95 protein-coding genes are annotated in these 115,343 nt (G+C 64.6%); 35 read left to right on the plus strand and 60 right to left on the minus strand.

Annotated elements, in window-relative coordinates; genetic code table 11:
• Positions 1 to 83: 83 nt before the first annotated feature.
• From E4K64_RS16745 to E4K64_RS16775, 7 genes are all read right to left on the minus strand, one after another.
• On the minus strand, positions 84 to 1,058 hold the full coding sequence (locus tag E4K64_RS16745) for an ABC transporter ATP-binding protein (RefSeq protein WP_135164502.1): 975 nt from the start codon (positions 1,056 to 1,058) through the stop codon (positions 84 to 86).
• Positions 1,055 to 2,470: an amidase gene (locus E4K64_RS16750; RefSeq protein ID WP_135164503.1), complete on the minus strand. Its 1,416-nt coding sequence runs from the start codon at positions 2,468 to 2,470 to the stop codon at positions 1,055 to 1,057. The genes E4K64_RS16745 and E4K64_RS16750 overlap by 4 nt, the downstream gene beginning before the upstream one ends.
• Positions 2,467 to 2,664 carry a hypothetical protein gene (locus E4K64_RS16755; protein WP_135164504.1) on the minus strand — a complete coding sequence of 66 codons (198 nt, stop codon included), beginning with the start codon at positions 2,662 to 2,664 and terminating at the stop codon, positions 2,467 to 2,469. The genes E4K64_RS16750 and E4K64_RS16755 overlap by 4 nt, the downstream gene beginning before the upstream one ends.
• On the minus strand, positions 2,661 to 3,722 hold the full coding sequence (locus E4K64_RS16760; protein WP_164718853.1) for an ABC transporter ATP-binding protein: 1,062 nt from the start codon (positions 3,720 to 3,722) through the stop codon (positions 2,661 to 2,663). The genes E4K64_RS16755 and E4K64_RS16760 overlap by 4 nt, the downstream gene beginning before the upstream one ends.
• Before the next feature lie 124 nt (positions 3,723 to 3,846).
• Complete coding sequence (locus tag E4K64_RS16765) at positions 3,847 to 4,749, minus strand: ABC transporter permease (protein ID WP_126259606.1); 903 nt, start codon at positions 4,747 to 4,749, stop codon at positions 3,847 to 3,849.
• A gap of 2 nt (positions 4,750 to 4,751) precedes the next feature.
• On the minus strand, positions 4,752 to 5,705 hold the full coding sequence (locus E4K64_RS16770; protein WP_135164505.1) for an ABC transporter permease: 954 nt from the start codon (positions 5,703 to 5,705) through the stop codon (positions 4,752 to 4,754).
• A 189-nt stretch (positions 5,706 to 5,894) separates the two neighbouring features.
• Positions 5,895 to 7,553, minus strand: coding sequence for an ABC transporter substrate-binding protein (locus E4K64_RS16775; protein WP_135164506.1), 1,659 nt, complete (start codon positions 7,551 to 7,553; stop codon positions 5,895 to 5,897).
• A 198-nt stretch (positions 7,554 to 7,751) separates the two neighbouring features.
• Between E4K64_RS16775 and E4K64_RS16780 the strand changes: the two genes are divergently transcribed.
• Positions 7,752 to 9,347 (plus strand): ABC transporter substrate-binding protein, encoded by a 1,596-nt coding sequence (locus tag E4K64_RS16780; protein WP_135164507.1) that lies wholly within the window; start codon positions 7,752 to 7,754, stop codon positions 9,345 to 9,347.
• A 321-nt stretch (positions 9,348 to 9,668) separates the two neighbouring features.
• Here the strand turns inward: E4K64_RS16780 and E4K64_RS16785 are convergent, their stop codons facing one another.
• Together E4K64_RS16785 and E4K64_RS16790 are read right to left on the minus strand one after the other, a co-directional pair.
• Positions 9,669 to 11,900 (minus strand): CHASE2 domain-containing protein, encoded by a 2,232-nt coding sequence (locus E4K64_RS16785; RefSeq protein WP_135164508.1) that lies wholly within the window; start codon positions 11,898 to 11,900, stop codon positions 9,669 to 9,671.
• 143 nt (positions 11,901 to 12,043) lie between these two features.
• Positions 12,044 to 20,653, minus strand: a complete 8,610-nt coding sequence (locus E4K64_RS16790) for a VCBS domain-containing protein (RefSeq protein WP_167772061.1) — start codon at positions 20,651 to 20,653, stop codon at positions 12,044 to 12,046.
• Between the two features lie 622 nt (positions 20,654 to 21,275).
• On the opposite strand from E4K64_RS16790, the gene E4K64_RS16795 reads away from it, so the two are divergent.
• Entirely contained in the window at positions 21,276 to 22,007 is a 732-nt protein-coding gene (locus tag E4K64_RS16795) for a transglutaminase-like cysteine peptidase (protein WP_135164509.1), read from the plus strand.
• A 111-nt stretch (positions 22,008 to 22,118) separates the two neighbouring features.
• Positions 22,119 to 23,243 carry a lysozyme inhibitor LprI family protein gene (locus tag E4K64_RS16800; RefSeq protein ID WP_135164510.1) on the plus strand — a complete coding sequence of 375 codons (1,125 nt, stop codon included), beginning with the start codon at positions 22,119 to 22,121 and terminating at the stop codon, positions 23,241 to 23,243.
• A gap of 164 nt (positions 23,244 to 23,407) precedes the next feature.
• On the opposite strand, the gene E4K64_RS16805 is transcribed toward E4K64_RS16800, so the two are convergent.
• From E4K64_RS16805 to E4K64_RS16830, 6 genes are all read right to left on the minus strand, one after another.
• On the minus strand, positions 23,408 to 24,607 hold the full coding sequence (locus E4K64_RS16805) for an ABC transporter substrate-binding protein (protein WP_135164511.1): 1,200 nt from the start codon (positions 24,605 to 24,607) through the stop codon (positions 23,408 to 23,410).
• Positions 24,608 to 24,688: 81 nt separating this feature from the next.
• Positions 24,689 to 26,527 carry an AMP-dependent synthetase/ligase gene (locus E4K64_RS16810; RefSeq protein ID WP_135164512.1) on the minus strand — a complete coding sequence of 613 codons (1,839 nt, stop codon included), beginning with the start codon at positions 26,525 to 26,527 and terminating at the stop codon, positions 24,689 to 24,691.
• A 95-nt stretch (positions 26,528 to 26,622) separates the two neighbouring features.
• Positions 26,623 to 27,411, minus strand: a complete 789-nt coding sequence (locus tag E4K64_RS16815) for an ABC transporter ATP-binding protein (protein ID WP_135164513.1) — start codon at positions 27,409 to 27,411, stop codon at positions 26,623 to 26,625.
• A 3-nt stretch (positions 27,412 to 27,414) separates the two neighbouring features.
• Positions 27,415 to 28,173: an ABC transporter ATP-binding protein gene (locus tag E4K64_RS16820; protein WP_126259595.1), complete on the minus strand. Its 759-nt coding sequence runs from the start codon at positions 28,171 to 28,173 to the stop codon at positions 27,415 to 27,417.
• Positions 28,170 to 29,321 carry a branched-chain amino acid ABC transporter permease gene (locus tag E4K64_RS16825; RefSeq protein WP_135164514.1) on the minus strand — a complete coding sequence of 384 codons (1,152 nt, stop codon included), beginning with the start codon at positions 29,319 to 29,321 and terminating at the stop codon, positions 28,170 to 28,172. The genes E4K64_RS16820 and E4K64_RS16825 overlap by 4 nt, the downstream gene beginning before the upstream one ends.
• 5 nt (positions 29,322 to 29,326) lie before the next feature.
• Complete coding sequence (locus E4K64_RS16830) at positions 29,327 to 30,202, minus strand: branched-chain amino acid ABC transporter permease (RefSeq protein ID WP_135164515.1); 876 nt, start codon at positions 30,200 to 30,202, stop codon at positions 29,327 to 29,329.
• 275 nt (positions 30,203 to 30,477) lie between these two features.
• Here E4K64_RS16830 and E4K64_RS16835 point away from each other — a divergent pair, with 275 nt between their 5' ends.
• A complete protein-coding gene (locus E4K64_RS16835) occupies positions 30,478 to 31,227 on the plus strand; it encodes an ABC transporter ATP-binding protein (RefSeq protein WP_167772096.1) in 750 nt (249 codons plus the stop codon).
• Positions 31,224 to 32,750 (plus strand): permease, encoded by a 1,527-nt coding sequence (locus tag E4K64_RS16840; RefSeq protein WP_135164517.1) that lies wholly within the window; start codon positions 31,224 to 31,226, stop codon positions 32,748 to 32,750. The genes E4K64_RS16835 and E4K64_RS16840 overlap by 4 nt, the downstream gene beginning before the upstream one ends.
• Before the next feature lie 20 nt (positions 32,751 to 32,770).
• On the opposite strand, the gene E4K64_RS16845 is transcribed toward E4K64_RS16840, so the two are convergent.
• Positions 32,771 to 33,937, minus strand: coding sequence for an acyltransferase family protein (locus E4K64_RS16845; protein WP_135164518.1), 1,167 nt, complete (start codon positions 33,935 to 33,937; stop codon positions 32,771 to 32,773).
• A gap of 140 nt (positions 33,938 to 34,077) precedes the next feature.
• Here E4K64_RS16845 and E4K64_RS16850 point away from each other — a divergent pair, with 140 nt between their 5' ends.
• Entirely contained in the window at positions 34,078 to 34,890 is an 813-nt protein-coding gene (locus tag E4K64_RS16850; RefSeq protein WP_135164757.1) for an MBL fold metallo-hydrolase, read from the plus strand.
• Between the two features lie 65 nt (positions 34,891 to 34,955).
• Entirely contained in the window at positions 34,956 to 35,477 is a 522-nt protein-coding gene (locus E4K64_RS16855) for a hypothetical protein (RefSeq protein WP_167772062.1), read from the plus strand.
• A 250-nt stretch (positions 35,478 to 35,727) separates the two neighbouring features.
• On the opposite strand, the gene E4K64_RS16860 is transcribed toward E4K64_RS16855, so the two are convergent.
• The 7 genes from E4K64_RS16860 to E4K64_RS16895 all read right to left on the minus strand — a co-directional run bounded on the left by E4K64_RS16860 (position 35,728) and on the right by E4K64_RS16895 (position 42,618).
• Entirely contained in the window at positions 35,728 to 36,177 is a 450-nt protein-coding gene (locus E4K64_RS16860) for a cupin domain-containing protein (RefSeq protein ID WP_126259587.1), read from the minus strand.
• Between the two features lie 303 nt (positions 36,178 to 36,480).
• Positions 36,481 to 37,737: an aminopeptidase gene (locus tag E4K64_RS16865; protein ID WP_135164520.1), complete on the minus strand. Its 1,257-nt coding sequence runs from the start codon at positions 37,735 to 37,737 to the stop codon at positions 36,481 to 36,483.
• A 113-nt stretch (positions 37,738 to 37,850) separates the two neighbouring features.
• Entirely contained in the window at positions 37,851 to 39,212 is a 1,362-nt protein-coding gene (gene pcaB / locus E4K64_RS16870) for a 3-carboxy-cis,cis-muconate cycloisomerase (protein ID WP_135164521.1), read from the minus strand.
• 368 nt (positions 39,213 to 39,580) lie between these two features.
• Positions 39,581 to 40,321, minus strand: coding sequence for a hypothetical protein (locus E4K64_RS16880; protein WP_135164522.1), 741 nt, complete (start codon positions 40,319 to 40,321; stop codon positions 39,581 to 39,583).
• An 86-nt stretch (positions 40,322 to 40,407) separates the two neighbouring features.
• Complete coding sequence (locus E4K64_RS16885) at positions 40,408 to 41,127, minus strand: hypothetical protein (RefSeq protein ID WP_167767764.1); 720 nt, start codon at positions 41,125 to 41,127, stop codon at positions 40,408 to 40,410.
• Between the two features lie 127 nt (positions 41,128 to 41,254).
• Positions 41,255 to 41,503, minus strand: a complete 249-nt coding sequence (locus E4K64_RS16890) for a hypothetical protein (protein WP_126259583.1) — start codon at positions 41,501 to 41,503, stop codon at positions 41,255 to 41,257.
• A 140-nt stretch (positions 41,504 to 41,643) separates the two neighbouring features.
• Positions 41,644 to 42,618 carry an NAD(P)H-dependent flavin oxidoreductase gene (locus E4K64_RS16895; RefSeq protein WP_135164523.1) on the minus strand — a complete coding sequence of 325 codons (975 nt, stop codon included), beginning with the start codon at positions 42,616 to 42,618 and terminating at the stop codon, positions 41,644 to 41,646.
• Between the two features lie 123 nt (positions 42,619 to 42,741).
• Here E4K64_RS16895 and E4K64_RS16900 point away from each other — a divergent pair, with 123 nt between their 5' ends.
• Positions 42,742 to 44,304: an AMP-binding protein gene (locus tag E4K64_RS16900; RefSeq protein WP_135164524.1), complete on the plus strand. Its 1,563-nt coding sequence runs from the start codon at positions 42,742 to 42,744 to the stop codon at positions 44,302 to 44,304.
• A gap of 342 nt (positions 44,305 to 44,646) precedes the next feature.
• On the opposite strand, the gene E4K64_RS16905 is transcribed toward E4K64_RS16900, so the two are convergent.
• The 7 genes from E4K64_RS16905 to E4K64_RS16935 all read right to left on the minus strand — a co-directional run bounded on the left by E4K64_RS16905 (position 44,647) and on the right by E4K64_RS16935 (position 50,354).
• Positions 44,647 to 45,420: a thioesterase family protein gene (locus E4K64_RS16905; protein ID WP_135164525.1), complete on the minus strand. Its 774-nt coding sequence runs from the start codon at positions 45,418 to 45,420 to the stop codon at positions 44,647 to 44,649.
• Between the two features lie 146 nt (positions 45,421 to 45,566).
• Positions 45,567 to 46,535 carry an NAD(P)H-dependent flavin oxidoreductase gene (locus E4K64_RS16910; RefSeq protein ID WP_135164526.1) on the minus strand — a complete coding sequence of 323 codons (969 nt, stop codon included), beginning with the start codon at positions 46,533 to 46,535 and terminating at the stop codon, positions 45,567 to 45,569.
• 267 nt (positions 46,536 to 46,802) lie between these two features.
• Positions 46,803 to 48,203 (minus strand): aspartate ammonia-lyase, encoded by a 1,401-nt coding sequence (locus tag E4K64_RS16915; RefSeq protein WP_135164527.1) that lies wholly within the window; start codon positions 48,201 to 48,203, stop codon positions 46,803 to 46,805.
• Positions 48,204 to 48,233: 30 nt separating this feature from the next.
• The gene (locus E4K64_RS16920; protein ID WP_135164528.1) at positions 48,234 to 48,773 is read right to left on the minus strand and encodes a hypothetical protein; all 540 of its coding nucleotides are present in this window, start codon (positions 48,771 to 48,773) and stop codon (positions 48,234 to 48,236) included.
• Between the two features lie 47 nt (positions 48,774 to 48,820).
• Positions 48,821 to 49,423 (minus strand): YqaA family protein, encoded by a 603-nt coding sequence (locus E4K64_RS16925; RefSeq protein ID WP_209311968.1) that lies wholly within the window; start codon positions 49,421 to 49,423, stop codon positions 48,821 to 48,823.
• 45 nt (positions 49,424 to 49,468) lie between these two features.
• Positions 49,469 to 49,873 (minus strand): phosphoribosyl-ATP diphosphatase, encoded by a 405-nt coding sequence (hisE, locus tag E4K64_RS16930; RefSeq protein WP_135164529.1) that lies wholly within the window; start codon positions 49,871 to 49,873, stop codon positions 49,469 to 49,471.
• Positions 49,874 to 49,991: 118 nt separating this feature from the next.
• The gene (locus E4K64_RS16935) at positions 49,992 to 50,354 is read right to left on the minus strand and encodes a hypothetical protein (protein ID WP_135164530.1); all 363 of its coding nucleotides are present in this window, start codon (positions 50,352 to 50,354) and stop codon (positions 49,992 to 49,994) included.
• 228 nt (positions 50,355 to 50,582) lie between these two features.
• On the opposite strand from E4K64_RS16935, the gene E4K64_RS16940 reads away from it, so the two are divergent.
• The 6 genes from E4K64_RS16940 to E4K64_RS16965 all read left to right on the plus strand — a co-directional run bounded on the left by E4K64_RS16940 (position 50,583) and on the right by E4K64_RS16965 (position 58,287).
• A complete protein-coding gene (locus E4K64_RS16940) occupies positions 50,583 to 51,635 on the plus strand; it encodes an ABC transporter substrate-binding protein (RefSeq protein WP_135164531.1) in 1,053 nt (350 codons plus the stop codon).
• Between the two features lie 86 nt (positions 51,636 to 51,721).
• Positions 51,722 to 53,518 carry a glucan ABC transporter ATP-binding protein/ permease gene (locus E4K64_RS16945; protein ID WP_135164532.1) on the plus strand — a complete coding sequence of 599 codons (1,797 nt, stop codon included), beginning with the start codon at positions 51,722 to 51,724 and terminating at the stop codon, positions 53,516 to 53,518.
• A 189-nt stretch (positions 53,519 to 53,707) separates the two neighbouring features.
• Positions 53,708 to 55,234 carry a D-alanyl-D-alanine carboxypeptidase family protein gene (locus E4K64_RS16950; RefSeq protein ID WP_135164533.1) on the plus strand — a complete coding sequence of 509 codons (1,527 nt, stop codon included), beginning with the start codon at positions 53,708 to 53,710 and terminating at the stop codon, positions 55,232 to 55,234.
• 188 nt (positions 55,235 to 55,422) lie between these two features.
• The gene (locus tag E4K64_RS16955) at positions 55,423 to 57,108 is read left to right on the plus strand and encodes a long-chain fatty acid--CoA ligase (protein WP_135164534.1); all 1,686 of its coding nucleotides are present in this window, start codon (positions 55,423 to 55,425) and stop codon (positions 57,106 to 57,108) included.
• Between the two features lie 12 nt (positions 57,109 to 57,120).
• Complete coding sequence (locus E4K64_RS16960) at positions 57,121 to 57,693, plus strand: DUF924 family protein (protein WP_135164535.1); 573 nt, start codon at positions 57,121 to 57,123, stop codon at positions 57,691 to 57,693.
• Between the two features lie 108 nt (positions 57,694 to 57,801).
• Positions 57,802 to 58,287 carry a peroxiredoxin gene (locus tag E4K64_RS16965; RefSeq protein WP_135164536.1) on the plus strand — a complete coding sequence of 162 codons (486 nt, stop codon included), beginning with the start codon at positions 57,802 to 57,804 and terminating at the stop codon, positions 58,285 to 58,287.
• 148 nt (positions 58,288 to 58,435) lie between these two features.
• Here the strand turns inward: E4K64_RS16965 and rnhA are convergent, their stop codons facing one another.
• From rnhA to ispH, 3 genes are read right to left on the minus strand one after another with little or no spacing between them, the layout of a single operon-like run.
• Positions 58,436 to 58,900: a ribonuclease HI gene (gene rnhA, locus E4K64_RS16975; protein WP_135164537.1), complete on the minus strand. Its 465-nt coding sequence runs from the start codon at positions 58,898 to 58,900 to the stop codon at positions 58,436 to 58,438.
• Positions 58,897 to 59,880, minus strand: coding sequence for a homoserine kinase (locus tag E4K64_RS16980; RefSeq protein WP_135164538.1), 984 nt, complete (start codon positions 59,878 to 59,880; stop codon positions 58,897 to 58,899). Before E4K64_RS16980 ends, rnhA begins: the two co-directional genes overlap by 4 nt.
• A 6-nt stretch (positions 59,881 to 59,886) precedes the next feature.
• A complete protein-coding gene (gene ispH / locus E4K64_RS16985) occupies positions 59,887 to 60,855 on the minus strand; it encodes a 4-hydroxy-3-methylbut-2-enyl diphosphate reductase (RefSeq protein WP_126260369.1) in 969 nt (322 codons plus the stop codon).
• 265 nt (positions 60,856 to 61,120) lie between these two features.
• Here ispH and E4K64_RS16990 point away from each other — a divergent pair, with 265 nt between their 5' ends.
• Entirely contained in the window at positions 61,121 to 61,816 is a 696-nt protein-coding gene (locus E4K64_RS16990; protein ID WP_167772063.1) for a DUF1013 domain-containing protein, read from the plus strand.
• A gap of 302 nt (positions 61,817 to 62,118) precedes the next feature.
• Here E4K64_RS16990 and E4K64_RS16995 read toward each other — a convergent pair whose 3' ends face one another.
• The 5 genes from E4K64_RS16995 to E4K64_RS17015 all read right to left on the minus strand — a co-directional run bounded on the left by E4K64_RS16995 (position 62,119) and on the right by E4K64_RS17015 (position 68,321).
• Positions 62,119 to 62,865, minus strand: coding sequence for an OmpW/AlkL family protein (locus E4K64_RS16995; protein WP_167772064.1), 747 nt, complete (start codon positions 62,863 to 62,865; stop codon positions 62,119 to 62,121).
• Between the two features lie 191 nt (positions 62,866 to 63,056).
• Positions 63,057 to 63,326 carry a hypothetical protein gene (locus E4K64_RS17000; protein ID WP_135164541.1) on the minus strand — a complete coding sequence of 90 codons (270 nt, stop codon included), beginning with the start codon at positions 63,324 to 63,326 and terminating at the stop codon, positions 63,057 to 63,059.
• Between the two features lie 235 nt (positions 63,327 to 63,561).
• The gene (locus E4K64_RS17005) at positions 63,562 to 65,472 is read right to left on the minus strand and encodes a propionyl-CoA synthetase (RefSeq protein ID WP_135164542.1); all 1,911 of its coding nucleotides are present in this window, start codon (positions 65,470 to 65,472) and stop codon (positions 63,562 to 63,564) included.
• Between the two features lie 563 nt (positions 65,473 to 66,035).
• Entirely contained in the window at positions 66,036 to 67,427 is a 1,392-nt protein-coding gene (locus tag E4K64_RS17010) for a tetratricopeptide repeat protein (RefSeq protein WP_135164543.1), read from the minus strand.
• Between the two features lie 129 nt (positions 67,428 to 67,556).
• Positions 67,557 to 68,321 carry a tetratricopeptide repeat protein gene (locus tag E4K64_RS17015; protein WP_135164544.1) on the minus strand — a complete coding sequence of 255 codons (765 nt, stop codon included), beginning with the start codon at positions 68,319 to 68,321 and terminating at the stop codon, positions 67,557 to 67,559.
• Positions 68,322 to 68,426: 105 nt separating this feature from the next.
• Between E4K64_RS17015 and E4K64_RS17020 the strand changes: the two genes are divergently transcribed.
• The gene (locus tag E4K64_RS17020) at positions 68,427 to 70,004 is read left to right on the plus strand and encodes a cation:proton antiporter (protein ID WP_135164545.1); all 1,578 of its coding nucleotides are present in this window, start codon (positions 68,427 to 68,429) and stop codon (positions 70,002 to 70,004) included.
• A gap of 55 nt (positions 70,005 to 70,059) precedes the next feature.
• Positions 70,060 to 70,830, plus strand: a complete 771-nt coding sequence (locus E4K64_RS17025) for a hypothetical protein (RefSeq protein ID WP_135164546.1) — start codon at positions 70,060 to 70,062, stop codon at positions 70,828 to 70,830.
• Positions 70,831 to 71,012: 182 nt separating this feature from the next.
• Here E4K64_RS17025 and E4K64_RS17030 read toward each other — a convergent pair whose 3' ends face one another.
• The 5 genes from E4K64_RS17030 to E4K64_RS17050 all read right to left on the minus strand — a co-directional run bounded on the left by E4K64_RS17030 (position 71,013) and on the right by E4K64_RS17050 (position 76,243).
• The gene (locus E4K64_RS17030) at positions 71,013 to 71,819 is read right to left on the minus strand and encodes an SDR family NAD(P)-dependent oxidoreductase (protein WP_135164547.1); all 807 of its coding nucleotides are present in this window, start codon (positions 71,817 to 71,819) and stop codon (positions 71,013 to 71,015) included.
• An 11-nt stretch (positions 71,820 to 71,830) separates the two neighbouring features.
• Positions 71,831 to 72,250 (minus strand): DUF1850 domain-containing protein, encoded by a 420-nt coding sequence (locus E4K64_RS17035; protein ID WP_135164548.1) that lies wholly within the window; start codon positions 72,248 to 72,250, stop codon positions 71,831 to 71,833.
• Positions 72,211 to 74,325 carry a TRAP transporter permease gene (locus E4K64_RS17040; protein WP_167772066.1) on the minus strand — a complete coding sequence of 705 codons (2,115 nt, stop codon included), beginning with the start codon at positions 74,323 to 74,325 and terminating at the stop codon, positions 72,211 to 72,213. Before E4K64_RS17040 ends, E4K64_RS17035 begins: the two co-directional genes overlap by 40 nt.
• A gap of 161 nt (positions 74,326 to 74,486) precedes the next feature.
• Positions 74,487 to 75,434 carry a TAXI family TRAP transporter solute-binding subunit gene (locus E4K64_RS17045; RefSeq protein WP_135164549.1) on the minus strand — a complete coding sequence of 316 codons (948 nt, stop codon included), beginning with the start codon at positions 75,432 to 75,434 and terminating at the stop codon, positions 74,487 to 74,489.
• Between the two features lie 329 nt (positions 75,435 to 75,763).
• Positions 75,764 to 76,243, minus strand: a complete 480-nt coding sequence (locus E4K64_RS17050; protein ID WP_167772067.1) for a hypothetical protein — start codon at positions 76,241 to 76,243, stop codon at positions 75,764 to 75,766.
• A 193-nt stretch (positions 76,244 to 76,436) separates the two neighbouring features.
• On the opposite strand from E4K64_RS17050, the gene E4K64_RS17055 reads away from it, so the two are divergent.
• Positions 76,437 to 76,754: a hypothetical protein gene (locus E4K64_RS17055; RefSeq protein WP_135164551.1), complete on the plus strand. Its 318-nt coding sequence runs from the start codon at positions 76,437 to 76,439 to the stop codon at positions 76,752 to 76,754.
• A gap of 171 nt (positions 76,755 to 76,925) precedes the next feature.
• Here E4K64_RS17055 and E4K64_RS17060 read toward each other — a convergent pair whose 3' ends face one another.
• Both E4K64_RS17060 and E4K64_RS17065 read right to left on the minus strand, forming a co-directional pair.
• Positions 76,926 to 78,143, minus strand: coding sequence for a hypothetical protein (locus E4K64_RS17060; RefSeq protein ID WP_135164552.1), 1,218 nt, complete (start codon positions 78,141 to 78,143; stop codon positions 76,926 to 76,928).
• A 53-nt stretch (positions 78,144 to 78,196) separates the two neighbouring features.
• A complete protein-coding gene (locus E4K64_RS17065; protein WP_135164553.1) occupies positions 78,197 to 78,823 on the minus strand; it encodes an NUDIX hydrolase in 627 nt (208 codons plus the stop codon).
• A gap of 70 nt (positions 78,824 to 78,893) precedes the next feature.
• Here E4K64_RS17065 and E4K64_RS17070 point away from each other — a divergent pair, with 70 nt between their 5' ends.
• From E4K64_RS17070 to E4K64_RS17085, 4 genes are all read left to right on the plus strand, one after another.
• Complete coding sequence (locus tag E4K64_RS17070; protein WP_167772068.1) at positions 78,894 to 79,319, plus strand: PaaI family thioesterase; 426 nt, start codon at positions 78,894 to 78,896, stop codon at positions 79,317 to 79,319.
• A 364-nt stretch (positions 79,320 to 79,683) separates the two neighbouring features.
• Positions 79,684 to 80,694 (plus strand): aldo/keto reductase, encoded by a 1,011-nt coding sequence (locus tag E4K64_RS17075; protein WP_135164555.1) that lies wholly within the window; start codon positions 79,684 to 79,686, stop codon positions 80,692 to 80,694.
• Positions 80,695 to 80,710: 16 nt separating this feature from the next.
• On the plus strand, positions 80,711 to 82,024 hold the full coding sequence (locus E4K64_RS17080; protein WP_135164556.1) for a tetratricopeptide repeat protein: 1,314 nt from the start codon (positions 80,711 to 80,713) through the stop codon (positions 82,022 to 82,024).
• Between the two features lie 204 nt (positions 82,025 to 82,228).
• A complete protein-coding gene (locus E4K64_RS17085; protein WP_167772069.1) occupies positions 82,229 to 82,807 on the plus strand; it encodes a hypothetical protein in 579 nt (192 codons plus the stop codon).
• A gap of 159 nt (positions 82,808 to 82,966) precedes the next feature.
• On the opposite strand, the gene E4K64_RS17095 is transcribed toward E4K64_RS17085, so the two are convergent.
• Together E4K64_RS17095 and E4K64_RS17100 are read right to left on the minus strand one after the other, a co-directional pair.
• Positions 82,967 to 84,571 carry an oleate hydratase gene (locus tag E4K64_RS17095; protein WP_283812329.1) on the minus strand — a complete coding sequence of 535 codons (1,605 nt, stop codon included), beginning with the start codon at positions 84,569 to 84,571 and terminating at the stop codon, positions 82,967 to 82,969.
• Between the two features lie 51 nt (positions 84,572 to 84,622).
• Positions 84,623 to 86,470, minus strand: coding sequence for an AMP-dependent synthetase/ligase (locus E4K64_RS17100; protein ID WP_167772070.1), 1,848 nt, complete (start codon positions 86,468 to 86,470; stop codon positions 84,623 to 84,625).
• A 110-nt stretch (positions 86,471 to 86,580) separates the two neighbouring features.
• Here E4K64_RS17100 and E4K64_RS17105 point away from each other — a divergent pair, with 110 nt between their 5' ends.
• Entirely contained in the window at positions 86,581 to 86,928 is a 348-nt protein-coding gene (locus tag E4K64_RS17105; RefSeq protein WP_135164561.1) for a DUF3088 domain-containing protein, read from the plus strand.
• Positions 86,929 to 87,196: 268 nt separating this feature from the next.
• The gene (locus tag E4K64_RS17110) at positions 87,197 to 87,502 is read left to right on the plus strand and encodes a hypothetical protein (protein WP_167772071.1); all 306 of its coding nucleotides are present in this window, start codon (positions 87,197 to 87,199) and stop codon (positions 87,500 to 87,502) included.
• 59 nt (positions 87,503 to 87,561) lie between these two features.
• On the opposite strand, the gene E4K64_RS17115 is transcribed toward E4K64_RS17110, so the two are convergent.
• From E4K64_RS17115 to E4K64_RS17145, 7 genes are all read right to left on the minus strand, one after another.
• Positions 87,562 to 88,833 (minus strand): flavin monoamine oxidase family protein, encoded by a 1,272-nt coding sequence (locus E4K64_RS17115; RefSeq protein ID WP_135164562.1) that lies wholly within the window; start codon positions 88,831 to 88,833, stop codon positions 87,562 to 87,564.
• Between the two features lie 8 nt (positions 88,834 to 88,841).
• A complete protein-coding gene (locus E4K64_RS17120; protein ID WP_135164563.1) occupies positions 88,842 to 89,549 on the minus strand; it encodes a RibD family protein in 708 nt (235 codons plus the stop codon).
• A 20-nt stretch (positions 89,550 to 89,569) separates the two neighbouring features.
• Positions 89,570 to 90,244, minus strand: a complete 675-nt coding sequence (locus E4K64_RS17125; RefSeq protein WP_135164564.1) for an FABP family protein — start codon at positions 90,242 to 90,244, stop codon at positions 89,570 to 89,572.
• A 202-nt stretch (positions 90,245 to 90,446) separates the two neighbouring features.
• Entirely contained in the window at positions 90,447 to 90,644 is a 198-nt protein-coding gene (locus E4K64_RS17130) for a hypothetical protein (protein ID WP_430642505.1), read from the minus strand.
• Positions 90,645 to 90,950: 306 nt separating this feature from the next.
• Entirely contained in the window at positions 90,951 to 93,521 is a 2,571-nt protein-coding gene (locus E4K64_RS17135) for a bifunctional diguanylate cyclase/phosphodiesterase (RefSeq protein WP_135164566.1), read from the minus strand.
• Positions 93,522 to 93,864: 343 nt separating this feature from the next.
• Positions 93,865 to 94,644, minus strand: coding sequence for a DUF2182 domain-containing protein (locus tag E4K64_RS17140; RefSeq protein WP_167772072.1), 780 nt, complete (start codon positions 94,642 to 94,644; stop codon positions 93,865 to 93,867).
• Positions 94,645 to 94,707: 63 nt separating this feature from the next.
• Positions 94,708 to 95,340: a DUF1326 domain-containing protein gene (locus E4K64_RS17145; RefSeq protein ID WP_135164568.1), complete on the minus strand. Its 633-nt coding sequence runs from the start codon at positions 95,338 to 95,340 to the stop codon at positions 94,708 to 94,710.
• A 498-nt stretch (positions 95,341 to 95,838) separates the two neighbouring features.
• On the opposite strand from E4K64_RS17145, the gene E4K64_RS17150 reads away from it, so the two are divergent.
• The 3 genes from E4K64_RS17150 to E4K64_RS41135 are packed head-to-tail and all read left to right on the plus strand — an operon-like array spanning position 95,839 to position 101,025.
• Entirely contained in the window at positions 95,839 to 100,665 is a 4,827-nt protein-coding gene (locus E4K64_RS17150; protein WP_135164569.1) for an NAD-glutamate dehydrogenase, read from the plus strand.
• Positions 100,666 to 100,686: 21 nt separating this feature from the next.
• On the plus strand, positions 100,687 to 100,839 hold the full coding sequence (locus E4K64_RS41130) for a hypothetical protein (protein WP_235884690.1): 153 nt from the start codon (positions 100,687 to 100,689) through the stop codon (positions 100,837 to 100,839).
• Between the two features lie 15 nt (positions 100,840 to 100,854).
• Positions 100,855 to 101,025 (plus strand): hypothetical protein, encoded by a 171-nt coding sequence (locus tag E4K64_RS41135; protein WP_235884691.1) that lies wholly within the window; start codon positions 100,855 to 100,857, stop codon positions 101,023 to 101,025.
• 432 nt (positions 101,026 to 101,457) lie between these two features.
• On the opposite strand, the gene E4K64_RS17160 is transcribed toward E4K64_RS41135, so the two are convergent.
• Positions 101,458 to 101,697 carry a tautomerase family protein gene (locus E4K64_RS17160; protein WP_135164762.1) on the minus strand — a complete coding sequence of 80 codons (240 nt, stop codon included), beginning with the start codon at positions 101,695 to 101,697 and terminating at the stop codon, positions 101,458 to 101,460.
• Positions 101,698 to 102,003: 306 nt separating this feature from the next.
• On the opposite strand from E4K64_RS17160, the gene E4K64_RS17165 reads away from it, so the two are divergent.
• A complete protein-coding gene (locus E4K64_RS17165) occupies positions 102,004 to 104,124 on the plus strand; it encodes an MASE1 domain-containing protein (protein ID WP_167772073.1) in 2,121 nt (706 codons plus the stop codon).
• On the opposite strand, the gene E4K64_RS17170 is transcribed toward E4K64_RS17165, so the two are convergent.
• Positions 104,119 to 104,781, minus strand: coding sequence for a response regulator (locus tag E4K64_RS17170; RefSeq protein WP_135164570.1), 663 nt, complete (start codon positions 104,779 to 104,781; stop codon positions 104,119 to 104,121). The genes E4K64_RS17165 and E4K64_RS17170 overlap by 6 nt on opposite strands.
• 480 nt (positions 104,782 to 105,261) lie before the next feature.
• On the opposite strand from E4K64_RS17170, the gene E4K64_RS17175 reads away from it, so the two are divergent.
• The 3 genes from E4K64_RS17175 (at position 105,262) to E4K64_RS17185 (ending at position 108,525) form a co-directional block, all read left to right on the plus strand.
• Positions 105,262 to 106,635 (plus strand): OpgC domain-containing protein, encoded by a 1,374-nt coding sequence (locus E4K64_RS17175; protein ID WP_167772074.1) that lies wholly within the window; start codon positions 105,262 to 105,264, stop codon positions 106,633 to 106,635.
• 967 nt (positions 106,636 to 107,602) lie between these two features.
• Positions 107,603 to 107,740, plus strand: coding sequence for a hypothetical protein (locus E4K64_RS41140; protein ID WP_235884692.1), 138 nt, complete (start codon positions 107,603 to 107,605; stop codon positions 107,738 to 107,740).
• 278 nt (positions 107,741 to 108,018) lie between these two features.
• Positions 108,019 to 108,525 carry a hypothetical protein gene (locus E4K64_RS17185; RefSeq protein WP_135164572.1) on the plus strand — a complete coding sequence of 169 codons (507 nt, stop codon included), beginning with the start codon at positions 108,019 to 108,021 and terminating at the stop codon, positions 108,523 to 108,525.
• Between the two features lie 71 nt (positions 108,526 to 108,596).
• Here E4K64_RS17185 and E4K64_RS17190 read toward each other — a convergent pair whose 3' ends face one another.
• On the minus strand, positions 108,597 to 109,607 hold the full coding sequence (locus E4K64_RS17190; protein ID WP_235884693.1) for a hypothetical protein: 1,011 nt from the start codon (positions 109,605 to 109,607) through the stop codon (positions 108,597 to 108,599).
• A 247-nt stretch (positions 109,608 to 109,854) separates the two neighbouring features.
• On the opposite strand from E4K64_RS17190, the gene E4K64_RS17195 reads away from it, so the two are divergent.
• Positions 109,855 to 110,145: a hypothetical protein gene (locus E4K64_RS17195; protein WP_135164573.1), complete on the plus strand. Its 291-nt coding sequence runs from the start codon at positions 109,855 to 109,857 to the stop codon at positions 110,143 to 110,145.
• A 102-nt stretch (positions 110,146 to 110,247) separates the two neighbouring features.
• Here the strand turns inward: E4K64_RS17195 and E4K64_RS17200 are convergent, their stop codons facing one another.
• From E4K64_RS17200 to E4K64_RS17215, 3 genes are all read right to left on the minus strand, one after another.
• Complete coding sequence (locus E4K64_RS17200) at positions 110,248 to 110,655, minus strand: phasin family protein (RefSeq protein ID WP_235884694.1); 408 nt, start codon at positions 110,653 to 110,655, stop codon at positions 110,248 to 110,250.
• A 214-nt stretch (positions 110,656 to 110,869) separates the two neighbouring features.
• On the minus strand, positions 110,870 to 111,463 hold the full coding sequence (locus E4K64_RS17210) for a hypothetical protein (RefSeq protein WP_235884695.1): 594 nt from the start codon (positions 111,461 to 111,463) through the stop codon (positions 110,870 to 110,872).
• A gap of 96 nt (positions 111,464 to 111,559) precedes the next feature.
• Positions 111,560 to 112,462, minus strand: a complete 903-nt coding sequence (locus tag E4K64_RS17215) for a DUF1259 domain-containing protein (RefSeq protein WP_135164574.1) — start codon at positions 112,460 to 112,462, stop codon at positions 111,560 to 111,562.
• A 404-nt stretch (positions 112,463 to 112,866) separates the two neighbouring features.
• Here E4K64_RS17215 and E4K64_RS17225 point away from each other — a divergent pair, with 404 nt between their 5' ends.
• From E4K64_RS17225 to E4K64_RS17235, 3 genes are read left to right on the plus strand one after another with little or no spacing between them, the layout of a single operon-like run.
• Positions 112,867 to 113,901, plus strand: a complete 1,035-nt coding sequence (locus E4K64_RS17225; RefSeq protein ID WP_135164575.1) for a Cj0069 family protein — start codon at positions 112,867 to 112,869, stop codon at positions 113,899 to 113,901.
• 3 nt (positions 113,902 to 113,904) lie between these two features.
• Positions 113,905 to 114,501, plus strand: coding sequence for an ABC transporter ATP-binding protein (locus E4K64_RS17230; RefSeq protein ID WP_135164576.1), 597 nt, complete (start codon positions 113,905 to 113,907; stop codon positions 114,499 to 114,501).
• Positions 114,498 to 115,304 carry an ABC transporter permease gene (locus tag E4K64_RS17235; protein ID WP_135164577.1) on the plus strand — a complete coding sequence of 269 codons (807 nt, stop codon included), beginning with the start codon at positions 114,498 to 114,500 and terminating at the stop codon, positions 115,302 to 115,304. The genes E4K64_RS17230 and E4K64_RS17235 overlap by 4 nt, the downstream gene beginning before the upstream one ends.
• Positions 115,305 to 115,343: the final 39 nt, after the last annotated feature.

The following is a 115,343-nucleotide window of genomic DNA, read 5'->3' on the forward strand; positions in this document are numbered from 1 at the left end:
GGCTACCCCTCTCCCCCACCCTCCCCCGCAAGGGGGGAGAGAGCGCAGTTGTGCGCTGGGATGTACTTCAGCTGAACAACAAGCTACGTCGCGACCACCGGCTCTGCCAGCACACATCGTGCCGCCCGCCCCGGACCGACCTCCACATTCGCAGGCAGCTGCTCCAGGCAGCGCGGCTCGGCGAGCTTGCAGCGGGGGGCGAAGGAGCAATTGTGCGGCTTTTCGGCCAGCGAGGGCGGCGTGCCGGGGATGGTTTCGAGGCGCTGGCCGCGCCTGGCGCCGTGGATGGTGGAGGCAAGCAGGCCCTTGGCGTAGGGATGCATGGGGGTGCGGACGATGTCGCGCAAGGTCCCCTGCTCGACGATCTGGCCGGCATACATCACCGCGACGCGGTCGCAGATCTCGATGGCGACGCCGATGTCGTGGGTGACGAAGATCACGGACATGCCGAACTCGCGCTGCAGCTCGCGCAGCAAGAGCAGGATCTGGATCTGCACGGTGGCATCGAGCGCCGTGGTCGGCTCGTCCGCCAGCAAGATCTTGGGCCGGCAGGCCAGCGCCAGCGCGATCATCGCGCGCTGGCGCATGCCGCCCGACATCTCGTGCGGATAGGCATCCAGCCGTCGCTTCGCCGAGGGGATGCGCACGACCTCGAGCATCTCGAGTGCACGAGCCCTGCCCTCCGCATAGGTTTTGCCTTCGTGGCGCACCACGCTTTCGGCGATCTGCGTGCCGATGGTGTAGACCGGATCGAGCGCGAGCGCAGGCTCCTGGAAGATCATCGAGACGGTCTGGCCGCGGAACGACGACAATTGCTCGTCATTCATGGCGAGCACGTCCTGCCCCATGACGTTGACCTTGCCCGAAATCTGCGTGCGCTTCTTCGGCAACAGCCGCATCAGCGCGCGCAGCGTCACGCTCTTGCCCGAGCCGGACTCGCCGAGCAGGCCGAGCACCTCGCCATCACCCAGCGACAGGCTGAGGTCGTTCACGGCATAGACGGTGCGCTCACCGGTGAAGCGGATATTGAGGCCTGAGATCTCGACGAGCTTGGTCATGACGGCAGTTTCGGCAATCGATCGTGATAGTCGGTGGCGCGCTGAAATGCGGCGCCGATGGTGAGCAGGGTCGCTTCATCGAAGGAGCGGCCGATCAGCTGCATGCCGACAGGCAGGCCGCTTCTGGTGAAGCCGGAGGGCACGGTGAGCGAGGGCAGACCGAGGAAGTTCACCGGACGCGTGAACAGCGTCAGCCGTTGCAGCAGCGCCGGCGCGTTCGGGCCGCCGCCGACATCGCTCTCCTCGATCGTTGGTGCCGGCACCGGCGAAGCCGGCGCGATCACCGCATTGACGCCGGCTGTGGCGGCGTCGTGCGCGGCCAGCGCCGGCCCGCGCCAGCGCATGGCCTCCAGATAGGTGATGGCGGGAACGGCGAGGCCGTTCTGAAGCCGCATCAGCACCTGCGGGCCATAATCCTGCGGGCGCTCGATCATCCAGCGCTTGTGGAAGGCGGCAGCTTCCGCGGCAAGCACGAGCTGGCTCGCCGAGGACAATTGCCGCTGATCCGGCAGCTCGACCTTGACGATGTCGGCCCCCTCGCGCTTGAGCACCGCGATGGTCTCGTCCAGCACGCGCGCGACCTCGGCGTCGAGATCGTCGACATAGAACGAGGTGGGCACGCCGATCTTGAGGCCTTTCAACGAGCCCTTGGTGGCGGCGACGTAGTCCGACAGCGGCTCCTGGCTGCAGGTCGAGTCGGCCGGGTCCGCGCCGGCCAACAGCGCGAGCAGCAGCGCGCAGTCCTCGGCGGTGCGAGCCAGCGGGCCGACCGTGTCGAGCGATTGCGACAGCGGCATCGCGCCGGCGCGGCTTACGCGGCCGACCGTGGTCTTCAGCCCCGTCACGCCGCAGAAATGCGCGGGCATGCGGATCGAGCCGCCGGTGTCGGAACCGAGCGCCGCATAGGTCAGCCGCGCCGCGACCGCCGAGCCGGAGCCCGAGGACGAGCCGCCGGTGATATGCGCGACGTTCCAGGGATTGCGGACCGGGCCGTAATGGGCGTTGTGGCCGGTCGGACCATAGGCGAATTCGGCCAGATGCAGGGTGCCGAGGCGGACCTGGCCGGCGTCCTTGAGCCGTTGCAAGGCGGTGGAGGTCACGGTCGGCACGAAGTCGCGGCGGATCAGCGAGCCGCAGGTCGCGACATGGCCGGCATCGTAATACATGTCCTTGTGCGCGAGCGGCACGCCGTGCAGCGGACCGCGAACCTTGCCCGCGGCGAGCTCGGCATCGGCGGCATCGGCCGCCTTCAGCGCGGATTCTGCCTCAATCGACATGAAGGCGTTGAGATGCGGCTGCCATTGCGCGATGCGGTTGAGCAGCGCGCGCGTCGCCTCATGCGAGGACAGCTGCTTCATCGCGATCGCACGCGCGACCTCGGTGAGCGTCATCAAGGCAGGCTCAAGGCTCATTTCGACACCTTCTGCGTCTGCACGATCGGGTAGAGCGCGGGCTCGAGATCGAACGGCAGCGTACCGGCGATGGTCGCAAAGCCTTCGAAGGCAGGTCCGATGGAGTTGGAGATGCGGGTCGCGATCTCGTCATCCACCGGCACGCCGGCGATTTGCGCGATGGGCTTGATCTCTTTCGGTGTCGGTCTCGTCATGCGGTCTTCTCCCTGGGCGCGCGGCTATGGCCAGAACCCGGTATAGCCATGTAACACGCGGCCTCGTGGCCCATTCTATCGAGCGCGGTGAGCTTTGGTGTCGCATTTGCGCAGAGCGGCTCCGCAAACGGGCAGCGGGTGTGGAAGCGGCACCCCGAGGGCGGATCGATCGGATTGGGCGGATCGCCGGTGATCGGCGGCGTCTCGGTGCGCCGATCAGGATCAGAGGATGGCATCGCAGCAAGCAGTGCGCGGGTGTAGGGATGCGCAGGGCTATCCCAGACCTGATCGACCGGGCCGAGCTCGACCACCTCGCCAAGATACATCACCAGGACGCGGTCCGAGATGTAACGGACGACGTTGAGGTCGTGGCTGATGAAGAGATAGGTCAGGCCGAACTCACGCTTGAGGTCGACAAGCAGATTGAGCACCTGCGCCTCGACGGATTTGTCGAGCGCGGAGACGGCTTCGTCCAGGATCACCAGCCGCGGCGACAGCGCCAGGGCACGTGCGATGTTGACCCGCTGGCGCTGGCCGCCGGAGATCTCGTGCGGATAGCGGTTGGCGAAGTTCTCAGGGCGCAGTCCGACCTTGCCGAGCAGCTCGCGCGCGAGGGTGCGCGCCGCGCCATCGGCCATGCCGTGCACCTTGGGGCCGAAGGCGATGGATTCCTCGATGGTCAGGCGCGGATTGAGCGAGGCGTAGGAATCCTGGAACACCATCTGCATGCCGCGGCGCAGCTCGCGCAGGCTCAGCGACTGTCCCACGGTCATGCCGTCATAGATAATGTCGCCGGTATCGCGCGGCATCAGATGCATCAAGAGCCGCGCGGTGGTCGACTTGCCGCAGCCGGATTCGCCGACAATGCCGACGGTCTCGCCCTTGGCGACGGCAAAGGTGACGTTGTCGACGGCACGTACGGTGCGCTTGGCGGCGAACAGCCCGCCCCGCACGGGAAAATGCTTGGTCAGCCCGTTAACCTGCAGCAGCGGCTGCGCGAGGCCGCCGACGTCCTCGACCGGCTCCAGCATGGCGGCGGAGGTGTTAGTTTCGCTCATGGCCCATGCCTCCCACCTTTGCGCATCGAGACAGGGCGACCGCATATGGCTGCTACTAAAGCCTCCATGCCGTCATGGCCGGGCTTGTCCCGGCCATCCACGCCTTGCTTCTGCATCACCATCGTCAGTTCCTGATGTCCATGGCGCTGCGCAGGCCGTCCGAGAGCAGATTGAAGCAGATCGAGACCGCGAAGATCATGGCGCCGGGCAGGGCTGCGACCCAGGGATTGACGTAGATCGCGGTACGCAAGGTGTTGAGCATCAGGCCCCATTCCGGCTCCGGCGGCTTGGTGCCGAGGCCGAGGAAGGACAGACCGGCGGCCAGGATCATCGAGACCGAGATGAGACTGGTGGCATAGACGAAGATCGCGCCCAGCACGTTGCCGAGGATGTGCACGCGCATGATGGTGAAGGGCCCGGCGCCGGAGGCACGCGCCGCCTCGACAAAATCCATGTTGCGCACGCCGGTGGTGACGCTTTCGGCAACACGCGTGATCTGCGGCACGAACACGACGGTGAGCGACACGATGGAATTGAGGATGCCGGCGCCGAGTGCGCCGGAGATCGCGATCGCCAGCAGCACCGACGGAAAGGCATAGAACACGTCGATCGTGCGCATGATGGCGGTGTTGAGCTTGCCGCCGACATAGCCGGCAATGAGGCCGAGCGAGGTGCCGATGCCGAAGGCGAGGATCACGGGCAGGATGCCGATCACCAGCGACAGCCGCCCGCCATAGATGAGGCGCGCTAGCATGTCGCGGCCGAGCTCGTCGGTGCCGAGCGGATAACCAGGCGTGCCGATGTGACGGAGGCGCCGGATCATCGAGCCCTTGTAGGGATCTTCAAGGCCAAGCCAGGGCGCGAGGATCGCCGAGAGGAAGATCAGCAGCAGCACCAGCGCGCAGGCCATGCTGACCTTGTCGCGCCGGATGCGGCGGCCGACGGTCGCCCAATAGCCCCGCGCCTTGGTCGCGGGCGCGGCCTGCAACGCGGCATCGGCGGTGGCGGACAACGGAAGCTCGCTCATCGCTAGCCCCGCTTGATGCGCGGGTCGATCGCGGCTTGGGCGATATCGACCAGGAGATTGAGGAAGACGAAGAACAGCGCCAGGATCAGGATCGTGCCCTGCAGCAGCGGCAGGTCGCGCTGGAAGATCGCCGAGTTGAGCAGGAAGCCCGAACCCGGCCAGGAGAACACGGTCTCGATCAGGATCGAGCCGCCGAGCATGTAGCCGAGCTGAAGCCCCATGACCGCCAGCGCGGTCGGCGCGGCGTTCTTGATGACGTGGCGGAACACGCCGCGCTCGTGCAGCCCCTTGGCGCGCAAGGCCTCGACGAAATCCTGGCTGAGGATGTCGCCGGTGAGCGCGCGCACGGTGCGGGTGACGATGCCCATTGGAATCACCGACGTCGTGATCGCCGGCAGCACCAGATATTTCAGATGCGCCCAGTCCCAGGCCCAGGAATTGGAGCCGCTGGGCCCGGCGCCGACGGCGGGCAACCAGTTCAGCTGCACCGAGAAGACGATGACGAGCAGCATGCCGAGCCAGTAATGCGGCACCGACACGCCGGCGATGGCGAAGGAGGTCGCGACCTTGTCGATCCAGGTCTCGCGGAAATAGCCGGCGATCAGGCCGAGCAGGATGCCCATGGTGAAGCCGATGATGGCGGCGGCGATCGCCAGCGTGACGGTGTTGCCGACCGCGCGCATGACCTCGGCCAGCACGGGACGCCCCGTCGCGATGGAATTGCCGAGGTCGCCATGCAGGGCACGGAGCAACCAAAGCCCGAACTGCACCGGCAACGGGCGGTCAAAGCCATAGGCGGTGCGCAGTTGCGCGGCGAGCTCCTGCGAGGCGTCGGCCGGCAGCACGGCAACGAGCGGATCGCCCGGCGTGATATGCACGAGCAGGAAACACACCAGCGCGACGCTGATGACGATCGGGACGACATAGACGATGCGTCTGGCGATATAGGCGAGCACTGATTTACCTAACGTGATGTCGGGCGACTGATGCGCTGGGGATAGTAAGGGACGCACTATGCGAGGGTTCCCTCCCCCCTTGCGGAGGAGGGTTAGGGAGAGGGGTGGCCACACAGGGACCGCCCGTGTGGACCCCCTTCCCCAACCCCTCCCCGCAAGGGGGAGGGGAGCCCTACCAGTGTGCCCGCCTCACTCCTTCATCGACACCAGCGAGAAGTCGATGAACCAGCTCTTCGGCTGCACGACGCCCGTCACCTTCGGGCTCATGGCGCGGGGGCCGACGTCGTGGGCAACGTAGAGGAAGGCGGCATCGTCGACGGAGGCCGCGTGCAGCTCGGCGAGCGCGGCGTCGCGCGCGGCGGGATCGAAGGTCTGGCGTGCCTTCTTCACCAGCTCGTCGAACTTGGGATTGTTGATGAAGCCCCAATTGTTCGAGACCGGCGGCGCCATGCCCGATTGCAGGAAGCGCACCAGCGCGAAGAACGGGTCCATCGCGGCATAGGTGACGTTGGTGGCGTTCGAGCCGTTGGCGCTGGGATCCTTGGCACCGCGGCGCCAGTTGGTGAACAGCGTATTCCACTCGATGACGTCAAGCTTCACGTCGAAATAGCATTCGGCGAGCGCCTGCTGCAGATATTCGTTCATGGCCAGCGGCTGCATCTGACCGGAGCCGGAGGCCGAGGTCTGCGTCTTCACCGTCAGCTTCTTGTTCGGGCCAAAGCCCGCTTCCTGCATCAGCTTCTGGGCGGCCGCCTTGTCGTATTTGATCTCGAAGCTCGGCTTGCCGCGCCAGGGATGGCCGGGCTCGAAGGTGCCGGTTGCCGGCACCATCAGTCCGGCGAGCAGGCCGTCCTTGAGGCCTTCGCGATCGACGCAGAGGTTCGCCGCCTTCCGCACGCGGATGTCGTTCCAGGGCGAGCCCTCGACGCGCGAGAACTGCCACGGCCAGACATGCGGCTGCTCGTTGGCGTAGAGCTTGAAGCCGCGCTGCTTGAGCTCGGGCAGCGCGTCCGGGGCCGGCGCCTCGACCCAATCGACCTGCCCGGAGAGCAGCGCCGCGGTGCGCGCGTTCGCCTCCGGCATCGGCAGCAGCACCATCTTGTCGACCTTGGGCACGCGATCCTTGTTCCAATAGCTCGCGTTCTTCACCAGCTCGAGCCGCTCGCGCGGCGTGAAGCTCGCCATTTTCCACGGACCGGTGCCCGCGGCGTCCTTGGCAAACGCCGTCCATGCCGCCTGCGACTTGGCCTTGGCATCGGCGCCCTCCGCCTTGTCGTAGAAGTGCTGCCACTTCGCCGGGCTCGCCATGAACAGATTGGTGAGGTTGATCGGCAGGAAGCTGTCGGGCTCCTTGGTGGTGAGCTCGACCGTCATGTCGTCGATCTTCTTCGCCGACGCCAGCGTCGGCATGCGCGAGGCCGTGACGCCGACCTGGCTGGCGTCGAATTGCGGCGCATCCTGCTTCAGCACCTTCTCGACGTTCCACACCACCGCGTCCGCGTTGAACGGCGAGCCGTCGTGGAAGGTCACGCCGGGGCGCAGCTTGAAGGTCCACTTGGTCTTGTCGGCATCGTCGACCTTCCACTCGGTCGCAAGGCCGGGGATCACCACGCTTGCTTTGTCGGCAGAAGACAGGTCCCAGCCGGTGAGCGCGTCGTACATGGTGAGGCCGGTGAAGCGATTGCCTTCAAAACCCTGATCGGGCTGGCCCAGCGTGCGCGGAATATCGGCAGCAGTCATGCCGATGCGCAGCACGGTCTCCGCGCCGGCCACGCGCGGCCAGGCGGCCGCCGTCGTTAGAGCGAGCATCGCGATCAATGCCGCGCGTGTGTTCTTCTTAGTAAGCATCGCCTCAATCCTTTTCCGGCTTCGATGACTATTTTTGATGCAATCGTATGCAATGGCTATGCCAAAGAGAAACTTATTCTGCAATTTGGCCCTGCGACGACAAGTCCTTGTAGGTACTACGCCGGTGTGCGCGTCGCGCTGCCTATTCTGGCATCAAGATTGCAAGTTTGGTCCCGAAATCCCTGGGAGCTCTGGACCATGCGTATTCGTCTGTCGATTTGTCTCGCCGTGCTTGCACTGGCGTCGTCCGCAATCTCGGCGCGCGCCGAAACCGTGCTGCGCTACGGCATCTCGATGGCGGACATCCCGCTGACCACGGGGCAGCCCGATCGCGGCGCCGGCGCCTACCAGTTCACGGCCTACACGATCTACGATCCGCTGGTGGCGTGGGAGATGGACGTCGCCGATCGTCCGGGCAAGCTGGTGCCGGGGCTCGCGACCGAGTGGAAGGTGGATGACGCCGACAAGACCAAATGGCGCTTCACGCTTCGCAAGGGCGTCAAGTTTCACGACGGCAGCGAGTTCAATGCCGATGCGGTGATCTGGAATCTGGACAAGGTGCTCAACGACAAGGCGCCGCAATTCGACAAGCGGCAGAGCGCGCAGGTGAAGACCCGCCTGCCCTCGGTCGCGAGCTACGCCAGGATCGACGACTTCACCGTGGAGATCACCACCAAGACGGTCGATTCCTTCTTCCCCTATCAGATGCTGTGGTTTCTGGTGTCGAGCCCCGCGCAGTACGACAAGCTCGGCAAGGATTGGGACAAGTTCGCCAGCCAGCCCTCCGGCACCGGCCCGTTCAAATTGACGAAACTGGTGCCGCGCGAGCTCGCAGAACTCAGCAAAAATCCGGACTACTGGAACAAGAAGCGCATCCCGAAGGCCGACAAGATCGTGCTGGTGCCGATGCCGGAGGCGCTGACGCGCACCAATGCGCTGCTCGCGGGCCAGGTCGATCTGATCGAGACGCCGGCGCCGGATGCGGTGCCGCAGCTCAAGGCCGCCGGCATGAAGCTCGTCGACAACGTCACGCCGCATGTCTGGAATTATCATCTGTCCGTGCTGCCAGGCTCGCCCTGGACCGATATCCGCCTGCGCAAGGCGCTGAACCTTGCAATCGATCGCGACGCGGTGGTCGGCTTGATGAACGGCCTCGCAAAACCCGCCAAGGGCCAGGTCGATCCGTCCAGCCCGTGGTTCGGCAAGCCGGGCTTTGAGCTGAAATACGATCCGGCCGCCGCCAGGAAGCTGGTCGAGGAAGCCGGCTACTCCAAGGCAAAGCCGCTGAAGGCCACCTTCATCATCGCGCAAGGCGGCACCGGGCAGATGCTGTCGCTGCCGATGAACGAATTCCTGCAGCAGAGCTTCAAGGAGATCGGCATCGAGATCGATTTCAAGGTGGTCGAGCTGGAGACGCTCTACACGCATTGGCGCAAGGGCGCGGCCGACGAGATGAACGCCGGCATCACCGCCAACAACATCGCCTACGTCACCTCCGACCCGCTCTACGCCATCGTCCGCTTCTTCCATTCGGGCCAGATCGCGCCGGTGGGCGTCAACTGGGGCGGCTACAAGAATCCGAAGGTCGACGCGCTGATCGACGAGGCCAAGCAGACGTTCGATTCCGCAAAACAGGACGAGCTGCTGGCGCAGGCGCACGCGCTGATCGTCGACGACGCCACGCTGGTCTGGGTCGTCCACGACACCAACCCGCACGCGCTGTCGCCGAAGGTGAAGCAGTTCGTGCAGGCCCAGCACTGGTTTCAGGATCTGACGACGATCGGGACGGAGTGAGGGCGGCAAAACGAAGCTGCTGTAGGGTGGGCAAAGCGCAGCGTGCCCACCATTTCAACATGCAGAGAAAGATCGTGGGCACGGCGCTTTGCGCCTTTGCCCACCCTACGGCAGCAGTCGCTTCAGGTACACGCCGCGTCAAACGCAGCTGTCGTCCCGGGCAAGCGTCAGCGCAGACCCGGGACCCATAACCACAGGGAGCGGTTTGGCGAAGACTCGCGGTTTCCGATCTCGCACCACAACTCCTCCCTGGGGTTATGGGTCCCGGATCTGCGCGCGCTTTGGGCGCGCTTGTCCGGGACGACGGCGAGTGTGTGACCCCTACTTCGTCAGCAGCGCATATGCCCCGGTCCAGTTCTCCGGCGGCGGATTGAACTGGAAATCCTTGATGCGCGCCTCGTAGAGCCTGAACAGCTTTTCCAGCGTGTCGGCATCCTCGCTCTTGCGGCCGCGCTCGATGGCATCCAGGGCGCCCTGCCAGTCGCGGCCGCGATAGCAGCTGAGCATCTCGATGGTGATGTTGCGCAGGCGCTGGAAAGCGGCCGAATGCATCACGTCCTCGCGGCCGGCGATCGCGTAGATCACCTCCGGCTCGGTCTTGCCCTTGACCATGATGAAGTCGAGCTCGAGGATCGCGAACTTCTCCTTGGCGGCGAGCGCGGTGCGGGAGCCGACGATGATGGGAAAGCCGTATTCCTTTGACTGGCCCTCCAGGCGCGAGGCGAGGTTCACGCTGTCGCCGAGCACCGAATAGTTCTTCTTCAGGTCGGAGCCCATGTTGCCGACCACGCCGATGCCGGTGTTGAGGCCGATGCCGACATTGAGCGGGATGTAGACGTGGCCGCCGTCGGTGGCTTCCTGCTCGCGCTCCTTGTTCACCACGTCGATCTGCTCCAGCATCCGGATCGCGGCTTCGCAGGCGTTGACCTCGTGCTCGGCATCGTCGAGCGGCGCGTTCCAGAACGCCATGATGGCGTCGCCCATGTATTTGTCGATGTAGCCCTTCCGCTCGATGATGACGTCGGTCAGGGGCGTCAGGAAGCGGTTCATCAGCGCGATCAGGCCTTGCGGGTCGTGCTTGTAGCTCTCCGAGATCGTTGTGAAGCCGCGCACGTCCGAGAACATGATCGTCATCACGCGCTCCTCGCCGCCGAGCACGAGCTTTTCCGGCGACTGCGCCAGCTGCTCGACCAGGACGGGCGACATGTATTGCGCGAACTGCCCGCGGATCTGCACGCGCTGGCGCTGCTCGCGCACGAAGCTGGCGAAGATCAGCGTCAGATAAACCGCCGTGGTCGAGAGCAGCGGATAGGTGAAGTCGATGAGGTAGCGGTACTGCACGTAGAAGAACCAGGACGTGCCGACCAGGATCGCCGCGAACGTCGCACCGGCGAGCACGAGGCGCACGGGACCGAGATTGGGCGTGAAGATGATGACGAGCAGGCCGATGATCAGCGCGGCGAGCAATTCAACCCCGAGCGCATAGTTCGGCTGCGAGATCACCGCGCCGCTCAACACGCTCTCCAGCACCTGGGCATGGATCTCGACCCCCGGCATGGTCGCAGAGACCGGCGTGGTCTTGATGTCGTTGAGCCCGGCCGCAGAGGTTCCGACCAGCACCAGCTTGCCGGCGAACCTGCTCGGCGACACGCTGTTGTCGAGCACGTCGGCGGCGGAGACGTAGATCGAGGGGTCCCGGCGCGCGTAGTGCACCCAGAACTGGCCGTTCTTGTCGGTGGGGATCTCGACACCCTTGATGCGGATCGACCTGATACCGGTCTTGTCGGTCCGGACCAACAGCGTCGGCGTGCCCGTGACGACGCGGAGGATCTCGAGGCTGAGCGAGGGCATGATGTTGCCCTGTGCGCGCATGATCATCGGCACGCGGCGGATGAATCCGTCACGTTCCTTCCTGATCGAAAACAGGCCGCGGCCGGCTGCAACCTTCTCGATCACCGGCACGTTGCGCAGCAAGCCTGGAAATTCGAACAGGAAGCGTTCGGCCCCCTCCTCCCCGACCGTCGCCACCCCCGTGAGCGGAAGCGATTTGTCCAGCTCCGACAAGACCTCTGGAAGTCCGGTCTCGCCCAGCACCACACGCGAGCGCTCGATCGCCTCGGCGAGAATCTGGTCGTTGGTCGGCAGCTCACGCAGCTTGGCGCGCGTGGCGTCGTCGAGATAGCGCATCTGGCCCGCAACCAGATCCGGGTTGAGCCGGTCGGGCTCCGAGAACACCACGTCGAAGCCGATCGCGACCGCGCCGCTGTTGGTGAGATTCTGGATCAGGTCGGCGATTCGCGTGCGCGGCCACGGCCACTGGCCCAGCTTGGCGAGGCTCTTGTCGTCGATGTCGACGATGACGACCGGCCGCGCCGCCTTGTGGCGCGGATCGATCAGCTGGAACATGTCGAAGGTGCGCAGCCGCAACTCCTGGATCGGCGGCGGATCCCACAGCCGCGCGCCGGCGAACAGCACCAGCAGCGCAAGGCACATCAGCCGCGCGAAGCCCAGCTTCCGCGCAAACCACCGCCGCAGGATCTTGAGACGTCTCATTTCGATCGGACTTCCCGCAACCGCCTGGGGCCCAATCTTGGATCGCCAGGACGCAAATGGCCATCGCTTCGGCAGCAAAGGATAGGGATTTTTTGCCGCGGTCGAGGCGCAAAGAAGAGCCGCGCCCCGGCAGGGGCGTCGCTCTAGCTCACATGAAGGATGAAATCGCTGGCGTGGAGATTGCCGACAACGACATTCTTCAGGAGAACCTTGTCATTGGCATCGAGCGTGAGCAGGGTATCGGCGCCCTGCTGCTCCGCGAGCGCGGAGACTTGCGTCCACGACGTGATGTTGGTGAACTGCCGCAGGTCGATTTTGTCGAGCCCGGTCTCGAAATCGCTCACAGCGTGCTGGATCGGATCCTGCGACGACGTCGGCGCGAACACGAACTGGTCTTTCGCGCCGCCACCGGTCAAGGTGTCGCTCGACTCGGTCGCGAAAATGACGTCCTTGCCGCTGGTGCCTTCCAGAGTGATGCCCTGGCCGTCGGCGCCCTCGACGAAGATGAAGTTGACGGTGTCGTAATGGCCGGCCGAGTCGGCAACGGTCAGCGTGATCCGGTCGGTCGCGGGCGGCGCCGCGTCGGGATCGGCGCCGATCGGATCGTAGGCGATACCCGCGCCCTCCGCGAGCCCGGCGTTGATCTGCTCGAGCGTGCCGGCCGTCGGATAAACGCTGGCGAGGCTAACGTCCGGATTTGCGGTCGACAGCGTGACCGTGAACGTATCGGTCGCAGCACCGGGGTCGGTGTCGGTGACCACGAGATCGGTGATGATATCGTTGCTGTTCTCGATGATGTGCTCGACCTGGAAGCGCGTGGTGTCGATGACCGGGCCGCCGCCGGCTTTAACGACCACATCCTCGGTTATCGTATAGGTGTCCGTCAGCGGCCCGCCAAGGCCGTTAGCGGAGTCGATGACGGTGACGCCGACGTGCAGGTTGAACTCGCCGTGGTACCCGACCGGGGCAGTCATCGTCAGTCCCGAGGTCGCCAGCGATGCGATTTCTGCCGCCCCGATCAGCCACTGGCCGGCATCAGCGCCGGTTCCAGCATGACCGACCGAGAAGGTCGCGCCAGCCGGATGGCCCGAGAGCTTGATCAGGAGCGCTTCGGACCCGTCGCTATCGACCGCCGCCGCAGTGATCGCCGGCAGCTTGATCGGACTGTTGGAGCCAAATCCGGGCACCGCGAACACGCGCGCTTCGACGTCGTTGCCACCGTCGCCCGGGGAGAACCAGGTCGAAACGATCTTGCCGTCCGAAGTCACGGCCGTCGGGTTGGAGCGATCGGCCAGGAACAGCTGGTCGCCGGTGGTGGTCTCGTTGATGACGAACGACGAGCCGACCGAGTGCAACGATGCATCAAAGCGCTGCCCCAGAAGTCCGAGGCTCCCGGGAGCGTCATGGCCCTGATAGGTAACGAGGAAGCCACCGTCCGGCAGGGCTTGCAAGGTAGCGGTGGTCGCATCCGAGATGCTCACCTCGTTGCCGATTGGCGCACCGGTCGAACTGAAATGCCTCAGCACGAGCGTGTTCGCGTCGGTGTACGATACGACGATCGATCCGTCCTTCAGGACGGCGAGTTCACCGCCATATTGATCGCCCGCGGTGTTGGTGTTGACCTGCACCTCTCCGCCGAGCTTGTTACCTTGCGCATCGAACCGCTGGAAGTAGACGCCCCAGCTGCCCGATACCTCGTCCTGACCATAGGAATGCCAAGACGCCACGAAGCCGCCATCGGCGGTCCCGGCGACGGAATCACCCTGCTGCTGGCTGGCTGTCGTCGTGTTGATCAAGAAAGGTCCGGACGTCGGGACCCCGCTGGAATCGTAGACGATCCCGTAAGTGCCTGACGCGCTGGCGTCGGACGTGACGTAGGTGATGACGAAGCCGCCGTTCGACAGCGCGGCAAGCGTCGCGTTCTCGCCATATCCGGCGAGGGAGACCTCGCCGCCTGCCGGCGAACCCGAAGAATCAAAGCGCTGCAGGTGGATGGTCGCTCCGTTGTCGCTGCCGGTGGTCCAGCTCACAACGAACCCTCCGCCCTCCAGCCCGACGACATACGGGCTCGACTGATTGCCCGCGGTCGCCGTGTTGACACGGAACTCGCCCCCGATCTTTGCACCGGAGCTGGCATAGTGCTGAGCGTAGATGCCGGCGCCGTCGCCGTCCTGCCCCTGCGACACCCAAGCGATAACGTAGCCGCCGTCCGAGAGCGCGCCGATCGCGCTGTAAGTCTGGTCGTTCGCGGTCGTGGTGTTGACCAGGAACTCACCCGCATCCGCGATCGGCGTATGGTCGATGTTGAACGCCGGCGCATCGGCCACGGGGGTCACTTCCGTGCTCAGCGTCGCCGCCGCTGAGACGCTGGAGCCGATCGAGGGCGACGTGATATCGATCAGGACGGGCGTCGTGACATTGCCGCCATAGGTATCATCCAGGGCATGCACGTCGAGGCTACCCGGCGCGCCGCTGAAATCCGCGGCCGGCACGAAGCGGACCAGCGTGTCGGTGGCAAGCACGAGCGCGCTGCTGTCGCTGACACCCGCGATATCTGTCCACTGATTGCTACCGGCAACCTGGTACTGCCAGACGCCTTCCGCGGCGGTTGCATGGGAGGCCGTGACGGCGACGGCCTTGAAGCTCGCGCCCGCATCGGCATCGTGGAATCCGGCGGCAAAGAGCGCCCCGACGCTGGACCCGGCGGGAGCAGTGGCATCTTCGCTGATCGCGCCGAGCGTCGCGCCATTCAGCGTCGGCGCGTCGTTCTTGCCGGTGATCGTCACCGTGACATCGGCCGTGGTATTCTGGCCTCGATGGTCGTCGAGGGTGATGGTCGAGACCACCGTCGCGGTCTGCCCCTCGCCAAGGAAATCCAGCGCGCTGTCGGCGATCGAATAGCTCCAGTCGACCGCGCCGTTGTTCTTGCCGGTCCCGAGGATCGCCAAGGCCTGCTCGAGTGCGGCGGCCTGACCAGACGTCAAGGTCAGTTCCGTGCTGTGATCGGCAGCCAGCCATGTCGTGGCCTGGTGCGTGATCGTCGCCGTCGGACGGTCGGTCAGGTCGATATCGGTAAAGTCGACAGACCCCGTTGCCGTCGGCACCGGGTCCTGGTCGGACGAACCGGTGGTATCCACGCGCTCGGAAAAGTTCGCGGTCAGCGCCGCCGAGGACATATCGAAGGCCGGCGCATCGTCGCTCGCGTTGATCGTGATCAGCGTGTGACCGGTACCGTCGTCGCTGCCGGCGAAATGCGCATTGCTGTAATCGGCGCCGGTCAGGTTCAGGCTGATCTGGTTGCCGTCGCAGTCGGAGACCGTCAACACGCCGCCGGTCGAGGGGTCGGAATTGGCGACATACACCGCGCTGGTGCCGGGCCCGTACTTGATGGTTGACAGGTCGATCGTATCGTTCGCGGACAGCCCTGCGATCGAACCGCCAAAGGTCGCGGTATCGATCTGAAGGCCGGCGCCGTCATCCTCGAGCGTGATCGTCTGCGCCACCGTGCCTTCGAGCTTCAGGAGCGCGCCGGCGTCGACGGTGACCGATCCCGTGCCGGAGAGCGAGCCGAACAGGGTCAACTCACCGTCATGGACCTCGATGTTGCCGGTGTTGGCAATGGTGCCCGAGATCGACGCCGTGCCCCAGCTGTCGATCGTGGCGTAATTGATGAGGCCCGGCCCGATCACGGAAATCGAGGCGCCGTTGAGCAGATCGATATCGCCGTGGTTGATGATCGACGACGCGTTGCCGAAGACGCTGGTCCCGGCGACCGTCCAGGTGCCGCCCGCGTTGTTGTTGAACGTGGCGCGCGCGACCGAGATGTTGCCGTTGATGTCGCCGGTGTTGTTGATCTCGACGGCGCCGCCGGTCTCGACGATGGCGTAGGTCGCCGACGTGACACTGGAAGCGCTGGCCGGACCGATCGTGCCGGAATTGTCGATCGTCGCCGTGCCGGTCGCGTTCTCCTGGATGAAGATCGCGGCGTGGCCGGTCGGAGCTGCGATCGATCCGGTATTGGTGATGTGTGTCGAGCCGGTCGCACCGGCCGCGTTCTGCGTGACGCTGATGCCGGCCAGACTCGTGCTGGTGATGCTGCCATCGTTGACGATGGTGATATCGCCGGCGCCGTTCGCGACTGCGGCGAGGCCGACCGAACCAATGGCGGAGCCCTGGTTGGTGACGCTGACGTCGCCGCCGCCATTGTCGAACGCGCCGATGGCAATGCCCGCGGCCGTGATGGACGACAGCGCGCCAGTCGTGACCGTGACGTCCCCGGCGCCCCAGGTGAACGCCTCGATGCCGTAACCTGCGCCGGCTGTGATCGTCGCATCGCTGGCGACGATGACGTCGCCGTTGACTGCGCTCGAGAAAGTGCCGGTGCCGCCCGGCTTGTAGCCGGCGATGATCCCGCCCGGCGTCGTGCCGTCGCTGTTCAGTGTCGAGCCGGAATGGATCGTGCCGTGCCCCTCGACCGAAATCGTGCTGCCCAGGCCGGCCGCGATCGCGACGGCGTAATTGACCGCGACGATGCCCGAGCTGCCCGAGGTAATATTGTCGCCATCCGCCAGGGTGACTGTGATGTCACCGGCATCGAGGCTGTAGGCCCTTATGCCGTAGCTCGTCGCGCCCGAGATCGTGACATCCTCGCCGAGCGTGACCGTCACGTCACCCGTGCCGCCGCTCAAGGCCGCGGCGTTGATGCCGATGCTCTGGGCGCCCGAGACCGATATCGCTGTCCCGGCGAAGCTGTTCACCGTGACGTCGCCATTTCCGTAATTGAAGGCGTTGATGCCGTGGCCGACCGCGGTGATGTCGGCGTGATTGTTGACGATCACGGTGGCATTGACGTTCGTGTTCGCACTGGTGCCGGTCGTGGCACCGGTGTAGCCAGCCTCGATGCCGGCCGGCGCATTGCCGGCCAGGTTCAGGCTGCTGCCGGAATTGATCGTGCCGTAGGCGTTGACCGTGATCGTGCTCAGGTCGGCCGCGTCGAGCGAGATCGCGCGATTGACGGCGACAACGCCGGAACTGCCCGAGGTGATGAGGCTGTCCGCCTCCGTCGTGACGGTCTGGTTGCCGCTGCCATAGCTGCGCGAGCGGATGCCATAGATCGCGCTGCCCGTGATCGCGGCGCCGGCATCGATGGTGATGTCGCCGTCGCCCCGCGTGAGCGCGTCGATACCGTATGCGCCACCCACGGCGCCGCCGAGCTGGGTGATCGAGATGTCACCATCATTGGCGGCGTTGATATTCTCGACGAGGACGCCGACCGAATTCGCACCGGTGCCGGTCGCCTTGCCGGTGACATTGCTGACCGTGATATTGCCGGAGCCGGTCGCACTATCGCTCAGCCAGATGCCGTGGCCGGCGCTGCCGGTGATGTCGCCGGTCGCGGTCAGCGTGATGTCGCCGACGCCGTTCTGGGTCACGTCGATGCCGTTGATCGCACCCGTGAGCGTGCCGGTTGGCGTCAGCACGACGCCGGCATGCGCCGCCTCCGATACCGTAAAGTCGAGCGCGTCGCCCTCCGACGTTGTGATGTCGGCGTTGCCGGTGATCGTGAATATGCCGTCGGCCGAGATCTCGCCCGAGATGGTGCCGGTGAAGCTCTGGCCGGCGACCTCGTCGAGCTGCAGCGTGCCGGTGCCGCCGGCGAACGTGACATTCTGCGCGTCGGCGCCGCCGAGCTCGAGCTTCGCGCCATTGTCGATGATCAGCGTACCGGCGCCGATGATGCCGCCGGCGAGGTTGAGCGTGCCGGCCTGGACTTCGATGGTGCCGCCGGTGTTGGTGACACCAGCCGTGATCGTGTTGGAGCCCGAGACGCTGTAGAGATTGCCGGCATTGCTCAGGCTGCCGCCGTTGATCGAGACGCCGGTCAGATAGAGCTTTGAGGCGTTATCGACCGAAATCGTCCCGCCGGTATTGGCGATGATGGCGGCCGTCAGCTTCAGCGTGCCGCCGGTCACCGCCTCGATCAGGCCTTGATTGGTGATGGCGTGGATCGTAGCCGGGTCGATCGTCAGCGTGCCGCTGGTGACGGACAGCATGCCGGTGCTGGCGATCGTGATCTCGGCATCATCGATGGCGCTGATGCCGGTCGATTCCAGCGTGCCGAGAATGGCGACGGTGCCGCCGTCGATCGTCGCAGCGTCGACGACCAGCGTCGCGCCGGCATCGGTCTGGATGGTGCCGCCGCTATTGGCGACATCGCTCTTCAGCACCAGCGTTCCCCCGGACAGGTCGATCAGGCCGGAATTGACGATGGCGGTCAGCGTATCGATCGTGCCGCCTGCTTCCAGGGTGAGCGTGCCCGCATTCGTGATCGTGCTGGTGTTGGTCACGATCACGCCGGATGTCCGGGTGATCGTTTCGACCTCGATCGCCCCGCCGACGGTGACGTGGCTTCCAAGCCAGTTGGTGAACTTCGCGTCGGCATTCAGGGTGAGCTTGCCGCCGATGGTCAGCGTGCTCTTGTTGATCACCTCCGGCACCTTGTGGCCCGGCGTGGTGTCGTAGTCGTCGAGCGTCAACGACTTGGCGAAGGCCGCCACGTCGATCGTCACCGGATAGGACGGGGTCAGGCCGTGGAGCTGATCGGTGATGACGATGACGTCGTCGCCGCTGGTCGGAACCGTGCCGGTGGCCCAATTGCCCGCGTCCTTCCAGAACCCGCCGGAGGGAACGCCGGGCTTGTCGGTCGCGATCCACACCACGGCAGGCGCATCGGTGCCCGTGATCGTAACAGTGATGGCTTGCTGCGAGGCCGCGCCTTGCGAGTCCGTGAGCGTCACGGTGTAGACCAGCGTCAGCACCGCGCCTTGGGGGATGAAATCGGCCAAATAGACCGGCAGATCTGCCAGCGACCAGTTGATGGTGCCGGTGCCGTCCCCGGTGCTGTCGGCGCCGGCCGCGATCGCGACGGACATCGCGCTCTGGAACGCCGCAAGCGGACCCGGCGGCACGCTGCCATCAGGCAGAGTCGCACTGGTCAGCGCCACCGACACGGTATGCTTGTCGGTGAGATCGACGTCGTTGAAATTCAGCGTACCCGACGTCGGCACATCGCTGGTGAGCGGGCCACCCGGCACGCTGGTGCCGCCCTCGAAGGTGATGATCGGGACATCGGTGGTGATCGCCGGCTTGTCGTTGGTCCCCGTGATCGTGATCGTGATCGGGATGAACTTCGACTCGGGGTTCACCGTGAAATTGGTGTCGACGCGGACCATGTAGGTCAGGGTCACGGTTTCGCCGGCAGCGAGGAAGTCGAAGACGTGGTCCGGGAGCGTGTAGGTCCAGATCGCCGAGCCGTTGTTGTTGTTGCCGGCGTCGGGGACGACGCTGATCTGGATCTGCGTCGCTGCGATGCCCTGCTTCTGCAGATCGGTCAGCGAACCGGTGACGTCGTGCTGGCCGGCGTCCTTGTAGACATAGTTCGGCGCTTCGGCGAGGCTGATGCTCACCGTCGGCTTGTCGCCGAGGTTTTGATCGACGAATCTGATCAGGCCGGTAATCGTATCGGCATGCGTGTCGCCGGTCGCGCCGGCACGCTCGGTCAACGCGAACGCCGTCTTCACAATGCCGCTGGCGTCGAAGCTCTGCGCGATCGGCTGGCCGGGAATACGCACGACGGGCGGCGTGGGCGTGCTGGGCCCTTCCGATCCCTGCGGAGTGAGGTTGACGAAGGTCGCGACCGCGGTGGGGCCGGAACTCGACTTGAACACCACGTCCAGGCTCATCGGCGTGAGCGTGTCGGTGAAGTTCGTGGTCAGCTTGGTGTTGGTGTTGTTGTCGGTGAACTTCAGCGTGAACACGTCGGTGATCAGCTTCTGCACGTCCGGCGACATCAGCGCATTTGAGATCGAGACGTTGCCGCCGCTGATCTGGATCATCTGGCCGGCCTGGTTGACCGTCGCGATCGGCAGCAGCGTGACCTTGTCGAACAGGATGTAGGAGCCCGTCGTGCCGTTCGGCTCGACCAGCACCTGGAAGCTCGCCTGCGGCTGCGGATCGCCGCCGCCGGCGGGAACGACGAAATTGATCTGGGTGAGCACCGCGGTGCCGCGGATGCCCATGGTGGCGACCGGGGTGTCGATCTTCATGTCGCCGTGCTTGGCGGTCTCGCCGGCGACGAAGGTGATGGTGCCGGCGACGAGGCTCAGCAACGAGGAATTGCTCGACCCGTTGGGGTCGTAGACCATTTCGTTCAGCACCATCCGCGCGTTCGAGGACAGGCCGAACACGGTGCCGTCGATGAAGGTGATGCCGAGGGTCGAGTCGGCGCCGGTCGAAACCACGTCGCCCTTCTCGACGTTGTCGCCGTTGTTCAGGATGACCGAGACGCCGTTGCGGATCGCGGTCGCGCTGCCCACGAGCTTGGTGACGTGGCCGATAACCTGGGCCGCGGCAGTGCCGGGCGCGGCTTGCGCAACCTGGACATGGCCGGTAAGCGCGCTGACGATTTCGCCGGTGAGGTGGGCGCCATCGGGCGAGGCGAGCGCGGCGCGCTTGTCGCCCCGGAAATAATCGTGAACGACGAACTCGTGCCCCTCGTGGGACAAGACGAGATCGAGGCCTGTGCGCTTGAACTCGCCGTTGAAGATCAGGTTGGGGTCGGGAACGACGAACGCGCCCTCGGGCACGTGACCATGCGCCTTCGCCGTAAAGGAATCGACATGGGCATTGCCGGGCGAGCGGGAACCCAGGCCGTCCAAGGAAATCGCGCCGTCAAATTGGCCAGCGTAATTCAACCGGGCACCGTAAAAAGGGTTAAAATTTAAGTAAGTATCACCTGCCTAAGCTTGCATAGCATTAGGAAGTCCTTAGCGATACCATCTATTGCTTGTGTGATTTCGCATCACTTGGCTTCAGAAGCCCCCCACGGGTCGAGCCCCGCGAGAGAAGCCGAAGCAATCCATCAAATATTCCGAAGTCGAGTTCGGCATTTTTACGCTCATTTCAAGTCATCCAAAGTAATCTGCTGTATAGTTTCAGCGCAGATACTTACGTCATCTTTTCTTCGTGAAGCCCCGCCACATCCTGCGGCAAATACGGGGTTAAATCTGTGACCTAACTAACAGAACCCCATGAAATTGGGGGGTGTTAGCCATGACGCGCAGATTCGGCCTTCCTACAACCTGCGCCTGCAATTGCCCTCCGTTTGGCGGCAGCCGGATACCCTCTAGCTAGCGAATCGTAAAATTTTACGCAATCCGGGCAGGTCCATTTCAGCCTGTTGCCCGGTTTTGCCACCCCAGCCGGGCGCGTTAAGCAGAACAAAACGGCCCGTCTCGCACTATCTCCCCGAAAGCAACAAAGCCCGGCACGTCGAGGTCGAGGGGGACCCGGCGAAGCCAGGCAAGGGGATGTCAGATGGAGACCGCTGCTCGCTCGCGCGCCTGGCGCGCAATCCTTGTCCTGTGCGGATTGATCCTGTTCGGATCGACCGCCGAGCTTCGCGCCGGCTCGCTGCTGTCGCCGGGAGCCGGCCTTCTCGTGCGCAAATCCGCCGAGCCGTTCGGCGTGTTCGCCTTCGCCATTTCGTCCGGCAGCCTGCGGCAAAAATGGCTCGCGCTGAAGGACAGGCTGGACGACGACATGGTGCAGCTTGCGCTGTGCGACGGCGACCGGGACAATTGCGCATCGCCTGCGGCCCTGAAGCTGCTCGCCATCGTCGACCAGGCCCGCGCTCGCGACGGCCGCGCACGGCTCGGCGAGACCAACCGCGCCGTCAACCTCGCCATCCGGGCCGCCAATGACGGCATCGACGACGTCTGGAGCTCGCCGCTTGCGACCTTCGCGAACGGCGCCGGCGATTGCGAGGACTACGCCATCGCCAAGCTGGCCGCGCTGCGGCTGGCAGGAATTGCCGCCGAAGACCTTCGCATCGTCGTGGTGCGCGACGTCAGGGCCGGTGAAAATCATGCCGTTGCCGCGGCAAAGCTCGACGGCCACTGGCTGATGCTCGACAACCGCCGCATGGCGATGCTCGAGGACGACGCTGCGCGGAGCTACCAGCCGCTGTTCGCCCTCTACCAGTCGGGCGTGCTGAAATATGTCGACGAACCCGTGCGATTCTCGATGGTCGCTGCCGAGGCACGTTGATCGGGTCGGTGGCCTCATAGCCCGGACATCACCGCGACTTCCCCACAAGGCCATTCCACCGCGCCATGCGGAACGCTAGCATGGCCGGGGCCACGCTGGGGGACGAAGAGAATGCGCATCACCGTGCTGTCTGTGCTTGCGCTACTGGCATTGCCGGCCGTCGCGGCCTTCGCGCAATCCGCGCCATCCGACCGTTCCATCGCCGATCGGCTGCCGCTGTTCGCCAAGAACAATTGCCAGCAGATTCGCGACCCCGGCAACCAATTGTTCTGCGGTGATGCAACGCTTGCGGCCGCCGCCGAGAAGTTGAACACGGCGATCGAGGCGCGGCTCGCCCGCCTGCCCGATCGCCTGCCTGCGATCGAGGAGAATGCGATCTGGGTCCGCCAGCGCAATCTCAGCTGCGGCATCGTCGGGCAGAGCCCCGTCCGCGCCGATGATTTCGATCGGGTGAAGGCGTGCCTGCTCAAGGTGACCGAGGAGCGCGCCGCGATCGTGCGCGATCCGGACTTCGACTGCCTGGCAGCCAACACCGCAGCGGGCGCGCTGATCTGCGCGGACCCAGCGCTGGCGCTGGCGGAGACGGAGCTCAATGCCCAGGTGCTCGGTCTGATCGGCAAGCTGGACCCGACCGCGGCGCGCTTTGCCTTCGCCGAATATGGCAGGTGGAGCCGCGAGCGCGACCGCAAATGCAATCTGGTCGGCAAGGAGAACGTGCCGCTGCAGGAGCTTGAATCCGCGGAGGACTGTCTCGCCGATTATTTGAGGCGCAAGACCGAGGAAATCCGCGCGGCGAAGGCAGACCCCAGGAAGGTGTTCGGCCGGCAGGTCGCGGCCCGCCTCCCCGACACCGACGCGATCGACTTCTGCGCGGCGCGGATCCATGCGGCCAATTCCTGCGGCAACTTCCTGCGCATCAACCGCGTCTACGCGCTCGACAGCCAGGTGACCGAGCAGGAGGCGCAGGTCACGGGCGAGATCGAGATGGCCGTGCTGGCGCCCTTCACCATGTGCAGCAAGGTCGCGACCACCTGCACCGGCACCTGCTGGGACGGAAGGACGGGCCGTCCGCAGGCAGGCGCCGCCAACAACGAGCGCTCGGCGGGATCCTTCAACGTGACGCGCCGCCTGCGCATCCAGCGGACCTTTGCTTTCGTGAAAGCCGTCGACGGCTGGCGCTGCCGGGAGGACGAGCTGGCGCCGGTGAATTCAGGAACGGCGGGCGGGGGATCGTAGCTTGTCTCTTCGCCCTCTCCCCGCTCTTCGCGGGGAGAGGGTTGGGGTGAGGGGCTGTCTCTGCGATTACGGTGAGAGTTGGACTCGCGGAGAGTCCCCCTCATCCGCATCGCATCTTCGATGCGACGCGGCCTCTCCCCGCACGCGGGGAGAAGCAAGAAGCATCAGAACATCAGATTGTCCTTCACCAGCACCCAGCGGCCGCCCTTGACCTGCTGCACCTGGGTGATGGTGGTGGCGAGGTGGTTGGTCTTCGAGAACACCGTCGGCGGCGAATTGAAGATGTCCTGGAACTTGTCGCCGGACTCCAGCGCGTCGAGCATCTTCTGGCCAGTCAGATCCTTGCCGGCCTTGTTGGCATAATGCGCGAACGTCATCACCGCGTTGTAGCCGATGATGGCCTGGGTGTTGGCGTCGGTGCCATACATCTTCTTGTAGTTGACGAGCCAGTCCTTCACCTTTCCTTTCGCGGTGTCCTCATAGGGAATTTCGAAGTTCGAAGCGGCATACAAGCCTTCCACGACTTCCTTGCCGAGCGCCGGCACTTCGAGCACGTTAACGGGCGTGGCACCGAGGAAGGTGACATCCCATCCGAGCTTCTTCGCTTCACTCATCGTGCCGATCGGCTCACGGAGCACCGCGCCGAGCACGACGAGGTCGCAGCCGTCTGACTTCATCTTGGCGACCTGCGCCGAGAAGTCGGAGGCGCCGCGCTTGTAGCTCGTGATCGAGGCCGGCTGCAGCTTCATGGCGGCGAGCTGCTGGTTGAAGCCATCGAGCACGTTCTTTCCGTACTCGTCGTCCTGATGCATGATGCAGGGCTTCTTGAAATTCTTCGCCTCAATCATGTATTTGAGCGCTGCGCGCGTGCTCTCGACATAGGGCAGCAGATTGTTGAACTTCAGCCGCTCCTGCGGCTTGGCCGGATCGAACTTGAAGGTGAACTCGGCCGCCGTGAGCGGGAACAGCTGCAGCACGCCGGCGTCGAGCAGGATATCCTGCGCGGCGAGCACGGTGGGCGATCCCATCGGTCCCACCATCGCGAAGATCTTGTCGCGCTCGATCAGCTTCTGAGAAGCCAGGACGGCCTTTTTCGGATCATAGCCGCTGTCCTCGACGACCAGGCGGATCTTGCGGCCGTTGACTCCGCCGGACGCGTTGATCTCCTCGACCGCCATCTTCATGCCGTTTGCGACCGGAACGCCCCATCCCTTGATCGGGCCCGACAGGTCCTGGTGAGTACCGATGACGATCTCGGTTGCCGAGATGCCCTCGTTGGTGACCTTGGTCTGCGCCGCGGCCGGCAGACAGGTGAGCACCACGGCACTCACAGCAAGGCCGAACGCGCTGAACGATTTCGACATTGACGTCTCCTCTCCTAAAGGCCCGTATTACGCGAAGGGCGGGGGCCGTCGCTCCTTCGCTTTCTCAGATAGTCCGGCGCCTCATGCCACGGCGCGCTCGCGATACATCGCCTCGATCTCTGCGGCGTAGCGCTTGTTCACGAAACCGCGCTTCAGCTTCATGGTCGGCGTCAGCTCCTCGTCCTCCGGAGTGAGCTGCCGCTCGATCAGGTAGAATCTCTTGATGGTCTCGACGCGGGCGAAGTTGACATTGACCGTCTCGATCTCGCGCCAGATCAGGTCCTGGATCTCCGTCGCCCGGCACAGGCTGGCATAATTGGTGAAGGGGATGTCGTGGTCCTGCGCGAACTTCTCGACGTTCTCCTGGTCGATCATCACGAGGCAGGTGAGATACGGCCGCTTGTCGCCAATCACGACCGCATCGGAGATGTAGGGCGAGAATTTGAGCTGGTTCTCGATCTCGGACGGCGTGATGTTCTTGCCGCCGGAGGTGATGATGATGTCCTTCATCCGGTCGGTGATCCGGACAAAGCCTTCATTGTCGATGGTACCGACGTCGCCGGTATGCAGCCAGCCGCGGGCATCGATGGTCTCGGCGGTCTTCTCCGGCTGGTTCAAATAACCCATGAACAGGAAGTCGCCCTTGATCAGGATCTCGCCCTCGGGCGACAGCGCGACCTCGCCCCAGGGCACCGCGGTGCCGACCGAGCCGAGCTTGATCCGCTCCGCCGGCATCATGGTGGCGACGCCGCAATTCTCGGTCTGGCCGTAGACCTCGTGCATGTCGATGCCGAGCGCGAGATACCAGCGGATCAGCTCCGGCGCGATCGGCGCTGCGCCGGTGAAGGCGATGCGGCAGCGGTCGAGCCCGATCATGCGGCGGATGTTGCGGAATGCGACCCGGTAGGCGATGCGGCTTGCGAGCCGCATCGACAGCGGCGGCGGCTTGCCCTCGAGCCTGTACTCGACCATGCGGTAGCCGATGCCGATGGCGCGGCGATAGACCCACTGCTGCAGCGGCGTCGCATCCTTCAGCGCGATGGTGATGGCGGAGTAGAATTTCTCCCAGATGCGCGGCACCGCGAGGAAAACGGTCGGCTGCACCTCGCGCAGATTGTCCGGCACTGTCTCCGGGCTCTCGGCGAAATTCATCACCGAGCCCAGCGCGACCGAGATGTAATAGCCGCCGATGCGCTCGGCGACGTGGCAGAGCGGCAGGAAGATCAGCCTGTCCTCGTCCTCCCGCGCCGGGATGAAGTCGTTGGCGTGGCGCATCTGGTGCGTGACGCTGCGGTTGGCGTGCATCGCGCCCTTGGGCGGGCCGGTCGTGCCGGACGTGTATACGAGGATGGCGAGGTCGCCGGCGCTGCGGCTGTCGATCATCTCCTGCCACAGCGCCTCGCGCCCGACCATATGATTGCGGCCGAGCGCGCGAAATTCGTCGAGCGACATCACCATGTCGTCGGAGAAGCCGCTGAGACCCTCCATGTCGAACACGATGATCTTCTGCAGGGACGGACAGCGGGCGCGGCAGGCGAGAATCTTGTCGAGCTGCTCCTCGTCCTCGGCGAAGATGACTTTCGTCCCGGAATCGTTGACGAGGTATTCGACCTGGGACGATGCGTCGGTCGGGTAGATGCCCGAGGAGACGCCGCCGGCGCACAGGATGCCCATGTCGGCATGGACCCATTCCGGGACCGCGTTGGCGATGATGGAGGCGACGTCGCCGGGCCTGAAGCCGGAGGCGTGAAGTGCATAGGCAATTTCCTTGGATATCTCCAGCCATTCGCGCCAGCTCGTCGGCTGCCAGATTCCGAACTTCTTCTCGCGGATAGCCGGCCGATCGCCCCGCATCTCCGCAGCGCGCAGAAAGCTCCTTGCGATCGTATCAGCGACCGTCAGCACCGCCGGTCGGGCCATGCGCGTCTCCTCCTTGTCGCTCTCCCCTCCGCTGCCTGCCTTGCCGGCGGTCTTTGCTTGCGGATGGGCAATCCCATCTTACTGCCAGCTCTTGCTCACCGCCACGTCTTCTTCTTCTTCCAGCGCCGCTCGCCGCGGGCGCCGGCTTCCTTGGCGCCAAGGTAGAACTCCTGGATGTCCTGGGAATGCATCAAGCGGTCGCAGCTGTCGTTCATCACGATGCGGCCGATCTCCAGCACATAGCCGTAATGCGCCGTCTCCAGCGCCACCTTGGCGTTCTGCTCGACCAGCAGGATCGACATGCCCTGCTCCTCGTTGACGCGCCGGATGATGGTGAAGATCTCCTTCACCAGCAGCGGCGACAGGCCGAGCGAGGGCTCGTCGAGCAACAGCAGCGTCGGCCGGTTCATCAGGGCGCGTCCGATCGCGAGCATCTGCTGCTCGCCGCCGGAGAGCTGGCCGGCAGGCTGGTTGATGCGCTCCTTCAGGCGCGGGAAATAGCCGTAGACGCGCTCCAGGTCCTCCGCCACGCCGTCACGGTCCTTGCGCGGATAGGCGCCCATCATCAGGTTCTCGCGCACCGACAGGAACGGGAACACCTCCCGCCCCTCCGGCACATGGCTGAGGCCGAGCCGCACGATGCGGTCGGCCTCCACGCGCTGGATCGGCTTGCCCAGGAATTCGATCGAGCCCTTTTGCGGGTCGAGAATGCCCGAGATCGTCTTCAGCACGGTGGTCTTGCCGGCGCCGTTCGCCCCCAATAGCGTGACGATGCGGCCGCGCGGCACCTCCAGCGAGATGCCGCGGATCGCCATGATCGGCCCGTAATAGCTCTCGATGTTGGAGAGCTTCAGGATGATATCGGGTGTCACCGCAGCATCCATGCGTCAGGCTCCCAGATACGCGGCGACGACGTCGGGGTGCTGCTGCACTTCGGCGGGCGAGCCCATCGCCAGCACCCTGCCGTAGTTCAGCGCGATGACCCGGTCGGAGACGCGATTGACCAGCGACATGTCGTGCTCGACCATCAGCACGGTGATGCCGAGCTCGCTCTTCATGTCGCGGATCCAGAACGACATGTCGTCGGTCTCCTCGACGTTGAGACCGGAGGACGGCTCGTCGAGCAGGATCAGCTTCGGCTCCGAGCACAGGGCGCGCGCCAGCTCGATCACCTTGCGCACGCCGTAAGGCAGGCCGGAGATCAGCTTGTCGCGATAGGGTTCGAGATCGAGGAATTCGATAACCTGCTCGACCCTGCGGCGGTGCACCTTCTCGTTGGCCCGCACGCTCGGCAGGAACAGCAGCTCCTGCCAGAGCTGCGTTGTCGAGTGCCGATGGCGGCCGACCAGAAGGTTGGAGAGCACGGTCGCATTCTCGAACAGCTCGATGTTCTGGAAGGTGCGGGCGATGCCGAGCTTGGCGATGTCGTAGGGCGCCTCTTCCGTGATGTCCTGGTCCTCGAAGAAGATCCGGCCCGAGGTCGGCCGGTAGATCCGCGAGATCAGGTTGAAGATCGAGCTCTTGCCGGCGCCGTTCGGCCCGATGATCGACAGGATCTCGCCCTTCTCGAGCGCGAAGGATACCGCATCGACGGCCTTGAGGCCCCCGAAATGCAGCGACAGGTTCTCGGCGCGGAAATAGCTCATCGGTTCCGCTCCGACTTCACGTAGATCTTCTGCCGCTTGAAGGTGGCGCGCTTGTAGAGCGGGAACAGCTGGAAGAAGAGCTTGATCTTCAGCCAGCGGCCGTAGAGGCCGAGCGGCTCGAACAGCACGAACAACACGATGATAATGCCGTAGATCGCGCCCTTCAGGCCGTTGAGCGAGGCGAAGGCCGCGACCTTCGACTGGATATCTCCCGCGGTGGCCGGGCCGGCGCCGAATGCCGCCGCGATCCCGGCGATCATGCCGGGCATGTCGTCCTTGAGGTAAGTCAGGAACGGGTCGATCATCACGATGAAGATCGCGCCCAGCACCGCGCCGTGCAGGCTGAAGGCGCCGCCGATCAGGATCACGATGATGAACTCGATCGAGAGCTGCAGCGTGAACATTTCCGGCGAGATGAAGGAGAGCTTGTGGGCGAACAGCACGCCGGCAAAGCCGGTGATCGCCGCCGAGATCGCAAAGGACTTCACCTTGTAGAGCGCGACATTGACGCCCATGCTGCGCGCCGCGGTCTCGCTGTCGCGGATCGCGACGAAGGCGCGTCCGGTCGGCGAGCGCAGCAGGTTGAGCGTGCCGACGATGGTCAGCACCAGCACGGCAAGGCAGAGGTAATAGAAGGTCGGGCTGTCGCGCGGCACCGCGACGCCGAGCAGCGACAGCGTCTTGACCCGCATGCCCTCGTTGCCGTGGGTGACGCTCTCCCAGCGCGCCAGGATCTCCTCGACGATCAGGGCAAAGGAGATGGTGGCGATGACGAGATAGATGCCGGTCAGGCGCAGGGCGGGAAAGCCGACCATCGCGCCGATGATGCCGGTCAGGAGCCCGGCGGCGAGGAAGTAGACCGGGAACGGCACGTTGTATGTCTGCAAATAAGCGGCCGTGTAGGCCCCGATGGCGAGGAACGCGGCGTGGCCGAGCGAGGCCTGGCCGGTGAAGCCGGTCAGGATCAGAAGCGCGACGCCGACGATCGCGTAGATGCAGACGAAGACCAGCTGGCTCATCAGATAGCTGGAGAGCACATAGGGCGCGATCAGCAGCAGCGCGAGCAGGACGCCGTACGAGACCCAATAGCCCGAATGCGGGAACAGCTTGATGTCGTCCTCGTAGTCGGTCTTGAACAGGAAGCGCATGGCGTTCAGACCTTCTTGCGGACGTGGTGGCCGAACAGGCCTTCCGGCTTCAGGAGCAGCACGGCGAGCAGCACGACATAGGGCGCGACGTCCTTCCAGCCTTCGGGCAGGTAGAAGCCGGCCATGCTCTCGATCACGCCGATCAGGACGCCGCCGACCACGGCGCCCGGAATCGAGCCGAAGCCGCCGAGCACCGCGGCCGGGAACGCCTTGAGGCCGAGCACGAGGCCGACATTGGAATGGATGAAGGTGATCGGCGCCAGCAGCACGCCGGCGCAGGTCGCCACCGCCGCGCTGATCGCCCAGACGATCGACACCACGCGCTTGACCGGAATGCCCATGTAGTACGCCGCGAGCATGTTCTCGGAGCTGGCGCGCATCGCGGTGCCCAGCGTGGTCTTGTTGAAGAACAGCCACAGCAGCGTGCACAGGATCATCGTCGCCGCGATCACCGACAGCTTGTCGTAGGCGAGCACCAGCGAGCCGATCCGCAGCACGCCCTGGCTGAACGGGGTCTCGATCTTCAGATCGTCGGTGCCCCAGATCATGCCGGCGATCGAGCGCAGGAAATAGCCGAGCCCGATGGTCGCCATGATGATGGAGAATTGCGGATAGCCGAGGATCGGCCGCACCACCACGCGCTCCGCCAGCATGCCGAACAGCGCCATCGCGGCCACCGCACCGGCAAAGCCGACCCAGTAGTTCAGGCCCATCATGCCGATGAAGGTGAAGGCGAAGAAGCCGCCGAGCATCATCAGATCGCCCTGGGCGAAATTAACGACCTCGGTGGCCTTGTAGACGAGCACGAAGCCGAGCGCGATCAGGCCGTAGACGCAGCCGAGCGCAACACCGCTGACCAGCTGCTGAACGAAATCCAGCATTGACGCGCGTCCTCCCGATGCAACCGGCGGCTCTTCCCGACCGCCTTGCCGCATCTTGTGTCCAGTCGCTAGGCAGTCGTTTCGCTGCGCTAGCGCCATTTGTCCGGAACCAATTCAGCCTGAACCGCCGAGCGCTGTCAACAAACGGTGACTTGTGCGGGTGACTTGCCTTTAGTCCAATCCGGATGACGGAATTTGCTGCGGCGCGATTCACCGTGCCGAAACATCTTCGGATCATGGTCGGAAGCGATGCAAAACCGGATGGTATGGCCGTCATGAAGCCGGACAGCTCGGCGCTCGAAGTCCTGGGGTTAACGAAGCGTTTTGACCGTCTGGCGGTCGACAGCCTCGATCTCACCGTCCACGCCGGCGAATTCTATGCGCTGGTCGGCCCCAACGGCGCCGGCAAGACCACGACTTTGCGCATGGTGGCGGGCCTGCTGCGCCCCGATGCCGGCAGCGTCTCGATCTTCGGCATCGATGCGCTTCAAGACCCCGTGGCCGCCAAGCAGGTGATGGCGTGGGTCTCCGACGAGCCGATGATCTACGACAAGCTGACCCCGCTCGAATATCTCGAATTCGTCGCCGGCCTCTGGGGCATCGCGCCGTCGGTGTCCGAGCCGGTCGCCCAGGACCTGCTCTCCTCGCTCGGCCTCGCGCCGCACCGGCACGAGCGCTGCGAGGGGTTCTCCAAGGGCATGCGTCAGAAGGTGGCGCTGGCTGGTGCGCTGGTGCACGATCCCCGCCTCATCATCCTCGACGAGCCGCTGACAGGGCTCGATGCGGTCTCGGCCCGCCATGTGAAAGGCCTGCTCGGCGAGCGTGTCCGCGCCGGCTGCACCGTCATCATGACCACGCATATTCTCGAGGTGGCCGAGCGCATGGCCGACCGCATCGGCGTGATCGCCTCGGGCCACCTCGTCGCCGAAGGCACGCTGACCGAATTGCGCCAGCAGAACGGCGATGCCGATACCAGCCTGGAGGATCTCTTCATCGCGCTGGTGACGCTGCCGGAAGCCGCATGAGCTCGGCGACCGCGCTCTCCTGGTTCGCCCGCCACGAGCTCCGGCTCGCCTGGCGCGAATGGTTCGCCATGATGACCGGCGGACGGCGCAAGCGGACGCGCGCCGCAATCATCGGCCTCGTCTGCTTCGCCGCGCTGCTGCATCTGCCGGCCTGGGCGGTGATCGGCCGTTTCGCCGAGCTGCAACTGCCGCTCGACAAGTCCTCGCTGATCGTGATCTCGGCGACGATCTTTCTCGCCTGGACCTTGATGCTGTCGCAGGCGATCGAATCGGTGACGCGGGTGTTCTACGCCCGCGCCGATCTCGATCTGATCATGTCCTCGCCGGCGACGCTGGCCAATCTGTTCTCGGTCCGCATCGCCGCGATCGCGCTGACCGTCACGATGATGGCGCTGCTGTTCTCGACGCCGTTCATCGACGTGCTCGTGATCGGCGGGGGTGCGCGCTGGCTCACTGCGTTCGGGGTCGTCGTCGCCCTGGGCCTGTCGGGCGCGGCGATCGCGATCGCCGTCACCATCCTGTTGTTTCGCCTGATCGGTCCGGCGCGGACGCGCCTGATTGCCCAGATCCTCGCCGCGATCATCGGCGCCGGCTTCGTGATCGCGCTCCAGGTCGCCGCGATCATGTCCTACGGCACGCTGTCGCGCTTCACCATTTTGACCTCCGGCACATTGGCCGCCTACGCCCCCGACGTCGACAGCATCTGGTGGTGGCCGGCGCGGGCGGTGATGGGCGACAACGGGGCCCTGCTGCTGCTCCTGGCGCTCGCTTTGGTGCTGCTCGGAAGCGTCATGGCGGTCTTCTCGCATCGCTTTGCCGACACGGCGATCGATGCCGCGGCCTACGGCACGTCGGGCACGAGGCGCGCGAAGCAGCGGCCGTTCCGCACCGGCTCGCGGCAACAGGCGCTGCGGCGCAAGGAATTCTCGCTGCTCTGGCGCGATCCCTGGCTGATCTCGCAGACGCTGATGCAGCTGCTCTATCTGGTGCCGCCGGCGCTGCTGCTCTGGCGCAATTTTGCCGACAGTTCGGCGGCGCTGACACTGATCACGCCTGTCATCGTGATGGCGGCCGGACAGCTCGCCGGCGGACTTGCCTGGCTGACGATCTCGGGCGAGGACGCCCCTGACCTGGTCGCGACTGCGCCATTGACGCCCTCCAACCTCATCCGCGCCAAGATCGAGGTGGTGCTGATCGCGGTCGCCGTCATCTTCTGCCCGCTGGTCGCGGCACTCGCTTTCGCCTCGCCGTATCAGGCCGCGATCAGTGCCGGCGCGGTCATCGTCAGCGCGGCCTCCGCGACGGCGATCCAGCTCTGGTTCCGGGTGCAGGCCCGGCGCAGCCAATTCCGGCGCCGCCAGACCTCGTCGCGGCTGGCGACCATTGCCGAAGCCTTCTCCTCGATCGGCTGGGCCGCGACGGCAGCGCTGCTGCTCGCGCTCCCCGTCGCGGGCCTCATCAGCGGCCTGATCACCGCGAGCCTCGTTGCGGTCACCTGGAAGTTCAGCCCAAGGCGGGAGTGAGGCTGATCGAGCCGCGAACGTCAGGTGTCGAAAGCCGGCTGTGCGCGGCGTACCGTGGCGACCTTCCGCCGATCAACCAGGCGTCTGACCCAGTTGCGCCCGGGCTCTTCGACAAGACGATACGTTGCAACCGACAGCAGGACGGTCAACAGCAGCATCGCAATTTGCAGAAGATCGCCAAGCCACAGCGATCCATTGACGGAGACCACTTTCGTCGGCTCGTGGCCCGAGCTCAACGCGGAGGAGACGAACAGGCTGGTATGCCCCAGCCGCTCGACGACCATGAGGATCGCCCGCACCACGGCCCTGACGAGCGGATGCAGCATGTAGATCGAATAGGTCAGCGTGCCGACCACGAGCATGAACGGCATCGTCAGCCGGCGACTGACCGCCCCAGCTTCGCGGGCGAACACCAGAACGACCAGCGTAAACACCACCGGCGAGGCCACCTGCAAAGCGGCGCTGCGCCCGGCGGCCGAAACATAGCCGATGACGAGCAGAAGGCTCGCCGTCTCCAGCAACGTCTCGCCGAACGGCGTCAGGCCTGCGCGCAACACCGTAAATCGCTCTCGTAGATCGAAGGAGAGAACGCCAAGCGCGAAGCCATAAAGACAGCGCACCAGACCGTAATCGTAAGTCGCGTTCATGCCGTCCGGGCTGATCGTGGCGAGGACGATCGGCCCGGCGATGATCGGGAGCAGCCAGGGCCAGATCGTCGGCCCGATCCTGCTGACGACCGCGGCGAAGATCACATAGGCGGCGAACTCGGCGCTGATGCTCCAGCTCGCGAAATTCAGCCAGTTCTGCGGATTGACGCCGAGTCCCTGCAAGAGGAGCAGGTTGGTGACGATGGCCTGCAGCAGGTTCGGGCCGATGCCGTCCTTCGCAGCGTCGATGGGAATGAACAGCAGCAACGTCACCAGATGCAGCGGATAGATCCGCCCAAGCCGCAGCATGAGAAAGCGGCCGATGCCGAAGCCCTCGGCAAGGCGTGAACGGTAATTCGACGCGATGACGAAGCCGCTCAATACGAAGAAGAAATCGACGAACAGATAGGCATGTCTGGTGAGCGGCAGGAAGGACAGATGGCTGATCACGTCGAAGTGGAACAGCGCAACCATGCAAGCGCAAATGCCGCGCCAACTGTCGAGCGCGCGATATCGGTCGATATTTGCGGCCGCGTCCATCGGGCAATGGGTAGGCAAGACCCGACACCGGAACAAGCGGAGGCTGACTCTATGCTTAATGTGGCACGCGACGGCATGACGCCGCAACAATTCGAAGATACACTGACCGGATCGTCGACTGAATGGCGGACGGACCGGTGATGTCTCGACTATTGCTGACGGCCTTCGGTTTTCTCGGCTGGCTGCTGGCCCCAGCCCTCGCCCAGCAGCCGCAGCGCAGCGAGTGCCTGGCGATGGCGAACGGGGCGCCCCGTGCGATGCCGGTCGCGTTCCGGCAGGCGGCGGCCGCGGCCGAGGTCGAGATCACCTATGCCGGCCATTCCACCTATTACGTCGACACCCCCGGCGGCTTGCGCATCGCGACCGATTACAGCGGCGCCTATCAGGTCGGACGGCTGCCCGACGTCGCCACCATGAACCGCGCCCATAGCACCCACTACACTCTTTTTCCCGACAGGCGCATTCCCCACGTGCTGCATGGCTGGAGCGAGGACGGCAAGCCGGCGATCGTGTCGGAACGCATCGGCGATGCCTTCATCCGAAATGTCACGACCGACATCCGCCGTTATTTCGGCGACGATGCCGGCACCGACATGATCCGCGACGGCAATTCGATCTTCATCTTCGAGGCCGCGGGCCTCTGCATCGGCCATCTCGGCCACCTCCATCACAAGCTCGACGACAGCCATTTTGCCCAGATCGGGCGGCTCGATATCGTGATGGTGCCGATCGACGGCACCTACACCATGTCGCTGGACGGCATCTCCGAAATCACCAGGCGGTTGCGCGCCTCGGTGGTGCTGCCGATGCACCGCTTCGCCACCCCGCTCGACGACTTCATGCGCCGGATCGGCCAGCAGTTCGAGATCGACCAGCGCTCCGGGCGGACCTTCCGGATGTCACGCGATGCGCTGCCGTCGAAGCCGACGGTGATCATCCTCGACGGGGTCTGAGCCGCAATTTTCTCCAAGCCGGCCGCCGGCCGGTCGTGTTGATCTGCCGGCAACAGGAGAGCGACATGACCGACTTTGCCAGACTTTTGCACGCGGACGGACCGAACCCCGAGCATGCGGCGGCGCTTCAACTCTATGGCCGCTTCGTCGGCGACTGGGATGCCGAGATCACCGCCCATGGATCCGATGGCACGAAGCACGTAGCGCCCGGCGAGATTCATTTCGGCTGGGTGCTGGAAGGCCGAGCCGTCCAGGACGTCTGGATGATACCCCGGCCCGCGGGCGCGCCGGCCTTTCCGATCGCCGGCAATTGGTACGGCACGACGCTTCGCGTTTACGATCCGACCATCGATGCGTGGCGGATCTCCTGGTTCGATCCGGGTCGCAGCGTCTTCCGCCAGCAGATCGGCCGTCCCCGCGGAGAGGACATCGTGCAGGAAGGCACGACCGACGCCGGCGAGCTGACGCGGTGGAGCTTCACGGAGATCACCGGGGACTCCTTCCATTGGCTCGGCGAGGCGAGGCCGGCCGCCGCGGCCGATTGGCGGCTGATCGTCGACGTCAGAGCCAGGCGACACAAGGGCTGACAAAGGCGCCGCTGTGCCGGCGAGCCGGTCGCGGTTGCGCAAGGCGCGCTGCTGCTTGAGGAATAGAGATGTTGAGCTCCCGGCACAGAATCGCTGAGCGAGGCCGAGAAGACGGCGCTGTTCTCGCAAACCGCAACCGATATCTACCGGCTCGAGCTGTCGTCATAACGAGAAGACGGGCCGGGATGTCGATTCCCGACCCGTCTTCGTCGTAGCCGCTGGGAAGCGTCCTTGAAAGTTGTTGTGAGCTCTAGCCCGCGCCCATCAGCGAGGCGGGACGGCGCTCGCCGGTCGAGGTGAAGATCTTCTTGAGCTTGTTTACGACCCGGATCAGGAAGCCGATCATCACGGGATTGGTCTTGCGGCAGAAGGCGATCTTCTTGACGTGGCCTTCGACGTGCCATTTGGCATGCGCGCCATCGCGGAAGAAAATGACGTCACCGGGGCCGTAACGCTTCGGCGGCATGCCCTCGCTTTCGAGCACGATCGATCCCTCCATGATCATGATCGTCTCGTCGATGTCGTAGTACCAGTTGAAGCGCCCTTCGGTGCAGTACCAGATGATGGTCTGGGCGGTGCCGTCGGCACTCGTCGACAGGACGCGCGAGCGCGACACCGGGTTGCCTTCGATGATCCAGGACGGCTCGATCGGCCGCAGCTCGAGGTCAACATTGCAACTACCGACTTCAATCAATGCCATTTGCTTCCTCGGGAAATGATATTTGCGGCCGATCCGGCCGGGAGTGTTTCGAAAGATGCTCGAACGCTAGTAGCCCGTTTTTAATTCTTTCTTACATCCATTTCGAGAATCAGCCGGAAGCGACAAGTGCAAACGGTTAACGTCGCAATTCCCTTGCAAATCCGCGCACATGACCCAGCCCTTTCCCGGGGTGCGACAAAATGCGCGAAGGCACCAGAACCCACATACCTTTCCGCACGCATGGCACGAGCGCACGGAAAATCTGTCGCCGCACTAATCCCTCCCGGAAGAGAGGGAGGCAGACTACTTCGCCCACTCGCCCTTGCGGAACACCGGCACCTTGCTGCCATCGGGCAAGATGCCGTCGATATCGGTCTCGGCGGAGCCGATCATCCAGTCGATATGGATCAGGCTCTGGTTGCCGCCTTGCGCCGCGATCTGCTGCGGGGTGAGCTGCGCACCGTTGACGAAGCATTTCGAATAGCACTGGCCGAGCGCGATGTGAGACGCCGCGTTCTCGTCGAACAGCGTGTTGTAGAACAACAGCCCGCTCTGCGAGATCGGCGAGGAATGCGGCACCAGCGCCACTTCGCCGAGGCGGCGGGCGCCCTCGTCGGTGTCGAGCACCTTGTTCAGCACCTCTGCGCCGCGCGAGGCCTTTGCGTCGACGATCTTGCCGTCCTCGAAGCGCACCGCGATGTTATCGATCAGCGTGCCCTGATAGGACAGCGGTTTCGAGCTCACGACATGGCCGTAGACGCGGCGGCAATGCGGCGTGGTGAACACCTCTTCGGTCGGGATATTGGCGTTGCAGCTGATGCCGTTCTTGGAGAGCGAGGCACCGCCCTCCCATTCGTGGCCGTCGGCCAGGCCGATGGTGAGGTCGGTGCCCGGTCCCGAATATTGCAGGGCGCGAAAGCGCTGGCCGTTGAGCCAGTTGGTCCGCTCGCGCAGCACCGCATTGTGGCTGGCCCAATTGCCCATCGCATCCTCGCGATCGACTCGGGACGCGGCGAAAATCGCATCCGCGAGCTTGCCGACTGCGACGTCCTCGGAATCGTTGGGGAAGACCTGCTTGGCCCAGGACGGGCTTGGATAGGCGATGATATTCCAGTTGGTGTCGAAATTGACGATCTTCTCCAGCGCGGGCTGATAGGCCATCGAATTCGCCTTGCTCGCGCGTGCCACCTTGGACGGATCCTCGCCCGACAGCAGCATCGGGTTGTCGCCGACGATGGCGAGCCGCGCGGTGTTCTCCGAGAACGCCTTGGCCATGCCCTCATAGAGCCAGCCGGCGGCGCGATCGAAACTGCTGTCATGGCCATGGCGGTAGCGCGCCAGCGTCATCTCCTCGTCCGACAGGATCGGCGTCACGAGGCCGGCGCCGGCCTTGTAGGCATGCACGGCGATCCGCCTGACCAGCGGCAGCGCGATCGCAGGCGCCGTGAGAAGCAGATCCTGTCCTGGCCGCAAGCCCAGGCCCACCTTCACCGCCACCTCGGCCAACCGGTCGAGCTTCGCGGGATCAATGGGAGCGGTGGAATTGCGGTGATCAGTCATGCCGGGCCCTCTGCCGAAAGTCTCTGGTTCAATCTAAGCCTAGCACCGCAAGGCGCAAGTGCGCGAGCACCTTGCGACACGGAGAAGATACGCAGTTTCACGCATATTGGTTTTCAACGCGTTGCCGATTTCAGCACCCGGTCAACCATGGCGGGCGCGAGTCCGAGGTAATTTTTCGGTGAGGTGAGCGCCTCGATTGTGACACGGTCGATGCGGCTCGAGACGCGGGAGTCGGAGGACAGCGCATCCGCCAGGCTCAAGCCTTTGTCGTTGGCGAGCCGGCAAGCGTCATAAACCACGTCATGGGCCTCCTGCCGGCCGAGCTGCGGCGCGAGCCCCATCATGACCGCTTCGGCCACGATCAGGCCGCGGCTGATCGCGAGATTGTCGTTCATCTTCGACTCGTCCACGATGAGGCCCGCAAGTGCAAACTTCGCCTGATGCAGCGCGCCGGCGGTCAGCACGAAGCTTTCGGGGATGGCCATCCATTCGGCGTGCCAGGGACCCGTGGCACGCTCGAAATCCTGCACCATGGCGTCGAGCATCAGGCCGGCGTGCTGGCGCACCGCCTTGGACGCCGCCAGCATCAGTTCCGACGAGATCGGATTGCGCTTCTGCGGCATGGTCGAGGAGGCGCCGCGCCCCTTGACGAAGGGCTCGTAGACTTCGCCGAACTCGGTTGAGGCCATGATCATGATGTCGAGCGCGATCTTGCCGAGCGAGCCGGTGACGAGCGCAAGGAAGTTCACCGCCTCGGCAAATCCGTCGCGCGCGACGTGCCAGGTCGACACGGGAACGCCGAGCTTCAGCTCGGCGCAGAGTGCCTCCTGCACCTCGAATCCCTTGTCGCCGAGCGAGGCCAGCGTGCCGGCGGCGCCGGCGAACTGGCCGACCAGCACGCGCGGCTTCAGCTGCGCCAGCCGCTCGGCGTGGCGATCGAACATGGCGAGCCAGATCGCGGTCTTGTAGCCGAAGGTCACCGGGAGTGCCTGCTGGAGGTGGGTGCGGCCCGCCATCGGCGTGTCGCGATGGCGTCTCGAGAGGTTCGCCAGGATGCCGCGGAGCTCGTCGATGTCCCGCGCCACGATCTCGAGCGCAGCGCGGAGCTGCAGCACCACGGCGGTATCCATGATGTCCTGGGTGGTCGCGCCCCAATGCACGTAGCGGCCGGCCTCGCCGCACTGCTTCACCATCTGGTGCACCAAGGGGAGGATCGGATAGCCGACGATGTCGGTCTCCTGCCTGAGCAGATCGAAATCGAGCGCGGCGACGTCGGTCCGCGCCGCGATCGCCTCGGCCGCCTGCTGCGGGATCACGCCACAGCTGGCTTCCGCCTTCGCCAGCGCCACCTCGACCTCGGCATAGCGCGCCACCAGCGCGACGTCGGAGAACACCTCGCGCATCTCAGGCGTGCCGAAGGCGTCGCGGAACAGCATCGAATCGAGCACGGTGGTGGAAGCGCTGAAGGCGGGCATGGGCGTTTCTTCGTGGTTGGCGTGTGTGGGAGGTAGCTTACGGAGGCGGCGCAGCTTGCGCAAAGCACATTCGCAGTTTCGCCGGAATCGCTGCGGCAACGCGGCGATTTCGTCAGCGCGCACCGCGCGTTGACGGCCGCCGCCGGGATGTCAGGAGACACGGCGCTCGCGGCGTCCGCCCTGGACGGTCTACGCCGCGCTCATCCCCGGGGTCTCGCTCGCCTGGATCATGCGCGAGCTGCCGATGCTGCGGGACGAGGATCGGGCGCATGACCTGGAAGGATTGCGGCGCGCGGGAATGAAGTGACAGCGGCTCGACAATGACGCCGCACCTTACTTCGCCGGCAGCGGTGATCGCGGGCTAAGCGCTAATCGTCGTCGGGACCGAACAGCCTGATCTGCGGGAAGCCGCCGCGCGGCCGGCCGGCGTAGTCGCGCGCATCGGAATCTTCGCGGATGTTGCGCGCGACGTCGTCCCAATCGGTGCGGTCGCGCATGCCGCGCGGCTCGCGGCCCTCGTAGTAATGGCGGCGCTCGGCCCAGCGTTCGCGCCGCTCGATCCGACGCCGCTCGGATGCAGCGCGCCTCACGTCGGAATCCTTCGCCTTGGCATAGGCGTTGTCGAGCGAAGAGGCCGGATCGACCGATGCTTGCTGCTCGCCGGGTTTTGCGGCCTTCGGCGACGATGCGACGGTTGGCTTGAACTGGTCCTTGGACTGGTCCTTGGGTGGCTCGACCGCGGCCGCCTGTGAAGGCGGCGGTGCCGGCGGTTCGGCAGTCGCCTGGGCAGGCTGGGTGCCAGGCTTTGCGGCCTCAGGCTTGCCGGCTTCGGGCTTGGCTTCGGGCTTGACTTCGGCCTGGGCCGGTGCGGCGATCATTGCGCCAAAGGCTTGCGAGCCGGTGAGGTAATTGACGCGTTCCGAGGGTGCGTTTGTCGCCGCCGGCGCGCCAGCGGATTCGGCGCGTTGCGCCATCTTGCTGGTGTCCGGGCCCTGTTTGGGCGCAACCGGATTCATGATGTTGCCGGCCACGATCCCGCCGCCCAAACCAATGGCAATGGCTGCGACAATGGTTCCGGCACCGACGAAATAGGCTGTCGAGGCGCGCATTGATCCACTCCCTCTTTGGGGCGAGCAACGCGCGTTGATTGCCGGATGTTCCTGGTGTGAAAGCAGTTCCCAAAGGAACTTAAGCGTCAGATCTGCTGCGCGACCTTCTCGAGCCCGATGAGGCGAGCGAGCTTGCGCACTTCCTCTTTCTGATCGTCACGCAGCTGGAACAGCAACGGCATGGCCGCCGACTTCAACTGCTGGACCTCATCGCAATTCGGGTCGATCTGCGCGCTGGGCGGCGCGTTCGGATTGGAGAGCTTGTTCGCCGAGATCTTGCGGACAACGTTGCGCAGCGCGCTCTCGACCGAGGGCCAGTAATATTCCTGCGACGAGGACAGTTTCAGGCGGTCCCTGATCCCCGCAATCTGTGCGTCGGACAGCAGGGTATAATGCTTCTGCGGCTGCGGCTTGGCGACCACCTTCGGCTTGGCGGGGACTTCGACAGCGGGAACCTCCGCCGCGGCGGGCGCTTCGGACACGCCGGGCGCCGCCTTGGGCATCGGGAAATCGGACGGTGTGGCAGCGGCGAAGGCCTGGCGCAGCGGCTCGGTCAGCACGGGCGCCTGCGAAAGCCTGTCGGCGGGCACCAGGACCGGCTCGATCGCGGCCGATGCCAAGGCGAGGGTCGGGACCAGACGGTCGGCCTTGGCGGCGCGGTTGGTTGCGAGCGGCTTGGGCGGAGGCGTCTGCGCGATCATGTCTTCGCTGACGCTGGGGACGCTGTCGCGGCCAAGAATGGCGGTGGTGGCGGCGCCGAGGACGAGGAAACAGGTCAGCACAACGATGGTGATGGCTTTGGACAAACGTCTCTCCGGGAACGGACGCTTCACGAGTTTGTTAGAGATGGCCGGGAAAAGGGCACGAATTATGGCTTGAGTGTGCCTTCGTTGCGACAATCAGCATGTCTGCAGCGACATTCTGCAAACGATATCAGGCAGCTGCGGCCAGATCGTAGGCGTCCTGGATGTCCGCGACGATCTCCGAGGCCTCCCAGACCGCGCGCGGCTCGACCGATTGCAGCGCCACCGTCCAGTTGCCGCCCCGGCGGGTACGGGGGACGCTGACGATGTCGAAGCGGACGTTGCGGCACAGCGGGTGGCGGGCCAGGGCATGAGCGACGCGAACGCGGATTTCGTCCAGCGAAGCCGCCGTCTTGGTGTTGAGATAATCGAAGTCCATCGCCTGTCCCTCTCGGTCCTGATTGGCGGCCGTGAGAGGATTCTTGGCGGGCGATGGTTAATCTGCCGTTAAGTGAGCGGGGCGGAAGAGCGTGGGATTAACCGTGATCGGGACGAGCGGAGCCTGCCTCTTCCGCAATTCTACGGGAGGCAGTGCGCCCTCGCCTCACGATATTCGGCCGCCGTCCGCGCAACGAGATCGTCGACCGCGAGCACGTCGGTGACGCCCGAGGTGGAATGTCCCCCGCTCCAGATGTCGCGCCAGCGTTTCGGACGGCTCTCGCGCGCGGCAACGTCGATATCCCTGGCGATGTCGATCGCCCCGCGCGCCGGCAGATCGTCGGGATCAAGCCCGGCGGCCACGATCGACGGCCTCAGCATGCTGGTCTGCAGGCCTGTGAACGCGGTCGTGAGCAGGATGTCGTCGGCGCTGCTGTCGACCAGCATACGCTTGTGGCGGTCGTCCGCCATGCTCTCGCGCGTCGCGATGAACTTGGTGCCCATATAGGCGAGATCGCAGCCGAGCACTTCGGCCGCATACAGCGCGCGGCCGTCGCTGATGCCGCCCGCGAGCACGATGACGCCGTCATAGAACGCGCGCACCGCGCGGACGAAGGCGAACGGGTTGAGCCAGCCGGTCTGCCCGCCGGCGCCCGCGGTGAGCAGCACCAGTCCGTCGACACCTGCTTCCGCCGCACGTTCGGCATGGCGGATGGAAGCGACGTCCGCCAGCACCAGCGCGCCGGCATCGTGCAGCGGCTTCACCACGGGCGCAGGCGAGCCGACCGACGTGATGACGATCTCCGGCCTGTGCCGCAGCAGCACCGCGAGATCCTGCTCCAGCCGCGCGTTGGAGCGATGCACGATCAGGTTCGGGCAGAGCGGCGCTGCCTTGCGGCCGGTCTGAGCTTCGTGCTGGCACAGCCGCGTCTCGATGGTGGTAAGCCATTCATCGAGCTGGTCCGTGCTGCGGCAATTCGCGCTGGGGAAGCTGCCGATCACGCCGCTCCGGCACGCGGCGACCATGAGCTCGACGCCCGACACCAGGAACATCGGCGCTGCGATCAGCGGCAGAGCGAGTCGATCGCCGAAGCGTTGCAGCCGATCTGACGTCACGCAAATCTCCTTGTCACGCATGCCTCCTCGCGCGGGCTTTGTGGTTTCCTCCCGCAGTCCGTGTGCTAGCGTCATCGGCAACATTGGCACGTCAGAAGCCGGTGACAAGCAACGAGGAAACATATGTCCGATCCGCTCCACGCATCGTCCCCGACTTGTGCGCAGACGCTACGGGCGCTGTCGCGCTATCCCGGCCGCACCGCCTTCGCCTGGCCCGGCGGATCGTTGAGCTATCAGGGCAGCATCGACCTCATCGGACGCATCCAGGGCGTCTTCATGCGTCTCGGCTTGCAGGCGGGCGCGCGCGTCGCCTTCCTCACCGCGAACCGCGCCGACACCTGGTGCGCCGGCGTCGCCGCGCAATTGTCGCGGCTCTGCATCACCTGGCTGCATCCGCTGGGATCGCTGGAGGACCAGCTGTTCCAGCTCGATGATTCCGAAGCCGAGATGCTGGTGGTCGATGCGGCCGCCTTCCGCGACCGCGGTGGCGAGCTTGCGGCGAGAGCGCCGCGGCTGAAGGCGATCTTCACCATGGGGCCGGCCGGTTACGGCGCCGATTTGTTGGCAGCCATCGAGAGCGCGGGACACGCCAGCGCGCGGAACATCGCCAGCCTCGATGATCTCGCCACGCTGAACTACACAGGCGGCACCACCGGCAAATCCAAGGGCGCGCTGCGCTATCACCGCGAGAATGCCGGAGCCGCGGCCGCGATCCTCGCCGATTTCGAAATCCCCGACGCGGCACGCTACCTCACCGTCGCCCCGATCAGCCATGTGGCCGGCACGAAAGTGCTGCCGACTCTGATGCGCGGCGGCACCGTGCACATGCTCAAAGGTTTCGATCCCGAGGCGGTGCTGACGACGATCGCACGCGAGCGCATCAATTTCACGCTGTTCGTGCCGACCATGATCTACGTGCTGCTCGATCATCCCGCGCTGGACAAGACCGATCTGTCCTCGCTGGAGCTGGCGCTCTACGGGGCGTCGGCGATGTCGCCGAGCCGGCTGGTCGAGGGCCTCGAGCGCATCGGACCGGTGTTCTCGCAGCTCTACGGCCAGACCGAATGCTATCCGGTCTCGGTGCTGCGCAAGGCGGATCACGATCCGAAGACGCCGGAGCTGTTCCTGTCCTGCGGCTTTCCGATCGCGGCGTGCGAGGTCAGGATTCTCGACGACAACGACCGGGAGGTGAAGACGGGCGAGGCCGGCGAGATCTGTGTGCGCGCCCCGCATGCGATGGCGGAGTACTGGAGACGGCCCGACATCACCGCCGAGACGCTGAAGAACGGCTGGGTCCACACCGGCGACATCGCGCGCCAGGACGAGCGCGGCTACATGTTCATTCTCGACCGCAAGAAGGACATGATCGTGTCCGGCGGCTTCAACATCTTCCCGCGCGAGGTCGAGGACGTGCTGTCGCAACATGCCGATGTCGCCATGGTCGCGGTCGTCGGCATTCCCGACGAAAAGTGGGGCGAGGCCGTCACCGCCATCGTCGTGCCGCGCGAGGGCGCAAGGCCGGATCCGGACGAGCTGATCAACCTGGTCAAGGCGCGAAAAGGCTCGGCGCATGCGCCCAAGCAGATCCAGTTCGTCAAGCAATTGCCGATGACCGGAGTCGGCAAGGTCGACAAGAAGGTGCTGCGCGCAGGCTTCTGGAGCGGCCGGGACCGGATGGTGGGATAAATACCCCGGGATTCTACGGGGCCACTGTGTCCCGGACACCACAACGCGGAACGGAGTGGATGGCGGCGCGGCCCACGCAATTGCCGCCGAATCGGGGAATCACCTAGACCGATGACGGGGCTGGGAAGCGGAGTAAGAGATGAGAGTCGCTTCCCTGGAAAGTGCAGTCGCCGCGATCACGTTGATCACGGCTATCATTGTGGTGCTGTGGGAGATCAAGATCTTCTACGGAATGTGAACTGGCAGGATGCCCTGGTCGAACACGACCTTGCATCCCTTCCGCGGCGGCGGAAGCCTGCCGTTCAATTGGGCGACCCGAAGAGCGACGCTTGCCGTCACGCCTCAACGCTTCTCGATCACCAGGCTCTGCACCGCGCGGCCGAAATAGCCCTGGCGGTCGGCAAGGCGCGACATTGCAAGCCCGGCGCCGTCGGCGCCGATCCAGGACTCGCCGTCGAGCAGAATCCACTCGCCGACCGGCTGACGCGCGAAGCTCACGGTGAGGTCGGCATTGATGTAGGTCCAGGCGCGGAAGTCGAGCGTCGAGGCGGTGCCGTTGGAGAAATCGGCGGCGACCACGGCGCGCATGGCCTGCGAGATCGCCTCCCCCTCGATCAGCGGATGATCGACGCGAAACCAGATCGCGCCGGCGCCGGCCTGACCGAAGCGGCCGCGCGCGGCACGCATCGAGACCGAACGCACGAACGGGCTGGTGGCGGCGTGACCGTCCTCGGCCAGCGAGTCCTCCGGCGAGGGCAGCGTGACCGGCAGCTCCTCGACATCGTCGGGCAGGTTCAGTGCCTGGCGCCGGATCTTGAGCACGGTCGCGCCGACCACCTGCACGCCGTCGGCAAGCAGCTTGATGTTGCAGAGCTGGATCTTGCGGCCCTCGCGCAGGACCTCGGTCGCGATCGTGAGCGGCGCCACCGGCACCGGGCGCATCAGGTCGATGGTGACGCGCGCGATGTCCATCGGAGCCGGCGTCGGAACGCGCTCGGCCGCCCAGGTCACCAGCGAAGCCGGCGCCGAACCGTGCTGCATGCGCCGATCCCAGGGACCGGCGGCATCCGGGCTGGTGACGACGCTGTCGCCGTCGACGCGGTAGATGGCGGTCATCGTTCAATCAGTCTCGGTTGACGTTCCCCGGATGCTGCGCAGCGCGTAGCGGTGCGCTGCCGATCCGGGGTCCATACGTTGCCGCGGTGGGTCCCGGCTCTGCGCAGCAGCGTTGCGCGCTGCAGCGCGTCCGGGACATGAGATCGTCACAACGGCGGATCGATCGCTTCGTCGTATTCCTTCTTGAAGCGCGCGATCAGCTCCGCTGCAGGCAGCACCTGGTCGATGCTGCCGATGCCCTGGCCGCTCCCCCAGATCTCCTTCCAGGCTTTCGGCTTGGCGCGTTCGCCGGAGGCGTCGGTGCCGAAATTCATCTTGGAGGGATCGGAGGTCGGAAGGTTCTCCGGATCCATGCCGGCGGCGAGGATCGAGGGCTTCAAATAATTGCCGTGCACGCCGGTGAAGAGGTTGGAATAGACGATGTCGTCGGCGCTCGAGCCGGCGATCATCTCCTTGTAGCGCTCGACCGCGTTGGCCTCCTTGGTGGCGATGAAGGCCGAGCCGATATAGGCGAAGTCCGCACCGAGGATGCGCGCGGCGCGGATCGCCTGGCCGTTGCCGATCGCGCCCGACAGCGCGATCGGGCCGTCGAACCACTTGCGGGTCTCGGCAACGAAAGCGAGCGGCGAGATGGTGCCGGCGTGGCCGCCGGCCCCGGCCGCGACCAGGATCAGGCCGTCCGCGCCCTTCTCGATCGCCTTGTGCGCGAACTTCTGGTTGATCACGTCGTGGAAGATGATGCCGCCCCAGCCGTGCACGGCCTGGTTCAGCTCCTCGCGGGCGCCGAGCGAGGAGATGATCATCGGCACCTTGTACTTGGCGCAGAGCTGCATGTCGTGGTCGAGCCGGTTGTTCGACTTGTGCACGATCTGGTTGACCGCAAACGGCGCCGACGGCCGTTCCGGATGCGCGCGGTCATAGGCCGCGAGCTCCTCGGTGATCCGTGCCAGCCATTCGTCGAGCAGCTCCGGCGGCCGCGCGTTCAGCGCCGGAAACGAACCGACCACCCCCGCCTTGCATTGCGCGATCACCAGATCGGGCACCGAGATGATGAAGAGCGGCGAGCCGATCACGGGGATCGACAGGCGCCCTTTGAACAAGGCAGGCATGGACATTGCGAGACGATCCTCTGTTGGCCGGTCAATGGAAGGTTGGGCGCCATACCAACAAGGCAATCTTTCCACTGTCAAGTATTGCGTTTTGACGCCGTAGGCGGGTGGGGGCGCGCGCAATTCCAAGCAGCGGAATTCGCGTCCTTCGTCATTCCGGGGCGACGCGCAGCGTCGCGCCCGGAATCCATCGGGCGTCAGTACGGGCGGCGCAATGGATTCCGGGCCTGCGCCTGTCGGCGCATCCCGGAATGACCGAGGAGAGACCAGCCCCTACCCGAGCAAATCCGGATTGATCAGCCGCTCGAACGAGAACATCTCGTCCCACTTCTCCTGCGTCAGCAGCTTGCGCTCGACCACCACGATCTGGTGCAGCGACTTGCCGCTCTTGTAGCCCTCGCGCGCGATCTCGGCGCATTGCTTGTAGCCGAGCAGCGGCTTCAGCACCGTGACGATGCCGAGCGAGTTCAGCACCATGTTGCGGGTGTGCTCGTCGTTGGCGGTGATGCCGACGACGCAATTCTCGCGCAGGCTGTTGACCGCGCGTTCCATGGTGCGGATCGAGAAGAACAGCGCGAACGAGATCACCGGCTCCATCACGTTGAGCTGGAGCTGGCCCGCCGAGGCCGCGAGCGTCACCGTCGTGTCGAGCCCGATGACGAGGAAGCTGGTCTGGTTGACCACTTCGGGGATCACGGGATTGACCTTGCCGGGCATGATCGAAGAGCCCGGCTGCAGCTGCGGCAGGTTGATCTCGTTGAAGCCGGCGCGCGGGCCGGAGGCAAGCAGGCGGATGTCGTTGCAGATCTTCGTCAGTTTGCTCGCGGTGCGCTTCAGAACGCCCGAGAGCTGCACATAGGCGCCGGTGTCCGAGGTCGCCTCGACGAGATCGCCGGCGAGGATGAAGTCGACGCCGGTGAGCGCGCTCAGATGCCGGACCGCGAGCTTGGGATAGCCGACCGCAGCCGTGACGGAGGTGCCGATCGCGGTGGCGCCGAGATTGATCTCGCGCAGCAGCGCACGCGCTTCCGAGATGCGGTCGACCTCCTCACCGATCGTGGTGCCCCAGCCCCGGAATTCCGCGCCGAGCGACATCGGCACGGCATCCTGCAGATGCGTGCGGCCCATCTTCAGAACACGGTCGAACTCGCGCCCCTTGACGAAGAAAGCTTCCTGGAGCTGGCGCAGCGCGGTCATGTAGCTCTCGAGCCGCAGGATCAGCGCGAGGCGAAAGGCGGTCGGATAGGTGTCGTTGGTCGACTGGCCGTAATTGACGTGGTCGTTGGGACTGACGTGCTGATAGTCGCCCTTGCCGAAGCCGAGCGATTCCAGCGCGAGGTTCGCGATCACCTCGTTGGCGTTCATGTTGGTGGAGGTGCCGGCACCGCCCTGGATGAAGTCGGTGACGAACTGATCCATCATCTCGCCGGCGATGACGCGGTCGCAGCCGAGAATGATCGCGTCCGCGACCCTGGCGTCGATCGCGCCGAGATCGCGATTGGCCATGGCAGCGGCCTTCTTGACGTAACCGAGCGCCTTCACGAAGTAAGGCTCCTGGTTCATCGAAATGCCGGTGATGTGGAAGTTTTCCTTACCCCGGATGGTCTGGACGCCGTAATAGATGTCGTCGGCGATCTCACGCGGTCCGAGGAAGTCCTGCTCCGTACGACTCATGGGCGCTCCTTGTTGCTCGCGCGACGTCCTCTAGTTCTGGCACAGCGCGCTGGTCACGAACGTATCGGTGCGGCAGTCATCCGGTTTGCGTTGCCTGCCCGGAATGAGAACCTTGGCCGAGCATTTTTCCGCGGAATCGGCATTCAGGCTCTTGCCTTCCTTGTAGCCCTTGCCCTGGCAGAGCTGGTCGGCGGCCTGTTTGCAGTCGGGCGCGCCGTTCGACGAGAGCGGGCAGGCCACGCGCCCCGACACCATGGTCGAGGGCTTGGCCAGCCGTGACAGGTCGTTCATGGTTTCACTGGGGCTTTTGATCGGCGGCAGGATCGAGGGCAGCTTGTCGAACAGCTTGCCCATTTCATTGATCAGCCCGGGATTTTCCTCGCGTGCTGGCGCGGCGGAAGAGGCCGGCGTCGCGGGCGACGGCGCGGACTGGACCCCCTGCTGCTGGAGGCCGAGCGATGGCGGTGCAGATTGCGTCCATCCGATGCCGCCGCCACTGAGCAGGAGCAGCAGCGCCGCTGACATCAGCGTCCCGAGCCGCAGAGCCGGATTGCCGGATCGAACCATCATGGCGGCAACCGTAGCCGAAGCCGGCCCTGCGGCAAAGCCGCCAGCGCCTAGATCAACTTGACCGCCACCACGAAGCCGAGCACCAGCACGATGGCACCGAGCGCGACCCACAATCCGAGATGCTTCTCGATCCGAACCCGGATCCAGTCGCCATAGCGGTTGAGCAGGATCGCGACGACGAAGAAGCGTCCGCCACGGGCGACGATCGAGCATAGGATGAACAGGATGAAGTTGTAGCCGGCAAAGCCCGAGGTGATGGTGACAAGCTTGTAGGGGATCGGCGTCAGCCCCTTGAGCAGGATGATGACCGCGCCCCACTCCGCATAGGAGGCACGGAAGGCATCGACCTTGTCGCCGAGGCCGTAGACCTGGATCAGCCAGTGGCCGACGGAGTCGAACAGCAGCGCGCCGATGGCGTAGCCGAGGATGCCGCCGAGCACCGAGGTCGCGGTGCAGATGGTTGCATAGAGCCAGGCGCGCTGCGGGCGCGCCAGCGACATCGGGATCAGCATCACATCCGGCGGGACCGGAAAGAAGGAGCTTTCGGCGAAGGAGACGACACCCATGATCCAGAGCGCGTAGGGCTTGTGGGCGGCGTCGATGCACCAATCGTAGATACGTTTCAGCATGGCGCCGCGATGAAGCACCATGGGACGGATTTGTCCATGCCGAGATTGAGGCGAATTGTGACGTTTCTAGTGGCGCTTGCGCGCAGCACGCCCCTCGAGCGCGACAATTGGCCGCCTGGCCGCCACGCGCGGTGACGCGACCTTGGGCAGTTTCATTGAGGATTTCGGCAGCTTCTCGGCGATGCCGAGCATGTCTTCCCGCCGCGACATCTCGCGCCAGACGTCCTCGGGGCGCACGCCGGCAGAGGCCCAGAGCACGGTGAGATTGTACAAGAGGTCGGCGCTTTCCCGGATCACGGCCTCGGAGTCGCCACTGACGGCATCGATCACGACCTCGATGGCCTCTTCAGCGAGCTTCTTTGCCATTTGCGAGGGCCCACGCTGAAACAGCCGGGCGGTCCGCGATATTGCCGGATCAAGATCCCTGGCCGCGAGCACAGCCAGATATAGCCGCTCAAGCGAATCACTCATGGTACTCGAAACTACTCTAAACAAATGGCCGGCGTGTTAACGCTCGGCAATAAAAGCAGAAAACAGGCCGGCGCGGCAAGTGCGCCGGCCTGTTCGCCGATGACGCATGGCCGATCGGTTAATAGCAGCTGTAGCCGGAATAGCCGTGGGCGCAGGGGTTCTTGTAGCCGCCATAGGTGTAGCGGCTGCCCGAGTCGTAATAATAGGAACCATAGCCGGGGCCGCTGTAATAGGCCGGGCCGCCCTCGTAATAGTAAACCGGACCCGGATCATAGGCGTAGGCATTGCGGCTGGCTGCGATCGCCAGGCCGGTCGCGGCCAGGCCGAACATCGCTGCAGCGGCGGCGCCGCCGCCACCACCACCGTGCCAATGACGGCCGCCCGCGTAGGAGGCGTTGGGTGCAGCGGCAGTCAGAGCCACCACGGCGGCGGTAGCAAGAACGGCCTTGCGGCCCGCAATCTTGGAGAATCGGTCGAACATGTCTTGGGCCCTCCTTTGGGACCTGGAACGGACGCCTGCGGACAGGCTCATGCCTATCAAACCCGCATGACCTAAGTTGGGTTCCCCAACCCCAACACAAGCTGAACGGGGTTGCGTAATCGTGACGCAACCGCCGCTCATCCGCCGTTCATGTTGGCGCGCGCACGGTGTCGTCGGCCGGCGCTGCAAGCGTCACGAAACCATAACAATGCGGGACCGGCGCAACCGATGTCTGAATTCAAGACGATCGCGCTTCGTTGCCTGCTGGCCCTCTCGATCTCGCTTGCGGCACTGAGTCCACGCGGTGTCGGCGCGGCCGAGACGCCTGCGCCGTCCTCCGTTGCCATTCACTTCACCTTCGACCGCCCGCCCGACGCGAGCATGGCGCCGTTCTTCCTTGCCGCGAAGGACGGCAGGTTCGGCGCCGAGCGTCTCAACGTGTCCTTCGGCAGCGCGACCGGATCGCCGGAGGCACTCGCCCGCGTCGCCAAAGGCGACAGCGAGCTTGCGCTCGTCGACATCAACGAGCTGATCCGGTTTCGCGACAAGGAGGATGCGGCGCCGGTCAAGGCGGTGTTCGTGCTGTTCAACCGCGCGCCTTACGCGATCGTTGCGCGCAGGAGTCGCGGCATCCATCTGTTGCCCGATCTCGACGGCAAGACCGTCGGCGTTGCCGAGGGCGATCTGTCGATGCGGCTGTGGCCGGCGCTGGCGCAGCAGAACGGCATCAAGGCATCGCGCGTCAAATTCCACAAGATCGGCGCGGCCGTGCGCGAGCCGATCCTGTCCGCGGGACAGGTCGATGCCGTCGCGGGCTTCAGCCATCTCTCGGCGGTGAACCTGCGCGATCGCGGCGTGCCCGGTGCCGATCTCGTCGTGCTGCGTTATGCCGACTACGGCTGCGAGGCCTATGGCTTCGCCGTGGTGGCCAATGCCGCCTTCGCCGCAGCAAAGCCGGACGCCGTGAAAGGCTTCGTCCGCGCCTTGATCGCCGGCATCGCCGCAACCGTCAAGGAGCCTGCGCGTGCGGCGGACGAGGCCGCGAGCCGCATCGACGGCGGCGACCGCGACCTGGAGTTGGAACGCCTGCGCACCGTCCTTGCCGACGACATCCTGACCGACGAGGTCAAGCGCAACGGGCTCGGCGGTATCGAGCCGCTGCGCTTGCAGCGCTCGATCGAGCAGATCGCGCAGGACTTCAAATTCCGCAAGCGGCCGACCCCCGGCGACATTTTCGACGACCAATTCCTGCCGCCGGTCGCGGGGCGGCTGGTCAATTGAGAAAAACTGGCAGCTTCCGCTATATCTCGCGCGCGATCCCTGCTTAAAATATGAGCTCCTTCATCCGCTCGAGTTTCGTCCCCCACATGTCCATCCTCCGCCTCTATACCCGCGTTCTCGAGTTGCTCGGCAACGAGGCGCGGCTGGGCTGGCTGCTCGCGGTCGCCAATCTCTTGCTGGCGGGCTCGCAATTCGCCGAACCCGTGCTGTTCGGCCGGATCGTCGACGTGCTCTCCGGCAAGACCGTGGCCGGCTCGAACTCGGCCTGGCCGTTCCTGGCCGCCTGGGTCGTGTTCGGGCTCTTCACAATCCTGTGCAGCGCGCTCGTGGCCTTGCAAGCCGACCGGCTCTCGCACCGTCAGCGCCAGGCGGTGCTGACCGACTATTTCGAGCACATCCTGCAACTGCCGCTGACCTTCCACTCCGGCACCCATTCGGGCCGGCTGATGAAAGTGATGCTCAACGGCACCGACGCCTTGTGGCGGCTGTGGCTCGGCTTCTTCCGCGAGCATTTTGCCGCGATCCTCTCGGTGTTGGTGCTGCTGCCGCTGTCGCTCTACCTGAACTGGCGGCTCGCCATCCTGCTGTTCGTGCTCTGCATCGTCTTCACCGCACTGACCACCTTCGTGGTGCGCAAGACCTTCGGCATGCAGATGGAGGTCGAAGAGCAATATAGCGAACTCTCGGCGCGCGCTTCCGACGCGCTCGGCAACGTCGCGCTGGTGCAGAGCTTCGTCCGCGTCGAGTCCGAGGTGAAGGGGCTGCGCTCCGTCGCCGATCAATTGCTCGAAGCCCAGATGCCGGTGCTGTCGTGGTGGGCGCTGGTCACCGTCATCACGCGCGCCTCCACCACCATCACCGTGCTGGCGATCTTCACGTTCGGCATCGCGCTGCACGACCAGGGACTGACCTCGGTCGGCGAGATCGTGATGTTCGTGAGCTTCGCGACGATGCTGATCCAGAAGCTCGAACAGGTCGTGAGCTTCGTCAACAACGTGTTCATGGAAGCCCCGCGCCTGCGCGAGTTCTTCAATGTGCTCGACGCCGTGCCCGCCGTGCGCGACCGGTCCGACGCGATCGACGCCGGCAGGCTGTCCGGCCTCGTCGAGTTCAACGACGTCACCTTCTCCTATGACGGCAAGCGGCCGGCGATCGAGGATCTCACCTTCACCGCGCTGCCCGGCCAGACCATCGCGCTGGTCGGCCCGACCGGCGCCGGCAAATCGACCGCGATCGCGCTCTTGCATCGCGCCTTCGACCCGCAATCCGGCGTCATCAAGATCGACGGCATGGACGTGCGCGGCGTGACGCTGACCTCGCTGCGGCGGAACATCGGCGTCGTGTTCCAAGAGGCGCTGCTGTTCAACCGGTCGATCGCGGAGAATTTGCGCGTCGGCAAGCCGGATGCGACCGAGGCCGAGATGCGCCAGGCGGCGGCGCGCGCGCAGGCGCTCGAATTCATCGAGCGCAGCGGCGGCTTCGAGACCAACGCCGGCGAGCGCGGCCGCATGCTGTCCGGCGGCGAGCGGCAGCGCCTGTCAATTGCCCGCGCGCTGTTGAAGGACCCGCCGATCCTGATCCTAGACGAAGCCACCAGCGCGCTCGACGCCGTCACCGAGGCCAAGTTGAATGCTGCTCTCGACGAAGTGATGAAGGGCCGGACCACCTTCGTGATCGCCCATCGCCTTTCCACCATCCGCAACGCCACGCGGATCCTGGTGTTCGAGAACGGCCGCGTGACCGAAAGCGGAACTTTCGATGAACTCGTGGCCAAAGGCGGTCATTTTGCCGAGCTCGCCAGGGCCCAGTTCATGGTGCAGGAAAACGCACGGGCCAGCGTGACGGCCTCCGAGGCTGCCGCGACGGCAGCCAAATCCCCCTAGCAAGTCCCCACGGCGCCGTCGAAATTCGGCCTATTTCATTGCGGAATACCGCGCCCAGCCCCCTATTCTCGACGCATCAGCCGGTATAGGTTTGCGGCGCCGCAAGCGGCGGCGCTGGATTTCAGAACCGACAATCAGATCACGAGAACCGCCGGGAACCGGCGGATCTCCAAGGACCGGAATCGGATAGTGCACGCCCTACGCCCGCTGCTTCGCAAATCCTTGTTCAACCTGGTCGCTGCGGGTCTCGCATGCGCCGCGCTGCTGGCGCCGCGCGCGGCGAGCGCCGAAGCGCTGCTGCTGATCGAGGCCGACAGCGGCAAGGTGCTGCAGGCGGATAACGCGACCATTCCCTGGTATCCGGCCTCCGTCACCAAGATCATGACCGCCTATGTGACGCTGAAGGCGGTCAAGGACGGCAGACTGACGCTCGACACGCTGCTCACGGTTTCGCCGGTCGCGGCCTCGCAATCGCCCTCGAAGATGGGGTTCCGCCCGGGAACGCAGCTCACCGTCGACAACGCCCTGAAGATGATGATGGTCAAGTCGGCGAACGACATGGCCGTGGTGCTGGCCGAAGGCGTCGGCGGTTCGATCGACGGCTTCTCCGCGATAATGAACAATACCGCGAAGAAGCTCGGCATGACGCAGACCAGCTACGTCAATCCGAACGGCCTGCCCGCCGACGGCCAGATCACGTCGGCGCGCGACCTCGGCATCCTCGCGCGCGCATTCCTGCGCGACCTGCCGGAATACGAATATTTCGTGCACATCCCGGCGATCCGCTTCGGCAAGCGCATCACCGGTAATTTCAACAAGCTGATCGGCCGCTATCCCGGCGCCGACGGTTTCAAGACCGGCTTCATCTGCGCCTCCGGCTACAATCTCGTCGCCTCGGCCACGCGCAATGGCCGCCGGCTGATCGCTGTGGTGCTGGGCGCAGGTTCCGGCACGGCGCGCGCGGTGAAGGCGGCACAGCTGCTGGAGCGCGGTTTTGCCCAGGACAATCTCACCTGGCTGCGTCCCTCGCTCGGCACGGTCGATAACCTCGTGCCGGTCGACGCCTCGCCGCCGAACCTGCGCGACGAGATGTGCGGGCCCCACCGCAAGCGGCCGGCCAGCGACGACGACGATGCGCTGATTGCCGCCAATGGCGGCACATCAGGATCGGCCTCGGCCACCGGCGGCGAAGCCCAGGTGACCTTCTTCACCGCCGGCCTGCAGCCGCCCCTGATGAAGGCCTCCGAGCTTATGGCCTCGGCGGCGGCGCCGACCGAGCCTGTGCTGGTCTACACCGGCCCGACCCGCACCGGTACCGCCCTGATCGCGGCGGTCGCGGCCGATGCCGACCAGCAGGCGGCGTCCTCCAAGCCGCGTGGCAAGAAGTCGCGCGTGGCCAAGAAGCCGGATGCGGCCGACAAGCCGAAAGACGCCGGCAAGGACGCCAGCAAGGACACCAAGACCGCAGCGGTGAAGCCGGATGCCAAGCCGGCTGGGGTCAAGAACAATGGCAAGAGCGACGGCAAGACCGACGCAAAGAGCGACTCCAAGAGCGACCCTAAGATTGCGGCGAAGCCGGCAGCGCCCAAGCATGCTGCCGCCAAGCCTGATGCGGCGGCTAAACCCGCCGAGAAGCCTGCGGCCAGCGGCGATCAGAAGCCCGCCAAACCCAAGGCCGCGACCAAGCCCGCGGCCAAGCCGGCCAACAACAGTTAACGGCGCACCCCGGGCCGATCCGGCCCGGCTTCGCACCTGCGGCAGCCGTTCGCGATGATTCCGGTAGCCACCTTCCGACCTTTGCCCTAAGCGTCGACGGCTTGCCAGCGGTTCAGGCAAGCTCGATACTGGCGGTAATGAGGCAAGCCCGAGACACAACGGGCTCTGGTCAATGAGGGGAGTTTTCCATGGAGCGCATCTGGCTCAAGCAATATCCGCCCGGCGTGCCCGCCGATATCGAGCCGACCCAATACGCATCGCTGGTCGACTTGCTGGAGGAGAGCTTCACCAAGTTCGCCGACCGCAAGGCGTTCATCTGCATGGACAAGTCGATCAGCTACCGCGACCTCGACCAGATGTCGGTCGCGCTCGCGGCCTATCTGCAAGGCCGCGGGCTGCAGCGTGGCGCCCGCGTCGCCATCATGATGCCGAACGTGCTGCAATATCCGGTTGCAACCGCCGCGGTGCTGCGTGCCGGCTTCGCCGTCGTCAACGTCAACCCGCTCTACACCCCGCGCGAGCTCGAGCACCAGCTCAAGGATTCCGGCGCTGAAGCCATCATCGTGCTGGAGAATTTCGCCCACACGGTCGAGCAGGTGATCGCCAGGACGGCGGTGAAGCATGTCATCGTCGCCAGCATGGGCGACCTGCTCGGCTTCAAGGGCGTGATCGTCAATCTGGTCGTTCGCCGCGTCAAGAAGATGGTTCCGGCGTGGTCGCTGCCGGGCTCGGTCTCCTTCAACGACGCGCTGTCCGCCGGCCGCGGCATGACCTTCAACAAGCCCAAGCTCTCGCCGGGCGACGTCGCCTTCCTGCAATATACCGGCGGCACCACCGGCGTCTCCAAGGGCGCCACCCTGCTCCATCGCAACATCGTCGCCAACGTCCTGCAGAACGATGCCTGGCTGCAGCCGGCGCTGGCCGCGCCGCCGCATGTCGATCAGCTCATGATCGTCTGCGCGCTGCCGCTCTATCACATCTTCGCGCTGACGGCCTGCTACCTGCTCGCGGTCCGCGCCGGCGGCTGCAACCTGCTGATCCCGAACCCGCGCGACATCGGCGGTTTCATCAAGGAGCTGCAGAAGTACCAGGTCAACACCTTCCCGGCGGTCAACACGCTCTACAACGGGCTGATGCACCATCCGGACTTCAAGAAGATCGACTTCTCGAAGCTGAAAATCTCGAACGGCGGCGGCATGGCCGTGCAGCGTCCCGTTGCCGAGCAATGGAAGAACATCACGGGCTGCAGCATCGCGGAGGGCTACGGCCTGTCGGAGACATCGCCTGTCCTGACCTGCAATCCGCCGACGACGGCCGAGTTCACCGGCTCGATCGGCATCCCCGTGCCATCGACCTACATCTCGATCCGCGATGACGACGGCAACGAGGTCCCGCTGGGCCAGGCGGGTGAAATCTGCGCCAAGGGTCCGCAAGTGATGTCCGGCTACTGGAACAGGCCGGAGGAGACCGCCAAGGTAATGACCGCGGACGGCTACTTCCGCACCGGCGATATCGGCGTGATGGACGAGAAGGGCTATATCAAGATCGTCGACCGCAAGAAGGACATGATCCTGGTCTCCGGCTTCAACGTCTATCCCAACGAGGTCGAGGAGGTGATCGCGAGCCATCCGGGCGTGCTCGAATGCGCCGTGATCGGCATCCCCGATTCCAAATCGGGTGAGGCGGTGAAGGCCTTCGTGGTCAAGAAGGATCCGAACCTCACGGCCGATGCGATCATCACGTTCTGCCACGAGCAGCTCACCGGCTACAAGGTGCCCAAGCACATCGAATTCCGCACCGACCTGCCCAAGACCAATGTCGGCAAGATCCTGCGCCGGCAGCTGCGCGACGAGAAGAAGGCAGAGGCGGCGTAGGCTGCACCGCCGATGACGGACGTCGGCGACATCGCGCCATCAGGCATTCTCGCCTTCTGGCGCGAAGCCGGCCGCGAGCGCTGGTACAAGCGCGACGACGCTTTCGACGCGGAGATCAGGCGCCGCTTTCTTGCGCTGTGGCAGAAGGCGGCCGTCGGCGAACTGGCATCGTGGGAAGACAGCGACGCAGGCGCGCTCGCGCTCGTCATCGTCCTCGACCAATTTCCCCGCAACATGTTTCGCGGCACGCCCGAGGCCTTTGCCAGCGACGCGCTGGCGCGCGAGGTCGCTCGCCGAGCCATCGATCGGGGTGTCGACACCAGGGTCGATCCGATCCTGCTCGAATTCCTCTATCTGCCCTTCATGCATTCGGAGCACCTGGCCGACCAGCTGCATTGCGTCGCGCTGTTTCAAAACGCCGACAATGCCAACGAGGCTGACAATGCCGAGAACCTGAAATACGCCCGGGAGCATGCCGACATCATCCGCCGCTTCGGCCGCTTCCCTCACCGCAACCGCGTCCTCGGGCGTTCGTCCACGGAGGAAGAGCAGGCCTTCCTCGACAGTGGCCGCTTTTCCGGCTGATGACATCGAGGTGAAGAGCCGCCGCCTCCGCCGCTTTCACCGCCGGCAATATTGTGCAGCCCCGCCGCACGGTCTAAAAAGCGGGACCGATTTTCAGGGAGACTGACCATGGCGATCCAGATTGGCGACAAGCTGCCCGAGGCGAAATTCCGCGTGATGACGGCGGAAGGCCCGCAGGTGAAGACCACCGACGATATTTTCAAGGGCAGGAAGGTGGCGCTGTTCGCGGTGCCCGGCGCCTATACCGGCACCTGCCACAAGATGCATCTGCCGAGCATCTTCCTCAACGCCTATGCCATGAAGGACAAGGGCGTCGACACCATCGCGATCGTCTCGGTCAACGACGCCTTCGTCATGAACGCCTGGAAGCGCGACACCGACCAGCGCGACGAGGCCATCTTCCTCGCCGACGGCAACGCCGACTTCACCAAGGCGATCGGCATGGAGCTCGACGCCTCCGCCAACGGCCTCGGCATCCGCTCCAAGCGCTATTCGATGCTGGTCGAGGACGGCGTGGTCAAGAAGCTGAATCTCGAGGCGATGCCCGGCAAGGTCGAGGTCTCCGGCGGCGATACGCTGCTCGGGCAGCTGTAAGCGCTTCACGACAACAGACGCTGTCATGCCCCGGCTTGACCGGGGCATCCAGTACGCCGCGGCCTCTCAATCACACCCGCCTCTGGAATACTGGATCGCCCGCCTTCGCGGGCGATGACAGTTGAAGGTGGAGCGACGACGTCGTCGCCTACTCCCGCACCCGCTGCTGCAACCGCGCCATCGCGATGCCGTCACGCGCGAGCTGATCGGCGCGTTCGTTCTCGGGATGGCCGGCGTGGCCCTTGACCCAGTGCCAGCGGATCTCGTGCTGCTTCAGCGCGGCGTCGAGGCGCTGCCATAGCTCGACATTCTTCACCGGCTTCTTGTCGGCGGTGCGCCAGCCGTTGCGCTTCCAGCCGAAGATCCAGCCGGTGATGCCCTGCCGGACGTACTGGCTGTCCGTGTAGAGATCGACGATGCACGGCTTCTTCAGCGCTTCGAGCGCCGAGATCGCCGCCATCAGCTCCATCTGGTTGTTGGTGGTGTGGCGCTCGCCGCCGTTCAGCTCTTTTTCCTTGTCGCCGAACTTCAGGATCGCGCCCCAGCCGCCCGGCCCGGGATTTCCCGAGCAGGCGCCGTCGGTATAGATCGTGACATTGGGACGCTCGCTCACGCCACCAGCCCCGACGGCATCAGTCCATAGTCGCGCACGCTGCTGACGCTCTGGTGGAAGCGCAGCTTGCGGACATATTCCAGCGGATCCTTCGGCTTCACCAACGCACCGGGCGGGACGTTGAGCCAGTCGACCAGCCGCGTCAGCAGGAAACGGATCGCCGCCCCGCGCGCCAGCAGCGGCAGCGCGGCCTCTTCCGCCTCGGAGAGCTTCCGCACCCGGCCATAGGCGTTGAGAAAGGCCCGCGCCTTGGTGACGTTGAAGGAATGATCCGGCTCGAAGCACCAGGCGTTGAGGCAGATCGCGACGTCGTAGGCCAGCATGTCGTTGCAGGCGAAGGTGAAGTCGATGATCCCGGAGAGCTTGTCGCCGAGGAAGAAGACGTTGTCGTTGAAGAGGTCGGCGTGGATCACGCCTTCCGGCAGATCGGTCGGCCAGATTCCGCTCGAGAGATGATCGAGCTCGGCCGCGAGGAACGCGCGCAGTCCCGGCTGCACCTCGTCGGCGCGGTTCGACGCCGCATCGAACAGCGGCCGCCAGCCCGAGACCGACAGCGCGTTGGCGCGCTTGATCCCGAAGTTCGCGCCGGCCAGATGCATCTTCGCCAGTCCCTCGCCGACGCCGGCGCAATGCGCCACGGTCGGCTTGCGCGGCCACATGCCTTCGAGAAAGGTGATGATCGCCGCAGGCCGTCCCGACAGCTCGCGCAGCGCCTCGCCGTCGCGTCCCTTCACCGGCAGCGGGCAGTTGACGCCGTGCTCGGCCAGATGGGCCATCAGCGCGAGGAAGAACGGCAAATCGTTCTTCGCCACCCGCTTCTCGTAGAGCGTGAGGATGAACGACCCCTGGCTGGTATGCAGCAGGAAGTTGGTGTTCTCGACGCCCTCGGCGATGCCCTTGTAGGAAAGCAATTCGCCGAGATCATATTGCTTCAGGAAATCCGCAAGCTCGTCGGCGGCGACGTCGGTGTAGACCGCCATCAAGGTCTACTCGGCGGCAGCTTCGGGACGCACCTGACGCGGCAGCGGGAAGAACTCGTTCTCTTCCGCGGCCGAGACCGTCTCCACATGCAGCGTGTAGCGCTCGGCGAAGGCGTCCATGATCTCCTCGACGATCACCTCCGGCGCGGAGGCGCCGGCGGTGATGCCGAGGCTCGTGAGGTTGCCGAACTTGTCCCAGTCGATGTCGGCGGCGCGCTGCGCCAGCACCGCGATCTTGCAGCCCTCGCGCTCGGCAACCTCACGCAGTCGCTGCGAGTTCGACGAATTGGGGGCACCGACGACGATGAGCGCGTCCACCACCGGCGCCACCTTCTTCACCGCGAGCTGGCGGTTGGTGGTGGCGTAGCAGATGTCTTCCTTGTGCGGGCCGTTGATGTTGGGGAAGCGCTCCTTCAAGAGCGCCACGATCTCCGCGGTGTCGTCGATCGACAGCGTGGTCTGGGTCACGAAGGCGAGGTTGTTGGGGTCCTGCGGGGCGATGGTCTTGGCGTCCTCGGCGGTCTCGATCAGGGTCACGGCGCCGGCCGGAAGCTGGCCGAGCGTGCCGACCACCTCGGGGTGATGAGAGTGGCCGATCAGGAAGATCTCGCGGCCACGCTTGAAATGGATCGCGGCCTCGCGATGGACCTTGGTCACCAGCGGGCAGGTCGCATCCAGCGAGAACAGATTGCGGGACTGCGCGTCGGCCGGAACCGATTTCGGCACGCCATGGGCCGAGAAGACCACCGGCGCGGTGGTGTTCTCCGGGATTTCGGCGAGCTCCTCGACGAAGATGGCGCCCTTCTTCTTCAACCCGTCGACGACGTATTTGTTGTGCACAATCTCGTGGCGAACATAGACGGGGGCGCCGTATTTATCGAGCGCCCGTTCCACGGTGTCGATCGCCCGGACCACCCCGGCACAGAAGCCGCGGGGAGAACAAAGCACGATCTTGAGGTCTGGTTTGGCTGACATTGAGCGATCTCGGGACCGAATCACCCGTTTCGCCTTCCGGCGGGGGCGGTCGATGGATGGAATAGGGCTTAAAACGGTCGGGTTGAACTATACCGCGGTTTCCAAGGGAATTGGGCCCCCTTTCGGGCGCTGTCAAGGCACTATCTATAGCAGAACCATTGCGTGGCCAGCCCCTCCGGGCTTATATAGCGCGAATTCCCTGTCATCGCTGATGACCACCGGTTTCGCCTCCAGAGGGGTGGGCGAAGCACAAAGGAGATTTGCCATGAGCAACGCACCTCTGATGCCCAAGGCGACCGCCGTTTGGCTGCTCGACAACACCGCGCTGACCTTCGACCAGGTCGCCGATTTCACCAAGATGCATCCCCTCGAGGTGCGCGCGATCGCTGATGGCGATGCGGCCCAGGGCATCAAGGGCATGGATCCCCTCTCCAACGGCCAGCTCACCCGCGAGGAGATCGAGAAGGGCGAGAAGAACCCGGATTACCGGCTCCGCCTCCAGGAGAGCAAGGTGGTGCTGCCGCCGCAGCCCAAGCGCAAGGGCCCGCGCTACACCCCGGTATCGCGCCGCCACGAGCGTCCGAGCGCCATCCTCTGGCTGCTGCGCAGCCATCCCGAGCTCAAGGACGCCCAGATCATGCGTCTGGTCGGCACCACCAAGAGCACCATTGCCAGCGTGCGTGACCGCACCCACTGGAACACGTCCCAGCTCACCCCGATCGATCCCGTCACCCTCGGCCTTTGCTCGCAGATCGAGCTCGATTTCGAGGTGCAGCGCGCCGCCAAGGAAAAGCCGATCGACGCCGCCTATGGCGGCGCCACGCTGCTGCCGGCCTCCGAGACCACCCGCAAGGACGAATACGAATCCGCGGAGAAGTCCAGCGACGACCTCAACGTCGACGCCGTGTTCGCCAAGCTGAAGACGCTCGGTGGCAAGAAGCAGGACGCCGAGGAGGAGTAGTTCCTCCCTCTTCGCCCGCTTCAAACGCAAAAAGCGCGGCAGGGAAGCCTGCCGCGCTTTTTGCTTTGTGAAGACGGGCTGAGCGAGTGTGACGCGTGTCGCCACACGCACACTGCGTCCCCTCCCCCCTTGCGGGGGAGGGTTAGGGAGAGGGGTACCCCACGGGGACTCCCTCCATCACCTCGAAGCGGTGCGACTCTTGCACACCGCTTGCTGAGCTACCCCTCTCCCCCGCCCTCCCCCGCAAGGGGGGAGGGAGCGCAGGGTCGGCTGTGGTCACAGCTCGTCTCCAAGCAACAATCTCAGAACTTGTACGTCACGCCGGCGCCGACCAGCCACGGATCGATATGCGCGGTGCCGGTGACCGGCAGGCCGGAGACGGTGGCGCTGTAATCCGGGCGCAGCCAGAGCTTCTTGACGTCGACGTTGAGACCCCAGTGCCGGTCGATCATGTAGTCGAAGCCGAACTGCACGGCGCCGCCCCATGCGTTGCTGACATGCAGGTTGGTGGTGGTGGCGACGATCGCGGGCGGACCGACGATCGCGGAAGGCGTATTGCGGGCGGAAGTGTTGAAGAACACGGTGTAGTTCACGCCGGCGCCGACATAGGGCTTGAACGCGCCGAACTGGTCGAAGTGATATTGCAGCGTCAGGGTCGGCGGCAGCAGCGTGGTCTTGCCGATCGGCAGGTTTGCGAGCGAGCCGGTGCCGTTGATCGAGTGCCGGGTCACGCCGAGGATCAGCTCGGCCGCGATGTTCTTGGTGAAGAAATAGCTGATGTCGAGCTCGGGGACGACCTGGTCGCTGATCGAGAGGCCGGAATTCGGCGAGGACAGCGAGGGCACGCCCGCCACATTGACGGTCGAGCTGCCGCCATCCGGCAACACGCCGAGCACGCGCAGGCGCACCATCCACGGATTGAATGCCTCCACCGGCGGCGGCGCCTTCTTGTAGACAGGCAAATCGGCAGCTTGCACCGATGCAAACGTGCCCGCCAGCATCGCGCCAAAAGTCGCAAGCCGCGCCAGGTTTCTTGTCGTTCTCTGCATTTCAATCCCCTTCAGCCATCTCTCGCGCATCGTTGCGCGACATGAGCGTCAGAGCAGAAAGGGGACGCTGGAGGATTTGATCTCGATCAATTCAGGCGGACGCCGCCACGATTTGGCCACGGCGTTGCATATGTGTCACGAAAACCAGGCAGGCGAGACGCGCTGGCGGCAACATAGTGCCCCCCCACACGTCAAGGCCGCTCGGGATGGTTCAGCATGTATTCGCCGAGATCGCGCTGGCGGCGGTCGGCGCGCGCGGTGGCGGCGTTGCGCTGGACGTCGCGGTCCTTGCGGCAGGCCACGTATTCCGGCGAGCCCTGCGCATAGCCGCGGCTCTGGCACACCGCGTCGTCATCGTCACCGCCCACCGCCACCGTATTCTGGTAGCGCGCGGAGCAGGCGGAAACAGCGGTGGCGAGCAGCACAGCTGCAAGCAGGCGCGGCGCGGCGGCAAGTGGCATACAAGGTCCCCTATTGGCCGGCCCTGTTTAGCGCGGAATACGGAGATTGTAAGTCCCTGGACGCTATTCCACGCACGCTGTCATTCCCTGCGAAAGCGGGGAATCCAGCACGCCGCGGCCTATCGGCTCCAGCATCGCCGTCTCTGGAATACTAGATCACCCGCTTTCGCGGGTGATGACGGCGGCGTTGGGGGAGCGGTCCCGCGTCTCACTGGCGTGACCGCCAGAGAGAACCTCACACCCGTCCCTTCAGCGCCTCCCCGATCTCGTCGAGCGCCTTGGGATCCTCGATCGTCGCCGGCATGGTCCAGGACTCGCCGTCGGCGATCTTCTTGATGGTGCCGCGCAGAATCTTGCCGGAGCGCGTCTTGGGCAGGCGGCCGACGGTGATCGCGAGCTTGAAGGCGGCGACCGGGCCGAGCTTGTCGCGCACCAGCGCGATGATCTCCTTCTCGATCTCGGCCGGCGCCCGTTTCACGCCGGCCTTGAGCACCAGGAATCCGCAGGGCACCTCGCCCTTGATCGCGTCCTTGACGCCGAGCACGGCGCATTCGGCGACATCGGGATGCGAGGCCAGGATCTCCTCCATGCCGCCGGTGGAGAGCCGATGGCCGGCGACGTTGATGATGTCGTCGGTGCGGCCCATGACGAAGACATAGCCGTCCTCGTCCTTGTAGCCGGCATCCGAGGTTTTGTAGTAGCCGGGGAATTCGCTCAAATACGCTTCCTTGAAGCGCGTGTCCTGATTCCACAGCGTCGGCAGACAGCCCGGCGGCATCGGCAGCTTGATGACAATCGAGCCCATGGTGTTGGGGCCGACCGGCTTTGCCGCCTCGTCGACCACGTCGACCTGGTAGCCCGGCATCGGCACCGTCGGCGAGCCGTGCTTCACGGGCAGCATGCCGAGCCCGACCGGATTGCCGGCGATGCACCAGCCTGTCTCGGTCTGCCACCAATGGTCGATCACCGGCACCTTCAGCTGCGCTTCCGCCCATTCGACCGTCGGCGGATCGGCGCGCTCACCGGCGAGGAACAGGGTGCGGAATTTCGAGAGGTCGTATTGCCGGATGAACTTTCCTTCCGGATCCTCTTTCCGGATCGCGCGGAACGCGGTCGGCGCGGTGAACAATGCAACCGCCTTGTGCTCCGAGATCACGCGCCAGAACGCGCCGGCGTCGGGTGTGCCGACCGGCTTGCCCTCGTACATTATCGTCGTCGCGCCGTGCAGCAGCGGGCCGTAGACGATGTAGCTGTGGCCGACCACCCAGCCGATATCGGAGCCGCACCACCACACCTCGCCCGGCTTGATGCCATAGAGGTTGAACATCGACCATTTCACCGCGACGAGATGGCCGCCATTGTCGCGCACGACGCCCTTCGGGACGCCCGTGGTGCCCGAGGTGTAGAGGATGTAGAGCGGATCGGTCGCGGCAACAGGCGCGCAAGCTGCCTTCTTGCCGTCATTCAGCGCCTTGCGGCGCAGGCTCGCCCAATCGTAGTCCCGGCCCGGCGTCAGATCGCAGGTGAGCTGCGGACGTTGCAGGACGATGCAGGCTTTCGGCTTGCTGCCGGCAAGCTTGACCGCCTCGTCGAGCAGCGGCTTGTACTGCACGATGCGGCCGGGCTCGATGCCGCAGCTTGCGGAGAGAATGAGTTTCGGCTGCGCGTCGTCGATGCGGGTGGCGAGCTCCTTCGCTGCGAAGCCGCCGAACACCACGGAATGCACCGCCCCGATCCGCGCGCACGCGAGCATCGCGACCACGGCCTCCGGCACCATCGGCATATAGAGGATGACACGATCGCCCTTGGCGACGCCGAAATCCTGCATGATCGCGGAGAGCGCCTGCACCTCGTCCAGCAGTTCGGCATAGGTAAGTTTGGTGACGCTGCCGGTCAGCGGCGAATCGTGGATCAGCGCGACCTGGTCGGCGCGGCCGCCTTCGACATGGCGGTCGAGCGCGTTGTAGCAGGTATTGACGACACCGCCGGTGAACCAGCGGCCGTAGGTTCCTTGGCTTGGATCGAAGATCGACTTGGGCGGCTCGATCCAGTCGATGTCTTTGGCGGCCTCGGCCCAGAAGCCTTCGGGGTCGGCGAGCGAGCGTGCATGGACCTCGTGATAGAGACTCTTGCCCTGGATGTTCATTCCCGCGCTCCCGTTCCCTTTATTCGGCTGGGCCCGAACCTCGTGGCAGGACAGACGCCCCGCCATGACCAGGATCAATGCCGGCCTTGTTTGAGGGCTATTTTCCCGGGAACGGGCCGCGGTTCAAGCTGAAAAGGATGCATCTTCTCCCTCTCCCCGTTCTTGCGGGTCGCAACGAGCTCCGCTCGCGCTGAGAGGGTCGGGGGCTGCATCCGCGGTCACGGTGAGGGTTGGACGCGCGCAGAGTCCCCTCACCCGCAGGCGGAAGGGCTATTGCATATGAATTACACGAGGACTGTCTGCAGGCTTGCTCCGCCTCTCCCGCTTGCGGGGAGAGGCCGACGCGCTCGCAGAGCGCGGCGGGTGAGGGCTCTCGCCGCACGGGGACATCCTCAGTTATTCTCAATAGTCCCTGCGCGGAGACACCCTCTCCCCAACCCTCTCAGCGCGAGCGAAGCTCGTCGCGCCCCGCACGCGGGGGAGGGAGCCCACTGCCGATGCCGCTGCATCAGGCACATCATATGCGATTGCCCCGTCGAAAGCGGGGAGAGGCGAAGGGGCGATCAACTGTCCATCGCATTCAGCCGCAGCAAGCGATCCTGCATGACCTTCTTCAGATCATAGCCGGGGCGACGGAAGCTCGCATCGCGCGTGACGAGGAAATCGCGCTGGGACTTGCGCAGGCCTTCCGCCGCGCGCTTGCTTGCGGATTTCAGCACACGCTCGTAAGCCTCGGCGATCTGGCGGTCAAGCACGCCAAGCTGCGGATCGGCGCAGATCACTTGCTCGACCTCGCGCTTCGCGGTGGCGCAATCGAATGACGGACCGCGATCATCGGCCGAGCGCGCATGAATAGGGCCCGGGGACGCCGCGCCGAATTTCGCGATCTCGGCGATCGTGGCCCGGCGGCCATTCGCGGCGTTCTCGTTGCCGGGGTCGAGCTTCAGCGCCATCTCGTAGTCCGCCAGCGCCTTCTTACGCTCGCCCATCTTCTTGTAGAGCACGGCGCGGTTGTTGTAGGTCTTCGCGAAATTCGGATCGAGCTTCAGCGCCGCCTCGTAGTCGCTCAGCGCGGCCCCGAGCTCGCCCTTGAATTGATAGGAATCGCCGCGGTTGGTCAGGAAGTTGGCGCGCGGCTCCCGCCGGATCGCCAGGTCGTAATCGGCAATGGCCTTGTCGTACTCGCCCATCGCCGCATAGATCAGGCCGCGGTTGTCGTAATACTCCGGCACCTTGGGATCGAGCCTGATCGCCTCGCCGTCATCGGCGAGCGCCTTGTCGAGCTGGCCGAGCTTCTTATAGGCCGCTCCACGATTGGTATAGGTGCGGGGCCGGTCGGGGTCGAGCCGCAAGGCCTCGTCGAAATTCCGGATCGCCTTTTCGTTGTCGCCGCCGAGATAGTGGGCCACGCCGCGGTCGGACCAGGCCTGCGCAAAGTCCGGCTTCAGCTTGATCGCCTGGTCGTAGTCGGCGAGCGCGCGGTCGAGCCGGCGCTGATTGGTGTAGACGATACCGCGCAGCTCGTAGGCCTCTGCGTCTGCGGGATCGAGCTCGATCGCCTTGCTGAGGTCGGCCGCGGCGCGGTTGAGATCGCCGCCGGCCTCGCGCAGGAGGTCACCGCGCAGGCGCCAGGCCTTCGCATTCCTGCCGTCGAGCGCAATGGCGCGGTCGATGTCCCGTAACGCCTGGGTGAGGCCGCCCAACGTCCGGGCATGGGCGTCGGCGCGAACCAGCAGGGCCGCGGCACGATCGGAGGCGGGATTGGCGGTCTGGTCGATGATAGCCGTGCAGGCGGGCATCAGCTCCGCTGGAGCAGCCTTGCTGCCCATCACGCAGTCGGTACCGGCCGAGGCCGGCGCAGCGAGGACAAGGCTCATGGCAGCGCTGAGAAGCAAGGCGCGAAACGAGCTTTTGGCAAGCGAAAGCGCTTGCGCGGAAGGATGCGTGCCGCACATGGCAGATTGCTCCGTGACGTCAGGTTTTCACCATTGTCGCGTCGGGCACGGAATGGGTTCAATTCGGGCTGGCTGGGAGCGCCCCGCTGCATCACTCCCTGCCCCGCTTGCGGGAGGGGCGAACAGGCCTCAATACCCGTCTACCCCGTTGATCTGTTGCAGCCGCTCCTGCATCGCCTTCTTCAGATCATAGCCCGGCCGGCCGTACGCCGCATTGCGGCGGGCGATGAACGCGTCCTGCTCGCGCTGGAGCCTCCTGGCCTCCGCCGGATTGGGCGCTTCCCGAACCGCACGCGCGCTCGACCCGAAAATCTCGCGGTCGAGATCGGCCAGCTCGCGATTTCTGCAGATCGCCTTCTCCACGGCCCGGACCGCATTCCGGCAATTGAAGCTGGGCTTGCCGGCGACGGCCATCTGCGCGCCGATGCGCTCGAGCTCGCGCGCCATCGCCTTGTGATTGGCCTTGGCCTTCTCGTGGTTCGGATCGATCTTCAGGGCCGCGCCGAAATCCTGCACCGCCTTGGGCTTGTCGCCCTTCCTGAGCCAGAGCTCGCCGCGCGCATTGAAGATGTCGGCAAGCGTGGGATCGAGCAGGAGAACGCGGCTGTCGTCAGCGATGGCGCGGTCGACCTGATCGTGCCGCGCATAGAGCGCCGCGCGCGCGACCAGCGCCTTGATCAGATCCCCCTTGGCGGTCTTCTCGTTGTCGATCACGGCGGCGCAGGCCGTGGCGGCCCTGTCCATGTCGTCGGCCGCGGCCGCCGCGAGACATGATTCAACATCGACCTTGATCACCGCAGCCGGCTCGCCGCCGGTCGCAGCCTGGGCGGCGCCGAGCGAGAGCGCGCAAAGCAATACGGCACCTGACGATTGAATGAGTTTTTGAAAACGCATGCTCGTTGCAGTCGGAAGTCTTGCTTTCGGCGTTGCTCTCGGTCTTGCCTTACGCCTTGCCTCGGGACCGTACAATCCATCATACGGCCGGATTGGTGCTAGCTTGTGGTGCCGCTCACATCGGTTTCGGGGATCATCGTGTCGACATTCGAATGGATCATCGTGCTTCTGCTCGGCGCCGTTGCCTTATCGGCGCTGGCGCGGCGGATCAAGGTCCCCTACCCGACCTTTCTCGCCATCGGCGGCGCGCTGATCGCCTTCGTGCCGTCCAGTCCGTCCTGGACGCTGGAGCCCGATCTCGCACTGGCCCTTTTTGTCGCACCGGTCCTGCTCGACGCCGCGTTCGACACCTCGCTGCGCGATCTGCGCAACAATTGGGTTCCGGTCTCGACCCTGGTCGTCGCCGCGGTCGGCCTGACCACGGCCGGCGTCGCCTTCGTGGCGCACCGGCTGATGCCCGACATGCCCTGGGCCGCCGCGGTTGCGCTCGGCGCCATCGTGGCGCCGCCCGATGCCGCCGCCGCGGTCGCGATCCTGAGCCAGGTCAAGCTTCCCCACCGCATGGTGAAGGTCCTGGAGGGCGAAAGCCTGCTCAACGATGCGAGCGCGCTTCTGATCTATCGCATCGCGGTCGGCGCGGTCGCCACCGAACATCTGACGTGGAGCCAGGTTGCGCCGACCATGGCGCTGGCCCTGGTCGGCAGCGTGATCGCCGGCCTGCTCGCGGGCCGCATCATTCCCCCGATCATGGAGCGGGTGACGGAGGCGCCGAGCGCCATCATCGTGCAGTTCGCCACCACCTTCTTGATCTGGATCGGCGCCGAGCATCTCGGCCTCTCCGGCATCCTCACCATCGTGGTCTATGCCATGACGATAGCGCGCTCGGCCGGGCTGCGCATGCCGGCGCGGCTGCGGGTGCCGTCCTACGCGGTCTGGGAGACCACGGTGTTCGTGCTCAACGTGCTCGCCTTCATGCTGATCGGCATGCAGATGCGGCCGATCTGGACCCGCCTCGACGCGGACGTGCGCTGGGAATATTGCGTGGCCGCGGCCTGGATCCTGCTCACCGTGGTGCTGGTCCGGCTGCTCTGGGTGACGTTCTATCGCACGATCTTGCGTGTGCTGGTCGCGCAGGGGATCTATCATCCGAAGGACCCCAAGACCGTGGCCTCGGCCAAGGGCGGGCTCATCATCTCCTGGTGCGGCATGCGCGGCCTCGTGACGCTCGCCACCGCCTTCGCGCTGCCGGAGAATTTTCCCCAGCGCGACTTCATCGTCTTCACCGCCTTTGCCGTGGTGCTGGGATCGCTGGTGATCCAGGGCCTGACGCTGCGGCCGCTGATCCTGGCGTTCGGCCTCAAGGACGACGATCCCGTCGGCACCGAGGTCGCGCAGGCGCGCGCCGTCGCCTATCGCGCCGCGCTCGATGCGATCGAGAGCGATCCGTCCGAGGAGGCGGAGATCCTGCGCCTCGAATATCGCGCCATCCTGATGCAGGCCGGGAACGATCCCAATGGCGGCATCGCCAACGGCGAACTGCCGGCCGATCCGCTGCGCCGCCGCGCCATCGAGGCCGCGCGCAAAGCGATCTTCGACCTCCGCGCCACCGAGGTGATCGGCGACGATGCCTTCCACCGCATCGAAGAGGAGCTCGATCGCGCAGAATTGAGCGCGGGGGGATAAATCGAAGGCGACGGCGGTGTTTGAACCAAACGCCAGCTTCCCAGACTCACTCCAGATGACGACCCTGACCGACGACCGTCGTGTACGCGCGCGTGATGCGTCGCCTGCACGATATTTTTATCTGCACATGGCCCTGGCCTGCGCGGCCACCGCGTTTCTCGGTTTCGCGCCGACCTATTGGGTGCCGCTCGCCCACCGGACGCTGTCCGCCAGCCCCGTGATTCATTTTCACGGGCTCTTGTTCTTCACCTGGTCGCTTTATTACGTGCTGCAGACCTGGCTCGCGGCCTCGGGCCGCGTGGTCAATCACCGTTCGCTCGGCATTGCCGGCGTGTCGCTCGCAACCGCAATGACGATCTTCGGCTTCCTCGCCTCGGTGCACGTGATGCAGCAATCCGCCGCGCTCGGGCAGCGCGAGGCCGGCATCAGCTTCTCGATCGTGCCGATGAGCGGGATCGCGTTCTTCGCGATCGTGTTCGTGCTTGCGATCATGAACACGCGCAGGCCCGAGGTTCACAAGCGGTTGATGCTGCTGGCTGCGGTCTCGATCCTCGACGCCGCCATCGCGCGCTGGTTCCTGACCTTCCTGGCGCCTCCCGGACCGCCCGGCCCGCCGCCGGTGCCGGTGACGATCGCGCCGGCCGTCGTCGCCTCGCTCCTGCTCGTCGTCGCCATGGTGCGCGACTGGCGCGCCGAAGGCCGCGTGCATCCGGTCTACATCTACGGCACGCTGGCGCTGCTGGCGGTGAAGATGCTGAACTGGCCGGTCAGCGAGAGTGCGGCGTGGCATTCGTTCGCCGGCGGGATTCTGGCGCTGGCGCAGTGAGGGCGCCACAACCTCCGCCGTCGTCCCGGACAAGCGAAGCGCGATCCGGGACCCATAACCACAGGCCGTGGTTTGGCGACGACTCGGAGTGACCTTGCAAAATAACTCCGCCCTGTGGTTATGGGTCCCGGATCGGCGCGCGCTTGGGGCGCGCTTGTCCGGGACGACAGCGGAGATTGAAGCTACGCCCCCGCCTTGCAGGTGATCCCGCCGTCGACCACGAGCTCGATCCCGGTCACGTATTTCGATTCGTCCGACGCCAGGAACAGCGCGGCGTTGGCGACGTCGAAGGCGTCGCCCATGTGCCCCATCGGCACCTGCGCATCGCGGGCGCGCCACATCGCCTCGACGTCGCCCTTGGCGTAGCTGGCGGCCAAGCCTGCGGAATGCTCGACCATCGGCGTTTTCATCAGGCCGGGCAGGATCGCATTGACGCGCACATGCTGGCGCGCGAACTCGATCGCGGTGGTGCGCGTCATCTGGTTCATCGCCGCCTTCGAGCTGCCGTAGGTGACGTAGGAGATGCCCATGTGGCGGATCGAGGCGATCGAGGAGATGTTGATGATCGAGCCGCCGCCCTGCTTCACCATCACCGGAATGACGTGCTTCATGGCGAAATAGGCGCTTTTGAGGTTGACGCTGAAGACGCGGTCCCAGCTCTCCTCGGTCACCTCGACCACGCTGCCCATCTCGGCAATGCCGACATTGTTGTCGAGCACGTCGATGCGGCCATAGGCCTTCAGGCACGCCGCCACCATGGCCTCGATCTCGGCGGGACGCGCGACGTCGGCGGTGAACGCCGTCGCCGTGCCGCCCTCGCCGGTGATGATCTTCGCCGTCTCCTCGGCCGCACCGCCGTTGCGGTCGACGCAAAACACCTGGGCGCCCTCGCGCGCAAACGTCACCGCGGTCGCCTTGCCGTTGCCCCAGCCGGGCCCGATCGAGCCTGCCCCCACCACCATCGCAACCTTGCCCTTGAGCCTAGCCATCGTGATCTCCCTTATTTGTCTTGTTGTTCGCAGATGCTCATTGTGGTGACGTTAGCACCGATCGGATGGCCGACAATCTCGGACAGCGTCCGGCACTGTCCGTCATGGCACAGCCGCCATTCGCCGGCCGCGCCGGAATTGCCGAGCACAACCTGTTGCATCGGCGCCCGCTTCGGCTGCCATTGAAACCAGCCGTCGACCAGCCGTGCCTCCGGCGGCGGCTCCATGCCGGGGCCGGTGCCCTTGACGCGGGCCTGCACCAGCTCGAGGCCGGCAGGGGTGACGCGCCAATCCTCCTGCCATTCGACTTTCGCAACCGAATGCGTCCAGGCCAGCGCAAAGGCGGACAGCGCCAGCGCCTTCACGCCTGATGCCGTTGCGAAGCAGAGGCTCACACCGCCTCGACCGGCGCCGGCGGGCGCTGCCGCCATTGCCACAGCGCGAGCGCCGCAGCGAGTACGAAGCCGGCGGTGTCGCTGAACGGGAATTCGCCGAGCAGGCAGAACGCGGCACCGAGCGCGACCAGACGCTCGATCAGCGTCAGCCGCGTGAACAGGAAGCCGATCGCGACCATGCCGAACAGGCCGATCGCCACCAATGCCTTGGTGGCGGCCAACGCCACCGCGCCGTAGAAGCCGAGCTTGGCCGCCATGGGATCGCCGGCCTGCAGCATCAAGGCGGGCGAATAGACGAAGATGAAGGGGATGACGTAGCCGGCGAGCGCGATCCGCATCGCCTCCCAGCCGATCTTGTCCGGGTTCTCCTTGGCGATCGGGGCTGCCGCGAGCGCAGCCAGCGCCACCGGCGGCGAGAGGTCGGCCATGATGCCGTAATAGAACGCGAACATGTGGCTCGCGATCAGCGGCACTCCCAACTTGGCCAGGGCCGGCGCTGCGAGCGCGGCGGTGATGATGTAGGTCGGGATGGTCGGGATGCCGGTGCCGAGCAGGATCGACAGCAGCATGGTCATGATCAGCGCCAGGAACAGGCTCTTCTCGCCGAGCCCGATCACCCAGCCGCCGAAGATGGTGCCGACGCCGGTCTGCGACATCATGCCGATGATGACGCCGACGATGGCGCAGGCCATGCCGACGGTGATGGCGGATTTGGCGCTCTCGGCCAGCGCGTCGCGGCAGGCACGCAGCGCCGCAAAGCCGCCGCGGACGAAGGCGGTGATCACGATCAGGCCGACCACGACGCTTGCGACCGGCACGATCTGCAAGCCGTCGCGCGAGAGCGCGGCGACCACGAGCGCGAGCCCGATCCAGAAGATGTACCGAATGGCCGTTGCGGAGACGCCGGCCGTGATGGCAGTGCCAAGGATCAGCGTCACGGTCAGCGCAAGGCCCATGCTGCCGGCATAGAGCGGCGTGAAGCCCTCGAACAGCATGTAGACCAGGGCAGCGAGCGGCAGCACGAGGTACCAGCGCGTCACCAGCGCCTTCCAGGCGCTCGGAATTTCCGAGCGCTTCATGCCGACGAGCCCGTGCTTGCCGGCTTCCAGATGCACCATCCAGAAGGCCGACGCGAAATACAGGATCGCAGGGATCGCCGCCGCCTTGACGATCTCCGAGTACTGGACGCCGAGCGTCTCGGCCATGATGAAGGCGACCGCGCCCATCACCGGCGGCATGATCTGCCCGCCCATCGAGGCCGTGGCCTCGACGCCGGCGGCGAAGGCACGGCGATAACCGAACCTGATCATCAGCGGAATGGTGAACTGGCCGACGGTCACCACATTGGCGACGCCCGAACCGGAGATCGTGCCCATCATGCCCGAGGCGAACACCGCGACCTTGGCGGGGCCGCCGCGGGTGCGGCCGAACAGGCCGAGCGAGACGTCGGTGAACAGCTGGATCATGCCGGCGCGCTCCAGGAACGAGCCGAACAGGATGAACAGGAAGATGTAGGTGGCCGAGACGTAGATCGGCACGCTGTAGAAGCCTTCGGTGCCGAACGACAGATGCGTGACGATCTGGTCGAAGTCGTAGCCGCGATGGTTGAGCGGCGACGGCAGATAATGGCCGAAGAACCAGTAGACGAGGCACGCGCCGCACATCAGCGGCAGCGCCGCGCCCATCAGGCGCCGCGTGCCTTCGAAGATCAGCACCGCCAGCAGCGTGCCGACCACGAGATCGAGCCGCGTCGGGTCGCCGTCGCGCGCGATCAGGTCGGCATAGAAGATCCATTGGTAGAGCCCGCAGAGGAAGCCGGCGCCGCCGATCACCCAGCCGAGCGCGCGGCCGGCATTGCTCCTCGCCGTGAAGTTGGCGATCAGGCCGAACGTGAGCAGAACGAGGAAGCCGACATGGACGCCGCGCACCACCTGGCTCGGCAGATAGTTGAAGGCGGCGACATAGAGCTGGAACGTGGCGAAGGCGATGCCGATCCAGTACGCAAGCGCGCCCCACACGCCCGGGCCGAAGCCTTCCGGGAAACCGTGCTCGAAATTGTCGAACTCGACCTTGATGGGCGCAGCGTCAGTGCCCTCTGCCTTTTCCAGCATTTCAATCCGTCCCCAACCGTCCAGCGCTTATAACATTGCACAGCGTCTCCAGACCGTCATGCCCGGGCTTGTCCCGGGCATCCACGGGCTTTCTCGCCCAGCCTAAGAACGTGGACGGCCGGGACAAGCCCGGCCATGACGTCCGATACCGAGAGCCGACCTTACTTGATCAGCCCCTTTTCCTTGTAATAGCGGATCGCGCCGGGGTGCAGCGGAACCGGGCTGCCGGTCGCGGCGGTCTCGAGCTTGATCTCCTTGCCGGCCGCGTGCGCGTTCTGCAATTCCGGCAGCGATTCGTAGACCAGCTTGGTCATCTGATAGGCGAGATCGTCCGACACGGCGGAGCTCGAGACGAGATAGTTGATCACGGCCGCCGTCGGCACGTCCTTGTCCTGGCCGGTATAGGTGTTGGCCGGAATGATCGCCGAGACGAAGGGCGGGCCGATCTTGTCGACGGTCTCCTTCGGCACCGACACCACCGTGATCGGGCTCGAGGTCGACAGGTCCTTCAGCGAGGCGACGCCAAGCCCGGCCGATTGCAGCGTCGCGTTGAGCTGCCGGTTCTTCATGAGATCGACGGATTCGGCGAACGGCAGATACTCGACCTTGCCGAGATCTTTGTAGCTCATCCCGGCCGCGGCCAGGATCGCGCGCGAGTTCAGCTCGGTGCCCGACTTCGGCGCACCGACCGAGAGGCTCTTGCCCTTGAGGTCGGCCAGCGTCTTGATGCCGCTCTCGGCGGTCGCGACGATCTGGATGTAGTTCGGATAGATCGCGCCGATGGTGCGGAGCTTGTCGAGCTTGGTCTTGAAGCCGGCTTCCTCCTCGCCGTTCCAGGCGGCTTTCAGCGAGTCGCCCAGCGTGAAGGCCAGCTCGCCACGACCCTGTTGCAGCAGGATCAGATTCTCGACCGACGCTTTGGTGGCCTGAACCTGCGTCTTCACGTTCGGGATCTTGTCGCCGTAGATCTTCCCGATCGCGACCCCGAGCGGGTAGTACACGCCGGAGGTGCCGCCGGTCAGCACGTTGATGAAGGATTGCGCATGCGCGCAAGGTGTCGACGCCGCCAGAGCAAGAGCCGCGGCAACGCCGAAAATGGTCCGTTTCATGGTTGTTGTTCTCCCCAAACCGGGCGCGAAATTGGCTGGATGAGGCATGCGGGTCAACCCATCCAAAAGGCAAAACAGGACTGCGGCGAACGGCCGATCCGACTCGACTTTGGGAACCGGTGGGTGCGGCGAGGTGGCGCAGCGCGAGGCTCAATCGCACGCGCCGCGGGCTCCGTCACCTCTCCCGCTCGCGGGAGAGGTCGCGCCGAAGGCGCGGGTGAGGGCTTTCTCCTCTAGGGGATTGTCCCGATGCCGAGACACCCTCTCCCCGACCCTCCCCCGCAGGCGGGGGAGGGAGTGCACCGCCTATGAGGCGATCGAGCGCGTCCTCACTGGAACGTCATGTCCAGGCACTTGGAGATGTCGGAGCCGAGGCCGGAGGAGATGATGATGCAGCCGCGCACCTTCTGGGTGCCGACGTCGGCGGCCCAGACCGAATAACCGCCGGGACCGAAGAACGAGTTGGTGTTCGGCGGCTCGGTCTCGGTCGCATCGAAATCATACTTCCCGTCGGTCTCGAAGATGCGCGGCTTCTTGGTGCAGCCGCCATCGGTCTGGACGTTGATGACTTCCTTGTTGTCGCGGGTCAGCGCCAGCGAAACCTGGCAGCGGAAATATTCCGAGGTCCTGGTGTTGAAGAGATAGGTGTAGGACTTGCAGGTCGCCGTGTTCAGCTTGCCCGGGGCAAGGCCGCGGCTGCACGAAATGCGCTGGTTGTGGCTGAGCTGGTAATCATCGGCCCGGGCGGCCGGCGCCAGCGCCGTCAACGACAATGCAGCAGCCCAGCAAAGTTTGATCACATGGCGCATCCGAATCATCCCCACCAATAATTTTGTCGAGTTGCGTTCTAGACGGAAAGCGGAACATAGTCGCGAGGGGACGGAGGGAAAATCACAAACTGCTGGACAAGACGTGATGCGCTGCGGCGCTTTCGCAAATTGACCCGGATACGCCGTTCGTGATTTGTTCAAGCCCGATGCCCACGACGGGGAGGATGGGATCATGGCATTTTCAACGAAGACATTTGCGCTGGTTTCGGTCGCATGCGCAACGCTGCTCGGCGGGTTTGCTGCGCCCGCATACGCGCAATCGACGGCAACGCCCTGGGAGCTCAAGTCCGACATGGGCTATGCGTATGACCGGGACGGCAAGACCTATTCCTACAAGATGGGCACCAGCAATGCCGGCGAGCTGCTGAAGGGCGCCAAGAAGGTGCCGAAGGGCACGCTGTTCTTCATCGGCCAGAACGGCCAGCTCTACATGCGCAGCGGCCCCTATCTCGAAGGCGACGGCAAGTTCAAGTTCGGGCCGGATCAGTAGGAGCTGCGGCGGGCGGGACGATGCGCGGCCACACTCTCGGTGTCATCACCCGCGAAGGCGGATGATCCAGTATTCCAGAGGCCGTCGTGATTGAATCGAGAGGCCGCGGCGTACTGGATGCCCCGGTCGAGCCGGGGCATGACAGCGGAGGATGCGGCAGCTCGCCAGCAGCTAAAACGCCGCCGCCAATTCCCTGGCGCCGGGTTTGCCGCTGTTCACGTCCATCCGATCGTCCGTGACCGCCAGCAGCTTGGCCACTGTGTTGTGGCGGATGGCGACCGGATTGCGCTCGTAGCCGCCGCGCTGGAAGAAGTTCGAGGTCGGCACCTGCTCGCGCATGGCCTGCGGCATCGTCACCATGTCGAGCCCGGTGCCGTCGCCGGTGAGGTTCATCATCTCGAGCTCGGCCGCGGTGAGCGGACGGGTGTAGCCCTTGGCGCGGGCGAACAGCACCGAGGTCAGCAGCTTGTGCGTCTGCAGCATCGGCCCGACATCGATGTCGAGCACCATCGCATGCATGGCCCAGCCCTGCGCGGTATTGCCGATCTTCTCGTGCTCCGACCAGGTATCGGGCACCGCCTTGGCATGCGCGACCATCTTCTTCAGCACGACGAGCTTGTGCTCGAGCGCCTGGCGCGCCGGTCCTGACGACCGCGCCACTTTCTCGGAGAGCGCGCGAATAAGTTCGTGTCCCTGCTCCGCCAGCAGCTCGACGCTGTTGGTGGTCAGGAGCTGGTTGTAGCCCATTGCGGTCGAGATCGCGCGCTTGCCGCCATGTTCGATTCCCGCCTGCACGTCGTGGCTGCCGGTGCCGCCGGTCTCGAAGGCGTAAACCCGCACGGCCTGCTCGCGCGTCAGCCCGGAGGCGAGCGCGTAGCGCGCATAGGCGCGCTTGAACTCGACCTCGCTGGACGGGCGCTGCGGCGTGAACTGGTAGAGCTCCTGCGCCGCGCGCAGGAAATCGGCGACGACGGGGATAGGCTTGCGGGGCGGCCGGTCCGGCGTTTCCTCCGGCTCCGGATTCACCGGCTTCTTCGGCCCGTTATAGAGCGGCGGATGCTCCAGCACGTAATCGTCGAGCGTCACCTGCTGCCCGCTGCGCCGCTTGGCATTGCGCCCTTTTCGCTTCTCCGAGATCTGGCTCCAATAGGCGCCGGCCTCGGCGTCGAAGGCCGCGCGCGCCGCCTGATACTCGGCGAGCTTGCGGCGATATTCGAGCACGGCCGGGGACGCCCCCGCGCCTTGCGCGAAAAGCTGCGACAGCAGCTGGGCGTTGGCGCCGCGCACGGACGCCGACAAAGCGTCGGCCTCGCCGCCACGTACGGCGGGTGTGATCAGGACAAGCGCAAGTGGAACCAGCGCCAATGTGTTTCGAATCGATCGATGCATGCCGCCCTCTTAGCAGGCATCCGGTAACCGTCACGTTAACGTGCCGTTTACCATCACTTCCAGGCGAATACCGGCTGTTCCAGCTCGGTGACGCGGGTGTGCCGTCCCGCCAGCACCTCGCGGAACTGGTAGATCAGGGCCGCCGTCGGCGCGTGGATCAGGCTCATCTGGTGATGGAACCGAATCACGCGGCGGGTGCTTTCGGGGATCGCGGCGAAATCGAAGGCCTCGTCGCGTTCGATCGTGTCGAGCGCGATGCGATGGACGGAGGCGACCTCGTCCGGGTTCGGAATGATCGCGGCACTGTCGGCCGCCCAAACCACGACCGGCGTGATCAGATAGCCGGAGCGGGTCGGATAATCGTCGAGCAGGCCGAGCACCGCCTCGGCCGAAAGCTTGAGCGCGAGCTCCTCGTCGAGCTCGCGCAACGCCGCCTCGACCGGCGACTCGCCGGCATCGCAGCGTCCGCCGGGCAACGCCCATTGGCCGCGATGCGCACGCAGGTGTGAGGCACGCCTGGTGAGCAGGAAGGCGGTGTCGTCGCCGTCGCTCGATTCGGTCAGCGCCAGCACCACCGCGGCGCGCTTCAGCGCCGACGGCTCAGCCAGGTCAGGCAGCCGCGCGAAGGAGGCGCAGGCCTCTGCGATATTCCGCCGGGTGGCATCGTCGAAAGGTCTCATGGTGCTTGACTACACCAGGACCGCATCTGATGAAACGAGGCGAGACAGCGTTGCAGGGATGGACGGAGCGATGACGAGCAGGGCCGCGACAAGGCTGAAATCAGAGGGCTGGAGCATCCTCGAGACCACCGGCTTCGTGCACCTGGTCGGCCCGTTGTGGGAGCGCAAGGTCGACGGCCATTACGAATTCGCGCTCGCGACCGAGGACAAGCACCACAACCGCCGCGGCATGGTCCAGGGCGGGGTGATGATGACCTTCGCCGACCGCACCTGCGGCATGACCGCCCGCTACGTCTCCGGCAAGGAGTTCATGGCGACCGTGCAGCTCGACACTCATTTCGTCGAGGCCGGCCAGATCGGCGACATCCTGATCTCGCGCCCGCGCGTGGTGCGCTCGACCCGCAGCCTGATCTTCATGAGCACGGAGGTGACGGTCGACGACCGCTGCATCGTGATGGCGAACGGCGTGTTCAAGATCTTGAAGGGGCCGGGGTAGAGGGGCGGCGGGTCAGGCTGCCACCATCGCAGCCACACACTCCCCTGTCGTCCCCGCGAACGCGGGGATCCATAACCCCAGGGAGTAGTTGTTGCGCGCAGGCCATCCCGAGCCTTCGCCAAACCACTCCCTGTGGTTGGGTCCTGGATCTGCGCTTCGCTTGTCCGGGACGACGAGAGGAGGTTGGGGCTGTCCTCCTCACAACGTCATTGCGAGCGCAGCGACTTGTCCGCCGAAGCCTTGGCGAAGGCGGAAGCAATCCAACATCTTTCCGCAGATGCATCTCTGGATTGCTTCGCGTCGCTCGCAATGACGGGCGTGGCTGGCTATGCTGCGCCCCATCGAACGATTGAGGAAATAGCCCATGCAATACCGCCAGCTCGGCCGCTCCGGCCTGAAAGTGTCGCCGATCTGTCTGGGCACCATGATGTTCGGCGGGCCAACCGATCAAGCCGCGTCGAAGCGGATCATCGACAAGGCGCGCGCGGCCGGCATCAACTTCATCGATACGGCCGACGCCTATTCGAAAGGCGCATCCGAACAGGTCGTCGGCCGCGCCATTGCCGACGACCGGCACGCCTGGGTGCTCGCGACCAAACTCGCCAACCCGATGGGCGATGATCCCAATCGCGTCGGCCTGTCACGGCGCTGGGTGCTGCAGGCCGCGGACGAGAGCCTGAAGCGGCTCGGCACCGATCACATCGACATCTACTATCTGCACAAGGAAGACCAGGCGACGCCGCTGGAGGAGACGGTGCGCGCGATGGGCGATCTGATCCGCGCAGGCAAGGTGCGTTATTTCGGCGTCTCCAACTACCGCGCCTGGCGCGTCGCCGAGATCTGCAACATCTGCGACCGGCTCGGCATCGACCGTCCCGCGGTGAGCCAGCCCTATTACAACGCCATGAACCGCATGCCCGAGGTCGAGCACTTCCCGGCCTGCGCCTATTACGGCCTCGGCATCGTCCCCTACAGTCCGCTGGCGCGCGGCGTGCTCACCGGCAAGTACAAGCCGGACGCCGCCCCCGACAAGGAGACGCGCGCGGGGCGCAACGACACCCGCATGATGCAGACCGAATGGCGGCCGGAATCGCTCCAGCTCGCGCAGGAGATCAAGGCGCACGCGGAGAGGAAGGGCATCACCGCCGGCCAGTTCGCGGTTGCCTGGGTGCTCAACTCCGCCTTCGTCTCCTCGATCATTGCCGGCCCGCGCACCGAAGAGCAATGGGACGGCTACATCAGCGCGCTCGACTATCGTTTCACTGCGGAGGACGAGGCACTGGTCGACCGCCTGGTCGCCCCGGGCCATCCCTCGACGCCGGGCTACAACGATCCCGCCTACCCGATCGAAGGCCGTCGCGCCCGGACGGCGTGACCTCTCGGAGACGACGATGGCGCATCAAGATCGCTACGGCCTGCCGCTCTCAACCGCCTCCGATGCGGCTGCTGACGCCTATCGCGACGGCGTCGACCTCATGCTCTCGGGGTGGACCGGCATGGCCGAGACGCTGGAGCGCGCGATTGCCGCCGATCCCGACTTCGCGCTGCCTCATATCGCCCGTGCCCGCGTGCACGCCTTCTACCAGCAAGGCGATCTGGCACGGAGCAAGTCGGCGCTCGCACGCGAGCTGGTCGCCAGGCGCGGCACGGAGCGCGAACGCTCGCATGTCGAGACGCTGGCGCTGTCGATCGAGGGCCGGCTGAATGAGGCGATTGCATCGACGCTGAAGCACATCGAGAGCTGGCCGCGCGATGCCCTGGTGCTGTCGCTGCCGCTCGGTGCGTTCGGCCTGTTCGCCTTCTCCGGCATGGCCGATCACGATCGCGCGCGGCATGAGCTGTGCGAGCGCGTCGCGCAGCATTACGGCGAGGACTGGTGGTTCCTGACCATGGCCGGCTGGGCCATGACCGAGAATGGCGATGTCGCCCGCGGCCGCAGCGTGACCGAGCGCGGCTTCAGTTTGCGCCGGGCGAACGCCCATGCGGCGCATGCGGTGCTGCACGCGATGTTCGAGGACGGCTCGATCGAGGCGGCCGATCGCCTCGTCGACGACTGGATTCCGACTTACGACCGCGCCGGCATCCTGCACGGCCATATCCGCTGGCACCAGGCGCTCGGCGCGCTCGAGCAGGACGATTCGGCGCGCGCGCTCGCGATCTATGCCGACGTGCTTCAGCCGGCGGTCACGCAGGCGCCGCCGCTCAACGTCGTCACCGACGCCGCCTCGCTGCTCTGGCGCCTGTCGGCGTACGGCCACACCGTGCCGAAGACGCTGTGGCAGGAAGCCGACGCCTGCGCGCAAAAAATGTTTCCGAAGTCGAGCCTGCCCTTCGCCGACGTTCACATGGCGCTGTTCGCGGCGGCGACGCAAGACCACGTGGCGCTCACCGCGCGCCTTGCGACGATCGAGCAGCGGCTCGCCGAGGGCAAGCTGCCGGCCGGCCCCGTCGTGCCGGCGATCGTCCGCGCGCTGGCGGCCTTTGCCGACCAGGACTACGCCTCATGCGTGCAAACGCTCGCGCCTGTTCTCGCCGAGGTCGTGCGGATCGGCGGCAGCCACGCCCAGCGCGAGCTGATCGAGGACACCTACATCGTCGCGCTCATGCGCAGCGACGAGCTGCACCGCGCCCGCGCCCTGCTGGACGCCCGCCTGCACCGCCGGCCATCGCTTCGCGACACGCGCTGGCATGCGGCCACGGGCTAGCTCCGCCACGAAAAAAACACCGGCCTGGCGGCAAGTGCCGGGCGGACAGGTTGGGCGATGTGGGCGAATCGCCGTCGGGGTGGTGCGGTGGTATTCCAGGCGGGTGTTGCAGAACAAACGGGATCGCAACCAATTTGCGGTTCGATGGTTATGGTGCGGAACTTTTCCTCCGCCGCCACGGCCCTCTGGCACACGAGCCCGACGATGCGCCTCTGCCGACCGGTTCTCGCCGCCTTGACCATGGCTTTGGCAAGTCCTTGTTTTGCCGAGACTTCCAGCCCGATCCCGGTCAACAATCCGCCGGCGCAGCAGAATGGGCTCATTGACCTGTTGGCGCTGATGTCCGGCCAATGCAAGACGTTCAAGGTCGCCGGCCGCACCTTTGCCTGCAAGACGGTGGCCTACGCCCATGGCGACAAAGGCCGGGTCAATTTCGCGGTCGCGGTCGACGATCCCGCCGACGACAGCCACGTCGTGTCGTTCTCCGGCGAGAACGGCAAGCGTGCCGACGACAATTCCTACGAGCTGCGGATCGACCGCATGCTGCTCAACTCCAAGCACCGCCCCAAGGTCGACGGCCTGCCGGTGCCGGCCGAGCAGACCTCCACCGGCCTCTGCCGCCAGACCGGCAATTTCGCCGCCAGGAAGGTGAACGACGTCACCTGCTCCGCCACCGACAGTGAGGGCCGGCGCTACGAATTGCTGTTCGTCTCCGACGGCACGCCGGTCAGCGTGCGCCGCATCCGGCAGTCCTCGCCCTCGATCCAGGATCCGTTCAAGTAGCTCTTCTCGCCTCTCCCCGCTTGCGGGGAGAGGCCGGAATTTGCGCCAGCAAATTCCGGGTGAGGGGGAGCCTCCGCGAGTCCATCTGCCACCGCATTTGTGAAGAAAGCCCCTCACCCCACCCCTCTCCCCGTAAGAACGGGGCGAGGGAGAACAGCTTCACGCGAACGCCTTTTCCAGCGTCGCGAAGATCACCGCGAGCGACTTGTCGTGCCGCGTCACCGGCGGCACCGGGCGGTCGATCTTCATCAGCTGATAGACCGCCATCTGCGCCGCCCGCACCGAATATTCGACGGTGAACACGACGTCGTCGGGGATCTCGACGAACTGGCTGACGAAGGCGAGGTTGACCGAGTTCTTCGGCACCGGCAGCGGCCGGTCGGCCAGATGGCGCGGCATGAACATGCTGGTGATGTAGGGCATGCGGCAGGGAATGCAGATCGCGTCGTCGAACACGGCCGCATCGAAATTCAGGTGACCGCACAGCTCCTTCAGGATATCCGCGCCGCCGCAATCGGACATCGGCTTGGCGACGAAATTGCCGACGCGGTCCGGATGCAGCGCATAGCCCCAGAACACCTGCACGTTGTTCGGCTGTCCCACGAAATGCGGCTGGTGATAGAGCACGACCGACATCAGCCAGTTGGAATCCTTGAACGTCACCAGGCCGCCGGTGCCGGCCCGGTTGCCGGAGAACGCCTCCATCCGGTCGAAGAACAGCGGATCGCGGCAGGTGACGGTGAAGGACAGCCAGTAGGATTCCGGGATCGACGTGTTGAAGGCGGCCGGATTGCCGAATTCGGGACGGCCCTGCGCGATCGTCTCCCACAGCGCCCAGCCCTGGCTGTCCTTCTTGGTGAGGCGCGGCGGCGGTTCGGCCATCGTGCCCAGGCTCGAGGCGTCCGTCATCGAGCCGTTCTGGAAGAAGACGATGTCGTCGTCTTCCAGCCGGACGTTGGCCGTGCGGCTGTCGCGGTCGAGCGTGAGCTGGCGCACGCGCAAGCGCGCGCCCTCGGCCTCGAACGCCATGTCGGTGACGCGCGTGCCGCGCACGAACTGCACGCCCTGGCGCTTCAGCCAGTCGGCGAGTGGCCGCACGATCGCGTCATATTGATTGTAGACGGTGCGCTTGACGCCGGCGAGCGTCTCGATACGCGGAAACTCGTTCATGAAGCGATGCAGATAACGCTTCAGCTCGACCGCGCTGTGCCAGGGTTGGAAGGCGAAGGTGGTCTGCCACATGTACCAGAAATTGGAATCGAAGAATCCGGGTGACAGCCAGTCGGTGATGCGGCTGTTGCCGAGCGCCTCTTCCGAGGCCTCGGTGAGCCGCAGCAGCTCCAGCCGGTCGCGCGCGGAGAAGCCCATATGCGAGACGTCGACCTTGAAGCGGTTGCGGTTGACCAGCCGCGCCTGCGAGTGCGCAGGATTCTCCACGTTGAAGGCGATGGTCTCGTCGCGCACGCTGAGGCCCGGATGCTGCAGCGAGGGGATGCTCGAGAGCAGGTCCCAGGTGCATTCGTAGTGGTCGGTGGTGAGCATGCGGCCGCCGCGCAGCGAATAGGCGCCGTTCGCGAGCTGGGCGCCGTCGAGGCTGCCGCCGACCAGCGGCTGCGCCTCGTAGATCACGATGTCACGCCCCGCCTGGTGTGCGTCGCGGATCAGGAACGCCGCGCCCGCGAGCGATCCTATGCCGCCGCCGATGAAATACGCCTTCATGACTTGCCTCGATTGCCGTACGAATTTTCGACGGCGACATTGCATGCGGAGGCCGCGCTGCAAGTTGCGCTGGATCAAGCGCGTCGGACGCAGCGTTCAAGAGGATGTGAGCGCCCTCGGGGGAGGAGGCGAAACATTCGCCTTCCTCGCGTAGATGTGCTCGATCTCGTCCGCGAAGCGGCGTTCGAGCGCCGGCCGCTTGTTCTTCAGCGTCGGCGTGAGCAGGCCCGCCGCAATGGTCCACGGATCCAGCGTCCACCACACCGCGCGCGGTGTCGCGTAGGACGGATAGGCTTTCACGGCCGCGGCGATCCTGGCCAGCAGCGCCGCCCGCTCCGCCGCGCCGCCTTGCTGGCCGCGCGCCGCCAGCCGTTCCTTCTCCTCGGCCCAGGCTTTGGCATTCAGCACGACCAATGCGGCGAGGAACGGCCGCTGTTCGCCGACCACCAGCGCCTGCTCGAACAAGGGATCGGCGAGGATCGCAGTCTCCAGATCCACCGGCGCGATCTTCTCGCCGGTGGAGGTGACCAGAATGTCCTTGATGCGACCGGTAATGGTGATGCGCCCATTCTCGATGCGGGCCTGGTCGCCGGTGTGCAGCCAGCCGTCGGCGTCCTTGGCGCGCCGCGTTTCCTCCGGCTTGCGCCAGTAGCCCGGCATCACGCTGGGGCCGCGCACCAGCAATTCGTCGTTCTCGCCCAGCCTGACCTCGACGCCGTCGAGGACGTGGCCGACCGAATGCGGATCGTTGTCGTCGGGAATATTGACGGAGACCACCGGCGAGGTCTCCGTCATGCCGTAGCCCTGGAGCACGTCGAGCCCGAGCGCGAGAAACAGGCCGATGACGGGCTCCGCGATCGGCGCGCCGCCGCAGACCGCGACGCGCAGGCGGCCGCCGAGCTGCGCCAGCACCTTGTCGGCGACGAGACGCTTCAGCAGCGGCCAGGCCAGCCGGTCCAGCAGCGACGGCACGCCATGCCGCTGCCGCGCGTCGAAGCGCCGCCCGCCGACGGCGATGGCGAGATCGAGCAGCGTGCGCTCGATCCAGCCCGCTGATGCGCGATGCTGCATGATCAGCGCGTAGATCCGTTCGTAGATCCGCGGCACCGAGACCAGCACCGTCGGCCGCACATGCTTCAGATCCTCCGAGAGTTGCGGCACCGAGCGCGCATAGGCGACACAGGCGCCGACCGCGATCGGATAGTAATACCCGCCGGTGCGCTCGAAAGTGTGCGAGAGCGGCAGGAAGGAGAGGAAGACGTCGTGCGGCTCGGCTTTGAGGCGGCGCGCGATCGCCTTCACATTGGCGACCACGTTGCCATGCGACAGCATCACCCCCTTCGGCCGCCCGGTGGTGCCCGAGGTGTAGACGATGGCGGCGAGATCGTCTGGTTCGATCGCGACATCGGGCAGCGGCGCGGTCGCGCCAGGTGCTTGCGCGAGCCAGTGGTCGAGCCCGACGATGCGCGCATCCGGCGTGATGAGCCCGCCTGCATCCGCGCAGACGACACGCTTGAGATGGTCGAGCGGCTGGCCGGTCGCCACGATTGCCTGCCAGCGCTCCAGCGTATCGATGAACAAGAGCAGCGCGCCGGAATCGACCAGGACGTAGGCGATGCTGTCGGGGTTGTCGACGGCGTGCATCGGCACCGGCACCAGGCCGCGCGACAGCGCCGCCTGGTCCATGGCGATATGCGCAACGCCGTTCGGCATCAGGATGGCGATACGTTCGCCCGGCGCGAGGGCCTCCGCGGCGAGCGCCCGCCGCCACAGCTCGAATTCCGCATCGATCTCGCGCCAGGACTGGCTGACCCAGCGCCGCGAGCTCGCGTCGAAATGGCGATAGGCCTCCGCCGCCGGCGTCGCCTTGACGCGCCAGCGCAGCAGCTGCGGCAGCGTCCTGACCCCGGCAAGGCCGTCCGGTTGACTCGTCGGCCCCGGCATGGCGTTCTCTCGCATCGCATCGATTCCCAACCATTTGGTGTCTCGACACTAGGCCGGCCAGTCCTTGCCGCTTTGATCCTCAGCAAGGCGGCCATGCTTTGGAGCGACCCATGACGCGCGACCGCCTGTTTCTGCTGCGCCCGGGTTTCGAGGACCCGGCTTTTCCGGGGCGCCTGTTCTATTGCTGGCATTGCGCGCTGATCGAGGGCGTGCTGGCCTCGTTTCCGCAACTTGCCGCAAAGCTCGATGTCGAGCGCATTCCGTGGCCGCGCCCGCGGCAGCCGGTGATCACACTGGTCGGCGAGCAGAACCAGTCGCTGCCGCTGCTGGTGCTTGCAGACGGAGCGACATCGCCGCATCAGACCGGCAGCCATCAGGGCCGCGCCTTCATCGCCGACAAGGACGCGATCCTCGCCGCACTCTCCGAACGCCACGGCTTTCCCGATCCGCATCCGTGAGCACACGGCTCGCGCAATTTTGGTATTCCGGACGCCATCAACGGCGAGCTCGCCCGCATCGTGAAGACCGGTGAGATGATCGCGTCATTCGTCGCGGCGTAAGATCTGGGGCGATACTAAGGCAAGGCGGCGCGACGATCGATCGCGCGAGTTGAATCATTCACGAACGTTAACGTACGTTCATCGGAACCAGCGTCTGCGTCGTTTCGACGCCGGAACGCAGCCGGCGCCTATTCGTTGTCTCACGACATTCAACTGGAGTGATGACATGAAGTATCTCATTGTCGCGATGGCGGTCGGAGCTGCGGCGCTTGGCGGCGGATCGGCGGCGAACGCGGCCGGCAGTTCAAGCGCGAAGCAGAGCGCGCAGGAAAGCCAGACCACCGACATCAGCGCGCACCGCAGGTACCATCGCTGGCATGGTCACCATCATCATTGGCGGCACGGCTACCGGCCTTATTACCAAAGCTACGGCTATTACCCGCGCCATCACGGCTATTACGGCGGCGGACCGTACGGATATTATGGCGGCGGCCCCGGCGTGACGTTCAGCTTCGGCGGCGGACGCTGGTGAGACACGAGGCCCGCAGCGATTGAGACACGGGGCCCGCAGCGATGCGGGCCTCTCTTTATTCATTCCCGCAGGATCATCCCCGCCGTCTCCAGGCCGCTCGCCAGCGCCGCTTCCACCGTGCCCATGTCGGGTCCGCGATAGAGCGCTTCACCGGAGAACAGCACCCTTCCGTCGGCGCGCGCCAGAATCGCCTGCGCCGCGCGCGTCCGCGGGGTCGCCCAGGAATAGGCGCCGCGGGCAAAACGATCGTGCGCCCAGTTGGTGGCCGCCCCCGCCACCAGTTCGCCCGCGACGTCCTCGCGCGGCAGCCTGAAGATGGCGGCGAGCGAATCGAGCCCGGCCCCGATCAATCCTGGCGGATCGAGGCTGTCCAGCTCCACCGTGCGCGGGCCGCCGAACCAGCCGGTGAGCATCGCATGCCGGCTCGGATATTGCGTCCACCACACCGGGATCCTCTCTTCGGACAACAGGAAAGTCATAGCTGCGAGATCCATTTGCCGCTCGCGCCACCATGGCCGCGCGAAGCGCAGCAGGATCTTGATGACGTTGCCGAAGCCGATGTCGCCGGTGGCGGCAAGCTTCGCACGCGCGCTCGCCGGCAGGGCGATCTCGCGCAGCAGAGGCAGCGGCACGGTGAGGATCACACGGCCGCAGCCATATCCGTCGCCGCCGGCGCAGCGAACGACAGCCCCGCGGCCCTCCTCCTCGATCGCCGACACCACGCAGCCGAGATGGATGGTGACCCCATGCCTGCGGCAGTCAGCCGCCAGGACGTCGATCAGCGCGCCATAGCCGCCGTCGATACGCGCCTGCGGTGCGTGCCCGCCATCCATCCACTCCTCGCGCAGTGCCAGCGTCGAGGCGCGCTCGGGGTCGGCCGCGTCGTATCCCTCGACCATCCGTTCGATCGAACGGCGCATCGGCGCATAATCGTCCCCGGCAAAATGCCGGCGCAGGAATTCGGCAACGGGGAGATCGTCCTGCAAATCCCTCAGCACGGCTTGCAGCTTGGCCTCGTCGGCAGCGCCGCGCCGTTCGCGCGAGAGCCCCGTCCCGTCAAAGCTCCACTGCTCGCCTTCGATCTCCCGAAGCGACAGCCCGGCCTCGCGCAGCAATCCGCGCGTGACCGGCGCCTCGCCATGGACGAATTCGGCGCCGGCCTCGGCGGGATAGCCGAACTCCGAAGCCGGCAGCGGATGGATGCGGCCGCCGCAGCGCGTGCGCGCCTCCAGCACCGTCACCTTCCGGCCGGCACGCGCCAGCTCGCGCGCCGCCATCAGGCCCGCCGCGCCGGCACCGACGATGACGATGTGCTCCGATGTCTCGGACATGGCGGGCTTCACCGGCCTGCGGCTGACGGATCGTTCTTGATCAGATAGCGCAGCAGCAGGACGCCGCCGCCAAGCTGGCGCGTACTCTCCAGCGTCATCGCCGCGATCGGCGCGCGCTTGTCGCTCTCCGCCTCCGTCGAGGAGAACACGAAGGGAGCGCCGCTGGCGCCGTCGATCGCGGGACTGAGGATCAGGTTGAATTCGTCGATCAGGCCGGCCCGCAGGAACGCGCCATTGGCGACGCCGCCGCCCTCGACCAGGAGACGCTTCACGCCGAGCTCGCGATTGAGGATGTCCAGCGTCAGCGCCAGGTCGATTTCCGACTTGCCGGCAAAGATATAGGACACGCCCTCGCCGCGGAGCCCCGCGAGATGCGAATCCGGCACGCTCTCGGTCAGCACGACGACGATGGGATCGCCGCCGATGTCCGAGCGCCCCCAGCCGATCTTGCCTTGCGCATCGAGCACGACGCCATAGGTTTTCGCGTCGCGCCGCGCGAACCAGTTTTCGCGCGGAATCTTCATGTCAGTCGCGGGATAGGGCTGGCCCTTGGCGAACTCCGACCCGGTGACGCGGCCGATGACCCAGGCATCGCCGCCGAGCTCCTCATGGATATTCTCGAACCAGTCGGTGCCCGCTCCCTTCGGACGCCAGCGGCTGGGATGCGTGCGGCCGTCGAGGCCGGAGTGCATCAGGCAGATCACGTAGGGCTTCATGCAACTCTCCGGAATGCGCTTTACACCGTCGGCTCAACGCCGCTCTCATCGCCCTTGGCGCGATCGTTGACGATCATTGCGAGCGGATTGAGCTTTGGCGGCGCGACCAGCTGCAGCGTGTTGGTGTCGCGATGATTGAACGGCGCGCCGCGCACGAACAACTCGGTCTGGATCAGATAGGTCCAGCTGCCGTCGTCGTTGAAGGTGATATCGCAGCGATAGGAATCGGTCCGGAACGCCTGTTCCAGAAAATCGGTCGAGCAGATGCCGTAGGCGGTGTCGCCGCGCTTGGCGGTGACCGAGATGGTCTTGTCGTCAGGCCCCGCCTTGCCCGAGGCCAGCAACACCTGCCCGCGCGGAATCGCCAGCGTCTGCATGATCAGCCCGGTCGCGGGCTCCCACAGCCAGTAACCGACCTGGTCGTGGAAGGTGATGTCTTCCTCCGGCGTGTTGATGTGGATGTGATAGCGCAGCCCGTAGAGCAGCTGCGGGCCGTTGGCCTGCGGATCGATCGGGTCCATGCGGATGCGCTCGATGAAGGTCCGCCGTTCCGGCCCCTCCGCCTTCGGGTTGATGTCGATGCCCTTGTCCGCCTGCCAACGGCCTGCGAGGCGGCGCAGCGGACCGAGATTGGCAAGGCCGTCGGGCGAGACGTCCTCGGGCTCGGTGAAGATGTCGGCGGGAATGGGAAGCATGGAAGTCCTCGCGGGAAAGTTGCGCGAACAGCCATAGCATGGCGGCGCCAACCTGGCGCGTGCTCAGGCCTCACAATCGCGAATGGACATCGGCGATTGTCGGGCTTTTAAGGAAGACCGTGCATTGCCTGCCGCGGTATCGATGCGTCGATCTCGCCAGGCGCGGCATCGCTGCCGCTCCCGATGGCACCGAAGGCTGCTCTCAAGCCGCTTCCGACAGCGATTTCGCGCGCCGCTCGAGCACACCGATCGTGGCGACCAGATTGTCCCGCCGCGCGCGAAGGTTAAGCGCAAGCAGCGGATAGGTCGGCTGCTGAGCGTCGAACACCCCGGCTTTGGCTTCCTCTTCGAGAATATCGGTATTCAAGAGCCGAACGCGCCACCACAGATCGGCGATCAACGCATCGAGCCGGAGTTCGCCGGCAGTACCAGTACGGGACACTTCTTGCATCGCTTGCCTCAACCTGAAACGGGCCTCGCCGCCGAGGCCCGGCTTTGGTCATGACTGAGCAAGCAGAGTGCCAGGAATGGGCGGGCGCGATCCGGCCCCGGAATCAACCCGCAATGCACGGGCGGTGGAGAGCTGACGTCATGGCCCTCTCTGAGCCCTTGCGAAGGCTCGTCAAGCCCGGCCAACAAGCTGTTGGTGCTCAGGGCGATGCGCGGTCGCTGGCAAGAGAAGGCCTCACCCGGGAGCCGGAACGCCTCACGCCACCGCCTGCCGTCGCCGCAGCGGTGCGGGGCCTTGCCATGACAGGTCGGCCAAGGGCACAGGCTTGCCGAAGAGAAAGCCCTGGGCGAGCGGGATACCAAGGGCGCGGAGCCGTTCGGCCTGTTCGGAAGCCTCGACGCCCTCGGCAACGATCGAGAGCTTCAGGGTCTTGGCAAGCTGCACGATGGATTTCAGCACGGCGACGGTTTCGCTGCGATCAATCCGGTCGATGAAGGACTTGTCGATCTTGACCTTGTCGAATGGAAACGCCGTCAGATAGGACAAGGACGAGTAACCGACACCGAAATCGTCGAGCGCAATGGAAACGCCGAGCGCCTTGAGGCGCTGAAGCGTCCTGAGGTTTTCCTGCGTGTCGGCTAGGAACACGCTCTCGGTAATCTCGAGCTCGAGCCGGCTTTGCGCCAGCCCGCTCTGCGCCAGCGCGAACCTCACCGTATCGACGAGATCGGTGCCGGCGAACTGCAGGGCGGAGAGATTGACCGCGACCCTGACATCGGCCGGCATGGTCATCGCATCTCGACAGGCCTTGGCCAGCACCTGATTGCCGAGCTCGACGATCAGCCCGCCAGCCTCCGCGACTGCGATGAACTCGGCCGGTGGAATGAAGCCCCTGGTCGCGTGCTGCCAGCGCGCCAGCGCCTCCACCGACTTCACGCGGCCGGTGCCGAGCTCGATCACGGGCTGATAGAACACCTCGATCTCCTCGCGCCAGATCGCCTCACGCAGCTCGATCTCGAGTACGTTGCGCTGATCGGCCTCGGCCTTGAGCTCCGCCGAGTAGACTTGGAAGCAGTTTCGGCCGGCGTTCTTCGCGCTGTACAGCGCCAGATCGGCATTGCGAAGAATCTCATCGACGCGCGTGCCGTGCTCGGGCACGAGAGCAAGGCCGATGCTGCAGCCGATCACGACGGGATGGCCGTCGATGTGACAAGGCTCGGCGATGGCCTTGACCAGCCGCGCGGCGAGGCTGGCGGCCCCGTCCTGCATCGCGGGCCGGCCCGGTGCGAAGATTACGGCAAACTCGTCGCCGCCAATCCGCGCCGCCGTGTCGGTGTCGCATATCTGCGCCTTGATCCGGTCCGCGACCTGCTTCAGCAACGCATCGCCACATTGGTGACCGAGCGCGTCGTTGACCGACTTGAACTTGTCGAGATCCAGCAGGAGCACGGCGAAGGGAGCTTCCGAGGCGCCGGACTCCGCGAGCGCCTGGTCGATGCGCTCTTTGAACAGATTGCGATTACAAAGTCCGGTCAAGCTGTCGTAATGCGCCAGCCTTTCGATTCGATCCTCGGATGCCTTGCGTTCGGTGATGTCTTCATGGGTGGCGACCCACCCGCCACCCTCGCGCCGTCCGTAGGAAATATAGACAACCCGCCCATCCGGAAACTGCACGGTGTTCGAGGTGTGCTCCGACTGGGTGAGCCGTTGCTTCAGATCGGCCAGGTAAGCCCCGACGTCGAGGACGGCGGTCTGTCTCGCAAACACTTCGCGGAAATCCATGCCGATTCGAATCTCCTCGGGCGCGAGGCCGTAAAGCTCGATCCATTGCCGATTGAATGCGATCAGGCGGTCGCCGCCGTCGAACATGCTCAACCCCTGGGGAAGGTTTCTGAGCGCATCTTCGAACTTGCTGGCAAATTCGCGCAGCTCGCGCTGGGCGCGATCGAGCGCCAACTGGCGCCGCCAGTAGAACAGCATCGCAGTCAGAATGATGAACGTGAGCAGCAGCGCGCCGCCGAGATAGACCTTATGCCTGGCGTCCGCGCGCGAATAGATCTCGCGCTCCGAGATACCTACGGTGAAGATGAGTGGAAAGAGCCGCGATCTGCGTGCGGTCACCAGCCTGTCAGGGCGGTTGGGGCGGTTTTCGTTCCAGTATTGGGCGTAGAAGCCGTCCCCCAGCTCGCCTTCGACGCGGTTCGGCGAACGTTGCCCCAACACGGTATCCGCATCGATGCCGCGCGCGGCGAGCACGACCTGGTTTGCGTTTCTGAGCACCAGCGTTCCGCCGGCGCCGAGCTTTGCGGTGTCGTAGAACCGGCCGACCACCTCGACGCTGATCGAGCCGACGACCACGCCTGCCGGATTCCTTGCGAGGTCGAAGATCCTCCTTGCAACCTGTATGGTCCATTTGTTGGACGCGCGGCCCAGCACCGGCCTGCCCACGTAGAGGCGATCCTCGGACTGCGACATGGTATGAATGAAGTGTTCGCGATCGCCGAGGTAGAGCGGCGGGCCGGAATAGCCCGCCGTCGTCTCGATCATGTACCCGTCCAAGCCGATCAGGGCGAACTGGACGACGTCACCGGTGGCGATGCGGGCCTTGTCGGACCAGAACTTCAGGCTGAAGGTCATCGGATCCTGGGCGTAGAGCGCTCGCACCACCAGCAACGACTGATCCACCCGCTCGAAGATGCGCTCGGTGTTCTCCTCGAACAATTCGGCGACGCTGTTGCCGTGCGACCGCGCCTGCTCGACCGCATCCGTGCGTTCCGATGACGTGATCGCGAAATAGCCGATCCAGATCAGGGGCAGGAAGAACAATGCGATCTGCAGCGGAGCATTCCGCAGAATCGTTCTTCCGGCTCTGCGGACTGACCTTGCCGGAATCACGAAATGCGCCCTCGCCTCGGCCGCCAGGGCAGAACTGCGCTCACCGCCAGTAGTGGCATCGCCCGTCTCTGCCTCGATTGCCCCGGGGACCAGCGCGGCCGAAAGCGGCGCGCGGACCGGTTCATAGCCCAAAGCTAGGCATCACAGCCTTAAGTTTCGGTTCGGGCCGAGGTCAATTCTTTAACTTTCGATCTCCGTATGATCACGGAGGTCCGCTGTTAACCACGCGGTATTGGTAAAATGGGAGACGATATTTCAACTCTGTACCGGTTTCTCACATCGCGCGTGCCAGGACGATCATACCGGACAGGACGAGGATCGCGCCCGCCGCATGACTCAATCGTCGGCCGAACGGCAGCAGCTTCTCAGCGGCGACATAGAGCGCGATGCCGATGATCCAGGTCAGATTCATCACGCCGCCGACGAACAGCAATACCATCAGAAACCAGCAGCAGCCGATGCAGTAGCTGCCGTGGCGAAGTCCCATCCGGAACGCTCCGAGCGTGCCGGGCCGCCAGTGCCGGCTGAGAAACAACAACGGACTCTCACAATAGCGCAGGCAGGAATGCTTGAGCGGCGTGAACTGATAGAGCCCCGCGGCAACCAGGATGCCGCCGCCCAGGATCGCGCTGGTGCTTGCCATCGCCATCGACAACAGCCCGTAGCGTTCGAGCGCCCCTTGCGCCAGGACCGCAGCAAGACTGAACCCGGCCCATGCCACGAGGTAGCCGGCAAGGAAGATCCAGGCATCGATCGCGGCGCGGGACTCGGTCTCCTGCTTGCGCTTGACGGTCGCATACAACAGAACGGTGGGCGCTGCACTCGGCGCCATCATCGCGATCATCATCACCCACCACATCACGAACAGCAGCGCGGCATAGAGCGGCGTCCAAGGCATCGGCGCCATGTCCGGCATGTCCGCCATCATCTCGGTATCCATGCCGGCACCGCTCGCAAGATAGGCCCAGGCGAGCGCCGCCACTGCGGCGGTCCCGATCGCGACGACCTGCCGGTCGCGACGGAGCAGATGTTCCAGCATCAAGCGCCCCTGCATGGACTTGTCCGGGATCGCGATGAGGAGCCGACATCGAGATCTCATCCCGATGTCGGCGCTGCATCATGCCGCAACGCCGTCGGGCGTCTGCACGACATTCGCGAGCGAGCTGTGTGTGCCCTTGGTCTCGAATGGGATCGCGCCGGTCGAGCGGATGTTGGCGGACGCAACCTCGGCGGCCCTGTGCTCGAAGCCCTCCGGCATGACCACCTGGATGCGGTGCGATTGACCCGTCACCGGATTCTTGATCGGCTCGACATCGGTCTCGAGCACGCCCTTGGCCACGAGCTTGGCGACGCGCCCGTCCTTGTCGAAGGAAAACTCGAACGGCGCAAACACCGGATCGTGGATCTTGGTGACGATCATGCTGACGATCTGGAACAGCGTGCCCTCGGCTGAATGCTTGCCGGAAAAGATCTCGAACATCGCCTGACGCTGCTCCGCCGTGGCGCGTTCGTCGATGATGGGCTGGATTGTCCCGTTGCCCTCATGCAGCGCCCCGGGGAAATCGACCGTGATCGCAAAGCAGAGACCGTCGAGCCTGGTCCCCTCGAAATGCCCTTTGGCAATCCGCATGCCGACCATGCCCTTACAATAGCCCTTGGTAGGCGGCGCATTGAAATCGCAGGGGCAGCCGAACGCGCAAGTGCAATTCTTCATCCATTCGCCTTCGAGACGCCAATCCGATGCAGCCATGGCACAACTCCCAGTGTGAGCGGGGACGCGGCAGCTATTTGGCCAACTCGGCGTTATGTCGAAGCAAAGCGAAGGAGCGCGAGCGGGATCGAGATCCGATCAGAAGGCCAGCGTCGCGGAAAGGTTGGATGGCGAGCTGCCGTTTACCGTCTTACGATCATATCAGTCGCAGCCGGACACGTACAGCGACCCAAGGTAGTAGCTCGGGAAGTAGCTACATCTCGGAGATGACCGACGCCAGGAACACGGTGCGCCACTCCGAACAAAACTGCGAACTCGTATGTCATTGAATGTACTTACGATTTATCATGGCGCCGACGACGCAGCGGTCGTAGGGCTTTTCGCCACGACTCCGCGCGCCTTGACCGCTCGGAGTGGTAAGATCAGGTGCCGAGGGCAGATTTCGCGGCGCCGGATCGCGGTCAAGATGACGGCGCTCGAAGTGATGAACTCCAGAAGCAAGCTGATGATCGCGATTGCGATCGGACGCGGCGAGAGATGGAGGACGTTATGGAAGCGTGGCGCGACGACAAGGCCCGGTCGACCCTCATTCGCGATGCAACGGGAAGCCTACAGCTAGGCAACACGCCCCGGACTTTCGCCGAACTCCTGTTCGGCCACACCAACAGCGAGGATCTCGCCAACCACGACGCCGCTTCGCTGGCCTTCCTGGCCGAGCAGGCCTGGGAGCACGTACAGCGGCGCACGGCGGGTCACGCCGATATTCGCATCGTCAATCCGATGATGCCGGATGGCCGCGAGATCTCCGTGCTCGAAATTCTCAACGACAATATGCCGTTCCTGTTCGATTCCACCCTGGCGGAGCTTGCCGAGCAGGGCATCGAGGTCACCCTGGTCGCTCATCCGATCATCGCGGTAGAGCGCGACGAGCAAGGCAAGCTGATGCGCTTCCATGGCGAAGCCCTGGAGGGAGCAAAGGGCGCCCGCGAAAGCCTCATTCATCTGCACATCGCCCGCATGGACGTCGACGCCGACCGCCAAAAGCTGGTTGATGAGCTGACCATGACGTTGAATGACGTGCGCGCCTGCGTCACCGACTGGAAGCCCATGCGTGCCCGCATCGAGCAGGCGATCAAGACCTTCGCGACCGATCCGCCTCCGCTGCCGATCGACGAGATCGCCGAAGCCAGCCAGTTCCTGCAATGGCTGTGCTTAGACAATTTTACCTTTCTGGGCGTGCGCGAATATCGTTTCTCGCCCGACAGCGATGCGTCGGACGACATCACGACCGGTGAGGGCCTCGGCATCCTGCGCGATCCCGAGGTGAAGGTCCTGCGCCGCGGTCACGAAATGGTGGTGATGACGTCGGAAATTCGCGAGTTCATGCGGGAGCCGAGCCTCCTCATCGTCATCAAGGCCAACGTCTCCAGCCGCGTTCATCGCCGCATCCGGATGGATTATGTGGGCATCAAGCTCTACACGCCCGACGGCGGGCTCGAAGGGGAATTGCGCCTCGTCGGTCTGTTCACCTCCGGTGCCTATACCCGCTCGGTCAAGCAAATCCCTTATGCGCGCCACAAAGTGGTGCAGGTGCTGCAGCGTGCCGGCTTCGACCCGAATAGCCATTCGGGCAAGGCGCTGACGCATATTCTCGAAGATTATCCGCGCGACGATCTGTTTCAGATCGACGTCGACACGCTCTACAATTTCGTCGTGGAGATCCTGATCCTCTATGAGCGCCCCCGCGTCCGGGTGCTGGCACGCGTGGACAAGTTCGATCGCTTCGTCTCCATCCTCTGCTTCATTCCGCGCGACAAATACGACACCGACGTGCGCACGCGCGTCGGCGCCTTCCTGTCGCAGGTCTACAAGGGGATCCTGTCGGCCTCCTACGTATCCTTCCCGGAAGGTTCGCTTGCGCGCGTCCACTACATCATCGGCCGATATGAAGGTAAAACTCCGGTGGTCGAACGCCCGACCCTCGAAGCCGGGATCAGCGCCATTGCCGAGACCTGGGCCGACAAGTTGAAGGTCGCGCTGGCTGCGTCTGCAGATGGCATGCGGGCGCGCATGCTCGCAAGCCGTTATGCCCAGGCCTTTTCCGCCGGCTACACCGAGATATTCAGCGCCGAACAGGCGCTCGCCGACATCGCAACCATCGAAAAGCTCTCCTCAGCCAGACCGGTGACGATTTCGGTTTACCGCCTCGAGGGGGACGACGATCCCAGACGATTCGGCCTGAAGGTCTTCTCGGACGCCACGCCGCTGTCGCTATCCTATCGCGTGCCGGTGATTGAAAATCACGGCCTGAACGTGGTCAACGAACGCACCTATCAGATCGTGCCACGCACCTGGCAGTCGCCGGCATGGCTGCACGATATGACAATCGAGACCAGCGACGGAAAGCCGATCGCAATCAACGATGAATTCAACCATCGTCTGGAAGCCTCGATCATGGCAGTGGTCCGCGATCGCGCCGAATCCGACGGATTCAACGCACTGATCCTGCGCACAGCCCTGAGCTGGCGGGAAGTATCGACGATCCGCGCGCTGTCGCGCTACCTCCATCAGATCCGCGCTCCGTTCACCCAGGACTATATGTGGGAGACACTGCGCAAGAATGCCGCGATTACCGCCAACATCGTTGCCCTGTTCCAGGGCCGCCTCGATCCGCGCCTTGGACTCACGATTGCGGAGCGGTCGTCGCGCGAGATGGTCCTCGTCGCCGAGATCGAGGAGCAGCTCAATTCCGTCGCCTCGCTCGATGAAGACCGCATCCTGCGCCGCTTCACCAATCTGGTGCAGGCAACCATCCGCACCAATTTGTGGCAGGTCGGTCAGGACGGGCACCCGCATCCGGTGATCTCCTTCAAGTTCGACGCGCGCAAGATCGAGGCCCTGCCGGCTCCGCGACCACTGTACGAGATTTTCGTCTACTCGCCCCGCGTCGAAGGCATTCATCTGCGCTTCGGCAAGGTCGCGCGGGGCGGTCTGCGCTGGTCCGACCGGCCGCAGGATTTCCGTACCGAGATCCTGGGCCTCGTGAAGGCACAACAGGTGAAGAACGCCGTGATCGTGCCGGTCGGCGCGAAGGGCGGCTTCGTGCCCAAGCGCCTGCCGTCGCCCTCGAGTCGCGACCACTTCATGGCGGAAGGCACCGAAGCCTATCGTATCTTCGTTCGCACGCTGCTCGAACTCACTGACAATCTTGAGCGCGACACCATAGTGCCGCCCGACTCGACCGTGCGGCATGACGGTGACGACCCCTACCTGGTCGTCGCAGCCGACAAGGGCACCGCCACCTTCTCCGACATCGCCAACGCGATCTCGACCGAGAAGCACCATTGGCTCGGCGATGCCTTCGCCTCCGGCGGCAGCCAGGGCTACGACCACAAGAAGATGGGGATCACGGCACGAGGCGCATGGGAGGCGGTCAAGCGTCACTTCCGCGAGTTTGGCACCGACATCCAGACCAAGCCGTTCACGGTTGCCGGCGTCGGCGACATGTCGGGCGATGTCTTCGGTAACGGCATGCTGCTCTCGCCGGCGACGAAGCTCGTCGCGGCGTTCGATCACCGCGACATCTTCATCGATCCATCGCCTGAACCGGCGATCAGCCTCGCCGAACGCAAGCGCCTGTTCGGCCTGCTGCGATCGAGCTGGCAGGACTATGACAAGTCCCTGATCTCGCAAGGCGGTGGCGTGTTCTCGCGCTCGCTCAAGGCGATCCCGCTTGCACCGGAAGTGCGCGCACTGCTTGATCTCGACAAGCCGCAGGCCACGCCGTTCGAGGTGATGACAGCGATCCTCAAGGCCCGCGTGGACCTCCTGTGGTTTGGCGGCATCGGCACCTATATTCGCTCGTCCTCGGAAAGCGATGATCAGGCCGGCGACCGCGCCAACGATCCGATCCGCATCGCGGGCGCCGATGTCCGTGCGCGGGTGATCGGCGAAGGCGCCAATCTCGGCGTCACCCAGCGCGGCCGTATCGAGGCGGCGCAGAAGGGCGTCAAGCTCAACACCGACGCCATCGACAATTCGGCCGGCGTGAACACGTCCGACGTCGAGGTCAACATCAAGATCGCGCTGGCGCGCCCCGAGCGCGAGGGACACCTCAGTCCTGGCGACCGTAACAGCCTGCTCGCCGCGATGACCGAGGAGGTTGGCGCACTTGTGCTGCGCAACAATTATCTTCAGACGCTGGCGCTCTCGCTGGCCGAACGGAAGGGCGTGGCCGAGACCGGCTTCCTCACCCGCCTGATGCAATCGCTCGAGCAGCGCGGCCTACTCAGCCGCGCCGTGGAGTTCTTGCCCGACGACGCGGCGATCACCGAGCGCACCAGGCGCGGCCAGCTCCTGACACGGCCCGAGCTTGCCGTGTTGCTCGCTTACGCCAAGCTGACGCTCTACGACGACCTGCTCGCGACCGGCGTGCCTGACGATCCCTATCTCGCCCGCGAACTATCCCAGTATTTTCCGCGCCAGGTGCAGGAGAAATTCCCCACGGCGGTGCAGTTGCATCGGTTGCGGCGGGAGATCATCGCCACCAGTCTCGCCAATGCCGTGATCAACCGGGGCGGCCCGGCCTGTGTCGTGCGCCTGGCCGACGAGACCGATGCCGATGTCGCCACCATCGTCATGGCCTTCGTCGCGGTCAATGAATCCTACGGCCTTCAGCGGCTCAATGCCGCGATCGATGCACTCGACACCCGCATCGACGGGCAATTGCAACTCGGCCTCTACGCGACGATCCAGGATCTCCTGCTCTCACGCATGGTGTGGTACGTGCGCAATGCTGATTTCAAGGCCGGTCTGGACGCCGTGATCGCGCACTTCAGTCCCGGAATTCGGGAGGTCGCCGCCGGGCTCGACAAGACCCTGCCGCAGGACTTGCAGGCTGGGCGCAGCAAGCGGCGGCAGGATCTGATCGGTGCCGGCGTCCCAGCAGGACTTGCCGCAGAACTCGCCGATCTCGACGTGCTCGTCTCCGCACCGGATATCGTCACCGTCGCGGAGCGCACCAGCCGGGCCATCGGTGAAGCCGCCACGACCTTCTTCGCCGTCGAGGCCGATTTCAGGCTCGATCGGATCATCGCCGCCGCGCGCAGTGTGCCGGCAAACGACAATTATGAACGTCTCGCGATCGATCGCGCCGTCGACCAGATCGCGGCCGCGGAAAGAAGACTGGTCGCCAACATGCTGGCAAACGGCGAGTCCGGCCAAGAGGCCGCCGGCAACTGGCTTGCGGCTCATCCTGAGGCGACGCGCATCCGCCGCTCGGTCGAGGAAATCGCGGCCAGCGGCCTGACGCTCGCCAAGCTGACGGTGGCGGCCAATTTGCTGGGGGACTTGGTCAAGGGCTGATGCACGACGGAAAGGGACCCAATGATCCACGCGACCTGCCATACCGCCGACAACGTCCTCTGTCTCGAGTTCGATGCCACACCATGGTTCAGTGCGGCTGACGCGCCAAGCATTGTCGAGTTGGCCCGACAAGGCTGGTCCAGCGCCGCGATCGCGGAATCCCTCGAGGACTGACCAGGATATGCGCGCTTGCATGACCTCGTTGAGTATGCCGCGCAGCGCCTGCAATCAGAATCGCTGGAGGACCCAACCTGGGAAACCTTCGAGGGTGTCGTCGATGGTTCGGAGGCTATGGCCTGGCTGGAGAAGAACCGGCCTGATGTCGCCGCAAGTATCTCGCGGGCGCCCGGCGATCGTTAGCGTTGGAATGGTGCCCAGGGGCGGATTGGAACCCCATCCAAGAAAGTTCAACAAAATCAGTTGCTTAACTCCACGCTTAGTCTACCGCTTGTACCAATGGGATGTGCTCGTGTCGACCGTATCTTTATCACTAAACGTGAGGCGGGGCTGCGCCTGGAGGAGCGCTTGGGGAGCTTTGGCATGCTCGGCTCCGAAACATGACAATCGCCGGCGTCTACGGCACGGCAGGCCATGCTTGGCCGACACCGGGCTGCGCGAATTCTTCTTTTCCCCCAGACTACGGAAGCGCCGACGCGGCTGAAGATGCGGGTGATCAAGGTTCGTCGAAGGCGAACTCAAGATCTTTACCCATTAGATAGACCTCCTCCGGGTTGAGCTTTTCATGATCGCTTCCTCCGTGTCGACTGGCAGACGGGCCATGCTGGTGCGGAGCTAGGCGGATGATCCCGGGGGATCCTCACGACGGCGCCGGAATTCCAGCGCGGGCAGGCCGCCCCAGCCCCAATTGTCGGTGTCGACCTCTTCAATCAACACGAAAGTGGAATCGAGCGGCTTTCCGAGCACGTCGCGCAAGAGCTCGCTCGAACCCTTGATCAACGCCGCCTTTTCCTCCGCGGTGAGTGACGCCGCTCCGGGGGTCGTTCCTTCGCGGGTCACTTGAATCCAGGCCAAAGCATTCCTCCGGAAGGCTCCGTCTTCGCTATATTCACCGCCCGCCCATTCCAGCCCCAAGCCGATGCCGATCGGCATCGGCAGGGAGTTTGCCCTCGTGAACCAAACGCGCGCCATCTCTTCGTCCCTCGGCAGACTGCTGATCTCCGATCTGAACGCATCTCTCCGAGTTTTGCTTTGTCGCACGATTGGACGTAGGGTCTCGATCAACCGCTTGGTAAACGGGAAAGTAGCGATCTTCGATATCAGGGAGATCAAGAGGTCAGCCATGATGGACAATCCAGCTGCCTGGTCCAGGCGTCGACGATGTCCAATCCACGATCGCTAACGCCGGAGCTGAATTTCCGCCGAGGCACCAGGTATGCCGGCGGCCTGGTCGCGATTGGAGTGACCTATTTCGTCCTGGCAAAAGGCGGCCTGGCTCTCGCCTCTGTTCATCCCAGTGCAACGCCAATTTGGCCGCCGACGGGTCTCGCTCTGGCGGCGGTGCTGTTGTGGGGGTATCGGACCTGGCCCGCAATCTTCATTGCAGCGGTGATCGCAAACGCGACCACCGCCGGCTCCATTGCCACCGCAATTGCGATTGCGACCGGCAACACGCTTGAGGCCGTTGTTGGCGCACATCTGATCAATCGATGGTCGCGCGGACGTCATACGTTCTCGAGACCAAATTCCGTCGCGAAGTTTGCTCTGATCTGCATCGTGATCGCGACCCCGATCAGCGCCAGCATTGGACTGACCAGCCTGGCGACCGCCGGGTACATTGATCGGACCAATTTCGCGGACGCCTGGGTCACATGGTGGCTGGGAGATGTGACCGGCGCGCTGGTCATTGCCCCCGTTATCGTGCTTTGGGCATCAAGCCACGACCGTGCTTTCAACCGCGATGATTGTCTGGAGACGATCGGCGTCCTCGCAACGGCGGCGGCTGTTGGCCTCATTGCTTTCAGCCCCCTGATCAAGCAAACGCCGACCAGAGATCCACTGGGTTTTCTCGCGATCCTGCCAATGTTGTGGGCGGCGCTGCGCCGCGGTCCACGTGACACCGCAACGGTTGCGCTTGTGCTTGCAGGCATCACGGTCTGGGGGACGCTCACGGGCGGCGGCCCCTTCACGACCGCGGACCTCAACGTTTCATTCCTGCTGGTGTTGATGTTTCTGATCAGCATTACGGTTCCGAGCTTGTTACTGAGCGCCGACGTCGAGGTCCGTAAGCGGGGGGAGAAACGTCTGCGCCGCGCGCAGGTCGAACTCGAACGGAAGGTCGCGGAGCGTACGCAGGAGCTCGAGCTCGCCAATGCAGCAAAATCGCGCTTCCTTGCCATGGCAAGCCACGATTTACGGCAGCCATTGCATGCACTGGGCTTGTTCATTGCCCAGCTGCGCATGCCGCTCAGATCGGGGGAACGGACAAGGACGATCGAGCTGGTCGATGCAACGCGCAAGGAAATGGATGAAATGCTCAATTCGCTGCTGGATATGTCCAAGCTGGATGCTGGAATCCTCATCCCCACAATTACCGAATTCCCGATCGCGCGCCTGTTGCAAAAAATTGAGACGACGTTTGATCAGGCAACGCGAGAAACGGGCTTGCGTCTACGCGTCAGGCGAAGCGACGCCTGGGTGCGGAGCGACGCCATGCTGCTCGAACGCATACTGCTCAATTTGGTATCCAACGCTGTGCGCTATACGTTGCGGGGTGGGATCATTGTCGGCTGTCGCCGGCGCGGTCACATGTTGCGCATCGAAGTGTGGGATAGTGGTCCCGGCATTCCCGAGGATCAGAAGCAGAATATCTTTGGCGAGTTCTTTCAACTGGCCGCCCGAGACCGGAACCGGTACGGCAGCATGGGGCTCGGCTTGGCTATCGTCGACAGGCTTCGCCTGCTTCTCAACCATCCAATCGACTTGGCTTCGACCGTGGGCCGAGGTTCGCGATTCGCGATCCTGGTTCCGATGGCCGATGAATGCGGCACATCCGCCGAGCCCGTCGATCTTCCGCACCCCGCAGCCTTTGCCGTCGAAGGCAAGGTCGTCCTTGTCATTGCCGATGCTACAATCGTCCAGGAGGGAACGGGCGGATTGCTTGGCAGATGGGGATACACCGTCCTTACCACCGGATCCGACGAAGCGGCACTGATCCGACTTGCGGAGCGCCAACAGCGCCCCGATCTCATCATCTCGGATTATCATCTTGCGAATGGAAAGACCGGGATCCGAGCCATCGAAGAAATCAATGCGGCGTTTGGTTCGTCCATTCCGGCTATTCTCATCAGCGGCGATACGGCACCTGAACCAGCACGCGAGGTCAGGGACAGAGGATACATTTTGCTGCACAAGCCTGTCGATCCAATGCGGCTCCGCGCTGTCATGCACGAGCTCTTGATGGATCATGACGATGGGAGGGATACCCGGGCCGCTTCATGACTCGGATTTCGGCGGCGATTCCCAGCCCATTTTTCCTACTTTTATGACTGCCTCGGTGCGGCTCGTTACGCTGAGCGCCTTGAGAACGACCGTGATGTGATTTTTCACTGTCGGCACGGCCATGTTGAGCGTCTTGGCAATGATTTTGTTGCTTTTTCCCTTCATCAGAAGCGCAAGCACATCGATCTGCCGATCGGTCAATCCGAGACGCTTGAGAAAGTCGGGCGTCGTTGGTTCATTCGTAAGCCGCGCAGACGGGGTTTCCTCCAGAATTTCAGAGGGAATGTAAATACCGCCAGAGAACACCAACTCGATGGCGTTGAGCATGACCTCGCGTTCGGTCGTCTTAGGGATGAAACCCAGCGCGCCGAGTTTGAAAGCGCGCTTGACCGTGTCTTGATCATTCGAGGACGAAAGAATGATGATGGCAATGGTTGGATAGTTGTCTCGTAGTTCGCGGAGAACGGAGAAGCCATCTCTGTCGGGCAAATTGATATCAAGCAAGATGAGGCTGATGTCCGGATGTTCCTCGACTATGACCACCGCCTGACGGCTGCTCGAAGCTTCAAATATGAAGGCTTCTCGCTTCAGCTGTCTCAGGACGGCGCACAACGCCTCGCGTATCAATGCATGATCGTCAACAATAAGGACTTTCATGAAAAGCTCTCCGTCATCCCATGGCGCGGAGATCCAATTTGAGAAATCATACACCCGCCTTTGGGTCTTTGGCGAGGAATTGGCTGGCGGGAAGATGGGCCCCGAAACCGTCCATTCTTCATCGCTGGTCCAGCCAGCGGCTCACGGTTAGGCACTCAAGATAGAAGTTGAATGCCGTTGTATGCTGTAATTGTAATCAGGTCACGGGACGCCAAAAAACGAGTGCGGACCACAGGAGTCGCGGGATTCAGACTGCGGATATCCGTAGGTACTTTGATCATAGGACCTAGGAACCCCTCCGTGAGGACCTCCGGCTGATTTACGCGCTGTGCCGTTGAACGATAATCGTCAACCGACAGCCTCCCGCGCCAGTCGGGTCCACAAGGCGTCGCCTTAATTCGCGGCCGGGTTCGGCGGCTGAAGTCTTTCGTCAGTTTCGGTCCCTCTCGAAACGTGCGTGGACGCCGGACGGGGAACCAGATGCTTGATCGAACTGCCACCTCGAAGCCATTCGCAGGCGCGCTGCCGGAGCTGAGCGGCTACGGCCGCGATCTGCGCATTGATGCCTGCCGCGGCATCGCGCTCTGGTGGATCTTTCTTGACCATGTCCCGAACAACGTCGGGAGTTGGCTGACGCTGCGCAACTACGGCTTCAGCGATGCCGCGGAAGTATTCATGTTTCTTTCGGGTTTGACCTGCGCGCTGTCCTACGGCAAGGCACGGCAGAGCGGGGGCTGGACCGGCGTGATCGGCCGGACGCTGTGGCGAAGCTGGGATATTTATGTCGCATTTCTATTGCTCACCCTCGCCTGCGCCGTCGTGGTTCACCTCGCAGGCGGCGGTCCTCTTGCCGACAAGAGCAATACGCGCATTCTGTTGGATCAGCCGGGCGTGACGCTCGCGCATGCGGCGATCCTGCAATACCGCCCAGTAAATACCGACATCTTGCCGCTCTTCGTGCTTTATCACCTCTTGTTCGCGCCGCTGCTGTGGCTGCTGCTGCGAGCGCCGAACGCAACGCTGGGCGCGTCGCTGCTGCTTTACGCACTGGTGCACGTCTTCGGCTGGACCATCCCGGCATGGCCGAGCGGCCACTGGTTCTTCAATCCGCTGGCCTGGCAGCTGCTGCTTGTGCTTGGCGCGTGGTGGATCATCGAGGGCAAGCGATTTCGACCGTGGCTGACCTCGCGCACCGTGCTTGTTGCCGCGGTTCTCTATCTGCTGTTCAGCCTCATTATCGCATTGAGCTCAAGCGTCAAGCCGCCGGAAGCGTTGGTCCCGCAGGCACTCCTGACGCTGTTCTACCCGATGGACAAATCGAACCTTGCTCCATTGCGACTACTGCATTTTCTGGCCCTTGCAGTTTTGGCCGCATGGCTCGTGCCTCGCGATTGGCGAGAGCTGACGACGCCGGTGATGCGTGGCGCCATTCTCTGTGGCCAGAATTCGCTGCCGATCTTCTGCCTTGGCGTTCTGCTGACGCTGGTCAGCCACCTGGCGCTGCTCGACATCTCGGAGGGGCTGACGATGCAGATCGCGCTCAGTGTTGCTGGCGTCCTGGTGATGATCGGGGTGGCGACGCTGCTGAATTTGATCGCGGTCAAACCCAGGCAGCAGCCGCACGCGAAGGCCGTCGAGCAGCCAACCAGGTTTGAGCCGGTCATCAATCCCATGACAGCCAGGGCGCTCGGCGTTGACATTCCGCCCGGGTTGCTCGCCTGTGCCGACGAGGTTGATCTACTAACGATGCTGTTTGCCCCGGTGCGCGAGTCCGGCTGCGGCGCTGATCCAGTGCCAGCAATCGCGCACGCCTTCGGGCCACCAGCGAAAAGTGTGGGTCAGGACGTGGACTAGATCGCAAGGACTGACAGGGATTGTGGAGCCTGCCCCGTCATCTCCCGGCCATCGTACAGGAGCCAAGGCCATGATGCCTCAGCCAAGGACCCACAAGAGAGCGATGCTGATCGCGGCGTACGTGATGTTTGCTAGCGTAGCGGCATTTCTGTCGGTTAACCTGACATCACCCACCAGCGCCGGGCTCGGCGCTGACTGGCAGTGCAGCCGGTTTGCGCTCGTAATCACGACCTGCACCCCGATGGTGCGCCGTTTCCACTGGCATGGGCAAGCCGATCTAGTACACCAAAAACGGGACGCCGTGCTGCGAACGTAAGCTGAAATCAGAGGACACCCTGTGCGAGGGCTCCGTTACTAGTTTGAGTCGGGCTGCCGATACGCTCGGCCAACTCCAACGGTCTGGCGCTCGGTTGGAATGTCGCCTCTGTCGCTTCATGGCCCTGAGCTGTAGGCATTCCGCGCTGTGTCTGCTCTTCGGATCAGACCGGAGCGCTGGCTGCTTCAGCCGGTCTTGACCCCAAAGGCATGACCGAACGTCCCCATGTCGCTCGGCATGCCTTGAGCGCCTTTGTAGAATTGTTGTCGCACCTTATATTTGTAAAACCTGTGTTTAAGATCGCGATCGGACCGCGGTCATCGTCATTCTCACGCATTGACTACGGCACGTCGTCGCCATACCGGCTGCGTCCGTCGACGTTTGCCAATACGGCGCGCCGCATTCGGCATCGTTAAGTGGCGAGCAATCTCTCCTGCGCATGTGGCGCGTCAGGGAGCCAAGCGATGGTACGCGCGAGCGGAACAGATCGTTGGTGCGGCAACCCGAATCCTCCCTCCACAGGATGGATTCGATCAGCGAATTTGTGAACTTGCACACTGCTGAGCAGCCTCGCAACATCAGGTGCGGAGGCGAGGGCGCGGAAAGCCGTCGTCATTCGCGCCCCACAAGAGCGGCTCATTCACGGCCCCCGTGCTGCGGCCGACGCCGTGGGACTACAACATCGTCCCGCGCTATCGCCCCGAGGACGACAAGGTCGATCCCTACGGCCCGCCCTTGGTGCCGTCCTACGTGCGCTATGAGGGATGGCGCTGGCCGTATTGGTCGTAGGCGACAATTCGTAGGGTGGCAAAGCGAAGCGTGCCCACGTGTCTGTGGCCGGATCGGAAGATCGTGGGCACGGCGCAAGGGCGCCGTTGCCCACCCTACGGCACCGGTGCACTGACAAGTTGAAGTTTGATGGCCGGTCATCTCTGCGTGCAGAGATTGCAATTGACCAAAAATGGCAAAGTAGAGACTGTCAACAATACATCGGGGTAGAACGGCATTTATCCCCGTAATAAACCCAATGCTGCTTGGGGTTCTGGGCGCGTATTGGGAGAACAGTCATGGCAAGTGTCGAACAATTGCACAGACGGGACGGAGTGAACTTGGTCCAACTCGAAGCCGATATCACTTCGATCCGGTCGGGAAGCTCCATTACTTCAATTAATCTGCCTGATTACGTCGAGCACACCGCGGGCGTGTCGCGCGTCGGTGCGCTCAGTGCCGAAGCGGTCATTCGCGACTATGAGTCCGCTGCGAAAGAGATCGAGGCCATGGGCACCGAGTTGATCGACGCCGCGCAAAAGTGCGAGGCGCTGACGGCCCAGGTTCATGATGCGATCGCCTTTATGCGAGAAACGGCGGCCGGGTACCGTGAAGAGGGACGGAAGATCTTCAAGCGTATCGAAGAATGCGCGCTGTTCACCGAGGACGTTCGCAAGACCTGCGAACAGGTCAAACGCAGAATGACTGACGTTTCGTTCGGCCCATCTTCCGATGAGGAGCTTGCGCCGCAAGAGCCCGAGCTGACGGGGATCGCGGCAAAGGTCACCATGAGCGAGATACGCTGAGGCGCGGGTCGAGTCGGGCCGGCGTCAAACCCGATCGCGCGCGCGAGAAACAGGCCGGCGCCTTTGCGGGCTCACCAATCCGGATCGCCGTAATAGGGGCCGGCCATATAGGGCGGCGGCATCCAGGGGCCTCGCGGCGGCCTGGAGCGCCGTGGCGCGGCCTCTGGTACGTGCGCCCGGGCACGCGCAGCCGCATCGTTGTTCACCACGCTGCGCACGACGGGCTTGGCGGCTGCGGAGGCGGATGACGCCGATGACGCGCTCAGTTGCGTTTGCAGCGCCTGGACCTGCGCGGCAAGGCGCGCATTGTCCGCCGCATCCTTCTCCTGCGCGGCCTTGAGCTGCTCGATGGTGGCGGCCTGGTCGCGCAGGGTCTGCTCGCTGCGGCTCTTCAGCTGCTCGAGCTTGCCGTTGATGTTCGCAAGCTCGCTGGTGATGGCCTTGAGCGATTGCGCGAGCTCGGACGATGACGGCTCGGCCGCTCTGGCGGCAGGCTTCGGAGCGCTTTCCGTGTCCTTGGGCCCCGGCGGCGCAGGCACCGGGCTCGGCTCATCCGCGGCCGCCAGCAGCACCGTCGCCGGCCGCGCCGGGCTTTCCGCCGTGGACGCCTGTGTGGAACTGCTCGCGGCCGGCGGAGCCCATCGCGCCATGATCGACTTGCTGATCGATTTGGCCTCGTCGCTATATTGCGATGCGACGGCGGCACCGAGCAGGCCGATCGCCATTACGAGAATGGCCAAAGCGCGCATCATGGCCCGGTCTCCCCTCAGGCCCTGATCGCGAGGCTTGGTGTTTAGAACGTTGGCTTCCGGCGTCGGCGTCTTGTTTCCGGAAGTGGCGGCTGCCGTCGCGGCGGCGCTTGCGTGCGAGGTCCGCGGGGCTTCGCTGTTGCGTTCCATTCCGGAAACCAGCCGGTCCAGCCGCGCAAGGTCTTCCTCTGCGCTCTTGATCCGGTCGTAGGCCCGAGTCAGCCCGCTATCGGCACGTGTCTCGTCCGGCTTGGCGGTATCAGGCTTGGCGGCATCGGGCTTGGCGTTATCGGCCTTGCCGGTATCAGGCTTGGGGTCGTTCGTGTCAGGCATCGATGCGCTCTCCATCCGGTCGGGCGTCAATGGGAGGCAGTCCGATCTTTGGGAAGGATAGGTCTCGCCACTGTCCGACACAACGCGTGTGCAAAGGAGAAATTATGGCGGGCTCGGCACACGATGCGCGACAGGAGAGGGCGCTGTCGTGCGATCGCTTTGCTGGTCTCACCATGAGCGTTCGCTGAGGGGAACGGGCGCTGGTTCATTCCGTTTCCTTTGAGGGGGCTTGTTCGAGGAGGACAACATGAAAGCAACGATCATCGCGCTTTCGGCTGCCGTTGTCATGGCTACAGCCCCAGCCGTGTTTGCTCAGGGTGTATCGAGCAAGACGCCAGGTCATGAGATGCAGCAAATGGGTTCCAAGAAGGGCGAGCCGGGCGCTTCCAGCTACGCTCCTGGGCATAAGAAGAAGCATCACGCGAAGGCCTCGAAGAGCACCAGCCCCGGCGCGTCGAGCTACGCTCCAGGACAAACCACAGGTCAAACCACCGGCGCGAGCACGAGGCCGACCACCGGCTCCAAGTCAGGGTACTGAACTCCAGGCGGTCCTCGAGCGCGTAGGTGGGTTAGCTCCGCGACGGCGCAAAGCGCAATTCGCGTAGCGTAACCCACCTCTTTCATCTCGGCGCGCGGACCATCAACGAATGATGGGTTTCGCAAGGATATTGCCCATCCCAGAGCGTCCAGCCCCGCGGCGCCGCAATACGCAATTGCCGTTAGTGACGTAGCGCGCGGATTTCGAACGTCGTCTGGGAGAGCCTGGCCACGAACCCCTCAAGATGCATGACCCTTTGTCTGCCAATTGTTCATGCAGCTCGGTGATCTTCTGGGATTCGGCGACAAACGAATCGCACGCCTGTTTCGCGTACGCCATCTGAAGCTCAAAGGCTTCGACGGGTGAACGCGCCGTCGCGAGCTTTCCCAGAAAGCTCCAGGCTTGCTCAAGCGACGTCCTGATGTAGTCGCTATAGGCGTCGGCAATCGCCTGCGTGCTGGCCTCTAAGGGGTCGACCGGTGCGACGGGCGGGCTTGCAGCGATCTCCATCCCGGAAGCCTCATCCGGCAAGGCTGCAGCCGAAGGTATCTCCGCACTGATCTGTCGGCTCTGGCTCGAGATCGAATGCCAACTCTGGAGTTAGTGATTTGTAGGCGACCAAGTTTTCTTCTGCCCGCAGCGGGCAGATGGAAGCGATCACCAAGGCAGTCGCGACCATCAGAGGTCGACAGTTCATGGTTATCCCCGGCAAGGGGACAGGGACCTATTTGACCTCACCATACGTTAGATCATCAAACAGGGTCACGCTATCCGCCTTGGTCCACAGGCCGATCATGCCCGAGTGGGATATCGTGGCGTCCTCCACATCGAACAACTGCCGTCCGTCGTACGTCACCCTGAACCGCGTTCCTGCGAAATCGCAGCGCAGCACGTGCCACTGGCCGGACGCCACGGGCGCTTTCATGCCATATCCGCCCTTGCTACCTACGATGTCCAGAGACGTTCGAACGCCCTTGATCGTCTTGTAGAGCACGACGTTGTCCTCCAAAGCGTTTGCCCGGACGACGTAGTAGTTGGCGGCATCCTTCGCGCGCCAGATGAGTCCCGCAGCGCGATCCTCGGAGCCGGCGACCGCCTTGAATTTTACCTCGACGAAGCCGTCGCGGATGTCGGTATCCATTTTGAGCGCCACTGGGAAAGTCGCCCTGCCGGATTGCTTGAGGACGTTCGGCTTGCTCGGCGCTGTGTGGTCTGGCTCAATGGTCCAGTTCGCCTCTCCCCGGCCAGTCATTGTAAGGATCCAACCTTCAGGCGACGTTCCTGCGGGAGCGTCATCGAAATTCAAGGTCTGAGCCATGGCGGACGCTCCCATCAACAAGATCGACAGGAACGCTAGGGCGAGCAGCGGCTTGGCCCGGTAGGGCAACGGATCGCCCCCTTTGCGATCTTCGCCTCAGTTCTTCGTGCTCGCCGTCTTGTCCAGCGCAGCGCGCAAGCCTTCGGCGAGCCGGATCACGTCGTCATTCGCCCAAAAGTGCATGAAGAACAGCCGCGGCTGCTCGTCGAGCATGTGACTGTGCAGCGCCGTCACCTCTATGCCGTGTGTCCGCAGCGCCAGGATGACGGGGTTGACCTCGTCGCCGGTGAGCACGAAATCGCCCGTGATGGCGGCCTTCCCGCCCCCGGTCGGCTGGAAATTGATGCCGATCGCCACGCCCATCGGGCCGACGGGCGTCAACGGCATGCCGTCTTGCGTGATCGGGTCGCGCCGCTTCACGTTGAACTGGTAAACGCCGCCGTTGGCTTGGCCTTTCACGCCGATTATCTGGTCGAGCTTCGCCGTATCGAGGTCCACGGCGGGCGGCGGGCTCGCCGGGCCCGCGACCGTCAATGGCGTCTTGCTTTCGGCCAGCGCATCATGGATCGCCGAGGCCGGCTTGAGGGGGTCGCCGTGGCCGGCCACGTGCATGTAGAACGTCGCCGGGCTCGCGCGCAGCAGATGATTGTGCACGGCGGTGATTTCGAGACCGCTCGCGATCATCTTCGCCATCACGGGATTGATTTCGGTCTCGAGCAGCACAAGGTCGCCCATGACCATGGCGCCACCGTGCCCAGGTTTGAAGGCGACCCATCCGCCAAGCGCCAGTGAAGGCTTGATCGTCACGCCGTCCAGGGTCACCGAAAGATCGCTACGTGGAAAGCCGTAGCGGCGGACGTCATCGGAGACCATGGCCTTCCGGCCGAGGATCTCGTCGACCTTTTGCCAATCGATCGCTTGCGCGCGTGCCATGTAGACGAAGGGCAAGTAGGCGAGAGCAAGGCCGGTCACGGCCAGGGACCAGATTTTGCGTTTCATCGTGCGCGTCCTCCATCTCAGTTTCGCTCTTTGGTCTGGCCGCTGCTGTCGACGACGAGAGTCACCGGCTTGCCGTTGGCCGTGACGCCCTCGGCCGTCGATTTGACGTCAGTCACCTCGAGTAGCCGGCCGCCTGGATCTTGGCGACAAGCTCGTCTTGGGTCAGGGCGCGGGGGAGGCTGTCAACCGGCCATCGCTCGGGCACGTGAAACCGAACGTCACGAAAATTTCACCGCCGTCCGGAACGGAAGCGACCTCACCGCCGGGTCAACGCGCCGGCCACGGAAAACCGCCGCTTGAAGGATCCACGCGATCTCACGTAGAGTGCCGGGGCGGGATCAAGCAGACTCCCGGCGAGACTTCGGTCCAAGCTCTGCGCAGCACGCAACACGTGGAGCTTGCGCATGGACACCGAAAAACACTCCTCTGCCCGACGCACGGTAGCCATCCTCTCGCGAGGAGACGCCGCCGCGCGTCGAGATGCCACCCCGAAAAGCGGCCGCTTTGTCGACGTCTTCGAAGCGCTCGCCGCCGTCGGCATCGAAGGGAGCCCCGTGATCTACGACGAGAGTTTTGCGGACGCCGCCCGCGAACAACTGCTCGCAGCGGATGGAGTGCTCGTCTGGGTCAACCCCATCCAGGACGGCCGGAACCGGGCCGGTCTCGACGCCCTGCTGCGCGACGTCGCCGCGCAAGGCGTTTGGGTGAGCGCTCATCCGGACGTCATCCTCAAGATGGGCACCAAGGAAGTCCTCTATCGTACCCGCTCCATGGGCTGGGGAAGCGACACGGCGCTGTACCAAACCGCCGCGGCGATGCGCGCCGAGCTGCCGGCGCGGCTCGCCTCCGGCCCGCGCGTGATCAAGCGCAACCGGGGCAACGGTGGCCAGGGCGTCTGGAAGGTCGAGAAGCTGCCGACCTCATCCATGATCAGTGTGCTGGACGCGACCAAAGATACGCCGGAGGAACTGACGCTGGACGATTTTCTCCGCCGCTGTGCGGAGTATTTCGAGAACGGCAGCGTGGTCGACCAAGCGTTCCAGCCCCGCCTCGGCGAGGGCGTCGTGCGTTGTTACATGGCCGGCGATCGCTGCGCCGGCTTCGGTCACCACAAGGTCAAGGCCCTGGTCGATTCGCCAGCCGCACGTGCCGAGGCGGGGCCGCGGCTATACACGTCCAACGCAGACTCGCGCTTCCAGCGGCTGCGTCGGTTGATGGAAGACGAGTGGACCCCGCAGCTAACCTCGCTGCTGGAGATTGCACGAAGTGACCTGCCCGCGATCTGGGACGCCGACTTCATGCTCGGCGCTGTCCAGGCCAACGGGAGCGACAGCTACGTTCTCGGCGAGATCAATGTCAGCTCCGTGCATCCCTACCCGGACGAGGCGCCGGCGGAGATCGCAAGGTGGGTCGCCGACCGGCTGCAGCTCAAGCTTTGACGCATGCTGACGGTCAGCGGGCTCAAGCGCTTGCACATATCGGTGTCATTCGATCTGCAGGACGGCGAATGCGTCGCCCTGCAGGGGCCATCCGGGGTTGGGAAGACCTTGCTGCTTCGCTCGATCGCGGACCTCGATCCCAACGAAGGGGCGGTCAAGCTTGACGGAACCCCGAGGGAGGCGGTGCCCGCGCCCACCTGGCGAAAGCGAGTGACCTATCTGGCCGCCGAGGCCGGCTGGTGGTCCGACATCGTGCAGGAGCACTTCACGGCCTGGGATGATGCACTACCGCTGGTCATGCGTCTTGGCCTTCCGGGCGACTGCGGACCTTGGCCGGTTCAGAGACTTTCGACGGGCGAGAGACAGCGATTGGGACTTGTGCGGGGGCTGATGCTGCGGTCGCGCGTCCTGCTACTGGATGAGCCGACTTCGGCGCTCGACTCGGCATCCGCGGCCGCCGTCGAGGCCTTGATTGCCGAACGTGTCGCGGATGGAACGAGCGTCATCTGGAGCACCCACGATGACGCTCAAGCCGGCCGCGTCGGGTCAAGGATATTCGCGATGAGCCCCGATGGGAACATCAAGGAAAGCCTGCCGTGACCTACATCCAGCTTTCATACGGCGATCTGATCCTACCCGCGCTCCTCGTCGTCATGGACGGCGTCCTGTCGCTTATTCTCCGCCTCAAGCTCGAGAAGCAACTGGCCATCGCGACCGTGCGCATGGTGGTTCAGCTCGTCCTCGTCGGATACGTGCTGTCGTTCCTGTTTGCCGCGGTCTCGCCGATCTGGACCGCACTCGCCGCGTTCATCATGGTGCTCTTCGCGTCGCGGGAAATCGTCGCGCGGCAGAAGCGGCGTCTTACGGGTGTTTGGAAATACGGCCTGGGAGCGACATGCACGCTGCTCGCCGCCGGTACCGTCACGATGTTCGCGCTCCTGACCGAGCTACGCCCCGATCCTTGGTACCATCCGCGCTATGCGCTGCCTTTGCTCGGCATGATGCTGGGCAACACCATGACTGGCATAAGCCTGGGCCTGGACGTGCTCACAAACAGCCTGGTGCGTGAACGAGCCGCCGTGGAAGCCTGTCTTGCGCTAGGCGGCACCCGACACGAAGCCCTTCTGCCGATCATACGCGACGCCTTGCGAAGCGGCTTCATGCCCATCATGAACAGCATGGCTGCCATTGGCCTCGTCTCCTTGCCGGGGATGATGACCGGACAGATTCTCGCGGGAGTCGAGCCGGTCGATGCGGTGAAATATCAACTGCTGATCATGTTCCTGATCGCCGGTGGCACGGGATTTGGAACTCTGGCTGCCGTTCTGGGAGGCGCACGCCTGCTGACCGATCATCGACACCGGCTACGTCTCGACCGGATTGTCGGTGAACCGTCGATTTGACAGATCGGAAGCTTACCGTCTCGAAGCGCCTCGAAATCG

Origin of the sequence: Bradyrhizobium frederickii (genome assembly GCF_004570865.1) — a bacterium.
Lineage (GTDB): Bacteria > Pseudomonadota > Alphaproteobacteria > Rhizobiales > Xanthobacteraceae > Bradyrhizobium > Bradyrhizobium frederickii.

Coding starts and splice junctions, on each gene's coding strand:
- E4K64_RS16745 (WP_135164502.1), bottom strand. CDS start 1,058: ATGACCAAGCTCGTCGAGATCTCAGGCCTCAATATCCGCTTCACCGGT.
- E4K64_RS16750 (WP_135164503.1), bottom strand. CDS start 2,470: ATGAGCCTTGAGCCTGCCTTGATGACGCTCACCGAGGTCGCGCGTGCG.
- E4K64_RS16755 (WP_135164504.1), bottom strand. CDS start 2,664: ATGACGAGACCGACACCGAAAGAGATCAAGCCCATCGCGCAAATCGCC.
- E4K64_RS16760 (WP_164718853.1), bottom strand. CDS start 3,722: ATGAGCGAAACTAACACCTCCGCCGCCATGCTGGAGCCGGTCGAGGAC.
- E4K64_RS16765 (WP_126259606.1), bottom strand. CDS start 4,749: ATGAGCGAGCTTCCGTTGTCCGCCACCGCCGATGCCGCGTTGCAGGCC.
- E4K64_RS16775 (WP_135164506.1), bottom strand. CDS start 7,553: ATGCTTACTAAGAAGAACACACGCGCGGCATTGATCGCGATGCTCGCT.
- E4K64_RS16780 (WP_135164507.1), top strand. CDS start 7,752: ATGCGTATTCGTCTGTCGATTTGTCTCGCCGTGCTTGCACTGGCGTCG.
- E4K64_RS16785 (WP_135164508.1), bottom strand. CDS start 11,900: ATGAGACGTCTCAAGATCCTGCGGCGGTGGTTTGCGCGGAAGCTGGGC.
- E4K64_RS16795 (WP_135164509.1), top strand. CDS start 21,276: ATGGAGACCGCTGCTCGCTCGCGCGCCTGGCGCGCAATCCTTGTCCTG.
- E4K64_RS16800 (WP_135164510.1), top strand. CDS start 22,119: ATGCGCATCACCGTGCTGTCTGTGCTTGCGCTACTGGCATTGCCGGCC.
- E4K64_RS16805 (WP_135164511.1), bottom strand. CDS start 24,607: ATGTCGAAATCGTTCAGCGCGTTCGGCCTTGCTGTGAGTGCCGTGGTG.
- E4K64_RS16810 (WP_135164512.1), bottom strand. CDS start 26,527: ATGGCCCGACCGGCGGTGCTGACGGTCGCTGATACGATCGCAAGGAGC.
- E4K64_RS16815 (WP_135164513.1), bottom strand. CDS start 27,411: ATGGATGCTGCGGTGACACCCGATATCATCCTGAAGCTCTCCAACATC.
- E4K64_RS16820 (WP_126259595.1), bottom strand. CDS start 28,173: ATGAGCTATTTCCGCGCCGAGAACCTGTCGCTGCATTTCGGGGGCCTC.
- E4K64_RS16825 (WP_135164514.1), bottom strand. CDS start 29,321: ATGCGCTTCCTGTTCAAGACCGACTACGAGGACGACATCAAGCTGTTC.
- E4K64_RS16830 (WP_135164515.1), bottom strand. CDS start 30,202: ATGCTGGATTTCGTTCAGCAGCTGGTCAGCGGTGTTGCGCTCGGCTGC.
- E4K64_RS16835 (WP_167772096.1), top strand. CDS start 30,478: ATGAAGCCGGACAGCTCGGCGCTCGAAGTCCTGGGGTTAACGAAGCGT.
- E4K64_RS16840 (WP_135164517.1), top strand. CDS start 31,224: ATGAGCTCGGCGACCGCGCTCTCCTGGTTCGCCCGCCACGAGCTCCGG.
- E4K64_RS16845 (WP_135164518.1), bottom strand. CDS start 33,937: ATGGACGCGGCCGCAAATATCGACCGATATCGCGCGCTCGACAGTTGG.
- E4K64_RS16850 (WP_135164757.1), top strand. CDS start 34,078: ATGTCTCGACTATTGCTGACGGCCTTCGGTTTTCTCGGCTGGCTGCTG.
- E4K64_RS16855 (WP_167772062.1), top strand. CDS start 34,956: ATGACCGACTTTGCCAGACTTTTGCACGCGGACGGACCGAACCCCGAG.
- E4K64_RS16860 (WP_126259587.1), bottom strand. CDS start 36,177: ATGGCATTGATTGAAGTCGGTAGTTGCAATGTTGACCTCGAGCTGCGG.
- E4K64_RS16865 (WP_135164520.1), bottom strand. CDS start 37,737: ATGACTGATCACCGCAATTCCACCGCTCCCATTGATCCCGCGAAGCTC.
- pcaB (WP_135164521.1), bottom strand. CDS start 39,212: ATGCCCGCCTTCAGCGCTTCCACCACCGTGCTCGATTCGATGCTGTTC.
- E4K64_RS16880 (WP_135164522.1), bottom strand. CDS start 40,321: ATGCGCGCCTCGACAGCCTATTTCGTCGGTGCCGGAACCATTGTCGCA.
- E4K64_RS16890 (WP_126259583.1), bottom strand. CDS start 41,503: ATGGACTTCGATTATCTCAACACCAAGACGGCGGCTTCGCTGGACGAA.
- E4K64_RS16900 (WP_135164524.1), top strand. CDS start 42,742: ATGTCCGATCCGCTCCACGCATCGTCCCCGACTTGTGCGCAGACGCTA.
- E4K64_RS16905 (WP_135164525.1), bottom strand. CDS start 45,420: ATGACCGCCATCTACCGCGTCGACGGCGACAGCGTCGTCACCAGCCCG.
- E4K64_RS16910 (WP_135164526.1), bottom strand. CDS start 46,535: ATGTCCATGCCTGCCTTGTTCAAAGGGCGCCTGTCGATCCCCGTGATC.
- E4K64_RS16915 (WP_135164527.1), bottom strand. CDS start 48,203: ATGAGTCGTACGGAGCAGGACTTCCTCGGACCGCGTGAGATCGCCGAC.
- E4K64_RS16920 (WP_135164528.1), bottom strand. CDS start 48,773: ATGATGGTTCGATCCGGCAATCCGGCTCTGCGGCTCGGGACGCTGATG.
- E4K64_RS16925 (WP_209311968.1), bottom strand. CDS start 49,423: ATGGTGCTTCATCGCGGCGCCATGCTGAAACGTATCTACGATTGGTGC.
- hisE (WP_135164529.1), bottom strand. CDS start 49,873: ATGAGTGATTCGCTTGAGCGGCTATATCTGGCTGTGCTCGCGGCCAGG.
- E4K64_RS16935 (WP_135164530.1), bottom strand. CDS start 50,354: ATGTTCGACCGATTCTCCAAGATTGCGGGCCGCAAGGCCGTTCTTGCT.
- E4K64_RS16940 (WP_135164531.1), top strand. CDS start 50,583: ATGTCTGAATTCAAGACGATCGCGCTTCGTTGCCTGCTGGCCCTCTCG.
- E4K64_RS16945 (WP_135164532.1), top strand. CDS start 51,722: ATGTCCATCCTCCGCCTCTATACCCGCGTTCTCGAGTTGCTCGGCAAC.
- E4K64_RS16955 (WP_135164534.1), top strand. CDS start 55,423: ATGGAGCGCATCTGGCTCAAGCAATATCCGCCCGGCGTGCCCGCCGAT.
- E4K64_RS16960 (WP_135164535.1), top strand. CDS start 57,121: ATGACGGACGTCGGCGACATCGCGCCATCAGGCATTCTCGCCTTCTGG.
- E4K64_RS16965 (WP_135164536.1), top strand. CDS start 57,802: ATGGCGATCCAGATTGGCGACAAGCTGCCCGAGGCGAAATTCCGCGTG.
- E4K64_RS16980 (WP_135164538.1), bottom strand. CDS start 59,880: ATGGCGGTCTACACCGACGTCGCCGCCGACGAGCTTGCGGATTTCCTG.
- ispH (WP_126260369.1), bottom strand. CDS start 60,855: ATGTCAGCCAAACCAGACCTCAAGATCGTGCTTTGTTCTCCCCGCGGC.
- E4K64_RS16990 (WP_167772063.1), top strand. CDS start 61,121: ATGAGCAACGCACCTCTGATGCCCAAGGCGACCGCCGTTTGGCTGCTC.
- E4K64_RS16995 (WP_167772064.1), bottom strand. CDS start 62,865: ATGCAGAGAACGACAAGAAACCTGGCGCGGCTTGCGACTTTTGGCGCG.
- E4K64_RS17000 (WP_135164541.1), bottom strand. CDS start 63,326: ATGCCACTTGCCGCCGCGCCGCGCCTGCTTGCAGCTGTGCTGCTCGCC.
- E4K64_RS17005 (WP_135164542.1), bottom strand. CDS start 65,472: ATGAACATCCAGGGCAAGAGTCTCTATCACGAGGTCCATGCACGCTCG.
- E4K64_RS17010 (WP_135164543.1), bottom strand. CDS start 67,427: ATGTGCGGCACGCATCCTTCCGCGCAAGCGCTTTCGCTTGCCAAAAGC.
- E4K64_RS17015 (WP_135164544.1), bottom strand. CDS start 68,321: ATGCGTTTTCAAAAACTCATTCAATCGTCAGGTGCCGTATTGCTTTGC.
- E4K64_RS17025 (WP_135164546.1), top strand. CDS start 70,060: ATGACGACCCTGACCGACGACCGTCGTGTACGCGCGCGTGATGCGTCG.
- E4K64_RS17030 (WP_135164547.1), bottom strand. CDS start 71,819: ATGGCTAGGCTCAAGGGCAAGGTTGCGATGGTGGTGGGGGCAGGCTCG.
- E4K64_RS17035 (WP_135164548.1), bottom strand. CDS start 72,250: ATGGCGGCAGCGCCCGCCGGCGCCGGTCGAGGCGGTGTGAGCCTCTGC.
- E4K64_RS17040 (WP_167772066.1), bottom strand. CDS start 74,325: ATGCTGGAAAAGGCAGAGGGCACTGACGCTGCGCCCATCAAGGTCGAG.
- E4K64_RS17045 (WP_135164549.1), bottom strand. CDS start 75,434: ATGAAACGGACCATTTTCGGCGTTGCCGCGGCTCTTGCTCTGGCGGCG.
- E4K64_RS17050 (WP_167772067.1), bottom strand. CDS start 76,243: ATGCGCCATGTGATCAAACTTTGCTGGGCTGCTGCATTGTCGTTGACG.
- E4K64_RS17055 (WP_135164551.1), top strand. CDS start 76,437: ATGGCATTTTCAACGAAGACATTTGCGCTGGTTTCGGTCGCATGCGCA.
- E4K64_RS17060 (WP_135164552.1), bottom strand. CDS start 78,143: ATGCATCGATCGATTCGAAACACATTGGCGCTGGTTCCACTTGCGCTT.
- E4K64_RS17065 (WP_135164553.1), bottom strand. CDS start 78,823: ATGAGACCTTTCGACGATGCCACCCGGCGGAATATCGCAGAGGCCTGC.
- E4K64_RS17070 (WP_167772068.1), top strand. CDS start 78,894: ATGACGAGCAGGGCCGCGACAAGGCTGAAATCAGAGGGCTGGAGCATC.
- E4K64_RS17075 (WP_135164555.1), top strand. CDS start 79,684: ATGCAATACCGCCAGCTCGGCCGCTCCGGCCTGAAAGTGTCGCCGATC.
- E4K64_RS17080 (WP_135164556.1), top strand. CDS start 80,711: ATGGCGCATCAAGATCGCTACGGCCTGCCGCTCTCAACCGCCTCCGAT.
- E4K64_RS17085 (WP_167772069.1), top strand. CDS start 82,229: ATGCGCCTCTGCCGACCGGTTCTCGCCGCCTTGACCATGGCTTTGGCA.
- E4K64_RS17095 (WP_283812329.1), bottom strand. CDS start 84,571: ATGCAATGTCGCCGTCGAAAATTCGTACGGCAATCGAGGCAAGTCATG.
- E4K64_RS17100 (WP_167772070.1), bottom strand. CDS start 86,470: ATGCCGGGGCCGACGAGTCAACCGGACGGCCTTGCCGGGGTCAGGACG.
- E4K64_RS17105 (WP_135164561.1), top strand. CDS start 86,581: ATGACGCGCGACCGCCTGTTTCTGCTGCGCCCGGGTTTCGAGGACCCG.
- E4K64_RS17110 (WP_167772071.1), top strand. CDS start 87,197: ATGAAGTATCTCATTGTCGCGATGGCGGTCGGAGCTGCGGCGCTTGGC.
- E4K64_RS17115 (WP_135164562.1), bottom strand. CDS start 88,833: ATGTCCGAGACATCGGAGCACATCGTCATCGTCGGTGCCGGCGCGGCG.
- E4K64_RS17120 (WP_135164563.1), bottom strand. CDS start 89,549: ATGAAGCCCTACGTGATCTGCCTGATGCACTCCGGCCTCGACGGCCGC.
- E4K64_RS17125 (WP_135164564.1), bottom strand. CDS start 90,244: ATGCTTCCCATTCCCGCCGACATCTTCACCGAGCCCGAGGACGTCTCG.
- E4K64_RS17140 (WP_167772072.1), bottom strand. CDS start 94,644: ATGCAGGGGCGCTTGATGCTGGAACATCTGCTCCGTCGCGACCGGCAG.
- E4K64_RS17145 (WP_135164568.1), bottom strand. CDS start 95,340: ATGGCTGCATCGGATTGGCGTCTCGAAGGCGAATGGATGAAGAATTGC.
- E4K64_RS17150 (WP_135164569.1), top strand. CDS start 95,839: ATGGAGGACGTTATGGAAGCGTGGCGCGACGACAAGGCCCGGTCGACC.
- E4K64_RS41130 (WP_235884690.1), top strand. CDS start 100,687: ATGATCCACGCGACCTGCCATACCGCCGACAACGTCCTCTGTCTCGAG.
- E4K64_RS17165 (WP_167772073.1), top strand. CDS start 102,004: ATGTCCAATCCACGATCGCTAACGCCGGAGCTGAATTTCCGCCGAGGC.
- E4K64_RS17170 (WP_135164570.1), bottom strand. CDS start 104,781: ATGAAAGTCCTTATTGTTGACGATCATGCATTGATACGCGAGGCGTTG.
- E4K64_RS17175 (WP_167772074.1), top strand. CDS start 105,262: ATGCTTGATCGAACTGCCACCTCGAAGCCATTCGCAGGCGCGCTGCCG.
- E4K64_RS17185 (WP_135164572.1), top strand. CDS start 108,019: ATGGCAAGTGTCGAACAATTGCACAGACGGGACGGAGTGAACTTGGTC.
- E4K64_RS17190 (WP_235884693.1), bottom strand. CDS start 109,607: ATGCCTGACACGAACGACCCCAAGCCTGATACCGGCAAGGCCGATAAC.
- E4K64_RS17195 (WP_135164573.1), top strand. CDS start 109,855: ATGAAAGCAACGATCATCGCGCTTTCGGCTGCCGTTGTCATGGCTACA.
- E4K64_RS17200 (WP_235884694.1), bottom strand. CDS start 110,655: ATGGAGATCGCTGCAAGCCCGCCCGTCGCACCGGTCGACCCCTTAGAG.
- E4K64_RS17210 (WP_235884695.1), bottom strand. CDS start 111,463: ATGGCTCAGACCTTGAATTTCGATGACGCTCCCGCAGGAACGTCGCCT.
- E4K64_RS17215 (WP_135164574.1), bottom strand. CDS start 112,462: ATGAAACGCAAAATCTGGTCCCTGGCCGTGACCGGCCTTGCTCTCGCC.
- E4K64_RS17225 (WP_135164575.1), top strand. CDS start 112,867: ATGGACACCGAAAAACACTCCTCTGCCCGACGCACGGTAGCCATCCTC.
- E4K64_RS17230 (WP_135164576.1), top strand. CDS start 113,905: ATGCTGACGGTCAGCGGGCTCAAGCGCTTGCACATATCGGTGTCATTC.